This is a genomic window from Rathayibacter sp. VKM Ac-2762, from assembly GCF_009866585.1.
Lineage (GTDB): Bacteria > Actinomycetota > Actinomycetes > Actinomycetales > Microbacteriaceae > Rathayibacter.
Genome location: NZ_CP047419.1, coordinates 2,258,010 through 2,372,171, shown reverse-complemented (window position 1 = coordinate 2,372,171; position 114,162 = coordinate 2,258,010). Strand labels below are relative to the sequence as shown.

Here is a 114,162-nt window from a genome sequence, read left to right as displayed (position 1 = left end):
CCCTGCATCTTCACACGGGTGCTGCGCGGCAGGCAGGTCGGCTCGCTGAGGTAGAGCGGGGCGCCCTGCTTCGCGGCGACCGGGCCCACGGCCAGCGCGTCGGCGAAGCCGGTGGCGGTGGCGAGATAGACGGTGTCGCCCAGCTCGGACGGCGGGAAGACGTCGTTGAGGCGTCGGCTGGTGTCGTGGCGGTCCGTCCCGGCGATGCGCGACACGGTGCCGGCGATCTTCGCGGCGCGCAGGTCTGCCTCGACGGCGGTCGAGATCGACGGCGCACCGCCGAGCAGCTGCACGGAGGAGGGGTCGAGTCCGGCGAGGGTGTCGCGGGTCGGCTGGTCGAGGCGCGAGCGGGCGCCGTCGACGAGGAGGACGGGCTCGGCGCGGCGGCCGGCGATCGGCGCGACCGAGAGGGCGTCCGGGAAGTTGGTGCCGGTCGCGACGAAGACGTTCTCGTAGCTGCCGTCCGGGAAGGCGTCCTCGACGATCCGGCGCGAGGTGTCGTAGCGGTCGACGCCCTCGATGCGCTCGGTCGGGATCCCGAGGGCCTTCACCTGCTGGAGCACCGACTCGCTCACGGAGAGGGCGCTGCCGACCACGACGATCCGCTGCGGGGCGAGGCGGCGCAGCTCGGCCGCCACCACGGCGGGCAGGACGCTCGGGTCGGTGAGCAGGAGGGCGCCGCCCTGCTTCGCGGCGGCGGGGCCGGCGCTCAGCGCGTCCGGCCAGTTCGCTCCGCTGGCGAGGTAGACGACGGGGGCGCCGTCGGCGAATCCGGAGGCGGTCACTGCGACGGCGGTCGCGTACCGGTCGGTCCCGGCGAGGCGGGCGACGTCGGAGGAGTAGGCGGACGGGAAGAAGTCGATGCCGCTGCGGCCGCCCGGCGGCACGGAGACGACCGCGCGCTCGTCGAGGCGGGCCAGGCGGGAGAAGTACTGGTCGTCGTAGGCGGGGTACCCCGGCTCCACGAGGCGCAGGAGGTAGTCGCCGGCGGGCAGGGCGAGGTCGCTCGTGTCCCACGCGCGGGCGGCGCCGAGGGCTCCGGTGACGGGGACGGTGTCGAGGAGCGAGTACGTCCCTCCGTCGACCCACCAGGCCTGCACGTCGAAGGAGGGGGAGGAGACGCCCGGGACCGCGTCGGCGGTGACCGATCCGGACAGCTCGGCGCTGCGCAGGAGGGAGATGGCGACGGACTCGTCGGTCCCCCGGGTCGTCCTCGCGGCCTCGGCGACCGGGGTGTCGCCGAACCAGGTCGGGTACCAGTCGTCGCTGCCGATCAGGTTCGCGCGGACGGTGAGGGGCTCGCCGCCGGGAACGGGGAGGGAGAAGTCGGCGCCCGTGTCGGCCTCGGCGACCACGTCCCCCTCGGCGTTCTGGACCTGGATGTAGAAGGACGGGTTCGCGGGGGCGGGGTGCTCCTCGTCGGCGTCGCGGAGCGCGATGGTGCCGGAGAGGACGACCTCGGCGGACGCCTCCTGCGCGGCGCTCGCGCTCGGGAGATCGGGGGCGGCGACGGCCGGACCGGCAGCGAGGCCGGCCAGCAGGAGAGCGGAGACGCCGATCGCGGCGAGGGAGCGTGCGGGCACGGCGGGCCTTTCGGCAGGATCCGCGGGAGGCCGCGGCGGACACGGTGTCTGAATGCTAGCCGTCGCTCGCCTCCGGGCGAGGGCGGGTGTCGGCGGGATGGGCCCCCGTCCGGGGGGCGATGGTGGTGGATTCCCGGGGCCGCCGGAGGAGTCCGCGCGAGCAGGCTCCCCCGGCGACCCGGGTCGGATCCCCTACTTGACGACCGCTGCGGTGGCGGCGGAGGTGCGCGTCGCCGTCGTGTAGTCGGCCTTCTTGCCGGTGACGGTCACCGTGATCTTCTTCCCCACCGTGGCGCTGGTCGGCTTGTAGGTGGCGGAGGTCGCCCCGGAGATCGCGGTGCCGTTCGCCTTCCACTGGTAGGTGAGGGCCACCGGCGAGGGTCCCCACGTGCCCGGCTTGGCGGTCAGGGTGGAGCCGACCTTCGCGGTGCCGGTGATCGCCGGGGTCGCGGCGGAGAGGGTTCCCGCCACCACGGCGCTAGTCTTCGCGGAGGTCTTCGTCACGGCGGTGAATCCGGACTTCGACCCCGTGACCGTCACGGTGATCGTCTTCCCGAGAGTGGCGCCGGTCGGCGTGTACGTCGCGGACGTCGCCCCGCTCAGAGCGGTGCCGTTCGCCTTCCACTGGTAGGCGAGGGCGACGGGGGAGGGGCCCCAGGTGCCGGGCTTCGCGGTGAGGGTCGAGCCGACCTTCGCGGTGCCGCTGATGGTCGGCGTCGCGGCGGTGATCGCGCCGCCGGTCACGGCAGCGGTCCCGGAGGAGACCCGCGTGGTCGAGACGTAGCCCGACTTCGAGCCCGTGACGGCGACGGTGATCACCCTGCCCGCGTCGGCCGCGACCGGGCGGTACGTGGTGCCGGTCGCCCCGCTGATCGCGGTGCCGTTCGCGCGCCACTGGTAGGCGAGGGCGACAGGGGAGGGCCCCCAGGTGCCGGCGCTCGCCGTGAGCGTCGAGCCGACCGCGGCGGTGCCGGTGATCGTCGGGGTGGCGGCGGTGAGAGCGGTGCCGCCGATGACGACGCTTCTCGTCACGCCGTCGCTCTCTCCGGCGGAGTTCAGAGCGCTCACCCGCAGCGTGTAGGCGGAACCGACGGTCAGATTGGAGAACGTCTGCGAGAGCTTCGACGCCGACACCACAGTGGTCCAGGGGCCGGATCCACTGTTGTCGATGCCGTCGCGGGACACGCGATACCCGGTGATCGAGGTCCCGCCGGTGTCGGTCGGAATCTTCCAGTTCAGGGTCGCGCTGCGGGTGGAGCTGTCGGGGATCGCCACGACGGAGCTCGGCTCGGAAGGTGCGCGGTGCGGCTCGACGACGATCGTGGTCGTCGCGGACTCGCCCTGACCGATCTTGTTGAAAGCGGTGACCGAGAAGGTGTACTCGGTATTCGCCTTCAGATTCGTGAAGGTCTGGCTGTAGGGCTGAGCGGAATCGCTCCGCACGGTGCTCACAATGGTCGACCAGGGTCCGCTGCCGCTCGCGTCAGTGCCGGACCGGCCGACGCGATAGCCGAGAATCGGCGAGTTGCCGTCCCCGACGGGCGGCTGCCACGTCACGACGACCCGCCGATCGGAACCTGCAATCGCTCGCAGTTCTGTGACCGGCATCGGGGTGGAAGTGCTCCACGATGCGGTTGCGCATGCTGGTTCGCCGGAGGAGTACTCCGGCGTCTCGTCGCCCATGTATGCGAAAGTCTCCGCAACGATGCAGAAGTTGTACTTCTGCCCCGGCTTCATCTGAGTGGTGGCCTCCATCGTTTGCGAGTCGACGAGGTCCCCGTCGTAGTCCGGATAGCCCTCAGCGGAGGAGTACCAGTGATAGCGATCGAAAGAGCAGAGCATCCCGTCCTTCGTCGGCGGAGCCCATCGCCACGTGACGGTTCCGGTGCCCGACACTTCTCCTGTGACCTGAGCCGAAGCCGGCGCAGTCCACCAATGGTCGAGTGCCGTGGTCGCGGTCGTGCTCTGGGTGCTGGAAGGCACGAGCAGGACTCCATCGGAGCCTCCCTCGAAAGGAACGCTGAAATCGGTGACGCTCGCCACTTCGATGTAGTAAGGGTCCTGGTCGGAGCGGAGATCCACCGTGATCGACGTGGCCCCTGAAGCGGAGTAGAGCCGGACGGAATCGTTCCATCCGCCGCCGTCCCACCAGTCGCCCTTCTTCATGTAGATGTGCACGCGATAGCCGGCGACTTTCTGCGCCGGGGCCGTCCACGAGATCGTGACGGCGTCCGTGCAGCTGTTGTCGGAAGCGACGACGTTCGTCGGCGCAGCCGGCGAGCCCGCGGCCTGGGCCGGGGTCGCGACGAAGAGGGAGAGGAGCAGGGCGAGGAAAAGGGAGACGCTGAGGGTCTTCGTTCGCATGGAGGAGGGCATCCGGATTCGTCGGAGCGAGAAGGCCGACGACTGTCGGGCCGGAGGGATCGTCCCATGCCGCTTATCGCTGCCCTAAGTCCCCCATTCAGGGCAGAATTCGGCGGATTCCACAGATGTCATCAGCGCGATGACAAGAGAGAGGGATAAGGCCTTCTCGCCGAGAGGCGCAACGTCGTCCCTCCGAAAGCCGCCTCAAGGCGAGAGTCGCGGCGGCATCACAGTGCCCCGCGGAAGGGCCGCGGTGGTTTCCCGCGCCGCACCCACCGTTCACGCGCGTTCCGTGCGCCTCACGGCGAGAACCGCACGATCGGCGCGTGCAAGACTGGGCGCGAGCGTGCTCCATCCCGCTGCGTCATGCGCGGGGCACGGAGCCACTGGACCCGGTCCGCTCATCCGCATCCTTTCGCAGGAGGACTCGAATGACCGATACCGCCGTGCTCGCCGAGGCACCCGCCCGAACCCCCGTCGCGAAGACGATCCTGATGTGCCGTCCCGAGCACTTCACCGTCGTCTACCGCATCAATCCGTGGATGGACCCGCAGGTCCCCACCGACACCTCCCTCGCCGTCCGGCAGTGGCAGACCCTCTACGACACCTACGCCGATCTGGGCTTCACCATCGAGCTGATCGAGCCCGAGGCCGGACTGCCGGACATGGTCTACGCGGCCAACGGCGGTTTCGTGATCGACGGCATCGCCTACGGTGCCTCCTTCACCTACCCCGAACGCCAGCCCGAGGGCCCGGCGTACATGGACTGGTTCCGCTCGGCCGGCTTCGACGTCCGCGTCCCCGAGGAGATCAACGAGGGCGAGGGCGACTTCCTCCTCGTCGGCGAGCGGATCCTCGCCGGCACGGGCTTCCGCTCCGCCTCCGACTCGCACGCCGAGGTCGCCCGCGTCTTCGGCCGCGAGGTCGTCACGCTCGAGCTCGTGAACCCGTCGTTCTACCACCTCGACACCGCGATCGCCGTGCTCGACGACACGAACATCGCCTACCTTCCGAGCGCGTTCAGCGAGGAGGGCAACCGCACCCTCCGCGAGCTCTACCCCGACGCGATCCTCGTCTCGGAGGAGGACGCGTCCGTGCTCGGGCTCAACTCCTTCTCCGACGGCCTCAACGTCGTCATCGCGTCCCGCGCGACGGGCTTCGAGCGCCAGCTGCGCGAGCGCGGCTACAACCCGATCGGCGTCGACCTGTCGGAGCTGCTGCTCGGCGGCGGCGGCGTGAAGTGCTGCACGCTCGAGCTGCGCCGCTGACCCACTCCCCGTGGTCGGCGACGCGCAGCGCCGACCCACCCTCCACTGTCCACGATCCGTCCCACTCGACGCCGAGCGCGACGACTCCTGGACAGTCGATCGTCCCCTCAGGAGGAACGACATGAACATCACCGACACCGACACCGCCCGCTCCGCCGCCCTCATCGCCGCGGAGGAGGAGCACGCCGCCCACAACTACCACCCGCTGCCCGTCGTCGCGGCCACCGGCGAGGGCGCCTGGATCACCGACGTCGAGGGCGTCCGCTACCTCGACTGCCTCGCCGCCTACTCCGCCGTGAACTTCGGCCACTCGCACCCGGTGCTTCTGGAGGCGGCCCGCGAGCAGCTCGGCCGCGTCACCCTGACCAGCCGCGCGTTCCACAACGACCGCCTCGGCCCGTTCGTCACGGCGCTCGCCGCGCTCGCCGGCAAGGACATGGTCCTGCCGATGAACACGGGCGCGGAGGCGGTCGAGTCGGGCATCAAGGTCGCCCGCGCCTGGGGCTACCGGGTCAAGGGCGTCGCTCCGGGCCGGGCGAACATCGTCGTCGCGGCGGGCAACTTCCACGGTCGCACGACCACGATCATCTCGTTCAGCGACGACGCGGAGGCGCGCGACGGCTTCGCTCCGTTCACGCCCGGATTCCGCACGGTCCCGTTCGGCGACGCGGAAGCCCTCGAGGCCGCGATCGACGACGACACCGTGGCGGTGCTGATCGAGCCGATCCAGGGCGAGGCGGGCATCGTCGTGCCGCCGGCCGACTACCTCCCGGCCGTCCGCGAGATCACCGCGCGCCGCAACGTCCTCTTCATCGCCGACGAGATCCAGTCCGGCCTCGGCCGCACCGGCGCCACCTTCGCCTGCGACCTGGTCGGAGTCGTCCCCGACGTCTACCTGCTCGGCAAGGCGCTCGGCGGCGGCATCGTCCCCGTCTCGGCCGTGGTCGCGGACGCCGATGTGCTCGGCGTTCTGCAGCCGGGCCAGCACGGCTCCACCTTCGGCGGCAACCCGCTCGCCGCGGCCGTCGGCCTCGCGGTCGTCGAGATGCTCGCGACCGGCGAGTACCAGGCCCTCGCCCGCGAGCGCGGCGCCCAGCTGCACGCCCGCCTCGAGGCGCTGATCGGCCGCGGAGTGGTCGCCGTCCGCGGCGCCGGACTCTGGGCCGGCATCGACATCGACCCGGGGCTCGCCTCGGGCCGCGCCGTCTGCGAGGCCCTGATGGCCCGCGGAGTGCTGGCCAAGGACACGCACGGCTCGACGATCCGCCTGGCGCCGCCGCTCGTGGTCACCGCTGCCGAGATCGACTTCACCGTCGACGAGCTGGAGGCCGTGCTCGAGTCGCTGCGCTGAGGCGCACCGTCCTCTCCCCGCCAGATGCCGCTCCGGTAAGCGACACGCCGTGTCGGCCGCACCGGAGCGGCGTCTCGCGGGGAGGGGTCAGCGAGCGGCGCCCGCCGTCGCCGACTCGGGCAGGCTGCTCATGGGGAGCGTGTACTCGCCCTTCAGCGCCGAGATCCAGACGGTGGTCGGGGCGACGGCGGCGAAGTTCGAGTTGAGCAGCGCCATCAGCGTGGTGTGCAGGGAGTGCGCGTCGATGGAGCCGGCGTCGTTCGCGATCGCGATCGCGCCCGTCGCGTCCGAGAGGACCTCGGCGCGGAGCCCGTGCGTCTCGGCCTCGGCGGCCGAGGCGAGGATGCAGTTGTTGGTCATGTAGCCGACGAGGGTGATCGTGTCGACGTCGTGCTCGCGGAGCCAGTCGAGCAGGTCGGTCCCCGCGAAGACCGTGCCGAACTGCTTCGTGACGTTCTTCCACGAGTCCGAGCGGCGCTTCTCGATCTCCGGGTGCAGCGCGAAGGACGGACCCGACGGGTCGAAGATCGGCGCTCCCTCGCCCGCGCTGTGCTGGACGACGGCGATCGGGAGGCTCGCCGCGGCGGCGGAGTCGAGGGCGGCGGCGATCCTCGGCAGCGACTGCGCGTGCGGCGGGTACTGGATCTCGAGCGGACCGCTGAAGTACTCCTGCTGCACGTCGACGAGGATCAGTGCGCGGCGCGGTGTGGTCATGAGGGGCTCCCATCGGTGGCGGACGTCCCCGATCCTCCCGCTCGGGGCTGGGAGCGGCGGTCAGCCACGCGGCCCGCGACCCGGTCGTGGGCGCAGGCCCACACCTCCTCGTGCTCGAGCGGAGTGAGGACGCCGGCGTCGAGCATCCGGTCGGCCCGCCGCAGCACGGCCGCGATCGCCGCCTGCTCGGCGACGGCGGGGGAGTCGACGTCCGCGATCACGAGCCGGCGGGCGCAGGCCCGGCGGAGGCGGCGGGTCGAGCGGGCCGAGAGGAGCAGGAGCGACGCGGTCGGCAGGGCGAGCGCGGCCAGCAGGAGGAGCGGCAGCCGGTCGAGCGCGAGCGTCCCGACGGCGCCGGCGGCCGTCACGGCCACGACCAGCTGCGGACCGGCCGCGTGCAGGCGGAGGCGCCTCCGCTCCTCGGCGGAGGTGCCGGGCGCGAGGACGACGAGCTCGCTCCGGACGACGCCGTACCGGCTCGCACCGACGGTGTGGCGGCCCCAGCGGGGGCCGGCGTCGAGGAGGCGGAGGAGCAGGTGCACGAGCGCCATCGTCGGCCTGCGACGGCGGGTGCGAGGGGATCCTGACGGAACGCGGACGCGCACCGGGCCGATCCGCACGGTCCGCTCGCGCGACGCTCACGATGCCCTCACGACGCGGGATCGCGCGTCGACGTCCCTCCCCAGCCGATTACCCGTGAGGAAAGCGTGAGGATCCGCTCATTCCGGGCGGGCGCGCTCCTCACGGCGAGTAGAAACATCCAGTGACCTCTTCCGTCGTCCGTGGCGACCCCGACGCCCTCGAACCCTCCCCTCTCTCCTCCGCGCGCGCGGGCGGGGTGAAGGCGTGGCTCCTCGAGGGCCTCCGCGACGACTCCGGAGCCCACCCCGGCCCCCACGCGGCCACCGGCAAGACGCACTCCTGGTGGCGCGTCATGTGCCTCACCGGCGTCGACTACTTCTCCACCCTCGGCTACCAGCCGGCGATCGCGGCGCTCGCCGCTGGCCTGGTCTCGCCGCTCGCGACGATCGTCCTGGTGGTGCTGACCCTCCTCGGCGCGCTCCCCGTCTACCGCCGCGTGGCCCGCGAGAGCTTCCGCGGCGAGGGGTCGATCGCGATGCTCGAGCGCCTGCTGCCCTGGTGGGGCGGCAAGCTCTTCGTGCTGGTGCTGCTGGGGTTCGCGGCCACCGACTTCATGATCACGATCACCCTCTCGGCGGCCGACGCGACGGCGCACGCGGTCGAGAACCCGTTCGCCCCCGCCTGGTTCCACGGGGCGGAGGTGCCGCTCACGCTGGGGCTGATCGCCCTGCTGGGGATCGTGTTCCTGCGCGGGTTCCGCGAGGCCATCTCGATCGCGGTCGTGCTCGTGGCCGTGTTCCTCCTGCTCAACGCGATCGTGATCGCCGTGGCGATCGGGCACGTGGCCGAGAACCCCGTCGTCATCGGCGACTGGTGGTCGGCGCTCACGACCCAGCACGGGAATCCACTGGTCATGGTCGGCATCGCGCTCATCGTGTTCCCCAAGCTCGCGCTCGGGCTCTCCGGCTTCGAGACCGGGGTCGCTGTCATGCCGCAGATCCGCGGCGACGCGGGCGACACCGAGGACGCCCCCGTCGGCCGCATCCGCGGGGCGAAGCGGCTGCTCATCACCGCCGCCGTCACGATGTCGGCGTTCCTCATCACCTCGAGCTTCGTCACCACGCTGCTCATCCCGCAGGCGCAGTTCCAGCCGGGCGGCGAGGCCAACGGCCGCGCGCTGGCCTACCTCGCGCACGAGTACCTCGGCGAGGGCTTCGGCACGGTCTACGACGTCGCGACGATCTGCATCCTCTGGTTCGCGGGCGCCTCCGCGCTGGCCGGCCTGCTCAACATCGTCCCGCGCTACCTGCCCCGCTACGGAATGGCGCCGCAGTGGGCCGGCGCCGTCCGTCCGCTCGTGCTGGTCTTCACCGTCGTCGCCTTCGTCATCACGATCCTCTTCCGCGCCGACGTCGACGCGCAGGGCGGGGCCTACGCGACCGGCGTGCTGGTGCTGATCACCTCCGCGTCCGTCGCCGTGTTCCTCTCGGCGAAGCGCAGGAAGCAGCGCAAGCGCGCCGTGGGCTTCGCGGTCATCGCGCTGGTCTTCGTCTACACGACGGTCGTGAACGTGGTCGAGAGGCCCGACGGCGTGAGGATCGCGGCGGTCTTCATCGTCGGCATCCTCGCGGTCTCGCTCGTCTCGCGGGTGCACCGCTCGTTCCAGCTGCGCGCCACCTCCGTGGTGTTCGACGCCGCCGCGATCGACTTCCTCACCACGGACGCCGACGACTACGGCGTGATCCGCATCCTCGCGAACGAGCCCGACGACGGCTCCGAGGCGGAGTACCGGGACAAGCTGGCGGAGGAGCAGCGCGACAGCAACCTGCCGATGCGCGGCCCGGTGCTCTTCCTCGAGGTGCACACCACCGACTCCTCCGACTTCGAGGAGGACCTGGTCGTGCAGGGCCGCGTCTGCCACGGCTTCCGCGTGCTCACGGTGACCAGCGGCAACATCCCGAACACGATCGCCACGGTGCTGCTCGAGATCCGCGACCTCACCGGCGTGATCCCGGACGTCTACTTCGAGTGGACCGAGGGCGGCCCCATCTCGAACATGTTCCGCTTCCTCATCACCGGCACCGGCGAGGTCGCCCCCGTCACCCGCGAGGTCCTCCGCCGCGCGGAGTCCCGCCGCGACCGCCGGCCGGGCGTGCACGTGGGCTGACGCCTGCTGCGCGGCGGGGGCGTGGCGGCGCCGAGGTGCCGCTGCTGCTGCAGGACGCCGCCGAGACGCCGCTCCTGCTGCGGGGTTGCGCCGAGACGCCGCTCCATCGGCGACACACCGCGGCAGGAGCGGTGCGTCGGCGGAGGAGGCGGTGTTCCGGCGCGCGGCGGCCCCGTAGCGTGGGCGCGGGCGCCCGTCGGGGCGCCGACACCGACGAACGGACGACGATGACCCTCGAGGACCAGCGCGCGCACATCCTGACCGGCGCCGTGTACGACGACATGACCCCCGAGCTCGTCGCCGCGCGTGAGCGGGCGGTCCTCGCCTCGAACGCGTACAACGCGAGCTTCGGGCGCCCACCGGTCGAGCGGGAGGGTCTGCTCCGCGAGCTCGTCGCCTCGGTGGGCGCGGACACGCACCTCGAGCCGACGTTCCGGTGCGAGTTCGGGTTCAACATCACGATCGGCGACCGCTTCTACGCGAACTTCGACTGCATCCTGCTCGACGGCGCCCCCATCACGATCGGCGACGACGTGCTGTTCGGCCCGCGCGTCTCGATCTACACGTCGAACCACGCCCTCGACCCGGCGGAGCGCGCCGTCGGCGCCTGCACTGCGAAGCCGGTCGTCGTCGGCGACGGCGTCTGGATCGGCGGCGGCGTCACGATCAACCAGGGCGTCACCATCGGCGACGGGGCCGTGATCGGCTCGGGCAGCGTCGTCACCCGCGACGTCCCTCCGCTCACCATCGCGGCCGGCGTCCCCGCCCGCGTCCTCCGCTCGATCACCCCCGACGACCGGACCGGCTACCGCCCGGCTCACTGACGCGGACTCCGAGTCGCCGGCCCACTGACATCGGCTCCGAGACGCCGCGGGACGGCTCCCGGCCTCGCGGCGATCCGCCCTCAGGACTTCACGGTCGACAGGGGCTCGGTGATGCTCTCGAGGCTGCGGCGCTCGGCGTCGACGCCGAAGATCAGGGCGATCACGCCGCCGAGGATCATCACGGCGGCGCCGACGAAGTAGCCGATCGTCAGCGGTCCTCGGTCGCTGCCGTCGCCGATCAGGGCGCCGTAGAGGGCGGGGGCGACCGCTCCGGCGATCTGGCCGAGGGTGAAGAAGTACGAGATCGCCTGGCTGCGCAGCTCGAGCGGGAAGATCTCACTCACGGTGAGGTAGGCGCTCGAGGCTCCCGCGGAGGCGAAGAAGAACGACACGCACCAGAGGATCGTCTGCGTCGTCGCGGTCAGGACGTCCATGCTGAAGAGGACCGCCGAGACGGCCAGGACCGCTCCCGAGACGCCGTAGGTGAGGAAGATCATCTTCCGCCGGCCCCACACGTCGAACAGGTGGCCGAGCACCAGCGGCCCGACGAGGTTGCCGATCGCGAACGGGAAGAAGAAGTACGAGATCGCGCTCTGCTCGACTCCGTAGAAGTTCTCGAGCACCAGCGCGTAGGTGAAGAAGATCGCGTTGTAGAGGAACGACTGGGTGATCATCATCGTCGCGCCCACCAGCGTCCGCTTCGGGTACTGCCGCAGCAGCACCCGGGCGATGGTGCGGAACGGGATGCTCTCCGTCGCCTTCACGGTGATCGCCTTCGCGTCGTCGACAGGCTCGAGCACGCCGCCCTCCGCCTTCACTCGGCGCTCGATCTCGTCGACGGTGCGCTCCGCCTCCTCCTCGCGGCCGTGCGTCATCAGCCAGCGGGGGCTCTCGGGGATGTGGCGGCGGAGGTAGATGATCGCCAGTCCGAGGATCGGGCCGAGGAAGAAGCCGAGGCGCCAGCCGACGTTCTCGGCGAAGAGCGCGTCGTTCAGGAAGAACAGGTTGGCCGCGGAGCCGAGAGCCGCGCCGCCCCAGTAGGTGCCGTTGATCGCGATGTCGACGCGGCCGCGGTACTTGGAGGGGATGAGCTCGTCGATCGCGGAGTTGATCGCCGCGTACTCGCCGCCGATCCCCATGCCCGCGAAGAAGCGGAACACGGCGAGGAAGACGTAGTTCGGCGCGAGACCCGCCAGGCCGCTGGCGACCAGGTAGATGACGAGCGTCAGGATGAACAGCTTGCGCCGCCCGAGCTTGTCGCTCAGTCGCCCGAAGATCAGGGCGCCCGCGATCTGCCCGCACAGGTAGATCGTGCCGAGCAGGCCGACCTCGAAGGCCGAGAGCCCGAACTCCTTCGCGAAGCCGGCGGAGGCGACGATCTGGATCTCGAGTCCGTCCAGCACCCACGAGAAGCCGAGGCCGACGACGATCGACCAGTGGAAGCGGGTCCAGGGGAGCCTGTCGATGCGGGCGGGCACGAGGCTCCGGACCGGGCCGCGCGGACTGGTGGATGTCGACATGGCGAGCGCCTTCCTGTCGCCCCGGCGTCGTTGCGGAGGAACGCTGTCCCGAGCGCGGCGAGACGACACTAGACCCGCGGGCGGCTCCATATCGCCGGGCTATTCACCCCTTGTCACGGACCGCCGAGCGGGTGTATCCCGGGCATCGGTGCCCACCCGGAGGCGGAGCGAGGCGCGGTGGACGCGAGCCCGGATCCGTCCCGCGGGGCCTGACACCGCCCGCCTCCTCGGCCTAGCGTGGAGGCATGATCGACGCGACGCCCGCGGGCACCCCCACCTACGTCCTCAGCGAGGGGCCCGTCTGGGATCCGGACACCGCCCGCCTCACCTGGGTCGACATCGAGGCCGGCGCGGTCCTGTCCGCCCCCGTCACCGCGGAGGGGATCGGAGCGATCTCGCGCACCGACGTCGGCGAGCAGGTCGGCGCCGCGCTGCCCCTGGGCGACGGGCGGACGCTCGTCGCGCTGACCCGACGGCTCGCGATCCTGGAGGTCGACGGCTCCCTCACGCGCGGCTCCGAGCTGCTGCCGGAGGGGCACCGCTTCAACGACGGCACGATCGACCCGCAGGGGCGCCTCCTGGTCGGCTCGCTGACCCTCGGCGAGTCGGCGGGCGACGACGTCCTGCTGCGCATCGAGCACGACGGATCCGTCACCGTGCTCGACGACGACCTGCGGCTCTCGAACGGACTCGGCTTCTCGCCGGACGGCTCTGTGCTGTACTCGGCCGACACCGAGTCGGGCGTGATCCACCGCCGCTCCTACGCGGACGCCGAGCACGGCCCGCGCGAGCCGTTCGTCGAGCTCGAGGAGGGCGTGTTCGCCGACGGACTGACCGTGGACGCCGACGGCCGCGTGTGGGTCGCGGTCTGGGGCGGGAGCGGCGTCCGCGTGTTCGAGGCCGACGGCAGCCCGGTCGAGGGCGAGGGCATCAGGATCGACGCCCCGCACTCCTCCAGCATCGCCTTCGCGGGCGAGGACCTGGACATCGCGGTCGTCACCTCCGCCTCGCGCGACCTCTCGGCGGACGAGCGGGCGCGTCATCCGCACGCCGGCGGACTGTGGATCGCGCAGCCCGGAGCCCGCGGCCGCGCCGCCACGCGCTGGGTGGAGGGGCCGCTGCCCTAGGCGCGGCCGGTCGCCCGTCAGACGGCGGGCGCCGTCGGCGGGCTCGGCTCCGACGCGGGCTGCGGCACGAGGGTCAGCCGCGAGATGCGGTAGCGGTCCGTCTCGGCCACGCGGAGCAGGTGGTCGCCGACGAGCACGGAGTCGCCCACGACGGCCACACGGCCGATCCGGTCGAGGACGAACCCGCCGACCGTCTCGTACGGGCCCTCGGGCAGCTCGATGCCCAGCTGCTCCGCCAGGTCCTCGAGGATCATCCCGCCGTCGACGTCGTGCAGCTGCTCGGCCGCCTTCGCGTCGACCGCCTGGCGGGCGCCGTCGTACTCGTCGTAGATCTCGCCGACGAGCTCCTCGAGCAGGTCCTCCAGCGTGATGATGCCGTCGGTTCCCCCGTACTCGTCGATGACGACGGCGATCTGGTGGCCGTCCTGGCGCATGGTGCGCAGGGCCGCGAGCACCTTCGTCGTGCCGGGGACCGCGAGGATCGGGCGGGTGATGTCGGCGACGCTGCTCGCGGTGCCGGCGCGACCCGCCTCCGGGAACGCGGACATCAGGTCGCGCACGTGGACGAAACCGAGCACGTCGTCGAAGTCGTCGCCGACCACCGGGTAGCGCGAGTGCGGCTGGTCGAGGACCGCCGCGTAGCCCTCGGCCACGCTGAGCGCGCCGCGGAGGAAGTCGACGTCCGGCCGCGGGCGCATCACCTCGGCGACGCGGCGGTCGTCCGCGCGGAAGATGTCGGTGAGCAGCCGGCGGCTGTCCTCGTGGATCTCGGTGTTGCTGGAGATCATGTCGCGCACCTCGTCGGCCGAGACGCTCTCGCCCTTCTCGCGCGGGTCGGCGCCGAGGAGGCGGACGACGGCGTCGGTCGAGACGGACAGCAGCCAGATCACGGGGCGCATCAGGCGCGCGAGGGCGTTGAGCGGGGGTGCGAGGGCCTTGGTGAACGCGACGGACTTCTGCATCGCCAGGCGCTTGGGGACCAGCTCGCCCAGCACCAGGGAGAGGTACGCGATGACGAGGGTCATCAGGATCAGGGCGACGGTGGAGGCGGCGGAGGCCGAGAGGCCGAGCGACTGCAGCGGCGGCACGAGGTCGGGCGCGATGGTCGAGGCGCCGTACGCCGACGAGAAGAAGCCGGCGAGCGTGACGCCGATCTGGACCGCGGAGAGGAACGTGTTGGGGTTGCGGACGAGCTCGGCGATGCGCCGGCCGCGCTCGCTGCCGGCCTCGATCGCGCGGACCTGGCTCTCGCGGAGGCTGACGATGGCCATCTCGGTGCCCGCGAAGACGCCTCCGAGGAGGACGAACAGCACGACGAGGCCGATGTTGAGGAGGGTGTCGAGATCCACGCCGACCAGAGTAGGGATGCCGGCCGTGAGAACGCCTCGTGGACTCTCAGGGAGTGGGTCGGGCGGGGCGACGCCCCGCCCGCCCGCTCAGGACGCGTCGGCCGGGCGCACGCCGATCGTGAGGATGAGGTTCGCGTAGATGCGGCGGTCGCCCGAGGCGATGGTGAGCGCGACGTCGGGGGTGCGCGCTTCGGCGTAGAAGGCGTGCCGCTCGAGCGAGGTGAAGGGGACGCCGTCGAGGGATCGGCGGAAGGCGTCCTGCGCGGGGACGTCGATCCCGGGCGCGGGGGTCATGACCGTCGCCTCCTCGACGACGATCGCCGAGAGCAGGGCGTCGAGGATCTCGTCGACGGTCAGCATGTCGGGCCGGAGGTTCAGGTGCACCAGGGCGGAGTTCGGTCCGAGCGTGGTGCCGACGGGGTAGTTGCCGTCGGCGATGAGGACGCGGGAGCCGTGGCCGGCGCGGGCGAGCGCGTGCAGGATCTCGGGGTGGAGGAGGGTCGTGGTCAGCAAGAGGAGCTCCTAGAGGTCGTGGAGGTGGGCGACGGACGAGCCGGCGAGCAGGCGGCCGGGGAGCCTCCGCTCCTGGGGACCGGGCTGCTCCGCCCCGGAGTCGAGGCGGAGGCGGACGAGGGCGGCGGCCTCGGCGGCGATCGCCTCCGTCGGCTGGGCGATCGTGGTCAGGTGCGGGCGGACCACGCGGGCCAGCTCGACGTTGTCGAAGCCGACGACGGAGAGGTCCGTCGGCACGCGCAGTCCGGAGTCGCCGAGGGCGATCAGGGCGCCGACCGTCAGCTCGCGGTTGCTCGCGAACAGGGCGGTCGGCCGGGGGCTCAGGGCGAGGATCCGCTCGACGGCGGCGATCCCGCTCTCGACCGTCAGCGGGCCGCGCACCACGGCGTCGGCGGCGGGGTGGACGCCGCGCTCGGCCAGGGCGGCGAGGAAGCCGGCGGTCCGCTCCCGGGTGGAGGACACTCCGTCCTCCCCGCCGAGCACCGCGATAGAGCGGTGGCCGTGGTCGAGGAGGTGCCGGGCGGTGGAGGCGCCGGCGCCCGCGTTGTCGAGCGCGACGCGATCGGTGACCAGTGCGTCGTCGATCCAGTCGACGGCCACCACGGGGGTGCCCTGCTCGGAGGCGCGGCGCAGCGCGTCGACGTCGCCCGCGGACGGCACCGCCACGATCCCGTCGACCATCTTCTCGAGCAGCAGGTCGACCGCGGCTCCCGGCTCGGGGCGGCTCACACCGACCAGCACGCCGATGCCCTCTCCGCGCAGGGCCCGCTCGAGGCCCGCGATGATCGAGAGGTGGAACTCGTTGTCGAGGGTGGGCAGCAGCACTCCGACCGTGCGGGAGCGCCGCGAGCGCAGGCCTCGAGCGAAGCCGTTGACCCGGAAGCCGACCTCGGCGGCCGCCGCCTCGATCGCCGCCCGGTTCTCGGGGCGCACGGGGAGCCCGTTGTAGTGCTTCGAGATGGTCGAGAGCGAGAGGCCGGTCAGCCGCTGCAGGTCCTTGTAGGTGGCCACGTCACAGGGTGGCGCGGGGCGAGCCGTAGCCGCTCCAGCCCGGGATCGTGCCGTCGGCGTCCCACAGGTCGAGCCAGCCGGTGCTGCCGGGCCAGAGGAAGACCTGGCCCTTGATCAGCCGGTTGTTGCGCTCGGCGCCGCGCAGCGCCTCCTGCTCCTCGGCCGTGAGCACCAGGGAGGCGGCGGCCAGGTTCGCCTCGATCTGCTCCGGCTTCACCGCGAACGGGATCGGGATCTGGCCGCGGTTCACCGCCCAGGCGAGGCACACGACGGCCGGATGCACGCCCCGCTCGTCGGCGATCGCCCGCACCGCGGGGTGCTCGATGTCGACGATGTCGCCCTCCACCCGGTCGCGCTCCGGCCGCGACGGCGAGCCCAGCGGCGAGTAGCCGATCGGCTGGATGCGGTGGTCGAGGCAGAAGCGGAACAGCTCCGGCTGCTGGAAGCAGGGGTGCAGCTCCATCTCGTTCAGCTGCGGGGCGATGCGGACGTCGGCGAGGATCCGCTCGAGCTTGGGGATCGTGACGTTGGAGGTGCCGAGGTGCCGGACGAGGCCCCGGTCGACCAGGCTCTCGAGCGCGCGCCAGGTCTCGAGGAACGCCTCGTGGACGTACGGGCGGGCGTGCGGATCGCGCGCGTCGGTCTCGGCGTGCGGCGGGTGGTGGTTGGGGAAGGGCCAGTGCACGAAGACGGCGTCGAGCACGTCGAGGCCGAGATCGGCGAGCGAGCGCTCGACGGAGGCGACGGCCGCCGCGGGCTCGTGCGCGTCGTTCCAGATCTTCGACATGACGAAGAGCTCGTCGCGGTCGACTCCGGAGTCGGCGATCGCCCGGCCGACGCGCGGCTCGTTGCCGTAGACGGTGGCGCAGTCGAGGAGGCGGAAGCCGGCGCGGAGGGAGTGCTCGACCGCGAGGCCGACGGTCTCGGCGTCGTAGCGGTCGGAGCCGAACGTGCCGGCGCCGATCGCGGGGATGCGGCTGCCGCTCGCGAGGACGCGGTGGCTCGGCGGAGTGGGGGCCATGCGGATCCTCCTGGTGCGGCGGCGGGGGCGAAACGTTGCGCTCCACGGTAGGCGGCGGAGGGCGGCGACGTCAACGATGCCCTGGACGGGGGTGCGTAACGTTTCGTGCGGTGGGTGCTTTCGTCCTCCGTTCCTGCCCCGCCTCCCTCGAGAGTCCAGTAGTCGTCGCACTCGAGCGCGACTGCGACGACTCCTGGACTGTCGAGAAGAGCCCCGCCCCTCCGCTCATACCAGCCGGCGCGACTCCTCCGTGACCACGCGGAACCAGCGCGCGCCGTAGCCGTCGAGGGGCACCGACACGGCGCCGTCCTCGTCTAGCGGGAGCGACTCGCCGCCGAGGGAGTCGACCAGCCGCGCCCCGGCGGGGGTGTCGGGGAGCGTCAGGTGCGCCGTGCGCGGGTTCGACGCCAGATTGTGCACCGCGACGGTCGTGCCGGTCGACGCGGACATCCGGTGCGCGAGCACGCTCGGCTCGTCGCAGGGGAGGTGCGTGTACTCGCCCCAGCCGATCTCCGGCGACCGCCGGTACAGCCAGGCGAGGCCCTTCACGTGGGCCAGGAGGGAGTCCGGATCCTGGAGCTGCGCGGCCGCGTTCACGTGCTCGGGTCCGAAGCCGCCGCCGGGAGGGGCGGCGATCAGGTCGGCGGCGTCGGCACGCGAGAACCCGCCGTTGGCGGCGCTGCTCCACTGCATCGGGGTCCGCACGGCGCTGCGGCCCGGGATGTCGGCGTTCTCGCCCATCCCGATCTCCTCGCCGTAGTAGAGCACCGGGGTCCCGGGCAGCGAGAAGACCAGGCTGTGGACCAGGCGGACGCGGCGCGGGTCGCCGTCGACCATCGGCGGGAGGCGGCGGACGATGCCGCGCCCGTGGATCCGCTGCGACTGCTCCGGAGCGAACGCCGCGAAGACCTCGTCGCGCTCGTCGTCGCTCAGCTGGTCGAGGGTGAGCTCGTCGTGGTTGCGCGCGAAGTTCGCCCACTGGCTGCCGACGGAGATCTCGGGGCGGCTCGCGAGCGCCTCGACGAGCGGCGCCGCCTCCTCCCGGGCCAGCGCGAGGTAGAGGCGCTGGTTGCCGATGAAGTCGAACTGCATCGACAGCTCGTCCGCGTCCTCGCCGCCGAAGAAGCCGAGCTGCTCCTCGCGGGTCACGTTGACCTCGCCCAGCAGCATCGCCTCGCCGGAGCGCCGCGAGACGAAGCGGCGCAGCAGGCGCAGCCACTCGTGCTCGTCGCGTTCGCCGGGCTCGATCAGGTAGGGCACCGCGTCGACCCGGAAGCCGTCGACGCCCAGCTGCAGCCAGAACCCGATGAGCTTCGCGATCTCGTCGCGCACGGCCGGGTTCTCGGTGTTGAGGTCGGGCTGGTGCCGGTAGAAGTGGTGCAGGTAGTACTGGCCCGCCTCCTCGTCGCGGAACCAGACGCCGTCCTCCGCGTCCGGGAACACGTTCGCGGGCTGATCGGCGGGCGGCTCGTCGCGCCAGACGTAGTAGTCGCGGTACGGGCTGTCGGGGGAGGAGCGGGCGGCCTGGAACCAGGGGTGCTGGTCCGAGGTGTGGTTGACGACGAGGTCGACGATCACGCGCATCCCGCGGTCGTGGGCGGTCCGGATCACCTCGACGACGTCGCCGTGGTGCCCGAAGCGCTCGTCCACTCCGTAGAAGTCGCTGATGTCGTAGCCGTTGTCGCGGCCGGGTGACCGGTAGAACGGCGCGAGCCAGAGGCAGCTGACGCCGAGCTCGGCCAGGTAGTCGATCCGGTGGACGAGGCCCTCGAGGTCGCCGACGCCGTCGTCGTCCCAGTCCATGAACGTCTTCACGTCGAGGTTGTAGAAGACGGCGGTGCGCCACCACAGGTCGCTCGTGTCGGTGACCCTCATGCGCGGGGCTCCGGGCGGGAGGAGGCGGAGGGTGCGGGGGAGAGGGGCGCGGGCGCGGGCGTCCGGGTGGCGGCGGTGGGGGTGGCGGCGTGCTTGTGCTCGTGATGCGTCACGGAGGGGCTCCAGGGGTCGGGGGAGGCGGCGGGGGCCGTCCTCGGAGGCTAGGCGGGGCGGGGTGCGGCGTCCGCCCGTTGACTTCCCAGGTGCGCGGCCGTGCTCGCGGGTCCGGGGGCGCTCGCCGACTCGAGGTCCGTTCTCCTCCGGCTCCCGCTCCGTTCTCCTCCGGCTCCCGCGACTGTCCAGGAGTTGTCGCACTCGAGCTCGAGTGCGACGACTTCTGCGCACTCGGCGACGACCGCTGGGACAGGCCCGGCGGCTCGCGACCACGCGGAAGCGGCCGTACTGGAGCGCGAGTACGGCGACTTCGGAGCAGTGGCGACCGGCTCGAGTGCGCGGGTCCGCGAGTGCTCAGGAGTTGTCGCAGTCGACGCCGAGTGCGACGACTTCTGGACAGTGGGGGGAGGGGCTCCGGGTGAGGGCTCGCGAGTGCTCAGGAGTTGTCGCAGTCGACGCCGAGTGCGACGACTTCTGGACAGTGGGGGGAGGGGCTCCGGGGTGAGGGCTTGCGAGTGCTCAGGAGTTGTCGCAGTCGAGGCCGAGTGCGACAAGTTCTGGACAGTGGGGGAGGCTCCGGGTGAGGGCTTGCGAGTGCTCAAGAGTTGTCGCAGTCGACGCCGAGTGCGACGACTTCTGGACAGTGGGCGGCGTCCGAGCAGCGTCAGGGGCCCGGCAGCACCCGTCAGGGACCGCGGCGGCACGCATCGGGGGCCCCGCGGCGCGCGTCGCGCCCGGCGCCCGCGACCTAGGGTGAGGGAATGCACCCGCTCGACGCCAAGGACCCGCTCGCGCACTGCCCCGAGCTGTTCGTCCGCACCCCCGAGGTCCGCTCCTACCTCGACGGCAACTCGCTCGGCCGGCCGCTGCGCGCGAGCGTCGCCCGGCTCGCGCGGTTCGCGGAGGAGGAGTGGGGCGGCCGCCTCATCCGCGGCTGGGAGGAGGGCTGGCTCGACATGCCGCTCGAGGTCGGCGACGCCCTCGGCTCCGCGGTGCTGGGAGCCGCGGCCGGGCAGACGGTCGTCGCCGACTCCACGACCGTCCTGCTCTACAAGCTCGCCCGCGCGGCGATCGCCCGCCAGGCGGAGCAGGGGCGCGACGAGATCGTCGTGGACACCGACAACTTCCCCACCGACCGGTACGTGCTGGAGGGCATCGCGGCCGAGACCGGCAGCACGCTCCGCTGGATCGACTCCGACCCCGGGAGCGGCGTCGGCCCCGACGACCTCGCCCCGGTGCTCGGCGAGGGGACGGCGCTGGTGCTGCTCAGCCACGTCGCGTACCGCTCGGGGTTCCTCGCCGACGCCGCGGCGATCACCGCCCAGGCGCACGAGGCCGGCGCGCTCGTGCTCTGGGACGCCTCCCACTCCGTCGGCTCGGTGCCGCTCGAGCTCGACGAGTGGGGCGCGGACCTCGCGGTCGGCTGCTCCTACAAGTACCTCAACGGAGGCCCGGGGGCGCCCGCGTGGGCGTACGTCGCGTCGCGGCACCAGGGCTCGCTCGCGCAGCCGGTGCAGGGCTGGATGGGCGTCGCCGACATGTTCGAGATGGGACCCGGCTACCGTCCGGCCGAGGGGATGCGGCGCTTCCTCAGCGGCACCCCGCCGATCACGGGGATGCTCGCGATGCAGGACATGATCGCGCTGATCGCCTCGGTCGGCATGCCCGCGGTGCGCGCGAAATCGGAGGCGATGACGGCGTACGCGCTGGAGCTGGCCGACGCGTGGCTGGTGCCGCGCGGGGTGCGGGTGGCGACTCCGCTCGACCCCGCCCGGCGCGGCTCGCACGTGACGATCGCGCACGAGTCGTTCGCCGGCCTCGTCCCGCGGCTGCAGGCGGACGGGATCGTGCCGGACTTCCGCCGACCCGACGGCATCCGGATCGGCCTCTCGCCCCTGTCGACCACCTTCGCCGAGCTGGAGCTGGGCATGGCGGCCGTCCGGGACGCGCTGGACTGAGCGGGCCGGGGCTCGGCGGGGCGGCTGTTCCCGGCCCCGCCCCCTGCCCTCACCGCGCGTCGCGCGTCCGGCGGGTGCTCTCCTTCTGCAGGGCCTCGACGAGCTCGGCCTTCGTCATGCGCGAGCGGCCGGAGACGTCCAGGCGCTTGGCGAGGTCCATCAGGTGCGCCTTCGTGGCGTTCGCGTCCACTCCGCCCGCCGTCTCGCCCCCGGGGGAGCGGCCGTGGCCCTCGGCGCGGGAGTCGGAGGGGCCGCTCTCGGCCTTGCGCTCCCAGTGGTCGCCGACCTTCTCGTACTCGTGCTTCAGCGCGGCGAAGGCCGTGCGGTGGGCGCGCTCGCCGTCGCCGTAGCTGTCGACGGCCGAGTCGTGCGCGGCCGACCAGAGCTTCTGCGCGTGCTCGTCGGAGCGCTCGATGGTGGACGGGATCTGTTCCTCGCGGGGCATGGCGGCCTCCCTCTCGTCCTCCGACGCTACGTCGGGTCGGAGGCGCCGGTCACCCCGTTGACGAGCGCTCGGCGGGCGCCTCCGTCCCCGGAGCGCACTCGGGAGGCCGCTGCCGGTGTTCTCACCGAGCCGACGCCGATGATGGGGCGATGTTCATCCCGACCAGAGCCGCCGGTCTCGAGGCGCTCGACGACTTCGTCGCCCGCGCGGGCTCCGCCTACGCCCGCGACCGCAACCACGACCTCGGACCGTCCCGGGACAACGTCTCCGGACTCTCGCCCTACCTCCGCCACCGCCTCGTCACCGAGCGGGAGGTCGTCGCCGCGGTCCTCGCGCGGCATCGCCTGACCGCCGCGGAGAAGTTCGTGCAGGAGGTGTTCTGGCGCACCTACTGGAAGGGCTGGCTCGAGCAGAACCCGGATGTCTGGCGCCGCTACCGCCGCGAGGTGGCGGACTCCTCCGCGGGCGATCCTCCGCCCGGCTACCTCGACGCGATCGGCGGACGCAGCGGCATCGACGCGATGGACGCGTGGGTGAGCGAGCTCGTCGAGACCGGGTACCTCCACAACCACACCCGCATGTGGTTCGCGAGCATCTGGATCTTCACCCTCGGACTGCCCTGGCAGCTCGGCGCCGACTTCTTCTACCGGCACCTGCTCGACGGCGACGCCGCGTCCAACACCCTGTCGTGGCGATGGGTCGCCGGCCTGCAGACTCCCGGCAAGACCTACCTCGCCTCCGCGTCCAACATCGCCCGCTACACGGAGGGGCGCTTCTCGCCGAGCGGCCTCGCCACCACAGCCCCCGCGCTGACGGAGGAGCCCTTCCCGCCGCGGGCACCGCTCGAGCAGGACGACGTCGTGGGGACCGTCGGCGCCCGCCCCGGCCTCCTGCTGCACGAGGAGGACCTCGAGGCGGAGAGCCTGCTCGCCGAGCAGCCGGGTCTGGCCGAGCGCCTCGTCGCGTGCGCCGTCGCCGGGGACGCGGGCGGGCGCTCGCCGTCCGGAGTCTCCGACGCGGTCGCCGCCTTCACCGCCGCGGCGCTCGCCGACGCCGCCGAGCGCACCTCCGACTCCAGCGGTCGGCCGGCGCGGGTGCTGGCGGACGCGCGTGCCGCGACGGTCGTCGACTGGGCGGTCTCCGAGCGGATCGACACGGTGGTCGTTCCGTACGCGCCGGTCGGGCCCGTCGGGGAGCGGGTGGAGACGCTCCGCTCGGCTCTCGCCGACGAGGGGGTCGCGCTCGTCACCGTGCGCCGCCGCTGGGACGGCGCGGCGTGGCCGTCGGCGTCGCGGGGATTCTTCCCGTTCCGGAAGCGGATCCCGGCGCTGGTGCGCGACCTCGTCGAGCCCGCCGACGCGGCCCGCCTGTTCTGAGTGGCGTCCTGTGAGCCGCGTCCTGTGAGCCGCGTCCTGTAGGCCGCGTCCCGCATCCCGCGAGCCGCGAGCCGCGAGCCGCGAGCCGTGTCCTGTGAGCCCCGTCCCGCGACCCACGTCCTGTGAGCCCCGTCCCGCGGAACCTGCCTGGTCCCGCGGGGCGGGTGCCGCTCAGCCGAGCAGGCGGTCGCGGAGGAAGTCGCTCGCGAAGCGGCCCGAGGGGTCCCACTCGGAGCGGAGGGTGCGCCACTCCTCGAGGTGCGGGTAGAGCGGCGCGATCTCGTCGGCTCCGGCGAGGAAGTGCTTGCCCCAGTGCGGCCGGGCCCCGAGCGGCAGCAGCGCGCCCTCGACGGCGGGGAGCACGGCGTCGACGCCGGCGCGGTCCTTCTTGAAGGTGAAGTGCACGCCGACGCTGTCGCGGCCTCCGGCGGGGGAGAGCCACTGGTCGTCGCCCGCCATGGTCCGCAGCTCCGTGATGAGCAGGACGTCGTCGATCCGCTCGCCGATCGCGCGCAGCGCCACGATCGCCTCGCGGACGTTCGCGCGCGGCACCATGTACTCGCTCTGGATCTCGTCGCCCGCGCTCGGCTCGCGGTCGAGGCGGAAGTGCGGCAGGCGCTCGGACCACGGTCCGACGGAGCCGCCGAACGGATTCAGGTTGGAGTCGACACCCTCCGAGACGGCGAAGAGGCTCGCGGAGGCGGCGACCGCGCCCAGGTGCGTCGCGTCGACGTCGGCGACGGATCCCGCCGCCACCTTGGTCTTCAGCCACAGCTGCTCCACCGTCGGCGAGGACCAGTGGGTCATGAGGCTGACGCTGTAGGCGGAGGAGGTGATCGCGTCGAAGTCGTCGAGCACGCGCTCCCAGGGCAGGTCGACGAACGCGTCCTGGCGGACGTCGAAGGTCGGCTGGATGTCGAGGGTCACGCGGGTGACGATGCCGAAGGCGCCGAGGCCGACGACGACGCCCTCGAAGCCCGGCTCCCCGCGGCGGATCGTGCGCAGCGAGCCGTCGGCGGTGACGAGCTCGAGCGCCGAGACGGCGGAGGAGAGGTTCGCGTTGCGGTCGCCCGAGCCGTGGGTGCCGGTCGCGATGGCGCCGGCGACCGAGATGTGCGGGAGCGAGCCCATGTTGTGCAGGGCGTAGCCGTTGCTGTGCAGGTGTGCGGCGACGACGCCGTAGCGGGTGGCGCCGCCGACGGTGACGGTGCTCGCCTCGGCGTCGATCACGGGGTCGGAGGCCAGGCGGCCCAGGTGCAGCAGTGCGCCGGGGGTGTCGGGCAGGGAGTTGAAGGAGTGGCGGCTGCCGAGGGCGCGGACGCGCTCGTTCTCGCGGACGAGGCGCTGCACCTCCTCGACGGACTCCGGCTCGATGATGGCGGCGGCGCGGTACTCGTAGGTGCCCGCCCAGTTGCTCCGTGAGGTCATGGGTCCATTCTGCCGGGTGCGCGGGGGATTTGTTGTTGGTTGCAACGAATGGCCTGGTAACGCACGGGACGCGGCAGGACGGAACGGCGTGGATTTTGTTCGGGGCGCGCTCCGGGCCCCTGCCGGGGAGGGCGGCGATGACCGCGCGCAGACGATCCCGCTCCGATCTGTTCCGGATGTGCGTGAGCCTCCTGGTCACGATCGTGGTGGTGCTGCTCGTCCTGGCGACGGGGACACCCGCTCCGGGCGACGGGGCCGTCGATACGACGGCGACCCTCGTTCCGGTGTACCTGCTCGGCCGGCCGCTCTCCACCGCCCTCTCCGTGGGCTGGAGCGCCGCCTCGTACTCGCGCCTCGACGAGCAGGCGCTGCGGAGCACCGCCGAGGAGGAGGCGCGCGGCGAGCGGCGCCTCCTCTCGCGGATGCTGGGGGCGACCGGGGCGACCGGCACGACGCTACCGGCGGCGGTGCCGGCGGCGGTGCCGGCGATCGTGGTCACGGTGGCGATCGCGCAGAGGACGGAGTCCCGCAGCGAGCCCCTCTCCATCGCCGCCGCCGCCCTGCTCACCGTCGCGAGCTCGTGGGTGCTGATGGTCTTCTCGTTCGCGCAGGCCTGCCTGCGCCTCGAGTCGCGGTCGCCCCGGCGGTCGCAGGTGCGCTTCGCCTTCGAGGAGGCGCCGCACTTCAGTGACGACGCGACCCTCGCGCTCCTGCTGTCCACGATGGCGGCCACGGTCTCGGCCGAGATCCGCTCGAGAGAGGGCCGGCGCCTGGTGCGCGCGAACGTCGTCATCGCGTCCGCCTTCGACTCGGTCATCATCGCGATGACGGTGTCGCTGCTGTTCGGCGGACTCACGGCCTGAGACGGCGGGAGCGGAGCGTCCGGCGGAGCCGGGGGCGGCGGGGTCGGGGCGGGTTCGAGGGGCCGGGTTCGAGCGGGCCGGGTTCGAGCGGGGCGGGGGCGGCCGGGTTGGGGCGGGTTCGGGCGGGCCGGGGGCGGCGGGGTCGGGGCGGGTTCGAACGGGGCGGGTTCGAGCGGCCCGGGTTCGAGCGGGACGGGGGCGGCCGGGTCGGGGCGGGTTCGAGCGGCCCCGGTTCGAGCGGACGGGTTCGAGCGGGGCGGGGGCGGCCGGGTCGGGGCGGGTTCGAACGGGGCGGGTTCGAGCGGGCCGGGTTCGAGCGGGGCAGGGGCGGCCGGGTCCGGGGCGGCTCGGGCGGGCCGGGTTCGAGCGGGGCGGGTTTGAGCGGGCGGGGGTGGCCGAGTCGGGGCGGGTTCGAGCGGGCCGGGTTCGAGCGGAGCCGGGGCCGGTCGGGTCGGGGCGGGTTCGAGCGGGGCGGGTTCGAGCGGACGGGTTCGAGCGGGGCGGGCGGCGCGGGCTGGTGGCTCGGCTCAGGAATCGCGCGGACAGCGGTGTGTGAGCCCGCGCTCGCCGGCGGTCCGTCCCTCCACAGGCGGGGTACCGGCTCCGTTGTCCCGATCCTGGTCATGGGCCCCGGCCCGATGTCGGTGGTCGCTGATTCAATACAGGTATGACAAATTCGGGTGACGCGGTGCAGGCGGTCGAGGCGGTGCAGGCGGGCGAGACGGCGCGGACGCTCGACGCGGTGCGCGCGCTCGCCGGTCTCGCGACGGGGCTCGCCCGCTCCTCGGCACCGGTGCTGCTCGCGGGGGCGGTCGCCCTGTACACGGCGTACCGGGCGGCGCTGCTCGTCCCGGAGTCGTTCGCGCGGGGGAGTCGTCTCTCCCGGAGCGAGGCGGGAGACCTCGTGGAGCGCTCGATCCGAGCCGAGTTCGCGACTGCGCTCGGGATGTCGGAGCGCGCGGCGTCTCGGCGTCTCGAGCACGCTCGGCTCCTCATCGAGGACCTCCCAGAGACCCGCACCCTCCTGGCCGAGGCCCGGATCCTCTGGGAGGCCGGCGAGGTCGTCTGCGCCGCCGCCGCGACCCTCCCCGCTCCGTCGCGCGCGCCCTTCGACGAGCGGGCGGCCGCCGCGGCGCTCACGCAGACGCCCACCCAGCTCCGCCGGACCGTGGCGCGGTTGCGCGACGAGCTGCACGAGCAGCCGTTCACCGAACGCCACGCCCGCGCCCGCGAGGACCGCAGCGTGTGGCTCGGCGCCGAGGCCGACGGCATGGCCACGCTCTGTGCCCTGCTGCCGGCCCCGGTCGCGGTCGGCGCCTACAACCGTCTCGACCGGATCGCCCGCTCGCTCCGCGACGGGGCGGACGCGGCGGGGATCGGGTTCGGTGCAGGTGCAGGTGCAGGTGCAGGTGCAGGTGCAGGTGCAGGTGCAGGTGCAGGTGCAGGTGCAGGTGCAGGTGCAGGTGCAGGTGCGAGTGCGAGTGCGAGTGCGAGTGGGAGTGCGAGTGCGAGTGCGAGTGCGACTGCGACTGCACAGAGCGGTGCTGGTGCCCGTGGCGATGCTCCGGTGGCAGTCGGCGCGCGGACGGACGCTGGTGCTGGTGCTGGTGCTGGTGCTGGTGCTGGTGCTGGTGCTGGTGCTGGTGCTGGTGCCGGTGCCGGGCTCGGCGCGGAGACGGGTGGCGGCGCCGGTGGAGACGCTGACATCTCCCTCGGCGACGGCCGGACGCTCGCGCAGCTGCGGGCCGACGCCCTCGTCGATCTGCTCATCGACGGCGACATCTCCGCAGACGGATCCTCGGGAGAAGGAGCGAGCGCCGTCCGTGCCTCGGGCTCCGGAATCCACGCCTCGGTCTCCGGAGTCCGCGCCGGCGTGCGCCTCACCCTGGCCGCCAGCACCGCCGTCGGCCTCGACGACGCGCCGGCCGAACTCGACGGCTACGGTCTCGTCCCCGCCGACGTCGCCCGGGAGCTCGTCCGCACGGCGGCCACCTTCACGCGGGTGCTGACCGATCCGGACACGGGAGTGGTGACGTCGGTCGGCAGGACCCTCCGCGTCCCGCCCCCTCGGATGCGCCTCCAGCTGCAGCTGCGCGACCGGACCTGCCGGTTCCCCGGCTGCACCCGCTCGTCCTCGACGGCCGAGGCCGATCACACCCTCGAATGGCGGAACGGAGGCGAGACCGCCCTCGGCAACCTGGCCTCGCTCTGCGTCGCGCACCACCACGTCCGCCACGGCGACCGCTGGACCTACGCCCTCCATCCGGACGGCACCGTCGTCTGGACGACCCCCACCGGCCGTCGGATCACCGACCGACCACGGGCGCTGCCCGGGGCTCCGCTGCCGCCCACGCGACGACCGACGCCGCAGTCGGCGCAAGAACCGGAGCCGGAGCCGCAGCCGGAGCAGCAGCCGCACCCGCTGTCACCACGATCCTCGTCATCGCAGCTGAGGTCATCGCGACCGTCGTCACCTCGACCGTCGCCATCGCTGCTGTCGCCGACGCGGCCGCGGTTCGTGGACGCGTCTCCGCCGTTCTGATCCGCAGCCCGACCTGCCGGGCGATCCGACACTCCGTCGGCCGCGAGGCGGTGCATCGCCGTGCCTGGACACGCCCAGGCGCCCTCGCGCTCTCGCACCTCCGGCGCCGCGAGGTCCGTCGGCACGTTGGCGCTTCGTCGAGCCCCGAGCCCCGAGCCCCGAGCCCCGAGCTCCGAGCTCCGAGCCCCATGTCCCGGAGCTCCGAGCCTCGAGCCCCGTGTCCCGTGGTGCTTCGGCGCTTCGGGGCGTCGGCCACCGCGTCCCGGTCCGCCCGCGTCCCGGTTCGCCCGCGTCCCGGTCCGCCCGCGTCCCGGTTCGCCCGCGTCCCGGTTCGCCCGCGTCCCGGTCCGCCCCTGTCCCCGGTCCGCCCCCGTCCCGCTCCGCCCCGTCCCGGTCCGCCCCTCCGTCCCGGTCCGCTCCGTCCCGGTCCGCTCCCGTCCCGCTCCGGCTGGCGGACGCCCCCGCCGCGCAGGAGAGCCGTCGAACTCGAGAGATCACGACCGGACGACCTCCACGTGGTTCACGTTCTCCGCCGCCCGCCGCCCGCCGCCCGCCGCCCGCCGCCCGCCGCGTCCGTCGGCACTCTCCTGCCCCGTCCTCTCCGGCCCTGCTCTGTCCTCTCCTTCCACGTCCTCTCCTGCCCCGTCCGGTCAGGAGCCTCCCGCCGCGGCGACCGCTCCACTCCGCCCGTGCCGCCACCCGTGCCTCCGCCCGTGCCGCCGCCCGACCTCACCGGATGCCGCTGCGCGCGAACCCCTGCACGAAGTAGCGCTGGAAGCACAGGAACAGCAGCACCATCGGCAGCACCGACACCAGCGCCAGCGCCATGCTCGCGCTGTAGTCCGGCGTCGACTGGCCCTTGAGGTAGAGCAGGCCGATCGGCAGCGTGAACAGCTCGTTGTCCTTCAGGGCGATCAGCGGCCAGGCGAAGTCGTTCCAGCTGCCGAGCAGAGTCAGCAGGATCAGGACGGCGATCAGCGGCTTCGAGAGCGGCAGCACGATCTGCAGGAACACCCGCAGGTGGCCGGCGCCGTCGATCCGCGCCGCCTCGATCAGCTCCTCCGGGATGGAGAGGAAGAACTGCCGGGCGAGGAAGATCCCGAAGGCCGCCGCTGCTCCGGGCAGGATCACCGACCAGTAGGTGCCGTAGATCTGCAGTCCGGTCACGAGCTTGAACTGCGCGACCATGATCGCCTGCACCGGGATCATCATCGTGGCCAGTGCGAGCAGGAACAGCAGGTTCCGCCCCGGGAAGCGCAGCCGCGCGAAGCCCCAGCCGGCCAGCAGGTTCACCACGACGGTGAACACCGTGACGAACACCCCGATCACGACCGAGTTGACGAACCACTCGCCCACGGGGAAGCGCGCGAACACCGTCGCGAAGTTCTCGAACGAGATCTCGCTCGGCCAGAAGCGGGGCGGGCCGGGCGCGAACACCTCGCCGCGCGGCGAGAAGGCGATGACGAGCATCCAGTACAGCGGGAAGAACACGACCGCCGAGGCGACGATCGCGACGACGAGGCGGACGACGAGTCCGGAGCGGGAGCCGTCGCGGCGGGAGGGACGCCGGCGCGGGGTCTCGCGGGCGGTGGCCGCGGCGACCGCGGCGGGCGTGGTGACGGTGGAGGACGACATGAGGGCTCCTAGTCGACGAGATCGCGCGTGCGGCTCGTGCGCCACTGCAGATAGGTGAAGGCGAGGGAGACCAGCAGGATGACGACGCCGAGCGCGGCGCCGTAGCCCTGCTCGCGGACCTGGAAGCCGTTGCGGTACGCGTAGGTGCCGAGCACCGAGGTGGAGAAGCCGGGGCCGCCGCCCGTCATCACGAAGACGATGTCGAAGACCTGGAACGAGGCGATCACGTTCATGATCAGCAGGAAGAAGGTGGACGGGCCGACCAGCGGCACCGTCAGTGCTCGGAACTGCTGCCAGCGCGTCGCTCCGTCGATCCGTGCGGCCTCGTAGAGCTCGGGCGAGACGCTCTGCAGGCCCGCCAGGTAGATCACCATGTTGAAGCCGATCCGCAGCCACACCGCGGTCAGCATCACCGAGATCATCGCCGCGGAGCCGTCCGACTGCCAGGCGACCGGCGAGGCGCCCAGCGAGCTCAGCACCTTGTTCACGATGCCCGAGGACTCGCTGAAGATCGTGACCGCGATCATCCCGGAGGCGACGCCCGAGATCACCAGGGGCAGCACGATCACCGTGCGGAAGATCCCGCGCGCGGGCAGTACGGAGTTGAGCAGCACGGCCAGGCCGAGGCCGCCGGCGAGCTCGAGCGGCACGGTGACCGCGGTGAAGAGGAGCGTGTTGCCCAGGCTCTGCCAGAACACCGGGTCGGCGCCCATCCGCAGGTAGTTCGCGAAGCCGACCCACTCGGGCGTGCCGAAGCCGCGCGACTCCTGGAACGAGAGCTGGATCGCCCAGAGGATCGGCACGAACAGGAACAGCGCCATCAGGAGCAGGTTCGGGCCGACGAAGCCGAAGCCGGCGAGGGCCTCGCGCCTGCGGGCCGACCGCGGCCGGGCGGAGGAGCCCGCCCGGCCGCGGAGGGTGGTGGCGGTCATCAGCTGGTCGCCTGCTGGATGGCCGCATCGAGGCCGGAGAGGGTCTCCTCGGTGCTGCGTCCGCCGACGAACGCCTCCTCGAGCTGGTCCTGCATCGCGACCGAGATCTTCGCGAGGAACGGCGAAGTGAGCTGCTGCACGTCCCGCGGGGTGATCGTCGCGGCCTGCTCGACGAACACGGGCATCACGTCCGGGCGCACCGCGAAGTCGATCGACGCGGGGTCGATGTCGGACCGGGTGGGCAGCTCGTTCGTCGCCGCGCAGAACTCGGCCATGGTGTCGGCCTGCGTCATGAACGAGAGGAACTCGGTCGCGAGCTCCGGGTTGTCGGTGTCGGCCGTGGCGACGAGGGCGTTGCCGCCGAGGTCGGTCGCGCCGCGCTCGTCGACGGGCATCGGCGTGGCGGTCCACTCGAAGTCGGCGAGGTCGTCGATGTCCGGCACGAGGAAGGACCCGGCGAACGCCATCGCCGCGGTCTGCTCCGTGAAGAAGGAGTCGGCGTAGGTGGCGGACTTCACCGAGCTGGTCGGCGGGACCCAGTCGTTGTCGAAGAAGCTCTTCGTGAAGTCCAGCGCCTTCGCGCCGGCGGCGGAGTCGATCGCCGGAGTGGTGCCGTCCTCCTCCAGGAGCGTGCCGTCGGCCTCGAACAGCCAGCTCAGCCAGCGGGGCGTGCCGCCGAGCTGCCAGTTGTAGACGAACGGGTACTGCTCGGCGGGCAGGCTCGCGCGCAGCTTCGCGGAGGCGTCGGCGAACTCCTCCCAGGTCCACGCCTCGTCGGCGGTGGTCGGCACGTCGGTGATGCCGGCCCACGCGAGCAGCTGCGTGTTCACCAGCAGCGCCGACACGTCGGTCTGGTGCGGGACGCCGTAGGGCTTCCCTTCGAAGGAGACGGCCTCCTGGAACGCGGGCGTGAAGGAGTCGAAGTCGTCGATCCGGTCGGTCAGGTCGAGCAGCTGCTCCTGGCTGGAGTAGACGCCGAGGTTGCCGTAGTCGACGCGGAACACGTCGGGGGCCTCGCCCGACGACAGCTGCGCGTCGATGTTGCTGAACATCTGGTCGTAGGGGACGACGTTGAGCTCGACGCTCGCCCCCTCGTACTCGGCCTCGAAGTCGGTGATCAGCGACTCGAAGGCCGCCTGCTCGGACTCGCTGGCCCAGGTGGTGAAGGTGATCGAGTCGGCGTCGGCCGAACCGCCGCCTCCTCCGCCGAAGCCGCTGCAGCCGGTGAGGGCGGCGGTCGACGCCAGGACGGCGGCGAGAGGGATGAATCGTCTGCGCATGGGTGGTCTCCTGCTGTGAAGGGTCGGACGGGGGCGGGGTCGGAGGGCCGCGTCAGGCGGGGCGGCGGAGGGCGGTCTCGACGAGCGAGACGAGGCCGTGCGAGCCGAGCTGGCCGGCGAGCAGGTCGAGCGGAGTGGGGACGGGCAGCGCCGAGTCGGCGCGGCCGAGGCGGGAGGCGGGCACGGGAGCGGCCTCGCGCTCCTCCGGCTCCGGGTCTGCGAGGGCCAGCGCGACAGTGGCGGCCACGTCCTCGACCGCGCGGACGCAGCCGAAGCGGACGATCCGCTCGTCGTCGATCAGGGCCTCGCCGTAGCCCGCGCGGAACGCCGAGCGCTGCACGTCGCTGATCGGCCGCGAGTAGATGACGCCCAGCTCGATCAGGAGCAGGTCGGCCTCCCGCGGGGCGACGGTGGCCTCGTCGAAGTCGATCAGCCAGGGGCGGCCGCTCTCGTCGATGACGACGTTGCCGGGATGCGGGTCGCCGTGGAGGGGCACGCGGGAGGTGGGCGTGCGGGCGCGCTTCAGCCGTCGCTCAGCGCCGGCGAGGGCGTCGAGGCGGGAGCGGTTACCGCGCCAGAGCGCGGTGAGGAGGGGGCGGGACTCCGGCTGCGCGTCGATCCTCTCGTCGGTCTCGGCGAGGAGGTCGGCGAGCGGACGGCGGACACGGCGGATGCCCCGCCGCACGGGAGGCGCGAGGGTCGGCGGCTCGGCGTCGTGCACGGAGCGCAGGACCGCGCCGAACCCCTCCCAGTCGAGGGCGTCCTCGCCGGAGTCGACCGCGTCCTCGCCGAGGATCCACGGCGCGACCGAGACCCGCAGCCCGCGGTCCTCCGCCCAGGGGCGCCCGTCGGAGGCGCGGTGCGGCGCCGCGACGCCCGGCACCCCCGACTCTCCCAGCGACGCCGAGAGCGCGAGTCCGAAGCGCCCGTCGCGGGCCGACGCCTTGACGCTCCACAGCGCCCCGGAGCCGTCGGCCGCGCACCAGACGCGCGCTCCGTGGTCGAGTCCGCCGACGACGGGCTCCAGGTCGACGAGGCCGACGCCGAACTCGCGGCGCACCAGAGCGCGCGCCCAGGCGCCCGCCTCCTCGATCGTGTCCATCCCGCTCATGCTGACGTGCGGGCGCCCCGCGAGCAGGTGCTTGCGCGATCGGTGATCGTAGGCATGGGTGCGGGCTGAGCCGCGTCTCAGGCTCGGGCGGGGAAGAGGGCGAGCCGCTGCTCCGTCCCCTGCTGCCGGACCGTGAGCACGGGAGCCGCGAGCGCGTGACCGTGGTGGTAGCCCGTCACCGACTCGGGGGCGTCCCCGGCGGTGAGGGGCAGGAACGCGATCGGCGAGAGGTCCGCGTCGGCGCGGAACAGCGAGAGCGCCCTCGCGGTGACGACGGCCAGCAGCACGGGGTCCGGCTTCGCCGCGCGCAGCGCCGGGAGGTCGACCGCGGCTCCGGCGACCGCGAGCGTCCGCAGCGAGGCCAGCGTCTCCGGAGTGTTCAGCACCGCGGTGACGCCGCCGTCCGGATGCTCGGCCCGCAGCCTCTCGAGGCTCGGCCGGGACCACCGCTCCTCGACGCGCCGCCGGAGCCCGAAGCCGAGCCCCGCGACGATCACCGCCGCCACCGCGAGCACCACGCCCCACCCTCCGTAGAGCTGGTAGGCCCGAGCGCCCGACCACGCCGCCGCCACGACCACCGTCGCCCCGAAGAACGCCTCGCTCCCGAGCGACCGCAGCCGGGTCGACTGCACCTCCTGCGTCACGGGCGCTCCTCCGGGTCGGGCGGACCTCCGGGCGGGATCACGTCAGCGCATGATCGCACCGGCGCCTGCGGGTCGGGCGGGGATCCGTCGCGCGGAAGGCCGGCTCAGCGCCCGCGCCGCGCCCGCGGATCGGTGAGGAGCCGGACCGGGGGGAGGTCGGCCAGGTCGGGGGACACGAAGCCCAGCACGTCGGAGTGGTGGTCGGCGGAGGCCCGGCGGAGGAAGGACCAGCACTTGAGTGAGGACGGGCGCCGGTCGAGGGGGAGGGGAGCGGCCTCCACGATGATCACGGTGGCGGAGCGGTGCAGGATCCGCACGGGCACGCGGCTCTCGCGGCCGTCGACGGTCCAGCTGGAGACGCCGCGGATGCGGCCGTCCTCGCGGTCGACCCCGACGGTGAGGACGCTCCGGAAGTCGTCGGACGCGGCGCCCATGCCGATCTGGAAGTCCCCGTCGGCGCCGTCGAGCACGAAGGCGACGTCGAGTCCGCGGCGGTGGCGGACGGTGAAGGTGGCGAGCAGGGGACCGCTCCCGAACCTCGGGGCCTCGTCGCGGGCCTGCCGGACACGCTGCTCCGCGTCGTCCTTGTCCATGGAGCCACTCCTGCCGTCCCGGCGGAGCGGGGCCCGCGCGCCCGTCGAGCCTAAGGGGAGCGGGAGGGCCTGCGGGTCAGCGGGCGCGCGGCAGCGTCACGCGGAACCGCGCTCCCACCGGTCCCGCCTGCGCCACCAGGTCGCCGCCGAGGGCCCGGGCAAGCCCGCGCGCGATCGGCAGGCCGAGGCCCGAGCCGCCGTCGGCGCGGTTGCGGGCGTCGTCGAGGCGGACGAGGCGGTCGAAGACGCGCTCGCGGTCGGCCTCGGCGATGCCGGGGCCGTCGTCGTCGACGGTGATCGTGACGGAGTCGGCGGCCGCCCCGACGGCGACGTCGATCCGCGAGCGGGCGAAGCGGGCGCCGTTCTCGAGGAGGTTGCCGAGCACCTGGGCCAGCCGGTCGGCGTCGGCGCTGACCAGGAGCGGCTCGGCGGGCCGGTGCAGCTCGATCGCGAGGCCCGGGCGGCGCAGCTCCTGGCGCTCGATCGCGGCCTCGGCGACGCCCGCGGGGTCCAGCGGACGCGACTCCAGAGCCAGGCCCTCGTCCAGACGCGCCATCAGCAGCATGTCCTGGATGAGGCGGCCCGCGCGCAGCGACTCCCGCACGACGTGCACCGAGAGGCGCTCGCGCTCCTGCTCGCCGCCGTCGGCGCGGACGAGGGCGTCGGCGGCGGCCTGGATGCCGGCGACCGGCGTCCGCAGCTCGTGCGCGGCGTCCGAGACGAACGCGCGCATCCGCTGCTCCGCCGCGAGGGCCGTCGCCTCGGCGGCGAGGGCGCTGCGCTCGGCCTGCTCGAGGTCGTCGAGCATCTCGTCGAACGCGGTCGCGGTGCGGCCGAGCTCGGTCCGCGGACGGGAGGGGCGCAGCCGCCGCCCGCGGTCGCCGTGCGCGATGTCGCGGGCCACGTCGGTCATCCGCTCCAGGGGCCGGAGGGTCGCGCGGACCACGACGATCAGCGCGAGCGCGGCCAGCAGGAGGAACACGGCCGACGCGCCGAGCAGGATCCCGTTCAGCTGCGCGAGGGTGCTGCCGACCGATCCGGCCTCGCTGGTGAGCTCGAGGCGGGTGCCGTCGCTGAGGGTCGACTCGAGGGTGATCAGCTCATCGTCGGCGGCGACGCTGCTCGAGACGACGGTGACGGCGGCGGAGGCGGCTCGGGGCGGGACGGCTCCGGAGGAGGAGCTCGTGCCGGGCGGCGACGGCGGCTCTCCGAGCTGATCGGCGGCTCCCGGGCCCAGTCGCAGCTGCTCCGGGCTCGGCCCGGCCACGACGTCCTCGCCCTCGGGGCTCGTGATCCGCACCGAGACGCCCTGCGCCGAGAGGCGGGAGGCGAGGGCGTCGTCGGCGATCGTGCCGACCAGCGCGGCGGCGGCGGAGGCGCGGTCCTGCAGCCGCTCCTCGATCTGGTCGCGGAGGCGCTCGCCGAGCACCGCCTGCACCGTCGCCGAGAGGGCCAGGAGCAGCACGGCCAGCAGAGCGAGCACGGCCAGGACGGTGCGGAGGCGGAGCGAGCCCGTCCGCAGCGCGCCCGGCTGGGCGCGGCTCACGCCTCCACCCGGTAGCCGAGGCCGCGGACGGTGTGCACGAGCCGGTCGCCGTGCGCCTCCATCTTCTTGCGGAGGGAGCTGAGGTGCACCTCGACGAGGTTCGGGTCGACGTGGTCGTAGCCCCAGACCTGCGTGAGGATCTGGGTCTTGGTGAGGGTGCGGCCGCGGTTACCGGCGAGGAAGGCGAGGAGGCGGAACTCGGTCGCGGTGAGGTCGAGGGCGACGCCGCCGCGGCGGGCGCGGCCCGACTCCGGGTCGACGACGAGGTCGCCGATCTCGACGACGGACGGGATGCGGCCGCGGCGCCGCAGCACGGCGGTCACGCGCTTGACGAGCTCGGCGAGCACGAACGGCTTCACCACGTAGTCGTCGACGCCCTCGTCGAAGCCGCGGAGGCGGTCGTCGACGGCGTCGCGGGCGGTGAGCATGATCACGGCCGCGTCGCTGCTGCGGCGGATCCGCTCGGCGAGCACGATGCCGCTCGGGCCGGGGAGCATCCAGTCGAGGATCACCAGGTCCGGAGCGAAGGTGCTCAGCTCGCGGGCGAGGTCCTCGCCGGAGACGAGACCACGGACCGTGAAGCGCTCGCTGCGCAGCGCGGTCTCGACGGAGGAGCGGATGGCGTCGTCGTCCTCGATGAGGAGCACACGGGCGGAGGAGGGCATGTGCTCGAACCTAGGGGCCGCGGATCGGGGCGCACCCGGCGTCTGCTGTGGAGGGTCTGTTCTTAAGTCCGGCTTCAGATTCGCCTTCGAATCTGAGATGGAACCGGCCGCAACCGATCCCGAACGGGGTCGGCACCGGGCCGGAACGAGGAGACACCCATGACCGAGTCGACCACCCCCGCCGAGAAGGGCTCGAGCTTCGGGCCGCGCCGTCCGAAGAAGCGCGCCCTGACCATCGGCATCGCTGTCGGCGCCCTCGGACTCGTCGCGCTCGGCTCGACCGCCGCGTTCGCCGCGACGCCGTCGAGCACGCCGACCTCCAGCGCCACCCCGCTGCACTCCACCTCGACCGACGCGCCGTCCACCGGTACGCCCGCCGAGGGCACCGCTCCCACCCCGCCCGGCCCCGGCCGGTGCGGCCCCGCCGGCCCCGGCCCTGCCGCGCTGCCGACCCGCCTACCGACAGCTCCGCGCCGACGCCCCGAGCGACGGCTCGGCGCCGACGCCCCGACGGATGCGCCGACCCCGCCGGCCGACGCGCCGACGCCGCCGGCGACGGCTCGATGCCCACGCCTCCCGCGGACGCTCCGACCCCGCCCGCCGCCCCGACCGACGGCTCGGCGCCGACCCCTCCGACCGACGCGCCGACGCCCCCGGCCGACGGCTCGATGCCCACGCCCCCGGCCGACGGCTCGATGCCCACGCCTCCGGCCGCCGCTGACGGCACGGCACCGACCCCGCCGGCTCCGGGCGAGTGCGGCCCCGCCGGACACCCCGCCCCGCCGGCCCCCGCTGACGGCTCCGGCCCTGCCGCGCCCGTCGCCCCGCAGGCGCCCTCCGAGAGCACCTCTCCCGACACCGAGGACGCCCCCACCGGGAGCTGACACCGGAAGCTGACACCCGACCACTCGCCCCACCCGCCCCGCTCGCGGCGGGGACGCCGACGGCCCGGAGGACACTGTCCCCCGGGCCGTCGGCGTCCGTCAGCGCGCGTCGCGGCGGCGGCGCGTGACTCCGAGCGCGAGCGCTCCACCGGCGAGCAGGGCGAGAGCCGCCGCGGCGGTCCAGCCCGTCTCGACGCCGGTGCTCGCGAGTCCCGAGCCGGTCCGCGGAGGAACGGCGCCGGCCGGAGCAGGAGCCGGCGTGCGGGTCGGCTCGGCCGAGGGGTGCGCGGTCGGCGCCGTGGTCGGCTCAGTCGTCGGCGCGACCGTGGGCTGCGCGGTCGGCGCCGTTGTCGGCTCGACAGTCGGCCCCGGCGTCGGCACCGTCCCAGCCCCGAACACGGACTTCGCGGAGCCGAGCGATGCGAGCACAGTCTCGCCGTTCGCGTCGTCCACGCCGTCGTTGTCGGTCACCGCGAACACCTCGCCGGAGCCGGTGATCCCGAGGCCCTCGAGCTTCTCCTGGGTCCAGCCGTTCCCGGCCTGCAGCGCGGGCAGCACGTCGACCGCGAGGGTCTTCTCGAGCATCGGCAGCGTCTCGCCGACCGCCGCGCCGGCCTCCATCGGCAGCGGCACCGTGTACACGGCCTTCAGCGCGGCGTCCGGCCCGTTGAGCTTGTCGCGCTCGATCACCGCGAGCGTGCCCGCGGGGGTCAGCGTGATCTCCGAGAGCCCGTTCCAGTCACCGTCCGCCCCGGACACGGCCTCCAGCGGGTAGCCGAAGAAGCTCCAGCTGTCGGCGGCGACGTCGTAGCGCCCGATCCGGACCACTCCGTCGGCGTCGATCGAGGCCTCGCGCTGCAGCGCCGTCCAGACGATCTCACCGGCGGCACTGTCCTCGACGGTCACTCCCTCGAAGCCCTGCTTGCCCAGCGCGGAGGCGAGCTCCGCGGGCAGGGCGATCCGCTCGGTCACCGCGGCGTCCGCGTCGAGTCGCAGGAGTGCGTTGCCGTCGCCTGTCCCGCCCTCCGTCACGGCCCAGAAGCCGCCGTCGACGCGGGCGGCGATCCCCTCCAGATCCAGAGCGGCGGGCTCGCCGCCCTCCGTCACCGTGAGGGTCGTGTCGAGCAGCGCCGGCGAGACGGAGGTGTCGATCGAGTGGAGGGTGCTCGGCGCGTAGGCGCTGTCGCTCACCGCGTACAGGCGGTCGGGCGCCGCCGGGTCGGTCGAGAGGCCCGAGAGCGCACCCCAGGGCAGCGGCGATCCGTCGACGTCGGCCGACAGCACGGTCGGGAACGCGGGGGCGGAGGCGCCGAGCGCGTAGAGCTGCACGCTCGCGCGGACGGCGGCCTCGGCGTCGTCGGTCTCGCTCGAGACGACCAGCAGGTCGCGCTCGGGCAGGGCGAGCAGCCCCTCCGGGCCGGGCGTCGACGGCAGCGCCTGCACGAAGCGCGGCGCGGTCGGCTCCGACACGTCGTAGACGGCCACGAAGTTCGCCCGCTCGGCGCCGACGAACACGTAGGGGACGCCGTCGAAGGTGGCCGAGAGCAGGCCCTCGGGCTCGGAGCCCTTCGCGTCGGAGCGCTTGTCCGGGTAGAGCCCGAGGCGCACCGCGAGGTGGTCGAACGAGTTCCCGGCGTCCCACTGCACGGCCCCGGTCGCGGCGTCGAGGATCGACCAGCCGCGCGTGCCGCCCTTCCAGTCGCCCTCGTTCGCGATCGCGACGTGGTCGTCGCCGACCCAGCCGATCGCGTCGGGCTCGCGCGGGACGTCGGTGATCGAGCCGGTCAGCGAGATCGAGTCGTCGTCGAGCGTGTCGATGCCGCTGACGGAGGCGGTGCCCGCGGTGTACGAGGCGGTGACGGAGCGGGTGGCCAGGTCGACGATCGCGACGGCGTTGTTCTCCTGCAGCGTCACGGCGACGGCCGTGTCGGCCGGGTTGATCGAGACGTACTCGGGCTCCGGGTCCGACGGGGTGTCGAGGCCGGCGAGACCGGTGAGGTCGACGTGCTCCGGCACCCAGGCGGAGGGGTCGCCCGCGAGGTCCATCACCACGAGCTCCCCGGCGGGCGCCTGCGGGAGGTCGCCCTCCTCGCCGCCCTCGGGGGCGAGGTCCTCGTCGCGCTGGTTCTCGATCGCGATGACCGCGGTCGAGCCGTCGGTGGTGACGTCGATGGAGTCGGGCTGGCCGCCGAGCTCGATGCTCGCGACGGGCGCGAGGTCGTCGGCGTGCAGCACGCTGACGTGGCCGGAGGGGTTCGCGAAGTCGCCGTCGCTCGTGTCGACCACCGCGAGCACGTACTCGCCGGTCGCGTAGACCGACGTCGGCTCGCCGCCCACGCCGACGCCGCCGCGCGGCTCGGGGGCGTCGGGGTCCGAGATGTCGAGGACATTGATGCGCTGCCCGGCGGAGTCCGTCGAGTAGACCAGGCGGCCGTCGGGCGACGCGCTCGAGATCTCGGCGACGGCGGAGTCGGCGGACGGGTCGGCCGCGTTGAGGTAGGCCGGCACCGTGGCGATGCGGGTGAAGAAGGAGTCGCCCGCGGCGGAGGCGGGCAGGGCCGCGGCTCCGAGGGTGCAGCCGGCGAGGGTGACGGTGAGGGCGAGGGCGGCGGTGCGGGTGCGGGTGCGGGTGTGACGAGAGGACACGGGTCTCCTGAGCGGCTTCGAAGGAACCCGCCCACGCTGGCCGCCCCCGGTGAACGCCCCGCCGCCCGCAGGTGTCCGCCCGGCGAACGCGCGGTGGCGGAGCCGCGACCGGCGGGGGTCTCGAGACGCCGGCACGGACGCCTCGAGATCCGCCAGGCGGCGTGGTCAGCGCGCGAGGCCCTCCGCGGCCGAGCCCCAGGAGCCGAGGGCCGCGCGGACGCGCTCGTCGCGCGCGAGCGTCAGCGCCTCCGCGTACCCCTCCTCCAGCACGTCGTCGAGCCGCACCCGCGCACCCGTCTCGGAGGAGCGGACCGCCGCCTCCACCATCGCGAGGCTCCGCACGTTCGAGTGCACCTCGCCCGAGGGCACCGCCCCCGAGCCCAGCACCCGCACGAACTCCGCGAGCGAGCCCGCGATCTCCTCGGGCACGAGCTCGAGCGTGGCGGTCCGCACCGCCTCCGACTCGCGCGACTGCCACTCCGGAGCGCCGTCGCCGTCCCAGTGCGCGGTGCCGCCGGCCCCGTTCACGCGCCAGTCGCCGTTCCACGAGGTCTCGAGGCCGTCGGCGCACCAGCTGCCGGTGTAGCTGAAGCGCACTCCGCCGGCGAACTCGAACACGGCGCTCGCCGCGGCTCCGTCGGCGTACCAGCTCCAGCCCGGGTTGTACTCCTCGCAGTAGACCGCGACCGGGTCGCTGTCGAGCAGGTACCGCGCCGCGTCGAAGGCGTGGATCGCCATGTCGACCAGGAGCACGTGGTCCATCTCGTCGCGGAAGCCGCCGAAGCGGGGCGCCTTCGCGAAGTGCACGGAGGCGGTGCCCAGCTGCCCGAGCCCGGCGATCTGCTCGCGGAAGGCGGTGATCGCCGCGTAGTAGCGGCGCGACTGGCTGGTCATCAGGAGCCGGCCCGAGGCCTCTGCCGTCGCCGCGAGCACCAGCGCCTCGGCGATGGTCGGCGCGATCGGCTTCTCGGAGAGCACGGGCAGCCCGGCGAACAGCGCCTCCGAGCTGACGGGCAGGTGCGCCCGCGGCACGGTCACGTTGACCACGGCGTCGGCGCCGGAGCGCGCGGCGACCTCGGCGACGGAGGTGCCGACCGCGACCGGGCCGACCCCCTCCTCCTCCGCGGCAGCCGTGGCGAGGTCGACGTCGAGGTCGACGAGGCCGACGAGCTCGGCGTCCGGGGAGTCGCGGATGGTGCGGATCCAGGCGCGGCCCATCGCGCCGGCGCCGACCTGGACGAGGCGGACCGTCATCGGACGAGCGCTCCCTCGTAGTCCTGGCCGTTGTGGAAGTCCTCGGTCTCGTAGCGCTGCAGCACCGGGAGGCGGCGCTCGGGGCGCGAGGAGCGCACCCACTCGACGCCGTTCGCGATCACGCGGCGCACCTCGGCCTGGTGGTAGACGGGGTAGTCCTGGTCGCCGGGGGAGAAGAAGAAGATGCGCCCGTGGCCGCGCTTCCAGGTCATGCCGGAGCGGAAGACCTCGCCGCCCGTGAAGGTCGAGAGGAACACGAGCTCGTCGGGCGCCGGCACGTCGAAGAACTCGCCGTACATCTCCTGCTGCGGGATCAGGAAGGGGTGCGGGATCCCCTGGGCGATGGGGTGCGTGGGGTCGACGGTCCAGACCAGCTCGCGGTCCTGCTCCGAGCGCCAGCGCAGCGTGCAGGTGGTGCCCATGAGCTTGCCGAAGATCTTCGACCAGTGGCCGGAGTGCAGGACGACGAGGCCCATGCCCGAGAGGACGTGGCGCTGGACGCGCTCGACGATCTCGTCGGAGACGTCGCCGTGGGCCATGTGGCCCCACCAGACGAGCACGTCGGTGGCGTCGAGGACGTCCTCGGTGAGGCCGTGCTCGGGCTCGTCGAGCGTGGTGGTGGAGACGGTGGCGCGCTCGCCGAGGTTCTCGCGGATGCCGTCGGCGATCGTGCTGTGCATGCCGTCGGGGTAGATCGCGCGGACCTTCTCCTCGATCTGCTCATGGCGGTTCTCGCCCCAGACGAGGACGCGGACGGGGGAGGAGGGTGTGGTCACGGTGTTCCTTCTTCGACGGTGGAGACGGTGCGGCAGTGGGCGGCCCGACACGGGGTTAACCGCTTTACCGGCCGCGTCTCCTAGGATGCGGGAGACGTCCGCCCCGCGTCAACCACGGCCGGGCGGCGCGAGCGGAGGAGGCGCGGTGGCCACGATGAGGGACGTCGCGCGCCTCGCGGAGGTCTCGATCGCGACGGTCTCGTTCGTGGTCAACGACACCAAGCCCGTCTCGCCCGAGACCCGCGAGCGGGTGCGGGCGGCGATGCACGAGCTCGGCTTCCGGCCGCACGCCCTGGCCCGCGCCCTCGCGCGGCGCCGCTCGGGGATCGTCGCGGTCGTCTATCCGCTCGTGTCGAGCCGGCCGCTCAACACCGCCACCTCGTTCCTGCTCGGAGCCGCCGAGGCCGCGGCGGAGCAGGACCACTCGATCGTTCTGTGGCCGACGGTCGGCGGCTCCGACCGCCTCGCCGACCTGCGCGCCGACGGCCTGATCGACGGCGTCGTGCTGATGCAGGTCACCAGCGAGGACGAGCGCGTGCCGGTCCTGCGGGACTCCGGCACGCCCTTCGCCCTCATCGGGCGCACCCGCGACCCGTCCGCCCTCGACTGGGTCGACATCGACTTCGAGGGGATGGTCGAGGAGGCGCTCGGCCGGCTCGCCGGCCTGGGGCACGCGCGGGTGGCGCTCGTGCTCGGCCCGGACCGCGACGCCGCGGCCGACTTCGGCCCCTACGCACGCACCCAGGAGGCGTTCGCGCTCGCCTGCGCGGCCCGCGGCGTCGAGGGCGTGCTGCTGCGCTGCGAGGAGTCGCCCGCCGGTGGCCGCACCCTCGCCCGCTCGTTCGACCCCGCCTCCGCGACCGCCGTGGTGATCGTCAACGGGGGCGCCGCCGTCGGGTTCGCGCACGAGGTGCGGCACCGCGGGCTGCGCGTGCCCGAGGACCTCTCGATCGTCCTGCTCGCCTCCGACCCCGACGTCGCCGACCTGGCCGACCCGGCACTCGACCTGCTCGTCGCGCCCGGCCGCGAGCTCGGCCGCCGCGGAGTGGAGGCGCTGCTCGCCCGCCTCGCCGACCCGGCGGCGCCGCTCCTCCAGGAGCGCATCGGCGGCCCGTGGCGCCCCGGCGGCTCGGTCGCCCCTCCGCGCTGACGGCCGGCGCCCCGGGAAGCCCCGGGAGCGCGCGCTACGGCACGATCGAGTCGATGTAGCCGCCGTCGACGCGCACGGCGGCGCCCGTGGTGGCCGAGGCGAGCGGGGAGGCGAGGTACGCCACCATGTGGGCGATCTCCTCCGGCTCGATGAGGCGCTTCAGCAGCGACTGCGGCCGGTGCAGGCGCATGAACTCGCGCTGCGCCTCCTCCCACGGGAACTCGCGGTCGACCAGCTCGTAGACGAAGTCCTCGACGCCGCCCGTGTGGGTCGGCCCGGCGAGCACGCTGTTCACCGTCACCCCGGTGCCGGCGGCGGCCTTGGCGAAGCCGCGCGAGACGCCCAGCAGCGCGGTCTTCGACACTCCGTAGTGGATCATCTCGGCGGGCGTGACGACGGCGGAGTCGCTGCCGATGTAGAGGACGCGGCCCCACTCGCGCTCCATCATCCCGGGGAGGTAGGCGCGGGTCAGGCGCACGCCGGTGAGCACGTTGACCTCGAAGTAGCGGCGCCACTCGTCGTCGTCGATGGAGAGCGCATCGGCGGAGCCGAAGATCCCGAGGTTGTTGACGAGCACGTCCACGTCGGCGGCCGCGCGCAGGAGGGAGGCCGTGCCCTTCTCCGTCGACACATCGGCCGCGACTCCGCGCACCCGCGCCTCCGGCACCGCCGCGCCGACGGCCTCGATCGCCCGGCGGATCGACCGCTCGGAGCGGGCGTTCACGATCACCTCGGCGCCCGCCTCCGCGAGCGTCGTCGCGATGGCCAGCCCGATGCCCTGCCCCGACCCCGTGACGAGGGCCGTGCGCCCGGTGAGATCCAACCCGATCATGCTGCTCCGCTCCGCGCCGCCGCCCGCCGGCCGCGCTCGGGGTCGAGCATGCCACCGAGCCCTGACATCCGGCCCACTCCCGGCTGAGGACGCCCGCGGGTCGCCGCGGCGTCGCTCGGAACGGCGGAGACCGTTGCCAACCGGACACTCGTGCGTTACGGTCTAACCAATCGGCAATACGTATTACCCGCGGGTAGTAGGCCGATGACCCAGACTGTCGACGAGGACGAGGCGGACGCGTGACCCCGATGCAAGCAGATGTCGCCGTGATCGGCGGCGGCCTCGGAGGAGTGGCGGCGGCGATCGCCCTCGCCCGCAACGGCCTCTCGGTCGTGCTGACCGAGCAGTACTCGTGGCTGGGCGGCCAGCTCACCTCGCAGGGCGTCCCGCCGGACGAGCACACCTGGGTCGAGCAGTTCGGCGTCACCGCCGACTACCGGCGCCTCCGGGACGGCATCCGCGGCTACTACCGCCGCAACTACCCCCTCACCGCCGAGGCGATGCGCGACGACCGCCTGAACCCCGGCCGCGGACTCGTGAGCCGGCTCTGCGCCGAGCCCCGCGTCGCCGTCGCCGTGCTCGACGAGATGCTCGCCCCCTACCGCTCGAGCGGAGCGATCCGCGTCGTCACCGGCGTCGTCCCCTTCGCCGTCGACGGCGGCCCGGGCCGGATCGAGCGCGTCCTGCTGCGCGACGCGGTCTCGGGCGAGGAGCTCGCCGTCTCCGGACGGTACGTGGTCGACGCGACCGAGACGGGGGAGCTGCTCCCCCTCGCGGAGGTCGACTACGTCACGGGGTCCGAGTCGCGCGACGAGCACGGCGAGCCCAGCGCTCCCGCCGTCGCCGACCCGATGAACGTGCAGGCCGTCACCTGGTGCTTCGGCTTCGACAGCGCGGACGGCGACCACACCATCGAGCGCCCGGCCGACTACGACTACTGGCACGAGTACGAGGTGCCCTTCTGGGGCGGGAAGCTCCTCTCCTTCACCGCGCCGAACCCGCGGACGCTGCGCCCCGAGACCCGCACGATGCACGTGAACGCCGTGGGCGACACCCGCACCGCGGACCAGCGCGCGCAGGGCGGGGACACCGACCTCTGGATGTTCCGCCGGATCCTCGCGACCGAGACCCTCCGACCGGGCGCGCTCGACAGCGACATCGTGCTCGCGAACTGGCCGATGCTCGACTACCTCGACAGCTCGATCCTCGACGTGCCGGAGCCGGAGAAGCACCTCGCCGGCGCCCGCGCGCTCTCGCTGTCGTACTTCTACTGGCTCCAGACCGAGGCGCCCCGGCCCGACGGCGGCCGCGGCTGGCCCGGGCTCCGGCTCCGCGGCGACGTGATGGGCACCGCCGACGGCCTCGCGCAGGCCCCCTACATCCGCGAGTCCCGCCGGATCCGCGCGCTCACCACCGTGCGCGAGCAGGACGTCTCCGTCGCCGCCCGCGGGACGGGGAGCCCCGCGCGCTTCGACGACTCCGTCGGCGTGGGCATGTACCGGATCGACCTGCACCCGACCACCGGAGGCGACAACTACCTCGACGTGGAGTGCTCGCCGTTCGAGATCCCGCTCGGCGCCCTCGTGCCGCGCACCCCGACGAACCTGCTGCCCGGGGGCAAGAACATCGGGACGACGCACATCACCAACGGCGCGTACCGCCTCCACCCCGTGGAGTGGAACATCGGCGAGGCCGTCGGCGAGCTGGCGGCCCTCGCCCTCGCCGAGGACCTGTCGCCCCACGAGATCGCCGCCGACCCCGCCCTCGTCGCCCGCCTGCAGGCGAGGCTCGAGTCGCGCGGCGTAGAGACCCACTGGCCCGACGTCGTCGGGTACTGACCGGGAACACCGAGAAGACCATTGGAGAAAGAGAGACGATGAGACCAGCGAAGAAGCTGATGGCCTCGCTCGCCGCAGTCGGAGTGATCGCCGCCCTCTCGGGCTGCGGCGCCGCCGGCGGCGGGGACGACTCAGCACCCGTCGCTCTGAGGATGTCCGTCTGGACCTCCGACGAGAAGCAGCTCGCCCTGTTCGACTCGATGGCCGACGAGTACATCGCCGACCACCCCGAGATCGAGTCCGTGACCTTCGAGTCCCTCCCGTTCGCGGACTACAACTCGACCCTGACCACGCAGGCCGCGGGCGGCAACGCCCCCGACCTCGCCTGGGTGGGCGACATCGCGAAGGACCTGATCGACGCCGGAGCGCTCGCTCCGCTGACCGAGACCTTCGAGGGGACCGAGGGCTACGAGTACGACGACATCCTGCCCAGCGTGGCGCAGTCGTTCAGCCAGGACGGCGAGCTCTACGCGTACCCGTTCTCCAACTCGCCGTTCGCGCTGTACGTGAACCAGGACCTCATCGCGCAGGCCGGGCAGACCGTCGACCCCGCGACGCTCAGCTGGGAGGACGTCGACCGCATCGGCGCGGCCGTCAACGAGTCGACCGGCAAGGCCGGCTACATCATCCGCGACTTCGACTTCTCGGGCTGGCTGAGCCTCGCGAACCTCTGGGCGGGCTGGGGAGCCCAGCCGTGGAGCGACGACGGGACCCAGTGCACGATGGACTCGCCCGAGATGGTGGAGGCGTTCCAGTTCTTCCACGACTCGGTCTACGTCAGCGGCGCGACCCCCGGACCCGGCGTGACGGCGGACTTCTTCGCCGGCGACGCCGCGTTCACGACCGCGCAGGTCTCGCGCGCGAGCCTGCTCGACGGCTCGTTCCCGTTCGAGATCTACCCGCTGCCCGTCGGCCCGGCCGGCGAGTACGGCAACATCGGCCAGGCCGGCATGGCCGCGCTCGCAGGCGGCGACCACGTGGAGGAGGCGACCGGCTTCCTCTCGTTCATGACCAACCCGGAGAACTCCGCCAAGCTCGCGCAGTTCTTCCCGCCGCCCCGCGAGTCGCTGCTGTCCGGTGAGGAGCTGGCGAAGGTCAACACGCGCCTCAGCGCCGAGCAGCTCGACCGCGTCGTGGTCGACGAGCTCGCCGACGTGTCCGCCACCCCTCCGGTGACGAGCCCCGCCGAGATCACCTCGGTCGGCAAGACGGCGCTGGACCGCATGTGGTCGGCCGACGCCGACGTCGCCGAGGTGCTCGGAGGCGTCTGCGACGCCATCGCGCCCGTCCTCCAGGGGAAGTGATCCCGTGACCGCGACCTCGACGGACAGCCGCCGATCCGCTCCCGCCGGCGCCTACTGGAACCTCCGGCGCCGCGACGCGCTCGCCGGCTGGCTCTTCATCGCGCCCCAGCTGCTCGGTGTGATCGTGTTCGTGCTGCTGCCCGTCGGGCTCGCGGTCTGGTTCAGCCTCAACGAGTGGAACGTCTTCACCGGCTCCATGACCTTCGTGGGCGGCGAGAACTACGAGCGGGCGATCAACGACCCGAGCATCGGCGCGGTGCTCGGCACGACCGCGGTCTTCTCCGGGGGAGTGGTCGTCCTGAACCTCGCCCTCGGGCTGGGCCTGGCCGTGCTGCTCAACCGGAGGATCCCGGGCGGCGCCCTGTTCCGCACGCTCTTCTTCTCGCCCGTCGTCATCTCGGTGGTCGCCTGGACCCTCGTCTGGGGCTTCCTCCTCCAGGACAACGGCGCGATCAACGGCCTGCTCTCGCTGGTCGGCCTCGACGGGCCGAACTGGCTCCAGGAGGGACCCACCGCGATGGCGAGCGTCATCGTCACGCAGGTCATCCGCAGCGTCGGCGTCAACATGGTGCTCTTCCTCGCCGCACTGCAGGGAGTGCCGGGCGACCTCTACGAGGCGGCCCGCCTGGACGGCGCGAGCCCCCGCGCGATCTTCTTCCGGATCACGCTCCCGCTCATCTCGCCCACCCTGCTCCTCACCGCCATCCTCACGATCGTCGGCTCGCTGCAGGCGTTCGCGCAGGTCGCCGTCCTGACCGAGGGCGGGCCGGAGCTGTCGACGACAGTGCTCGTCTACTACGTGTTCCAACAGGCCTTCGAGTTCAGCGACATCGGCTACGGCGCGACGCTCTCGCTGATGCTGCTCCTCTTCGTCCTGATCCTCACGGTCGTGCAGTGGCAGCTGCGCAAGAAATGGGTCTTCTATGAGAACTGACGCCGTCGTCGAGCAGGGGACCCCGCTCACGCCACGCCTCGAAGCCGTCCCGGAGCCGCCCGTCAAGCGCCGCCGCGGCCGCAGCCCGCTCATGACCGCCCTGCTCGTCGTGACGCTGATCCTGCTCGTGCTGCCGTTCGCGGTGCCGACGTTCTGGATGATCGCCTCGTCGTTCAAGCCGGTGAACGAGATCTTCTCGAACCCGCCGACCCTGCTGCCGGACTCGCCGAGCCTGGCGGGATACGCCGAGGCGTTCCGGTTCCAGCCGTTCGCGCTCCAGTACTGGAACAGCCTCTACATCGCGGTCACGGTCACCGTGGTCACGCTGCTGGTGTCGAGCCTGGCCGGCTACGCCTTCGCCCGGATCCCGTTCCCAGGCCGCAACGCGGTGTTCCTCGTCATCCTGACCGGCCTGCTGGTGCCGACGGAGGTGACGATCATCCCGCTGTTCCAGATCTTCCGGCAGCTCGGCTTCATCGACACCCACGTGCCGCTGCTGCTGGTGCCGATGGTCGGAGCGCCGGCGGTGCTGGGCACGTTCATCATGCGGCAGTACTTCATCGCGATGCCCGGCGAGCTCGAGGAGGCCGCGCGCCTGGACGGCCTCGGCCGCTTCGGGATCTGGCGGCGCATCTTCCTGCCGCTGTCCAAGCCCGCACTGTCGGCCGTCGCGATCCTGACCTTCCTCGGGTCCTGGAACATGTACCTCGAGCCGACGGTCTACCTGACCTCACCCGAGCTCTTCACCCTGCCCCAGGCGCTCACCCGCTTCACCGACGCCTACGGCGGGGAGATGTGGGACGTGCAGCTCGCCGCGGCGACGATGACGGTCGTGCCCGTGCTGGCCGTGTTCCTCCTCGCTCAGCGGCAGTTCGTGGAAGGGCTCGCGCACTCCGGTCTGAAAGGCTGACCCGGTGTTCACGGATCGCCCCCTCGCCGCCCTCCGCGAGTTCCGTGCGGAGGTCGCGGAGCCCGACGACTTCGACGCCTTCTGGCGGGCCACCCTCGCGCTCGGGCGGGAGGGCGGCCCCGGCGTCAGCGCCGCGCCGGTCGACGCGGGCCTCCCGCTGGTGCGGGTGCGGGACGTGCGGTTCCCCGGCTTCGCGGGCGAGCCGATCGCCGCCTGGCTGGTGACCCCCGCGGTCGACCCGGGCGCCCCGCTCCCCGTGGTGATCGAGTACCCCGGGTACGGCAGCGGACGGGGCCGTCCGATCGAGCACCTCTGGATCGCCGCCGCCGGGTACGCGCACCTGGTCGTCGACGCGCGAGGCCAGGGAGCCGGCCGCCTCGCCCGCTCCGGAGCCACCCCCGACCCCCACGGCAGCGGACCCGCGTACCCCGGGGTCACGACCCGCGGCATCGAGTCGCCCGAGACGTACTACTACCGGCGCCTGATCGCGGACGCGGCGCTCGCCGTCGACGCGGTGGAGGCGCTCCCCGGGCTGGACCCGGACCGCGTGTCGGTCTTCGGCGGCAGCCAGGGCGGAGCGCTCGCGACCGCCGCGGCGGCGCTGCGCCCCCGGGTGCGCGCCGCGATCGCCCTCGTGCCCTTCCTCTCCGACGTCCTGCGCGCGACGACCGTCACCAACGAGGCGCCCTACGTGGAGGTCGCCCGCTACCTGGCGACCCGCCCCGAGGACCTCGACGCCGTCGAGCGGACCCTCTCCTACGTCGACGGCGTCCACTTCTCGCGGCGCCTGCGCTGCCGGGTGCACCGCTCGGTCGGCCTGATGGACCCGATCTGCCCGCCCTCGACGGTCTTCGCCTCCCACAACGTCTCCGGCGGCGAGACGTCGATCGACGTGTGGCCGTACAGCGGGCACGAGGGCGGCGGGGTCGGCGACCGCGAGCGGGCGCTGGAGGTGCTGCGAGAGGTCCTCGGGTGACCGCGCGGGCGTGACGCCGCGTCTCAGGACGCCGGCGCCTCCTCCATCCCGAGCCGCATCGCCAGGTCCATGGCGCGCAGGCGGGCCGGCGAGACGTCGTAGGGCAGGCTCCGGATGATCTCGCCAGCGCTCCGGGCGCGGGAGCCCTGCGCGGGATCGGGGGCCGGCGCGGGGTCCTCGGGCGGGTGCGCCTCGTCCCACGCGTCGAAGATCGCCTCGTCCTCCTCGAGCTGACCGGACTCCTCGACGACGCGCATCAGCCGGGCCTCGAAGGCGTGCCGCTCCCGCGCCACCTGCTCCACCCGGGGGTCGTCCTCGGCGACCGTGTCGTCGAGGGCCTCCTCGGCGGCGTCGACGCGGTCGGCCTCCGCCCGCAGCGCCGGATCGGCGGCGAGGACGACGAAGCGGCCGGCCTGGGACACGGCGCCCAGCGGGCCGAACATCCGCTCGGTGACCAGCAGGGTGTCGAGGTCGGCCTGGCGCAGCGAGCCCTCGGGTGCGCCCTCGAGGCGGCGCGAGACGATGTCGTCGAGCAGCCCCAGCCGGCCGCCGAGGGTCCGCATGCGCCGGACCGAGGCCCGCTTCCGCTGCAGCTCCTCCTCCTGCGCGGCGAGCGCGTCGTCCAGCCGCGCGAGGACACCCGCGACCTCGTCCTCGCGGTCGGCGCTGTCCTCGGCGCCGGCCGGGGCTGCGACGGCGAAGGCGTCCCGGACGTCCTCGAGTGCGACCCCGGCGTCGGCCAGGCGGCGGATCCAGAGCAGCCGGATGATGTCGTCGTAGCCGTAGCGCCGACGGCCGTCTCCGCCCCGCTCGCGCTCGGGGAGCAGGCCGAGCCGGTGGTAGTGGCGGATCGCCCGCGGAGTGACGCCGACGAACGCGGCGGCGTCGCCGATCTGCACCTGGCGGGGCGGGGCGGGGAACGACTGCATGGGGGACCTTTCCGATCGGGACGGTGTGCATCGAGCAGACCACATGACGCAGGGGCAGGAGCAAGCCGGCCGGCACGGGTCCGAGACCCGGACCGGCGATCCGGGGGAGTCACAGCGGGGCGTCCTGTCCGGTCAGGACTGATGACTGGACAGGAAGAAGGTCATCCCGTGAAGCACATCCTCATCGTCGGCGGCGGATACGCCGGTTTCTACACGGCCTGGAAGCTGGAGAAGAAGCTGCGCCGTGGCGTGGCGCAGGTCACCATCGTCGATCCGCGCCCCTACATGACGTACCAGCCGTTCCTGCCGGAGGTGGCGGCGGGATCGGTCGAGCCGCGCCACGTCGCCGTCTCCCTGCGCAGCCACCTCCGCCGCACGCGGGTGGTGGCCGGGTCGGTCACCGGGATCGAGCACGCGCAGCGGCGCGTCACCGTCCTGCCGGAAGCGGGCGAGCCGTTCGTCCTCGGCTACGACGTCATCGTCGTCACGGCCGGCGCCGTCACTCGGACGTTCCCCGTCCCCGGGCTCTCGACCGAGGCCATCGGCATGAAGAACGTCGAGGAGGCGGTGGCCATCCGGGACCGCCTTCTGACGGCGTTCGATCGCGCATCGATGCTGCCCCGGGGGCCGGAGCGCGCGCGCCTGCTCACCGTCACTTTCGTCGGGGGCGGATTCTCCGGCGTCGAGGGCTTCGGCGAGACGCTCGCCCTCGCCACGGCACTGCTGAAGTCGTACCCCGAGCTGTCGGAGTCCGACCTGTCCTTCCACCTCGTCGAGGCGATGGGACGGATCCTCCCGGAGGTCACCGACGAGCCGGGCGCCTGGGTCGTGCGGCACCTCGAACGGCGCGGGGGCCGCGTGCACCTGAACACGCAGATGCTCTCCGCCGAGGGCGGTCACGTGGTGCTGTCCTCGGGGGAGGAGTTCGACTCGGACCTGATCGTCTGGACCGCGGGCAACGCGTCGAATCCGGTGGTCGCGAAGCACACGGACCTGCCGGTCGACGGGCGCGGATTCATCCGGGTCCGGGCGGACCTCCGAGTGGAGGACCAGGGGCGCATCGTCCCTGATGCGTGGGCCGCCGGCGACGACGCGTACGTGCCCGACCTCGCCTCCGAGGTCCCCGGCAGCCGGACCGTGCCCAACGCGCAGCACGCGGTCCGGCAGGGGAAGCGGATGGCCGCGAACCTCGTGGCCGTGCTCCGAGGCGAGGAGCCCCGCGACTACGTGCACCACAGCCTGGGCGTCGTCGCGACCCTGGGCCTCGGGAAGGGCGTCTTCCAGTACAGAGGCCTGGTGATCACGGGCGTCGTCGCCTGGATGATGCACCGCGGCTACCACGCCCTCGCGGTTCCCACCTGGGAGCGGACGATCCGCGTCCTCCTGGTCTGGGCGGGCGCTGCTCTGACCGGCCGGGACATCGTCTCCCTCGCCTCGACCACTCAGCCGCGGCACGCCTTCGTGACCGGCGGTGAGCCGGATGCCCGTTGAGCGCCGCCCCGGCCGCGGGGTGAGGAGCGGCGTCGGGCGTCTGCGGCGGAGCCCGGCGGGCCGTCTCCTCGACGGTGCGCTCGTCACGGCGCGGCGCCGACGCGTCCCGCTGCACTGGACGAGCGTCTGGGGAGTCGTCACCGCCGCCTCCGCAAGCGTCTTCATCGCGTCGGGCGTCTTCCTGATGGTCGTGTTCGTGCCGTCCAGCGACCCGACCGTGTACGACGGCGCGTATGCACCGATGCGGGGTCGGGAGATGTCCGAGGCGTACGCGTCCACGCTGCGCATCGTCTTCGACATCCCCGGCGGGCTCCTCGTGCGGCAGGCGCACCACTGGTCGATGCAGCTGCTTCCCGCGTCGATCGTCCTGCAGCTGCTCACGACCTTCTTCACGGGCGGCTTCCGCCGGCCCCGGCGGACCGGATGGGTGCTCCTGCTCCTCCTCTTCGTGGTCGCCCTGGTCGGCGGCTGGAGCGGATACGGCCTGCCCGACGACATGCTCTCCGGCACCGGTCTGCAGATCGTGCAGGGCATTACCCTCGCCCTCCCCGTGATCGGCGCGTGGGCCAGCGGCCTCCTGTTCGGGGGCGCCTTCCCGGGCGTGATCATCGAGCACCTCGCCGTCATCCACTTCCTCGTCGTCCCGCCGCTGCTGATCCTCCTGCTGGCACTCCGCGCCGCGCTCGCGTGGCGGCGGCAGCCGGCGCAGTTCCCCGCTCCGGGACGCACGGAGGAGAACGTCGTCGGTGTGCCGCTCCTCCCGACCGCGGTGCTCCGGCTCGGCGGCCTGTTCCTCCTGGTGACCGGCGTCCTCCTGCTCGTCTCGGCGACGGTGACGGTGAGCCCGGTGTGGCTCTACGGCCCCTCCGATCCGGGGAACGCGTCCGCCGGATCCCAGCCGGACTGGTACACGGGGTTCCTCGACGGAGCACTGCGCCTGGTGCCGTCGGGATGGGAGTTCGTCTGGCTCGGCCGCACCTGGACCCTGTACGTCCTCGTGCCTCTCGCCGTGGTCGGCCTCTTCCTGGTCGCGGTGCTCGCCTACCCCTTCCTCGAGGAGTGGACGAGCGGAGACCACCGCGAGCACCACCTGCTCCAGCGCCCTCGGGACACTCCGACACGCACCGGCATCGGCGCCGCAGGGACGACCTTCTCCGCCGTGCTCTGGGGCGCCGGAAGCGCTGACGTCATGGCGCACCGGTTCCAGCTGGCGTTCGAGCAGATCATCCTGCTCGAGCAGGCGGCCCTTCTCATCGGACCCGCCGCCGCCTTCGCCCTGACCCGCTCGGTCTGCTCCGCTCTGCAGCGTTCGGACAGAGACCTGCTGCTCCACGGCCGCGAGACCGGCCGGATCGTCCGGCTCCCCGGCGGAGAGTTCATCGACGTCCACGAGCCCGCGAGCGCGGATGAGCGGTGGCGCATCCTCGCCGCCGAGCAGCACGACGACCGCCTCGCCCCCGAGCACTACTCTTCCTGAGCCGCCGGTCGGCCCTCCGTCCTGCATTCCGAGGACCGGTGTCACAGATCGGCACGTCATCCGGTCACAGTGGTGAGGGATCCCGCTCTCGACCGGGGAAGGAGCGCAATCGGTGGACGATCAGTCGGATGTGGACAGGGTGGTGGCGTCCTTCATGGGTGCGCGGCCGAGAATGTTCGGGATCGCCTACCGCATGCTGGGCAGCGTCTCCCAGGCCGAGGACGTCCTGCAGGAGGTGTGGATCCGATGGCAGGGGACCGACACCGACGCGATCCGGGAGCCCGTCGCCTTCCTGACCACGGCGACCACGCGCATCGCCATCAACGTGCTGCAGTCGGCCCGGCATCGCCGGGAGACCTACATCGGCCCCTGGCTCCCCGAGCCGGTGGACACCTCCAGCGACCCCGCTCTCGGAGCGGAACGGGGGGAGGCGCTCGAGATGGCGGTGCTCCTGCTGCTCGAGAAGCTCACCCCCACCGAGCGCGCCGCCTACGTCCTCCGCGAGGCGTTCGACTACCCCTACGACCGCATCGCCGACATCGTCCGCATCTCCCCGGCCGGCGCGCGTCAGCTGGTGAGCCGAGCGCGGAAGCATCTGGGAGAGGAGCGCAGCAGGTCCGTCCCGGATCAGCAGCGACGGCGGCTGCTCGACGCCTTCGTCTCGGCCGCCCGCCGCGGAGACATGGACGCGCTCGAGCAGCTGTTCGACGAGGACATCGTCAGCGTCTCCGACGGCGGCGGCGTCGTCAGGGCGTCGCGCATCCCCGTCGCCGGCCGAGGACGGGTCGCCGCGTTCGTCCGCGCGTTCGCGCCCCGGTTCTGGACGGACGTCGCCGTCCATCCGGTGGACGTCAACGGAGAGAGCGCCGTCGCGCTCACCAGGGCGGGGGAGGGTCGTCCGTTCGCCGTCGTCACCATCGTCACCTCCGACACCGGGATCTCCCGCCTGCTGTGGCTCATGAACCCCCACAAGCTGACGGGGATGCCGGACCAGGTGGCGGGGTGACCGGCGCCGGTGCACTCCGGCGCCTCGCCCTGGGCCTGCGAACGGGGGCGGAGAGCACGATCCGCTCCTCGCTGGCGTCCACCGTCGCACTGACCGTCGACTCCGGAACCCGCGCCCCGTGGCCTCAGCACCTGGTCACGGGAAGGCGGCCCGTCGCGGTGGTCCTCACGCGGCTCACGGGACACGGCTCCACCGTCGAGCCGTCGCGCGTCAACAACGGGCCCGGCGTGGTGCTGCGGCACGACGGCCGCGTCGTGGCCGTCGTCGTCGCCCGCACGGCGCGGTGCCGCATCGCCGAGCTGTGGGTCGTCACGAATCCCGACAAGCTCTCCGGCTGGAAGCCGACGCGGAGCGCGTGAGCGTCGACTCGTCACAGATCCCCGTCATGGCCGGTCACTCCTGTCGAACGGCCGCAGCCTCCCGGCTCCCAGGCCACCTCTCGGAAGGAACACCATGAGAATCGTCATCGTCGGAGGATCCGGACTCATCGGCAGGAGACTGGTCGAGCTGCTGCGCGGAGCAGGGCACGACGTCCTCGCCGCGTCCCCCTCGACCGGCGTCGACACGGTGACGGGTGCCGGTGTCCGCGAGGCCTTCGCCGGCGCGGACGTCGTCGTGGACATCCCCAATTCGCCGTCCTTCGCCGACGGGCCGGTCATGGAGTTCTTCCGGACCTCGACCCTCACCATCGCCGAGGAGGCCGAGCGCGCCGGCATCGGACACCACGTGGTGCTCTCCATCGTCGGCGCCGACCGCATGCCCGACATCGGCTACATGCGCGCCAAGGTCGCTCAGGAGGACATCGTCAAGGAGAGCGGCACCCCGTACACGATCGTCCGCGCCACCCAGTTCTTCGAGTTCATCGCCGGAATCGCGGAGGGGACCGCGGACGACACCGTCGTCCGCCTGTCCCCGGTGCTCATGCAGCCGATCGCAGCATCGGACGTCTCGGAGGTCCTCGCGGAGGTCGCGACCAGGGCGCCCGCCGACGCGACCTGGGAGCTGGCCGGACCCGAGGCCCTCCCGATCGTCGAGCTCGGCCGCCGCGTGCTCGCGAAGGCCGGCGACACCCGCGAGATCGTGGAGGACCCGGCGGTCGGCTACTACGGCGGGAACGTCGACGACCGGTCCCTGACGCCGGGCCACGACCCCGCCCTCGCTCACCGGCTGGCAGAGACGACCCTCGAGGAGTGGCTGGTGCGATGACCCGGGAACGGCAGTGCTGATGCGGACGGGAACGGCCGCGCGTCCGCGGAGCGGGGGATGGAGCGCGACCCGGGTGGGCCTCGCACTCATCGGTCTCGGAGCGGGGATCGGGCGGTCCACCGACCGCAGAGCGGTCTCGGCGCTGCGTGCCGCGATCGACGACGGCGACCCGAGCGGGATCGGCCGCCTGCTGAGCCCCTCGGTCAGCGTCGTCGTCGATCCCGGCCGGCCCGACCGGCAGGGTGCTCGCGTCGTGAGCGGTGTCGTCGACGCCGTCCGGGTGCTGCTCCACGGCACGACGCCGACGGCCGGCCGAGTGCTCACGCTGCGCGACGTGAACGGCCGACCCGGACTGGTCCTCCTGCGCGGGGACGATGCGGAGGCGGTCATCGGCGTCGACGTCGAGGACGGAGCGGTCTCGGTCCTCTGGGTGCGTCTCCACCCCGACTATCGGCGCCACGGCAACACCACGTAGCCGGTCGCGGAGGGGCTGCCTTCCGCGACCGGCCTCGTCCCCTCGCGCTCAGCGCGCCAGGCGCACCGTCGCGATCTCGAACGGGCGCAGCTCGAGCCGCACGTCGGCCGACTCCGCCTCGACGGAGCTCTCGATGCGGACCTGCTCGGTCTGGCGCTCCATCAGGTCGGTGCGGGTGGCCGCCCGGACGGCGAAGGCGGCGCGGAGGGTCGCTGCGGCGCGGCGGCCGAGCGACTCGTAGAGCCGCACGATCACGTCGCCGCTCCCGTCGTCCGCCGCCTTCACGGCCTCGACGATCACCGAGGGGTCGTCGACCGACACCAGGGGAGCGACGGGCGCGGCGCCGGTGAGCCTGCGTACCGGGGTGTTCAGCGCGTAGCCGGCCTCGACGGCGTCGGGCAGATCGGCGCCGACCACGAGCGAGACGGCGAGGCGGTGGCGGCCCTGGTCGGCGTCCGGGTCGGGGAACAGCGGCGCGCGCAGGAGCGAGAGCCGGACCGTGGTCGTCGGGGTGCCGGCCGCGGCGCGGTCGCGGGTGATGTCGTGCCCGTAGGTGGAGTCGTTGACGACCGCGACGCCGAAGCCCGGCTCGCCGACGTGCACCCAGCGGTGCGCGACGGTCTCGAAGCGGGCGGCGTCCCACGTCGTGTTCACGTGGGTCGGGCGGTGCACGTGGCCGAACTGGATCTCGGACGTCGCCCGGTCCGAGAGCAGGTCGAGCGGGAAGGCGAGCTTGAGCAGCTTGCGGCGCTCGTGCCAGTCGATGTCGAGGTCGAGGTCGACGGCCGCCCGGCCGATCTGCAGCGAGACGGTCTGCGCGACCGTGGAGCCGCCGAACGAGCGGGTGATCACGACCGCCGGGACCTCGCGGCCGAGCGGGTCGCTCACGGTGCCGGCGCGGACCGAGTCGACGCCGACGAGGTCCTCCACCGTGCGGCGGTAGTTGTCGTCGAGGTCCCAGGCGTCCCACTTGTTCGGGGTGTCGCGGTGGAGCTGGAGGAGGCCCGCGGCGGCGCCGGCGGGCACGACCTCCCGGCCGCTCGCGAGGTCCACGACCGACTCGAGGAGCCCGGAGGCGCCGATCCGCACCCGGACGAGCCCGTTGTCGAGGACGTGGGCGTCGCCGTCGGAGCGGAGCGTCGGGGCCGAGTGCTCCGCGGCGGGGTCGGCCGCGGCCGCGCCGAGCGCCGGCACGCCCCCGACGGCGAAGGGGGAGGAGTTCACCAGCAGCTCCGCGGAGCCCTCGCCGGCGAGGGCCCGGACGGTCTCGGCGATCATCTCCTCGATCCGCTGCGCGATGCGGGCGTAGTTCTCCTCCGCCTCGCGGTGCACCCAGGCGATGGAGGTGCCGGGCAGGATGTCGTGGAACTGCTGCAGGAGGACCGTCCGCCACATCTCGCGCAGCTCGTCGGCCGGGTACGGGACCCCGGCGCGGACGAGGGCCGTGGTCGCCCACAGCTCGATCTCGCGGAGCAGGTGCTCGCTGCGGCGGTTGCCCTGCTTGGTGCGCGCCTGCGACGTGTAGGTGCCGCGGTGGAACTCGAGGTAGAGCTCGCCCGACCAGGTGGGCGCGTCCGGGTACTCGGCCTGCGCCTCCTCGAAGAAGCGGCGGGGCGTGGACAGCTCGACGGTCGGCGAGCCCTCGAGGCTGCGCGTGCGGCGGGCGGCCGCGATCATCTCGCGGTTGGGGCCTCCTCCGCCGTCGCCGTAGCCGAAGGGCACGAGCGACATGGTGCCGCTGCCCTTCTCGGCGTACTGGCGCTCGGCGCGGGCGAGGTCCTCGCCGGAGAGGTCGGAGTTGTAGAGGTCGACGGGCGGGAAGTGCGTGAACACGCGGGTGCCGTCGATGCCCTCCCACCAGAAGGTGTGGTGGGGCATCGTGTTGGTCTCGTTCCACGAGATCTTCTGCGTGAGGAACCAGCGCCCGCCCGCTCCTGCGATGATCTGCGGCAGCGCGGCGGAGTAGCCGAAGGAGTCCGGGAGCCAGACCTCCTCGGTGTCGATCCCGAACTCGTCGAGGAAGAAGCGCTTGCCCTCGAGCAGCTGGCGCACGAGCGCCTCGCCGCCGGGCATGTTCGTGTCCGACTCGACCCACATCCCGCCGACCGGCACGAAGCGGCCCGCGAGCACGTGGCCGCGGACGCGCTCGAACAGCTCCGGGTGGTCGCGCTTCAGCCACGCGTACTGCTGCGCGGAGGAGGCGGCGAAGACGAAGCCCTCCTCGCGCTCGATCAGGTCGCAGACGTTGGAGAAGGTGCGGGCCACCTTGCGGGCGGTCTCGCGGGCGGGCCAGAGCCAGGCGGAGTCGATGTGGGCGTGGCCGACGGCGTGAAGGTGGTGCGCGCTGGCCGAGGCGGGGCGCTCGAGGACGGTCCGCAGCGCCTCCCGGCCGGCGGCGGCGGTGCCGGACACGTCGTCCGGATCGAGGACGTCGACGGCGCGGTCGAGGGCGCGCACGATCTCGGCGCGGCGCTGGGAGGACTCGGGCAGCTGCCCGATCAGCCCGACGAGCACGGCCATGTCCTGCTCCAGCTCCCAGACCTCCCGGTCGAGCAGTCCGAGCTCGAGACGGCGGAGGCGGTAGAGCGGGTCGGACGGCAGGGCGCCGTCGGCGGGGCGGCCGCCGAGCGCCGTGGGGGTGAAGGACCAGTCGCCGGTGATGTTCGGGTTGGCGGCGGCCTCGATGTAGAGCTCGACCGTGCGGTCGCCCGCCTCGCGGCCGGGCAGCCGGTCGAGCGGGACCGACTGGTTGAACGGCTCGACGGCCTTCACGACCGTGCCGGTCGCGGTGAAGACGAGCCCCTCCGCCTCGAAGCCGGACTGGGCGCCGGTGTAGCCGAGGTCGACGACGAGCTCGGGCTCGCAGCCGTCGACGCCGACCCAGGAGGCGGGGATCTCGCCGCGCACGTGGAACCACACGGTGCCCCAGGGGGCGCCCCACGGCTCCCCGATGCGGGCGGGCGCGTAGGACGCGGCCCGCGCCTGGTCGAAGGGGACCGGCTCGCCCGGAGCGGTCCACGACTCGATCCCGAGCGGCTCGACCGCCCGGTGGATCGCCGGCCGGAGGCTCTCGGCGCGGAAGCGGGCGATGCGGGCTTCGATGCGGGTGCTGTCGTCATGCATGCGTTCTGGTGCTCGTTCCGTGTGCGGTGGGGGAGGGCGGCGGCGCGGAGGGCGCCGCCGCCCGGGGTCAGGAGGCGATGACGACGCGGTGCCCGTCGGGGAAGACGGCCACCTTCCGCCAGGTGTCGCCGGAGCGCTCCCAGCCCTCGTTGACCTGCCCGGCCGGAGGGGTCGGGATGGTCTCGGGGGCGCGGGCGACCGTGGTGTAGCCGGCCGCGCGCTCCACCCGGCCGCGGCCGAGCTCGAACGAGGTCAGGCGTCCGTCGTCGACGATCAGCGAGCCCTCGTCCACTCCCGCGGCGCCGCGCTCGATGAACGGGTTCACGAGGCGCGTCTGGGAGGAGTCGCTGCCCAGCACGATCGCCTTCTGCTGCGGGAAGCGGCCGAGGCTGAGCCCGTAGAAGCCGCCGAGGACGGTGAGGTTGCGCACCTCGAAGTCCGCTCCGCCGTTCGTCAGGCCGACGCCGAGGCAGTTCGCGCCCGAGGTCGGGAAGAAGTTCGGGTTCACGATCATGTGGCTCGTGCCGGCCTCGATCAGCACCTCCCAGCCGTCGCGGGAGCCCTCCGAGCGGAAGTTGATCAGGGTCAGGCCGGAGTTGACCGAGCGCCGGTTCTCGTTGCGGATCGACCGGAGGCCGACCGTGCCGCCGATGGCCTGGCAGTCGAGCAGCGTCATGTTCGTCGGCGCGAGGAGGAAGCCGCCGAGGCCGGGGCTGATCGCCTCGACGTTGGTCATCGAGCCGCCGATGGAGGCCTTGCCCGAGTCCTCCACGCCCCAGCCGGCGGGGGCGACGATCTTGATCTTGTTCCAGGAGTTGGCGTACGAGTACTCGTCGTCGACGCCCGAGACGAAGGTGGCGCGCTCGCGGAAGATGCCCGACTTGCCGGTCTTCTGGATCCACAGGTTGCGGAACTCGCAGTTGACCAGCGAGCGCAGCGACATCCCGTGGCCGCCGGAGGGCGTGCCCGTCATCTCGAAGTCGGCGAGGACGACGCCGGTGGCCTTGTTGTTGTTGGCGGGGCCGGCCGCGTCGCCGGTCTGGCCGGAGACGGTGAAGATGTCGCGGGTCGAGCCCTCGATCTGGACGATCCTCGTCTGGCGCATGCCGGCGCCGACGATCTTCGGCCCGGCGTAGCCGTAGGGCGGCCCGTTCTCGGGCTGCACCGGGTAGCCGCGGTAGTCGACCGCGAGGCCCGTCACCCGGATCTCGCCGGCGGGCAGCGACACCTCGCCGCCCGGAGCGGTCATCGCCTTGTCGATGGCCGCCTGCACCGCGCGGGTGTTGTCGGCGCCGGCGCGGTCGTCCCAGCGGAACTCCTTGTCGAGCGGCGAGATCGGCCCCTCGGTGACGCTCAGGCGCTTCTTCTGCCCGGGAGCGTCGGCCGGGGGCGCGGCGGCGGCCGGAGTGGCGGCGCCGACGGCCCCTGCCGCACCGGCGAGGGCGGCGGCGCCTCCGGCGAGGAAGAGGCGGCGCGAGTTGTCGGGCCTGCGCTGCGGATCGTGCTCGGGCTGCTGATCGGGCTTGTGCTGCCGATCGGGCCTCGGGGAGGCCGTGGTCTGGTTGTCTGGGTCTGCGGGATTCATCATCGTCGACGTTCCGCCCTCTCTCGCCCCGGATGGGCGTACGGCGATCCTTCGTCATCGGTAGCCTGAGGTCAAGACGTAATACCTATTACCAGGATGAAGCGGGGGTGTCCGGGTGCCGCGGATCACGCAGAAGGACATCGCGCGTCTCGCGGGAGTCAGCCAGACGACGGTGTCGTTCGTGCTCAACGACAAGGGCGAGCAGCTCGCCCGGGTCCCGGAGGCGACGCGGGCGCGGATCCTCAAGGCGATCCAGGAGACGGGGTACGTCGCCGACCCCATCGCGCGCCGCCTCAAGCAGGTCGGCACCGGCATGATCGGCGTCTACACCTACGAGAGCCTGTTCCCGCTCGACCGCGAGGACTTCTTCCACCCGTTCCTCGCCGGCATCGAGGAGGAGGCGCAGAACCGCGACATCGACCTCCTCCTGCTGACCAGCGGTCGCGTCGGCGGCCGTCGCGGCGGCCTCAGCGGCGGCACCACCCGGCTGCGCCTGGCCGACTCCTGCATCCTCCTCGGGCAGCACATGCCCCGTGAGGAGCTCGAGTTCCTCAACGCGAGCGGCTTCTCCTTCGTCAGCGTCGGCCGCCGCGACGACGCCGGCGGGCCCGTGCCCTACGTGGCCGCCGACTACGCGTCGATCGTCCGCGAGCTGATCTCCTGCGCGCGCGCCCTCGGCCACACCCGCTTCGCCTACGCCGGCCACGGCGAGGGTGTCGAGTCGTACACCGACCGCATGGCCGGCGCGCGGGCCGAGCTCGGCGACGGCTTCCTCCACCTCGTGCCGGGGCCGGAGGCGTCGCCGCGGGAGTGGATCCGCCGGATCGCCGCCGAGGGCGTCACGGTCGTCCTCGCCGAGCAGGAGGAGCAGTTCGTCCTCCTGCAGGAGGCCGCCGAGGCCGAGGGGGTGGCGGTGCCGGGCGACCTGTCGCTGGTGTCGCTCTCCGGATCGGCCGACCGCACCGGCTGGCAGGCCGGCTTCGAGCTGCCCCGGCGCGACATGGGGCGCCGCGCCGTGCAGATCCTCATCGAGGGCGACCCCGCGCGACGGGAGCAGCAGCTCCTCCGCTGCACGCTCGTCGACGGCGCCTCCCTGGCCGCGGCCCCGGCCTGACCGGCCGGCCCTGACCGCTCGGCCCTGAACGGCCGGGCTCAGCCCGAGTGGTGGCGCCCGATGGGCAGCACCAGCGGCGTCCGCGAGACCGGGTCCTCGATCACGCGCGACTCCATCCCGAACACCGCGCGCACCGTCTCCGGCGTCACCACCTCGGCGGGCGTGCCCGAGGCGTACAGGGCGCCGTCGCGCACGGCGACGAGGTGGTCGGCGTAGCGGGCGGCGAGGTTGAGGTCGTGCAGCACGATCACGATGGTCGTCCCGCGCGAGCGGTTGAGGTCGGTGAGCAGGTCGAGCACCTCGACCTGGTGCGACACGTCGAGGTAGGTCGTCGGCTCGTCCAGGAGGAGCACGTCGGTCCGCTGGGCGAGGGCCATCGCGATCCACACCCGCTGGCGCTGCCCGCCCGAGAGCTCGTCCACGGGGCGGTCGGCGAGCTCGAGCGTGCCGGTGTCGCGCAGCGCCTCCTCGACGATCGCGTCGTCGTCCGATCCGGAGCCGCGGCCGAAGAGGCCCCGGTGCGGGTAGCGGCCCCGGGCGACCAGGTCCGAGACGGCGATCCCCTCCGGGGCGATCGGGGTCTGCGGCAGCAGCCCCACCTGCTGCGCGACCTGGCGCGTCGGGAGCCGGTGGATCGCGCGCCCGTCGAGCAGGACGCTCCCCGAGCGCGGGGTGATCAGCCGCGCCATCGCGCGCAGGAGCGTCGACTTGCCGCAGGCGTTCGCGCCGACGATCACCGTGATCCGGCCGGGCGGCACGGCGAGCGAGAGCCCGTCGACCACCACGCGCTCGTCGTAGGCGAGGGTGACCGCGTCGGCGGCGAGGGTGGGCGGGGCGTCGGTCACAGGGAGCCTCCGGAGCGGTTGCGGCGGGCGAGGAGCCAGAGCAGGAAGGGCGCGCCGAGGGCGCCGGTGACGACGCCGACCGGGAAGCGCGCGCCCGAGAACAGCGCGCCGACGACGTACTGGGCGAGCAGGTCGGCGGCGAGCACCACGACCGCGCCGACCAGGGCGGAGGGGATCAGCAGCGTGCGCGCGCTCGGCAGGATCCGCCGCGCGATCGGCCCCGAGACGAAGGCGACGAACGCGATCGGGCCGGTGGCGGCGGTCGCGACGGCCACGAGGCCGACTCCGACCGCGAGCAGTGCCAGCCGGCTGCGCCGCACGTCGAGTCCGAGCGCGGTCGCCGACTCGTCGCCGAGCTGCAGCACGCCGAGCCGGCCCGAGAGCAGCAGCGCCAGCGGCACCAACACGAGCATCGTCAGCGCGAGCGGCGGGACGGAGGGCCAGGCGGCCGAGTTGAGGCTGCCGGTCAGCCAGCGCAGCGACTCCTGGACGTCCTCGAAGTCGGCGCGGGTCTGCACGTAGGCGATCACGCTCTGGAACATCGCCGCGACGCCGATGCCGATGAGGATCAGCCGCGCCCCGATCACTCCGCCGCCCTCGGCCAGCCCGGCGATGATCAGGGCCGTCGCGAGCCCGGCCGCGACCGCGATCACCGAGACCGCGCCGCCCGAGAGCCCGAAGAACGCGATCGCGACGACGGCCGCCGCGCTCGCCCCCGACGTGATGCCGATGATGTCGGGGCTGGCGAGGGCGTTGCGCAGCATCGTCTGGAAGATCACGCCGCCCATCCCGAAGCCCACGCCCACCAGGACGGCCGTGATGGTGCGCGGCAGCCGCAGCGTGCCCACGGTGAAGGAGGCGCCCGGCACGGTCTCGCCGAGGATCACGCGGACGACCTCCGGCACCGAGTAGACCGTGCTGCCGACCGTGAGCGAGACGACGACGAGCGCCAGCACGAGCACCGCGAGGACCGCGCAGCCGATGACCGTGCGCCGACGGCGCAGCGTGCGGCCGGCCGCGATGCCGACCGCGGCGGGCGCCTCCGCGGTCCTCACAGCGCCCGCACCTTCGAGCGGCGCACGATCGCGATGAGCACCGGGGCGCCGATCAGCGCGGTCACGATGCCCACCTCGACGTCGCTCGGCCGGGCGATCACGCGGCCGACCACGTCGGCGACGAGCAGCAGCAGGGCGCCGAGCAGAGCGGAGGAGGGCAGCAGCCAGGCGTGCGCGGGGCCGGTGACGCGGCGGGCGAGGTGCGGGACGACCAGGCCGATGAATCCGATCGGCCCGGCGATCGCGGTCGCGGCGCCGCAGAGCAGCACGGCCGCGAGCCCCGCGACCAGGCGGATGCGCCCCACGCGCCGGCCGAGGCCGGTCGCCAGGTCGTCGCCGAGCGCCAGGGCGTCGAGCCCCCGCGCGCTGGACAGAGCCAGCACCGCGCCGACCGCGAGGAACGGGAGGACCTGCAGGATGCTCGCGGTCTCGGCGCCGCCGACTCCGCCGACCTGCCAGAAGCGGAAGCGGTTCAGCGTGGTCTCCTGCGTGAGCAGGACCGCGCTGATGAGGGAGGTGAGCGCGGCGGCGGTCGCGGCTCCGGCGAGGGCGAGCTTCAGCGGAGTGGCGCCCTCGCGGCCGAGCGACGCGACCGCGTAGACGAACGCCCCGGCGGCGGCGGCTCCGAGGAACGCGAGCCAGATGAACTGCGGCAGGCTCGTCGCGCCGACCCCGGCGATCCCGAGCACGACCGCGAGCGAGGCGCCGGAGTTGAGGCCGAGGATGCCCGGATCGGCGAGCGGGTTGCGGGTCAGGCCCTGCATCACGGCTCCGGCGAGCCCGAGCGCGGCGCCGACCAGGATCGCGAGGACCGTCCGCGGCACCCGCCCCTGCACCGCTGCGTCGACGATGGACGCCGGATCGGGCGAGGTCAGCGCCGGCCAGACCTCGCCGAGCGGGATCTCGCGGGAGCCGTACACGAGCGAGAGGACCGACGCGACGGCCAGCGCGACGAGGGCGACCGCCAGCGCGGTCGCCCTCGTCTTCCGGGTGGGTGCGGTGCGGGTCACGACACCTTGTCGGCGGCCGCGGCGAGGCCGGCGGTGTACTCGTCGAGCACCCACGGGATGCTGAGCAGGTTCGGCGACGAGGTGGCCATGGCGGCGGAGGAGCCGTCCTCCAGCACGTAGACGGAGCCGCGCTCGACGGCCGGGATCTTGGAGAGCAGCGGGTCGGCCTGCAGTGCGGCGAGGGTCGTGTCGTCGCCGTAGACGACGAGCACGTCGGCGTCGAGCTGGTCGGCGTTCTCGGAGCTGATCGTGCCGCTGAACGCCTCCGAGTCGCCGGAGAGCTCGGCGACGCTCGGGGCGACGTCGAGTCCGAGGTCCTCGACGAACTTCACGCGCGCGTCGTTCGGCGTGTAGTAGGTGAAGGTGCTCGCGTCGGTCGGGTCGTACCAGCCGTACATGAACGTGGTGCCCGCGAGCTGCGGGTAGGACGCGGTGGTCTGCGTGATGTCGCTCTCGATCTCGCCGACCTTCGCGACGGCCTCGTCCTCGAGGCCCAGCGCGGCGCCGTCGAGCTTCGCGGAGTCCTGCCAGGTCGTGCCCCAGGGCAGGCCCGGGTAGGCGACGGTGGGGGCGATCTGGCTGAGGGTGTCGTAGTCCTGCCGGGTGATGCCGGAGTAGGCCGAGAGGATCACGGTCGGGCTGAGGTCCGAGATCGCCTCGAAGGGCACGCCGTCGGTCTCGTCGAACAGGGTCGGGGTCTCGGCGCCGGAGGCGTCGAGCGCCTCCTTCGTCCACACCAGCAGGCCGTCGCCGTCCTCGTCGCCGTAGGAGGCGCGGGTGAAGCCGACCGGGGTCACGCCCAGCGCGAGCGCCACGTCCTGGTTGGTCCAGCTCGTCGCGACGACGCGGTCGGCCGACTCGACGGTGGTGCTGCCGAAGGCGTGGTCGACGGTGACGGGGAAGCCCTCGCCGCTCTCGGCGGCGCTGCTCTCGGACGTGCCCTCGGAGCCGGCGTCGGCTCCTCCCGAGCAGGCGGTGAGCAGCAGCGCGGCGAGGCCGAGCGAGGCGACGGCGGTCAGGCGGAGGGGGGTGCGAGTGGCGGGCACGGCGATCCTTCGAAGGGGGTGGTGGGGGTTGCGAAGGTTAACCTAACCTAACCGCCTGGACGGGGCCAGTGGCCGGTGGGATCAGCGGCGGTGGGATGCGACCAGGCGGCGCAGGTGCTCGCGGGGAGCGTCGACGATCCGGACGGGGTCGTCGAGCACGAGCGTCGTGCGCTCGGATCCGTACTCGGGCCAGCCGGCGTCGCCCGTCGCCGCGAAGGCGGCCCAGCGCGACGAGACCTCGTCGCTGAGGCGCTGCGGGGCGGGCCCGATCGTGCCACGGGCGTCGTCGAGGCTGCGGAAGAGGAAGGGCAGCTCGAGGGAGTGGGTCGCGCCGCGGGAGTCGTCGGCGCGCCAGGCGAACAGGGCGGCGCGCGTCGATCCGGTCGCTGCGGCCCGGGCGTCGAGCAGCCGCAGACTCGGCTGCCGGTAGATCTCGTCGGCGAGGCACGCCTCCAGGGCCTCGGCGTCCGAGGGGGTGCGGCCCAGGTCGGCCGCCAGAGCCTCTCGATAGGCCCCCGCGTCCCCTCCCGGAAGCAGGTCGGCGACGTGCCGGTCGAGCTGTGCGCGCAGCTCGACGGAGTCGGGAGCCCGGAGGTCGACGGAGCCCGAGCCCTCGTTGACGTTCGTCGTCACGACGAGATCCACTCCGCTCGAGGCTCCCGCCGCGACGGCGGACACCGGGTCGCGGGTCAGCAGGCGGCCGTCGAGGCCCGCCCGGAACACGGCGACGGTGTTCGGACCCGCGGCCGAGCGGCGGGCGAGCAGGCGGTCCTGCGCCTCGATCAGGCGAGGCCAGGGCAGGTCGAGGAGCCGCTCCGGCGGCGCGCCGAGCAGGTCGAGCAGCTCCGCCGTCGCCTCCTCGCCGTACTCGCGCGACCCGACGCGCTCGGGGTTCGCGCTCTGCAGCACCGCTCGCGCGAAGAGGCCCTCGGCGCGGGGCGCTGCGAGCAGCATCGCGGCCGACGTCGCGCCGGCGGACTGGCCGGCCAGCGTGATCCGACCGGGGTCTCCTCCGAACGCCGCGATCTCGTCGCGGACCCACTCGAGCGCGGCGACGGTGTCGTGCAGGCCCGCGTTCGCGGAGTCGCGGTACTCGTGGCCGAGGAGGTGGTCCACGGTGAGGAATCCGAGCGCGCCGAGCCGGTGGCCGAGCGCCACGACGACGGTGCCGGTCCGGGCGGCGAGCCGTGCTCCGTCGCAGAAGGGCTCGGAGGGGGAGCCGGCGACGTGCAGCCCCCCGTGGATCCAGACGATCACCGGGCAGGCCTCGGCTGCCTCCGGCGTCCAGACGTTCACGGTCAGGCAGCCGGTCTCGCTTCCACCCGACGTCTGCGGAGCCCGCGGTCCGGGCTCCAGCGCCTCGCGCCGTCCGCTCCAGGCCTCGAGCGGCGGAGCCGGGAGGAAGCGCCGGGGGTCGCCCGCGTAGGGCACCCCGAGGAACGCGTGCGCCGCTCCGTCCGGCGTCTCGACGGTCCGCCCGAGCAGCCGGCCGGCGGAGACGACGGCCTCAGCCATCGCGCCCTCCGGGCTGCAGGAGCACCGGCCCGTGCCCGGGCGAGAGGGTGCTCTGCAGCACGAGGGAGGACGCTCCGACGGCGGCCGCGTCGCGCGGGTTGCTCGAGAGCTCGACCTCGATCGGGTGGGCCCGGCGGGCGAAGCGGCGCTCGTCGAGGCGGGCGCGGATCGCGCGGGTGTGGATCGATCCGGCGATGGCGACTCCGGGGCCGGTGAGGACCAGCTCGTCGAGGTCGAACAGGTTGGCCAGGATCAGAGCGCCGTCGGCCAGGTGCCCGGCCGCGCGCTCGATCAGGGCGAGGGCCGCCGGATGGCCGTTGATCGCCGCCAGGCTGAGCACGTCGAAGTCGCGGGCGTGCTCCTCGGCGCGGAAGGCGAGGTCGAGGTCGGCGAACGCGGCGCGGTCGGAGCGCGCTTCCTCCACGACCACCGTCGGCGAGGCGTACCGCTCGAGGCAGCCGACGTTGCCGCAGAAGCACTCGCGCCCGCCCGGCACGATCGTGACGTGGCCGATCTCGACCGCGTTCGAGCTCGCCCCGCGCAGCAGTGCGCCGTCGAGGACGACGCCGGCCCCGATGCCGGTGCCGACGTAGATGCTCCCGAAGGTGCGGTGCCGCGAGACGCCGCGGCTCCAGAACTCGCCGATCGCGGCGGCGGCGGCGTCGTTGTCGAGCAGGATCGGCGCGCCCAGACCGGCGCCGAGCTCCTGGCGGAGCGGGTGGTCGCGCCAGTGGTGCAGCGTCGGCGGGCCGAGGACGCGGCCCGCGGCCTGGTCGATCGGGCCGGGAGCGACGACCGCCACGCCCGCGATCGAGCCGCGGTCGATCCCGGTCCCGCGGATGAAGTCGTCGTAGGCCCGGACCAGGCGCGCGGTGACCTCCTCCGGGGAGGCGAGCGCGGCGCCGTCGATCTGCTGGCGTGCGATCACGCCTCCGCCCGTGTCGGTCGCGACCAGGGTGATCGACTCGAAGCCGAGCTGCAGGCCGATGGCGATCCTCGCCCGCGCGTTGATCTCGAGCAGCTGCCGCGGCTTGCCCCCGGTCGAGGTCGAGCCGGTCTGGCGGACGATGCCGTCGGTGAGGAGCTTGCGCACGATCATCGAGATGGCGGGCTGGGTGAGGCCGGTCGCGGCGGTCAGCTCGACGCGGCTGATCGGCCCGGAGGAGCGGATCAGGTCCACGACGAGGGCGCGGCTCCCGGGGGCCGCGGGTGTCGATTCGCGCCGTGCCATGCCGTCACCTCCCGTTCCGCTCGTCAGCGTACGGGACGGCTCCGGCGCCGATCGGCCCCCTACTCTGGACGGGCGACGAAGGGCGGTGGCGATGACGCGGACGAGACCGATCGGCCTGGCACTGGTGCGGGCGACCGAGATCATGGGCGCGGAGCCGTACTTCCACGAGTTCATCGCCGGTGTCGAGCGGGCGGTCCGCCCCTCGGGCTACTCGGTGCTCCTCAACGTCCTGCCCGACGCCGACGCCGAGCTCGCGACCTATCGGCGGTGGAGCGAGGACGGCGAGGTGAGCGGCGTGATCCTGGTCGACCTCGAGGACGGGGATCCGCGGCCGGAGTTCGTGCGCGGCCTCGGCCTCCCCGCCGTCGTGATCGGCCCGCCGAGCGCCGCCGTCGGCTTCCGCGCGGTGTGGACGGACGACGACAACGCGATGCGCGCGGCCGTCGACTTCCTCGCAGGTCAGGGCCACTCCCGGCTCGGCCGCGTCGCCGGACCCGCGGAGCTGCTGCACACGCGCATCCGCGAGGAGACGTTCGCGCAGGAGTGCGCGCGGCACGGAGTGTCCGGACCGACGGCCGGGGGCGACTACTCGCGGGCCTCCGGGGCCCGTGCTCTGGCGGCCCTGCTCGACGGCGACGAGCGGCCGACGGCGGTCGTCTTCGACAGCGACCTGATGGCGCTCGGCGGACTCGACGAGGCCCGCGATCGCGGTCTCGCCGTCCCGGGCGAGCTCTCGCTCCTCGCCTGGGACGACTCCGCGCAGTGCCAGCTCAGCGAGCCCCCGCTCTCGGCGGTCTCGCACGACGTGCAGGTCATCGGGATGCTCGCCGGCCGGGAGCTCCTGGCCGGCATCGCGGGTGGCGAGAGCCGTGCGATCAGCAGCCCCGCCGTCGTGATCGTCCCGCGCGGATCCACGGGCGCGCCGGCGGCCTGAGCATCCCCGACCGCCGGTCGACGGCCGTCGCCACGCCCCGCGTGCTCGCACTGCCGTCTCCATTCGTTACATAAATTATTTACTTTTGATATTGACCTCGACGGGGAGGACAGGGGAGTCTGTCCGAGGACCGGCCGACGAGGGCGGGGCGACGAGCCCCGATCCCGAGAGCGGAACGACGCGAGCCGGTCCTCCACCCCGGTCGAAGGAGCCCTGGAACACACATGACCCGTGCCGCAGCACCGCCCGCCCCGAGGCGCTCCCGCCTCCGCTCGGCCCTCGCCAGCGGAGCGATCGCCGCCGTCGTCGCCTCGACCCTCGTCGCGACCGCGTCCTCCGCCCAGGCCGCGCCGGCCGACTGGACCAGCGCCAACACCGCGTTCGTCCAGCGCGACGGCAGCGCCCTCACCCTCGACGGCGAGCGCTTCCGTGCCAGCGGGACGAACATCTACTGGCTCGGCCTCGACGAGAACGTCGGCGGGATCGACTACCCGACCTACTTCCGCATCAAGGACGCCCTCGACACGGCGGCCGGGCTCGGTGTCACCGTCGTGCGCTCGCACATGATGACGTCGACCAGCCAGGACGACGCCGACCCGCTCGCGCTGATGCCGCGGCTCGGCGAGTACAACGAGGAGGCGTTCCGCACCATCGACTTCGCGGTCGCCTACGCGGGCACTCTCGGCATCCGCTTGGTGCTGCCGCTCACCGACCAGTGGGAGTACTACCACGGCGGTCACCGCGACTTCACGACTCCGCTCGGCCTCGAGTCGGACGACTTCTACACCGATCCGGCCACGATCGCGGCATACCAGGACTACGTCGACCACGTGCTCGACCACACGAACACGATCACCGGGACGCGCTTCGTCGACGACCCGACGATCATGGCGTGGGAGCTGGGCAACGAGCTCGAGGGCATGACCCGCGAGTGGATCGACGCCCAGGTCGCGCACCTGAAGGAGAAGGCCCCGGAGCAGCTCGTCGCCGCCGGCCGCCGCTTCGACATCGATCCCGACACCCTCGCGTCGCCGGACCTCGACATCGTCGACGTCCACTACTACCCGCCGACCGCCGAGCGGGTCTCGGCCGACGCGCGGACCGTCGCGGACGCGGGCAAGGTCTACATCGCGGGGGAGTACGCCTCGACGGCCGCCTCCGCCACGCTGCTCGACGCGGCCGCGGCCGACCGGAACGTCTCGGGCATGTTCTTCTGGTCGCTGTTCGGGAACAACGACCGCGGGGGCTTCGTCCCGCACGACGACGGCTTCACCCTCCACTACCCGGGCGATTCGGCGCGGGAGCGGGAGAGCGTGGACGCGGTCGAGCGCTACAGCGCGGCCGTCGGCAGCACGCCCGGCCGGCACGAGCTCGGCGCCCCGCTCGTCACGGCCCTCGACCAGGTGTACGGCATCACCACCGTCTCGTGGCGCGGGACCGCGGGAGCGCAGGGCTATCTCGTGCAGCGCTCGGTCGACGGCGGTGCCTGGAGCGACGTGACCGACGGCGCCGTCTCCGCCTCCGCCTCCCCGGTCACCGACTACGACTCGCCCGACGGAGCGCGCTACCGCGTGGTCGCGGTCGGCGAGGGCGATCGCCCCGGCCCCGCCTCCGACCCCGTGGCCGCGCCCGAGGCCGGCACGGTGCTCGTCGATCCGCTGCAGACCTGGACCCTCAGCTCGGCACACGAGAACGCGCGGCTCGAGCCGACGCCGGCCGGCGGAGTCGTCGCCGCGACGGGCGCTGCGAGCATCACCTGGCAGCGCGACGGCGTGACCGCCGCCGAGTTCCTCCTCTCGGACCTCTCGGCCGCGACCGTCTCGACGAGCACCGACGGGACGACCTGGACTCCGGCCGCGACCACGGTCGACGGCGGCGCCCTCCGAGCGGACGGCCTCGACGGCGACGCCGTCCGCCTCTCCTGGAGCGGCAGCGCCACCCTCGAGCGCGCCACCGTCACGAGCGCGGCGGAGGCGGTGGCCCTCGCCGACCCGCTCGACGACTTCTCGAAGGTGTCGGCCCGCACGGGCAGCCTCGCGATCGACTCCGGCTCGCCCGCGCAGTTCGGCGGAGACGTCTCCCGCGTGAAGCGCGAGAGCACCGATCCGGCGAGCCTCACCTGGAGCTTCGACGACATCAGCGGCGCCGACGTGACGGCCTGGTACTGGCCCGACCAGCCGGTCGCCCCGCTCACCGTGGAGGGCTCGGCCGACGGTGCGACGTGGGCGCCGATCGCGGTCGACACCCGCGGCGGCACCGGGAACTGGAAGCAGTACACGCTGTCGGTGCGCGGCCTCTCCGGCGTGAACCAGCTGCGCGTCTCGTGGCCGCAGGGCCCGGGCGAGGCGTGGACGCCGCAGATCGGCTCCGTGAACCTCTTCTCGCCGAACGCCGCTCCGCTCGGCGCCCCGGCCGCCCCCGCGCTCGACGCGCCGGCCGCCGGCGCCGACGGGATCACCGCGACCCCCGCGTTCTCGTGGGAGCCCGCCGCCGACGCCGCGTTCTACCGCTTCACCCTCTCGGCATCGGAGGACCTCTCCGACCCGATCGTGGAGACGACCGGGCTCACCGCGACCACCGTCCGCCCGGACGTCGACCTCGCCCCCGAGACGCGCTACTCCTGGCGGGTGACCGCCGTGAACGGCGTCGGCTCCGCCGTGTCCGAGGTCCGCTCGTTCGAGACCTCGGCCGTGCCGACGGAGCCCGTCGTGGTCGACGACTTCGAGGGCTACGCCGACGACGCGGCGGTCCGCGAGGCCTACGTCCGGAACAGCGGGGGCGGCACCATCGCGCCGACGCTGGTGCCCTCCGGCGCCGGCAGCGCCGCGCGCTTCGACTACGACACGGGCACGGCCGGCTACGCGGGCGTCGTGAAGACGTTCGATGCTCCGCAGAACTGGTGGGGCTACTCCGGGCTGACCCTCGACGTGGACGCCGCGGCCCCGTTCTCGGTGCAGTTCGTCGCGAACGGCGCCTACTGGGAGGCCTCCGTCACCCCGGCGACGGAGGGGCCGACCGTCGTCCCCTTCTCAGCCTTCGCTCCGCCGTCGTGGGCCCCGGAGGCCGATCTCGACCTGACCTCGGTGACCCAGTACGCCCTCTACGTGAACGGATCGGGGACCGGAGTCCTCACCGTCGACGACGTGGCGACGGTGGTCGCCGCCGGGCCCGCCCCGACGCCGACGCCGACCACCCCGACGCCCACGCCGACCACCCCGCCGACGCCGACGCCGACGCCGACCGCGCCGCCGACGGCCGGACCCTCGCCCCACCCCCACGTGCCGTCGTGGCTGGAGTCGCTGGTGCGCCAGTACCTCCCGACGATCCGGCACTGGTGGCAGGCCCGTCACTGACCTCCGTCCCGCACCCACTGCACTCACCGTCGCACCGCGACGCCCTACCGAGGAGAACACCCGTGCAACGACCCACCAGAAACCGCAGGACCACGCTGACCGGCATCGTCGCCGTCGCCGTCACGTCCTCCCTCGCGCTCGCCGGCTGCTCCGGCGGATCGGCGGGGAACGACTCCGGCGAGCCGGCCGGCGAGATCACTGTGCTGACCAACCGCACCGACCTGGTCGACACGACCTTCGCCGACTACGCGACGACGTTCGAGGGGAAGTACCCCGGGACGACCGTGAAGTTCGAGGCCCTGACCGACTACGAGGGCGACACCAAGATCCGCCTGAACTCGAAGGACTACGGCGACGTGCTGCTCATCCCGAGCTCCAACGTCACCAAGGACGACTACTCCGACTACTTCGAGCCGCTGGGCTCGACGGAGGAGCTGTCGAAGACCTACCGCTTCACCAACGAGGGCTCGTTCGACGGCACCGCCTACGGCGTCTCGACCTTCGGCTCGGCCATGGGCTACGTGTTCAACCGCGACGTCTGGACCGCGGCGGGCATCACCGATCCGCCCGCCACGGAGGAGGAGTACCTCGCCGACCTCGAGAAGATCAAGGCCGACGGCGTCGTCCCCTATTACACGAACTACAAGGACGGCTGGCCCCTCGCGACGATCGAGGGCAACCTCGGCACGGTGCAGGGGGCGGACGTCCGCACCGAGATGATCGCGGACGACGCGCCCTGGACCGAGGGCAACGACCAGTACAACATCGACGGCCTGCTCTACGACACGGTCGCGCAGGGCCTCAGCGAGGCGGACCCGACCACCACGAACTGGGAGGAGTCGAAGGACCTCCTCGCGAGCGGGGAGATCGGCTCGATGGTGCTCGGCTCCTGGGCCGTCTCGCAGATGCAGGACGCGGCCGAGAAGGCCGGGAAGTCCCGCGACGTCATCGGCTTCTGGCCGATGCCGTGGGCGCAGGACGGGACCTTCACCTCGGTGACCGCCTCGGACAAGTTCCTCGCGATCAACAAGAACTCGGACAACAAGGCCACCGCCCGCGCGTGGATCGACTGGTTCACGAACGAGTCCGGCTACGCCGAGAGCCAGGGCGCGATCAGCCCCGTGATCAGCGACCCCGCTCCCGACACCCTCGCGGACTTCGACGCGCTCGGCGTGCAGTACCTCGAGCTCGCCCCGGACCCGGTCGGCAAGGAGGCGGTCATCAACGACATCGCCAACGAGGCCGAGATCGACCTGTTCGGCAACGCCTACCGCCAGGAGCTGATCGACGCCGCGCGCGGTGCGGGCGCCGGCGACAAGGAGTCGCTGTTCGCCGACCTCAACTCGCGCTGGGCCGCGGCCCGCGCCGACGTCGCCGAGTAGTCCCCGCGGGCGGCCGCCTCCCGCGGCCGCCCGCCCCCTCCCTCCGGAGCTCCACGGCTCCTGCACCCCCGAACGACGGAAGGATCGACCATGGCGATCACCGACGCTCCGCCCATCGAGGTCGGAGCGAGCAAGCGGATCCGGCCCCGCCGCCGGCAGCGCCTCACCGGCAGGCGCATCACCCCCTGGCTCTTCCTGGCGGTCCCGCTGGCGTTCCTGGTCGTGCTGACGTACATCCCGGTCGCGAACATGTTCTGGTACAGCGTCACCGACTGGGACGGCCTGGACCCCGACAAGACCTTCGTCGGCCTCGAGAACTACGTCGAGATCTTCACCCGGCCCGAGATCTTCCGCGTCTTCTTCGTCAGCCTGTTCTACCTCGCCGGCGCGATCGCGCAGCTCGGCCTCGCCCTCTTCTTCGCGACGCTGCTGAGCTTCCGCACCCGGTTCCGCAACTTCTTCAAGGGCGTCATCTTCTTCCCCTACCTGATCAACGGCGTCGCCATCGGGCTGATGTTCCTCTACTTCTTCCGTCCGGACGGCACGCTCGACGCGGTGCTCGGCGTCTTCGGCGTGCAGGACACCCCGCAGTGGCTCGGCGACCCCTCCGTCGTCAACGTGTCCCTCGCGGCCACCTCGGTCTGGCGCTACATGGGGCTGAATTTCGTGCTGTTCCTCGGTGCGATCCAGTCGGTCCCGGAGGAGCAGTACGAGGCGGCGGATCTCGACGGCGCGAGCGCGTTCGACAAGTTCCGCTACATCATCGTGCCGAGCATCCGGCGCATCCTCGGGCTGTCCTTCATCCTCGCGATCGCCGGGGCGCTCTCGGCCTTCGAGATGCCCTACATCATGACCGGCGGCGCGAACGGGTCCGAGACCTTCGTGATCCAGACCGTCGACACCGCCTTCCGCTACTCCAAGGTCGGCCTCGCGTCGGCGATGGCCGTGGTGCTGCTGGCGATCGTGCTGATCATCACGGCCGTGCAGCGGCGCGTGTTCCCCGACGAGAAGGCGAGCCAGGAATGACCAGCACCCAGCAGCGCCCCCCGGCGGTCACCGGTCTCCCGGTGACGCGGCAGGCGGCCGTGAAGGAGCGGCGCACCCGCCGGTCGGCGGGATCCGTCCTCGGCTCGATCGGGAAGTACGGCTCGCTGATCGTGGCCTGCCTCTTCGCTCTCGTGCCGATCGTCACGATCGTGATGCTCGCGTTCAAGACCTCGGCGGAGTACCGGGGCACCGGACCGCTCACGCCGCCCTCGAACTGGTTCAACCTCGAGAACTTCGCCATCGCCTTCACGCAGGGCGGGATGGTCACCGGGTTCCTCAACACCGGGATCATCCTCGTCGTCTCGATCGTGGGCACCGTGCTGATCGGCACGATGGCTGCCTACGCGATCGACCGGTTCCGCTTCCGCGGGCGGAGCGTGGTGACCGGGCTCTTCCTGCTCGCGACGCTGGTCCCGTCCGTCACCACGCAGGTGGCGACGTTCCAGGTGATCAACGCCCTCGACCTCTTCAACACCCGATGGTCGGCGATCCTGCTGTTCACGGGCACCGACATCGTCGCGATCTACATCTTCCTGCAGTTCATGCAGTCGATCCCGGTCTCGCTGGACGAGGCCGCGATGCTCGACGGAGCGAGCCGCTTCACCGTGTACTGGCGGATCGTGCTCCCGCTGCTGAAGCCCGCGATCGCGACCGTGGTGATCATCAAGGGGATCGCGGTCTACAACGAGTTCTACATCCCCTTCCTCTACATGCCCTCCCGCGACCTCGGCGTGATCTCGACCTCCCTCTTCCGCTTCATGGGCCCGTTCGGGGCCCAGTGGGAGGTCATCGCGGCGGGCACGATCCTGGTGATCGTGCCGACGTTGATCGCGTTCCTCTTCCTCCAGCGCTTCATCTACAACGGACTGACATCAGGAGCTACGAAGTGACCCACACCCTCGACACCACTCCTCGCACCGCGGCGGCCACCAGCCGTCCGCTGCACGACGGCTGGAGTGTCCGCGCGACCCGCGGGCCGATCCCCGCCGAGCTGGTCTCGGCCGTCGTCCCCGCGGTGGTCCCCGGCCTCGTCCACACCGATCTGCTCGCGGCCGGGCTGATCCCCGACCCGTATCTCGACCAGAACGAGAAGAAGGTCACCTGGATCGGCGAGACGGACTGGGAGTACTCCTCCTCGTTCGACTGGGCCCCCGACGGCCGCGACGTGCACGAGCTCGTCTTCGAGGGCCTGGACACGGTGGCCGTCGTCACGCTGAACGGGCGCGAGATCGCCCGCACCCGCAACCAGCACCGCACCTACCGGATCCGCGTCGACGAGGCTCTGCAGGAGGGGGCGAACGAGCTGGTCGTCGCCTTCGCCTCGCCCGTCGCCGAGGCCGACCGAGCGAGCCTCGAGATCGGCTACCGGCCGCACACCTACTCCCACCCCTTCAACGCCCTGCGGAAGGCCGCCTGCAACTTCGGCTGGGACTGGGGGCTGGACGCCGCCTCCGCCGGCATCTGGAAGCCGGTGACCCTCCATGCCTGGAGCGGTGCGCGCCTCGCCTCGGTGCGCCCCGTGGTCACGGTCGACGGGACGACCGGCCGCGTCGAGCTGCACGTGGGGCTCGACCGGGCCTCGGACGCCGAGGTGGAGGTGCGCGCCTCCGTCGCCGGCGCGGAGGCCGTGGCGAGCGTCCCCGGTGGCGAGCGCACCGCGGTCCTCCACCTCGAGGCGGCCGAGGTGGCCCTGTGGTGGCCGCGGGGCTTCGGCGGGCAGCCGCTCCACGACCTCGAGGTCGCGCTCCTGCAGGGCGGAGCCGTCATCGACGAGCGCTCCCAGCGGATCGGCTTCCGGACCCTGGAGGTGCAGCTCGACCGCGACGACGAGGGCACCTCGTTCCGCTTCGTCGTCAACGGCGAGCCCGTCTGGATCCGCGGAGCCAACTGGATCCCGGACGACGCCTTCATCACCCGGGTCGACCGCGAGCGCCTCGCCCGCAGGATGGACCAGGCCGAGTCCGCGAACCTCAACCTCCTCCGCATCTGGGGCGGCGGCTACTTCGAGTCCGACGACTTCTACGACCTCTGCGACGAGCGCGGCATCCTCGTCTGGCAGGACTTCCTCTTCGCCTGCGCGGCCTACGCGGAGGAGGAGCCGCTCCGCAGCGAGGTCGAGGCGGAGGTCCGCGACAACGTCACGCGGATCATGCCCCACCCGAGCCTCGCGCTCTGGAACGGCAACAACGAGAACATCTGGGGCTTCGAGGAGTGGGGCTGGGAGAAGCGCCTCCAGGGCCGCACCTGGGGCCTGGGCTACTACCTCGATCTGCTCCCGCGCCTGGTCGCCGAGCTCGACCCGGCGCGCTCGTACACGCCCGGGAGCCCCTGGTCGGGCGACCCGCAGATCTTCGCGAACGACCTCGACCACGGCTCCGTGCACCTCTGGGAGCTGTGGAACCGCGTCGACTACCCCGCCTACCGGGACGCCCACGCGCGATTCGTCGCCGAGTTCGGCTGGCAGGGGCCGGCGTCGTGGTCGACCATCCAGCGCTCGATCTCGGACTCGCCGCTGACTCCCGAGTCGCCCGGGATGATCCACCACCAGAAGGCGACCGACGGCAACGACAAGCTGACCGACGGTCTCGTCGCTCACCTCCCGCTGCCCGACGACACGGAGGACTGGCACTGGGCGATGTCGCTCAACCAGGCGCTCGCGGTGACGCTCGCGATCGAGCACCAGCGCTCCGAGAGCCCGCGCTGCATGGGCTCGATCGTCTGGCAGCTCAACGACTGCTGGCCGGTCACCTCGTGGGCCGCGGTGGACGGCGACGGCACCGCCAAGCCGCTCCTCTACGCGCTCAAGCACGTCTTCGAGGACCGTCTGCTCACCGTGCAGCCGCGCGGGGAGGGGCTCGCCGTGGTCGCCGTGGGCGACTCCCCCGAGGAGTGGGCCGGCGAGTGCGTCGTGCGCCGCCTGGCGTTCGACGGGACGGTGCTGGCGGAGGAGCGGCAGGAGCTCGCGGTCGGGGCGCGCTCGGTGCGCACCCTGCCGATCGGGTCCGGCGTGGCGACGCCCGAGGACGCCGCCGCCGAGCTGCTCGTCGTCGACTTCGCCGGGACGCGCGCGTTCTGGTTCTTCGCCGAGTACCGCGACTCCGCCCTGGAGGCCGCGCGCCTGCGCACGAGCGCCGCCCTCGTCGAGGGCGGAGTGCAGGTGACCGTCACCGCCGAGAACCTCGTGCGCGACGTCACCCTCCTGGTCGACAAGGTGGACCCGTCCGCCGTCGTCGACGACCAGCTGGTCACGCTGCTGCCGGGCGAGAGCGTCGTCTTCACGGTGCGCGGCTCCGGTCTCGACACCGAGGCGCTGGTGTCGCCGAGCGTGCTGCGCACGGCCAACCAGCTCGTCGCCGACTGGGCCTGATCCGCGGTGAGCACGCAGCCCGCTCTGGCCGTCGACGTCGGCGGCACGAAGATCGAGACCGCCCTCGTCGACGCCGGGGGCGGGCTCGTGCCCGGCACGCGGCACCGGCGCGCGACCGGCCCCGCCCTGACTCCTGAGGAGTTCGAGCGGGCGCTCGCGGAGTGCGTCGCCGCCTCGACGGCCGGGGCGGACGTCGTCGGCGTCGGCGCCGGATCCGCGGGGCCGATCGACCTCGACGGCGGCCGGATCCGACCGAAGAACCTCCCGCTGCTCCACGGCGTCCCGCTCCGGGAGGCGCTCGAGCGGCTCGTGCCCGGTCGGCCGGTCGAGCTGCGCCTCGACGGGACCTGCATCGCCCTCGCCGAGCACTGGTACGGGGCCAACCGGGGCGCCGTCTCCTCGGTGAGCCTCGTCGTGTCGACCGGGATCGGCGGCGGGATCGTCCTCGACGGCCGGGTGCTGGCGGGCCGCTCCGGCAACGCCGGCCACCTGGGCCAGGTGCACGTCGCCGACGCCGACCCCGAGGAGGGGAGCGACGGGACGCTCGAGAGCATCGCCTCCGGACCGAGCACCGTCGCCTGGGCCCGGCGCCGGGGCTTCGCCGGGAGCACCGGGGAGGAGCTCGGGCGCGCGGCCGCGGACGGCGACGCCGTGGCCCTGTCCGCGGTCCGCCGCTCCGCCGAGGCCGTCGGCACGGCGATCGCGGGCGCGGCGACCCTGCTCGACGTGCACGACTTCGCCGTCGGCGGCGGTTTCGCGGGCGTGACCCGCGACTACCTCCACCTCGTGCAGGCGAGCGCCCGGGAGCACGCTGTCCTGGACTACGCCCGCGGTCTCGACGTCCGCCCGTCCGGGCTCGGCGGGGAGGGGCCTCTGATCGGCGCGGCCGCCCTGATCCTCCGATCGACGGCGGCGGCGCGCGAGCCCGCCCTCGTGCCGTGAGCGGCATCTCCTCCGAGCATCCGCTCCGCTCGGCCCTGCGCCCGTCGCGGCACCGGGTCGTCGGGGCGGCGCTCGCCTACGTCGTCAAGGACAGCCCGCTGTGGATCCTGCCGCTCGTCACCGCCGCCGTGGTCGACGCCCTCGTCGACGGCCGGTCGCCATCGGCGCTCGTCGTGCCGGCCGCGGCCGCCGCGGCGACGATCCTCGCGAACATCGGGGCGAACGCGGTCTACGTGCGGCTCTCCTCGTCCGCCGTCCGCGCGCTGGGCCTGCGGCTGCGGGAGGCGCTCGCCGAGCGGCTGCAGAGCCTCTCGCTCGACTACCACTCGCGAGGCAGCGCCTCCATCGCCCAGACGAAGGTGGTGCGCGACGTCGAGAACCTCGAGCTGATGCTGCAGCAGGCCTTCGGGCCGGTGCTGACAGCGCTGGTGGTGCTCGTCGGAGCCGGAGTGGCGACGGGCACGAGGGTGCCGCAGTTCCTGCTGGTGTTCGCGCTGACCGTCCCGCTCGCGGCCGCACTCGTGCTCTGGCTCCGTCGGCGGACAGCGGCCGGCAACGAGGCGTTCCGGCGCCACGTCGAGACGATGTCCGGCACCGTCGGCGAGATGTCCGCGCTCCTCGAGGTCACCCGCGCCCACGGCCTCGAGAAGGTCTCGGTCCAGCGGGTGGTGGAGGCCGCCCGCCGCGTCGAGCGGGCGGGCGTCGCCCTCGACCGCCTGAACGGGCGCTTCGGGGCGCTGTCGTGGAGCAGCTACCAGCTCATCACGCTCGGCTCGCTCTTCGGCGCAGCCGTCATCGCGATGACGGGCGTCCTGCCGGTGACGGTCGGCGAGGTCGTGCTGCTGAGCTCCTACTTCGCGCTGCTCACCGGGACGATCACGGCGGCGTTCCAGACTGCTCCGCTGGTCACCCGCGGCCTCGAGTCGCGCCGCTCGATCGCCGAGGTCCTGGCGGACCCCGACGTGGAGCACAACGAGGGCGAGCCGGTCATCGACGCCCTCGCCGGAGGAGTCGAGCTCGACCGGGTGAGCGTCGACTACGGGGACCGGCGCGTGCTGCACGACGTGTCGCTCCGGATCGCCCCGGGGGAGACCGTGGCCTTCGTCGGCCCCTCCGGCTCGGGGAAGTCGACGCTGACCCGGGTGGTCCTCGGATTCGTCCGCCCCTCGCAGGGCCGCGTGCTGCTCGACGGCCGTGACATCGCCGCCCTCGACATGCGCACGGCCCGCCGCTTCGTCTCGGTCGTGCCGCAGGAGTCGGTGCTCTTCCGCGGCAGCATCCGCGACAACGTGCTCTACGGGACAGCGGACGCCGACGACCACCGGCTCGAGGCGGCGCTGCGGGCGGCGAACGCGGAGTTCGTCCTCGAGCTGCCCGACGGCTGGGACACGATCGTGGGGGAGCGGGGCGCCCTGCTGTCGGGAGGCCAGCGCCAGCGCCTCGCGATCGCGCGGGCCCTGATCCGCGACCCCCGTCTGCTCGTGCTCGACGAGGCGACCGCCGCACTCGATCCGCGCACCGAGCGCGAGGTCCGGCTCGCCCTCGACCGGTTGCGCGAGGGGCGCACGACGCTGATCGTCGCCCACCGCCTGAGCACCGTCCGCACGGCCGACCGGATCGTGGTGCTCAGCGAGGGGCGCGTCGTGGAGCAGGGGACGCACGATGAGCTGCTCGCGACGGGCGGCGCGTACGCCGCGCTGCACGCGACGGCCTGAGCGGGCCGCGGCCGCATCGATCCGTCGTCCGCGGCCCGTGCCCGCCGCGTGGACGGGCCGCTGCTGACGGATCGATCGCGGGTGCGGCCCAGCCGGAGCATCGTTAGCGTGGAGGTCCGCGCCGATCGCCGGCGACGAGGGGAGCCCCATGGATCAGACCGTCGAGATCGACGCCCGGGCGGAGGCCCTGCGCGCCGACCCCGAGAGCTTCGCCGCGATGGACGCGCTCTGGCGCAGCGTCTACGCCCTGCCGATGTGGTGCTTCATCGCGCGGGGGCCGGACGACGCGCCCACCCCCTTCGTCGGCGGCCTGGAGTCGGGGCCGATGGTCTTCGCCTTCACCACGGGGGAGCGCGCCCGCGCCGGGGCGCTGCACGCCGGCCTCTCCGACGAGGATGCGTCACGCGTGCTGAAGGTGCCGATGCCGGCCGCGCTCGAGTGGATCGCGGCGATGGGGTCCTCCGGAGTCGCGGGAGTGGTCTTCGACCTGCCCCGCTTCGGGTACTTCGCGCCCCTCCAGAACCTGCTGCCGATGCGCGACTTCATGGCGGCGAACCCGCCGGCCTGAGCCCCGCCCCGTCGAGACCAGCGGATTCGCCGATACCAGCTGATCCGCCGGTTGTCGCCGCCCCGAACTGGTCACTGGACGACACCCGAGGATGGTGGGCCGGAGGCGCGCCCGTCCTCCGAGGACGAGGCCGGGAGACGCCGATGGGGAAGCTGCACTACGACGGATCGGTCGAGATCGACGTCGAGGACCGGGTGCTCGCCCACCTGCAGATCGTCCTCACCGCGAAGCTGCGCCGGGGGGAGTCGTGCCTGCTCACCTGGCGCGACGAGAACGGGATGAGCGACGGCCGCAGCGCGATCTGGCTGCACCCCTCGCACACGCTCCGCTACACCTACGCCGGCGGCCGCATGCCCCGCATCAACCCCGCCTGGATCTCGGCGCTCACCGATCTCGCGAACTCCGCCGGCGGCCTCCGCTTCGTCCCCGAGCCGCCGGAGCCCGTGCGTCCCCCCGGTGGGAGCGCTCGCCGGTGACCGGCGGCCGGCCCCGTTCCCGGCCTCGGGCTCAGCAGCCGGAGTCGGCGGCGTCCGCGTCGAGCGCCGCCGCGGTGCCGAGCGCGATCAGCGACTGATCCGTCGCGACCGCGACCCTCGGGAAGCCGAGCGCTCGCAGCAGCCCGGCGCGCTCGCGGTCGCCCGCGTAGGCCCCGGCGCCCTTGCCCGCGCGCCGGGCCGCCGCGGCGATCCTCGGCAGCGGGTCGTCCGGTCCGTCCGCGGCGAGCAGGTCGGACAGGTCCCGTCCGAGGCCGATCGCGAGGTCGAACGGGCCGACGAAGACTCCGCTCACGCCCGGCACCGCGAGGATCCGATCGACGGCGTCGAGGCCGGCCTGCGTCTCGATCATGACCCAGAGCGCGGTGCGCGCCTCGGCGGCCGACGGGGGAGCGGCGCCCCAGAGATCGGACATCGGCCCCCAGCTGCGGCGGCCGAGCGGCGGGTAGTGCGCGGCGCGGACGGCCGCGAGCGCCTCCTCGACCGTCTCGATCATCGGGACGACCACGACGTCTGCTCCGGCGTCGAGCGCCCTGCCGATCAGCGCGTCGGAGAGCCCGGCGACCCGGACGCCGACGGGCGGCCTCCCGCTCACGGCGCCGAGCGCGCGAAGGGAGGCGAGGACCGCGGCGTCGTCGAACGCGCCGTGCTGCGCGTCCAGGCACAGCCACGCGGGCCCGCCGCGAGCGATCTGCGCGACCGTCAGCGGCTCCCCGAGCCGGCACCACACCCCGTCGGCACGTCCGTCTCCGAGAACCCGTTCCGCATCCACGGGTCCGATCCTCGCGCACGGAGCGCCGCCTAGGCGAGGACCGCCAGCACCGTCGACAGGATCCCGAGGACGACGCCCGCCCCGAGCAGGATCAGGCCGGTCAGGCGCAGCGCCCGCACCGCGTCGCTCCACCGGTGCAGGCGGATGCGGTGCGGATCCTCCTCGCGGTAGTGCACCTCCCGCTGGTCCGACCGCGTCGGCGTCAGCGGGTCCCCGGCGGACAGCGGACGCGATCGCACCTCGCCGGCCCGGGTCACCCAGTGCAGCGCGAGGGGCGGACCCTCCTCGAGGTAGGCGGTCGTCGTCAGCCAGCGTCCGTCGATCAGCGCCGCGACGAACGCGGCGAGCAGGAACAGCACGCCGAGGGGGAGGGTGACAAGCGAGAGGGCCTCGGAGATCGTCTCCAGCATGCAGCGTCCCTCCGACCGGATCCGGTGCTGAGCGTACCGAGTCGGCGGCCGGCGCGTCCGCAGTGGGACGCGCCCCGCCGCCGAGCCCGCGGGCCTCAGCCCCAGGCGACCTCGAGGTCGACGACGAACGTCACTCCGAAGCGGTCGCGCAGCATCCCGTAGAGGGGCGACCAGGCCGCCGGGGCCAGGGGCACGACGACCGCCGCCCCCTCCGAGAGGCCGTCCCAGAGGCGGTGCAGCTCGTCGGCGTCGGAGCCGCGCAGCGACACGTACACCGGGATCGTGCCCGGGTCGTAAGCCGTGTGCGCGGGGACGTCGTACGCCATGACGCGGAAGCCGGCCTCGGAGACGACCTGGCCCCACATCAGCTGGTCGGCCTCGTCGGGCGCGGTGACAGCGTTCGCGTCCGCGTAGGACATCGCGTCGACCCGGCCTCCCGTGACCGAGGCGTAGAACTCCAGTGCCTCGCGGGCCTGTCCGCGGAAGTTGAGGTGGGTCGTCGTGGTGATGCTCATGGTGCGCTCCTCGCAGTCGTGCCGGGTCGATCACCCGGTGCCCCGACGCTCCCAGGAGAAGAGGACGGTGACGGTCCTCTTCTCGGAATACCCTCGGGACGTGCCCACGACGACCGAGCGGCTCCTCCTGCTCCTCTCCCTCCTGCAGACCCGCCGCGACTGGCCGGGCGGAGTGCTCGCCGAGCGCCTGGGGATCGCGCCGCGCACGGTGCGTCGCGACGTCGACCGACTCCGCACGATGGGCTACCGGATCGACGCGGCGAAGGGCCCCGACGGCGGGTACCGGCTCGAGGCCGGCGCCGAGCTCCCGCCGCTGCTCTTCGACGACGAGCAGGTGCTCGCCCTCACCGCCGCCCTGCGCGCGCCGATCGCGGGGCTCGAGGAGGCGTCGGCCCGTGCGCTGGCGACGGTGCGGCAGGTCCTGCCCGCCCGGCTCCGGCCCCGAGCTGATGCGCTGCGCTTCACGGTCGCGGCGGCGCCGGCCCCCGCAGTCCCTCCGGAGCGGCTGGTCGCGGTCGCGGCGGCCGTCCGGGCCTCGGAGGTGCTCCGCTTCGCGTACGCGGAGGCGGTGCGCCGCGTCGAGCCCCACCACCTGGTCGCGCGTCAGGGCCGCTGGTACCTCATCGGCTTCGACCTCGACCGCGACGACTGGCGGGTGTTCCGCGTCGACCGGCTCGAGCCGCGCTCGCCCCGCGGTGCCCGCTTCCGCCGCCGGGCGCTGCCGGTCCGGAGTCCCGCCGAGTTCCTGGAGGCGCGGTTCCGCGGCGGAGCGCCCGGGGAGGGGTGGCCGTGCCGCGGCTCGGTGGTGCTGGAGGCGCCCGCCGCCGAGGTCCTGCCCTACGCGGGCGACGGGGAGATGGAGGACCTCGGCGACGCGGGCTGCCGACTCGCCCTCGGCGCCTGGTCGTGGGAAGCGCTCGCCGCGTCGTTCGGCCGGTTCGACGCTCCGATGGCCGGGGCCGAGCCGCCCGAGCTGGCCGCCGCGTTCCGCGTGCTCGCGGAGCGGTACGCCGCGGCAGGAGCCTGACCGGACCGCGGCGGCCGTCCGGCGCCGCTACTTCACCGAGTACCGGGCGCTCCCCGTGCTGCCGTCCGCCGTCGTGACCGTCAGCGTCCAGCAGGTGCCCCGCTTCGCGGGCACCGTCCACGCCTTCACGTAGCGGTTCGTCGCGGTGTCGTAGCGGAGGCGTCCGGTCAGGGTGGTCGTCGGCGCTCCGGTGAGGACGGCGCCGGCGGTGCAGGAGGTCTGCCTCTGCGTGACGCCGCGCACGTCGGCGAGGGCGGAGTGGCGGAACGTGCCCGCGGACGACGTGGACGTCACCTGGAACGTCATGCCGGTCGCGGCTCCGGCGGCCACGCTCTTCACCGAGGTGCTGAGCCCGCCGATCGTCCACGGGGTCACGGTGTAGGACGCGGTGAGGGTCGAGACGTTGCCCGCCCGGTCGGTCGCGGTCGCCCGGTACACGTGCGGACCGACGGAGCGGCCGCCGCCCGTGATCACGCAGTCGCCGGTGAGTCCCGAGAGCGCGTCGTCCCCGAGGCAGCGCGCCTCCGGGAGCACGGTGCCGAAGGGGTAGGACCCCTCGGGCCTCGACGTGAACGAGAGCTGCGGCTTCGTGGTGTCGATGGCGATGCCGCTGCGGGTCGTCGTGGCGCGGTTGCCCGCGTTGTCGACGGCGGTGCCGGTGACGCTCTGGCCGGGGCCCTCGCGCAGGATCCGCGCGGGGGTGCAGCTGCGGATCCCGGAGCCGCTGCCGTCGGCGCAGGAGAAGCCGACGGAGACGGGGGAGCGGAACCAGCCCGCGGCGTTCGGAGCCGTCGGCGCGGTCGTCGCGGCGATGGTGGGGACGCCGGTGTCGACGATCCGGTAGGTCGCGGCGGCGGTCGTGGTCAGTCCTCCGGGGTCGGTCCAGGTGCAGGTCGCCGTGCGGGTGCCGAGGCCGTTCACGAGCGTGCCGGTGACGACGGCCTCCTCGCTGAACGTTCCGCTCTCCGCATCCGTGATCGCGCAGGCGGCCCTCGGCTCCGAGCCCTTCTCGTAGGAGGCGCCGTCGGTGGCGTAGGCGACCGTCACGACGGGCGGGGTGTTCGCGGGGACCACGGTGACCGTGTGCGGCACGCCGGCCGTGGTGCCGTACGCGTTCCGCGCGCTCACCGTGAAGGTGGAGTCGCCTGCGGTGGTCGGCCTGCCCGAGACGACGCCCTCCGGCGAGAGGGCCACCCCCGCGGGAAGGGCGCCGGACGAGACCTCGAAGGTCGCGGCCGGGCCGGACGCCGTGAAGGTCGCGGAGTAGCGGGTCCCGGTCTTGACGAGCGTCTCGGCGGTGTCGGCGGTGAGGGTCGGCAGCGGGCCGACCGCGAAGGCGTGGTTGAAGCCGACCGCGATGCCGGTGGCGCCGGTGATCCCGGCCGGGACGTCCAGCTCCGTGTCGCCGTCGGGGTGCAGGGAGACGACGGTGCCGTCGGACGTCAGCAGGACGCTGAAGCCGATGCCGGCGGCGATCGCGGTGATGCCGCCGAGATCGGCGGGGACCCGCGGCAAGCCGGAGTCGGCGGGGTCGCCCCAGGTGACGACGGTGCCGTCCCGCTTCAGGGCGAGGCTGTGGGAGTAGCTGACCGAGACGGCGACGACGTCGCGGAGGCCTGCCGGGGCGGTGTACGCGCCCCTGTCGTCGCCGCCCCACGCCACGACCGTCCCGTCGGCGCGCAGCGCGAGGCTGTTCCAGCCGCCCGCGGCGATCGCGACCACTCCGGAGAGACCCGCCGGCACGTCGGTCGCTCCGAACTGATCGGAGCCCCAGGCCGCCACGGTCCCGTCGCCCCGCAGAGCGAGGGTGTGGTAGCTGCCCGCGGCGACGGCGGTCACGCCGCCGAGTCCGGCCGGGACGTCGGTCTGGCCCTGACGGTCGTCGCCCCACGCGACGACCGTCCCCTCCATCGTGAGGGCGATGCTGTGGAGGTACCCGGTCGAGATCGCGGTCACCTCGCGGAGCCCGGCCGGCACGTCCCGCTCGCCCTCCAGATCCGCTCCCCAGGCCTCGACGGTGCCGTCGGTGTGGAGCGCGAGGGTGTGGCTGTAGCTGCTCGCGACGTCCGTGAGGTCGGACATGCCCGTCGGCACGTCCCACTCCCCGTTGAGGTAGCGCCCCCAGGCGGCGACGCCGTTGGCGAGGTGGTCGTTCCCGACCGGCACCGGGTCCGGCTCGGCGGAGGCGAGGGGAGCCGCGGTGCCGGCGAGCAGGGCGACGGTCGCGGTCAGAGCGAGCAGAGTGCGGCGCAGACCCGCGGCGGTGCGGGCGGGGCGCGGAGAAGCGGGGTCGGTCACGGGCTCACGCTAGGGGCCGGCTCTCCTCCGCGGCGGGGGCGGGGGCGCCCTGTAGCGGACATGTCCTCTAGAGGGCGGAGCGCCGCTCCTCCAGGGCGGAGCCCGCGCCCTCCAGGGCGGAGCCTGGCCCCTCGGGGCCCGCGGCGGAAGGGCTTGCCCGGATCCGCGGCGGGCGATTGGCTGGAGGGCAGGAGAGAGAGGTGTCACCATGACGCAGACCTTCCCCGCCTGGTTGCGGGATCAGCAGAAGAGGGACGACGAGGTCGGCCGCTTCGCGCAGGCCTTCGGCGGTCGCGACGACCTGCCCGAGCACGGCGGCCGCGCGATCTACGACGGCTACTTCGCCAGCGAGCCCGAGTCGGCGCAGGCCGATCTGGACCGCGCCTGGATGGAGTTCGAGGCGCACCCCGAGCCGTCCGCCACGTCCGACGAGCCGGAGGGACTCCGATGAGCGACCAGACCCCGAGCCCCGTCGAGGACCCGGACGACCAATCCGACAAGCCGTCGCAGGCCGAGGGCGAGGACGAGCGCGACACCCCGCACGAGGTCCTGCCCGCCGAGGGCAAGCCCTCGAAGGCCGAGGGCTGAGCCGACGCACTGAGCCGACGCACTCCCCGGAGGGGCGCATCCTGCAGAGGGTGCGCCCCTCCGTCGCGTCAGCGCACGGTGACCGCCAGCAGCTCGTGCGCCGCGGCGCTGTCCGGATAGCGGGAGAGCACGCGCTCCAGATCGCGCCGAGCCGGAGCCGTGCGCCCGTCCGAGAGGAGCGTGCTCGCGCGCTCGAGCAGCGCCTCCGCCCGCAGCTCCACGGGCCGCGCACTGGTGACGGTCGGGCGCACCACGCGGTCGAACGCCTCGAGGGCGCCCTCGATCAGGCCGAGCTCGCGGAGAGCGACGCCGCGGCGGATGAGCACCGCGGCGGAGGCGGCGTCCACGTTCTCGACGGGCGCCGAGAACTCGGCCACGTCGCTCCAGCGGCGGCGGGCGGAGTAGAGGGAGGCGAGCGTCGACGCCGCGAGGGTCGACGGCTCCAGGGTCTCGACCGCCACGACCGCCGCGGCCGGATCCGTGGGTGCCGCCAGCTCGGCGTAGAGCAGGCGCAGCGCCGGGGCGTCGAGCGGCACCTCCACGTCGAGGCCGCCGCTCAGCGGCAGGCGGACGGTCAGCGCGATCCCGTAGCGGCGGAGGAAGAAGTCGGCCGACGGGTCGTAGCGGATGCGCACCAGCCAGCCGGTGAGCCGCAGAGCGCGATCGTCGTCCGCGGAGTGCAGGGCGTCGCGGACGAGCTCGACGACGGCCGCGAGGCGCGAGCCCTCGGGGGAGCCGGTGGTCGCCTCGTGCAGGTCCTCCGCCGGCGCCCCGGCGCGCACGAGCCGGAGCAGGGGCGCCTCCCACGCCGGAGCGAGGGCGGAGGGGCGCACGAGACCCGGCCCGCCGGGCATGCTGAGCCAACCGGACAGCCGGGAGCGGTGGTCCTCGGGGGAGAGCGGGTCGCCGGCCGCCCGGAGCCGGGGGCGCGCGAGGGCACGGAGCTCACCGCTCCGCCGGAAGCCGACTGCCACGGCCGATCCCCCTCCGCGTGCGACGGCGGCTGAGGACCGTCGATCCGCCGAGTCTACGGCGTCGCCCCCCGCCGTCACCCCCGAACGGGGAGCGACGCGCTGGCGGCGATCCCCCGCCTCCCGTCGTCGCCCCCCGGCGCTGTCAGGCGCCGATCGAGCCCGCCGTGCGCAGCGGCATCACGTCGGGCTTCTCGGCGGTGCTCGCGATCGTCACGACCGCCTTCTCCTCGTTCGAGCGGAGCACGGCGTCCATGATCTCGAGCACGTGCAGGGCCACGCGGCCGGAGGCGCGGTGCGGGCGGTCCTCCGCGATCGCCTCCGCGAGGTCGGCCAGTCCCACTCCGCGACCGGTGTCGATCACGCCGGCGGAGTCGGGGACGACCCGCCAGTCCTCGTCGCGGACGGCGACCTCGACCGGGTCCGAGAACATGTTCGGATCCGGGACCGAGATGGTGCCCTCGGTGCCGTAGACCTCGAACTTCGGGGCCCGGCTGCGCCAGACCTCGAAGCTCACGGTGACGGTGGTGGCGACTCCGCTCGCGTGCTCGAGCAGCGCGGTGATGTGCGTGTCGATCGTCACCTCGATCGGCGTGCCCGCCTTCGGCCCGGTCTCGATCGTGCGCGGGCGGTCGGAGCGGGTGGCCAGGCCCGTGACGCGGACGACCGGCCCGAAGAAGAGCACGAGCGCCGTCAGGTAGTACGGGCCCATGTCCAGCAGCGGGCCGCCGCCGGGCTGGTAGTAGAACTCGGGCGCCGGGTGCCAGCGCTCGTGGCCGGGAGCGGCCCAGTGCACCTGCGCGGCGATCGGGGTGCCGATCGCGCCGGAGTCGAGGGTGAGGCGCGCGGTCTGCACGCCGGTCCCGAGCACCGTGTCCGGGGCGCTCGCGAAGCGCAGGCCCAGCTCGTCCGCGAGGTCGAGCATCGGCGCGGCCTCGGCCGGGTTCAGCCCGAGCGGCTTCTCGGCGAAGACGTGCTTGCCCGCCTTCAGGGCGCGGGTGCCGATCTCGACGTGCGCCGCCGGGATCGTGAGGTTCAGCACCGCGTCGATCTCCGGGTCGTCGATCAGCGCGTCGACGGTGAGGGCGCGGACGCCCTGCTCGTCGGCGACCTGCTGCGCCCGCTCCTGGTTCAGGTCGGCGACCGCGACGAGGCGGAGGCCGGGGAAGGTCGGGAGGTTCGCGAGGTACTGCTCGCTGATCTTCCCGACGCCGATGATGCCGACTCTCAGCGGGACGCCCACAGCATTCCCCTCTCGATGATCGTGCGGACGTTGTCGTCCTGGAGGATCTCGACGCGGTGGCCCGGCGTCGAGACGAAGATGCGGCCCTCGCCCCAGAGGCGGGTCCAGATCGCGGGGGAGGTGATGGGGCGCTTCCACGGGTCCCACGGGCGGACGGCCTGCGTGGTCGTGGCGAGCACGTCGTTGTAGTCGTCGTGCAGCACCCAGTACTGCTCCGTGACCAGCTCGAAGTCGGTGATGCCCTGCGTGATCGGGTGGTCGGCGGCGAGGGCCGTCATCTCGATCGTGTGCGGCATGTAGTTGTCCGACTGCTCGCCGGTGCGCTCGTCCGGGTGCTTGCCGGGGTGCGAGGCGAACTGGCCGCCGATCAGCTGCAGGTAGTCGGAGTTGTCGCGGTAGGAGTCGGCGATCCCGCCGTGCCAGCCGGCGAGGCCCGTGCCGCGCTCGACCGCAGCGCGGAGGCCCAGGAACTCCTCCCACTGGATGGAGGTCATCGTGTTCGACTGCACGATCAGGTCGACCGTCCGCATGTAGGCCTCGTCGGCGTACACGGCGGTCGACTCCTCGACGCGCACGTCGTAGCCGTTGTCGCGGAGGAACGGCAGGAACAGCTCGGTCGCCTCGACCGGTTGGTGGCCGTCCCAGCCCCCTCGGACGACGAGGGCCGTCTTGCCGGGAGTGGTCGGGGAGTGGTCGGTCATCGTCGTCCTCACGTGCGGGCGGATCGCTCCGCGGTTCGTCATCGAACAGGACTTGCGCAACTTCTGTGCGGGAGCCCCGGCGTCCGACCATCATGCACCGCGGTTCCCGGCGGGAGCAAGCCGTCCGCGCGCCGGTCCAGTTGCGAAAGTCGGTATCCGCTACGGTGAGCACATGCCCGACCACGACGACGTCTCCGGAGCGACCACCCGCCCGACCATGGCGCTCATCGCCGAGCGCGCCGGGACGAGCGTCCCCACCGTCTCGAAGGTGCTCAACGGCGGCACCGACGTCTCGGAGGCGACCCGTCTGCGCGTGATGGAGGCGGCGCACGCGCTCGGCTACCGCCGCCGTCCGCGCCTGCGCCCGCCGGTCGAGGATCCGCACTCCGCCCAGATCGTCGACGTCGTCGTCGGCCACATCGGCGGCACCTGGATCGGCCCGGTCCTCGAGGGCATCGAGGCCGAGGCCTCCGCCGCCGGGGTCGACCTGGTGCTCACCCGCGCCCGCGACGACGGCGCCTGGATCAGCCGCCTCCTCCGCCGCCCCTCGCTCGGCGCCATCGTGGTGCTGGTCAACGTCTCGGCCGCGCAGCTGCACCTGCTGACCACCGCCGAGCTGCCCGTCGTCGTCGTCGACCCCAGCACGCGGCCGCCGGCCGATGTCGCGAGCGTCGGCGCGACCAACTGGGACGGGGGCCGCATGGCCGCCGAGCACCTCCTCGACGCCGGCCACACCCGCTTCGGCGTCCTCGGCGGCACCCGCACCCAGCTCTACAGCAGCGCCCGGATCGACGGCTTCACCACCGCGCTCCGCGCCGCCGGAGTCGAGGATCCGCGCGTCGCCTACTGCGACTGGGACCGCGAGCTGGCCCGCGAGGCCGCCGGGCTGATGCTCGCCGAGCCGGACGCGCCGACCGCCTTCTTCGCCTGCTCCGACGTGATGGCGCTCGGCGTCTACGAGGCCGCCGACGACGCCGGCCTCCGCATCCCCCGCGACCTCAGCGTCATCGGCTTCGACGACGTCGAGGAGTCGGCCTGGGCGACCCCGCCGATGACCACGATCCAGCAGCCCATCGGCGAGATGGGCGCCATCGCCTTCCGGATGCTGCACCAGGCGCACCGGTCGGCGACCCCGCTCGCCTCGGGCGCCTCGGCCACCCGCATGGAGCTGGAGACGCGCCTGATCCGCCGCGCCTCCGTCGCACCCGTGCGCGTCTAGCGCCGCCCGCTCGCCCTCCCACCCCCGCCCCCTCGGGATCGAGGCGTCAGGAACGGTCCTCATCCGCCCGCCGTGACGACCGTTCGTGACGCATCGACCCCGGCGGGCGCCGCGGTCCCGCGGCCCCCGCCCTCAGTGCCCCGCGCCTAGGTTCCCGGCGAGGCGGCCGTGCATCCGGGTGGAGGCGTCGTTCATGCCCGCGATCACGGCGCGGGTGCCGTGGCGCTCGTACTTGGTCGTGACGGCGTCCAGCGCGGCGACGGTCGAGGTGTCCCAGATGTGGGAGCCGGAGAGGTCGATCACGACGTGCGCGGGGTCCTCCGCGTACGAGAACTGCGTGGTGAGGTCGTTGCTGGAGGCGAAGAACAGCTCGCCGGTGACCGTGTAGTGGGCCGTCGATCCGTCGGCCGAGAGGGTGCGCTCGACGGTGGCGAAGTGGGCGACCCGGCGGGCGAAGACGACCATGGCGGCGAGGACGCCGACGACGACTCCGATCGCCAGGTTGTGGGTGAGGACGACCACGACGACCGTGGCGATCATGACGACCGTCTCGCCCACGGGCATCCGCTTCAGGGTCGACGGGCGGATGCTGTGCCAGTCGAAGGTCGCCACCGACACCATCACCATCACCGCGACCAGCGCGGCCATCGGGATGATCGCGACGAGGTCGCCGAGCGCGACGACGAGGATCAGGAGGAACACGCCGGCGAGGAAGGTCGAGATGCGGGTGCGGGCGCCGGACGCCTTCACGTTGATCATCGTCTGGCCGATCATCGCGCAGCCGCCCATGCCGCCGAACAGGCCGGAGAGCACGTTCGCGGCGCCCTGCCCGAGCGACTCGCGGGTCTTGCGGGAGGGGGTGTCGGTGATGTCGTCGACGAGCTTCGCGGTCATCAGCGACTCGAGGAGTCCGACGAGCGCCATCGCGACGGCGTACGGCGCGATGGTCGTGAAGGTCTCCCAGGTCAGCGGCACGTCCGGGACGAACAGCTCGGGGAGGCTGCGGGGCAGCTCGCCCTGATCGCCCACGGTGGGGACGGCGACGGCCGTGACGACGACCGCCGCGGTGATGAGGACGATGGCGACGAGAGGCGCCGGAACGGCCTTCGTCAGGCGCGGCATCACGACCATGATCACGATGCCGACGGCGACCAGCGGGTAGACCAGCCAGGGCACGCCGATCAGGTTGGGGATCTGCGCCGAGAAGATCAGGATCGCCAGCGCGTTCACGAATCCGACCATCACGCTGCGGGGGATGAAGCGCATGAGCTTCGCCACTCCGAGCAGCCCGAGCACGATCTGGAACACGCCCGCGAGGATCACCGTCGCGATGAAGTAGTCCATCCCGTAGTCGCGGGCGACGGGGGCGATCACGAGGGCGACGGCGCCGGTGGCGGCGGTGATCATCGCGGGGCGTCCGCCGAGGAACGCGATCGACACGGCCATCACGAACGACGAGAAGAGGCCGACCCGCGGATCCACGCCCGCGATGATCGAGAACGAGATCGCCTCGGGGATGAGCGCGAGCGCGACCACGAGGCCGGCGAGGACCTCGCGGGTCAGGATGCGGGGGGTGCGCAGCGCCGTCATCACGGTGGGCTCGGCGTGCGGGCGGGCAGGGGTCTTCGAGGCGAGGGCCATCGCGGCGGCTCCAGGGAGTGGGAGGGGTGCTCGACGAGGAGCGCGGAGGGCTGCGGCATCGGGTCGGCGGAAGCGGGCGGGGATGCCAAGCTTGCAGAGGCGTGTCAGCAGCACGTGCAACCCTACCCTCACGTAAGGGTAGATCTGAAGGGGTGAGCAGGATCGGCACCATGCACATCGGCGAGCTCGCCGAGCGGACCGGCCTCTCGCTCCGGACCCTGCGCCACTACGACGAGATCGGCCTCGTGAAGGCGTCCGGCCGCACCGAGGGCGGCTTCCGCCTCTACACGTCCACCGACTACGACCGCCTGATCCTCATCCGCCGCATGAAGCCGCTCGGCTTCTCGCTGGAGGAGATGGCCGCGCTGCTCCGCGTGATCGACACCCTCGAGGCCGAGGGCGACGACGCGCCTGCCGAGGTCCGCGCGCAGCTCGACGCCTTCGTCGCGCAGGCTCGCGAGCGCCGCGAGGCGCTGAGCGCCCAGCTCGCGATGGCCGACGAGTTCGTCGAGCTGCTCACCAGCCGCTGAGCCCGGTCGCCCGGCCGCCTGCGCGATCGATGCGTCGCGAACGGCTCCCACGCGGCTCCGATGACGACCGTTCGCGACGCATCGGATCCCGGGAGCGCGGGAGAGCCGCTCAGGTCGCGCTCGCGTCGGGCAGCTGCTCCGGGCAGTCGCCGCCCGGCTCGGTGGCGAGCTCGAAGTGCCAGATCTCGTTCGCGTAGATCTGGCAGAGCCCGTAGTCGGTGCCGTGCTGCGCGAGCCAGCTGTCCGCGTCCGTGTAGCCGATGTCGACCGCGCCGCCGGTGAGGTGGGCGGAGGAGGTGACGGATGCGACGCGGCGGCCCGCCTCCTCCGCGCCGTACTCGCGGACGGCGTCGTCGACCAGCGCCTGCTGGTAGCGCTCGCTGCGCCAGCCGCTGGTCACCACGAAGGGCACGTCGTCGGCGGCCGCGTCCGTGGCGGCGGCCTGGACGGCCGCGCGCAGGGCGGGGTCGAGGCGGGCGATCGCCGGGAGGTCGTCGGCGAAGGGCGAGACCGACTCGCCCTCCTCGATGTAGCCGTCCTCGTCGCCGAGGGGGTCGGAGAAGAGCTCGGCCGCCGCGGGCGCGCTGCCGCGCCGCTCGCTCAGGAGGGCCCACGACGCCGCTCCGAGGAGGGCGGCGAGCAGGACGACGGCCAGGGAGGCGGCGATCACGGCGGAGCCGGCGCGGCGAGGGCGGTGAGGGGAGACGAAGGTGGAGCGCATGCAGCGAGCACACCAGGGGAGGGGTGACGGGAGCGTCAGGGCCGAGCAGACGCCGACCATACGCCGGGAGGGGGGAACCGCACCGTCACCGTGAGCCCGCCCTCGTCGCGGGCGTCGAGGCGCAGCTCGCCGTCGTGCACCTGGACGATCCGGGCGGCGAGCGCGAGCCCGAGCCCGGCGCCGCGCGGGGCCGCCCCGCCCGCGGTGCGTCCGGCGCCGCGCACGAAGGGCTCGGTCATCGTGGCGAGCAGCGCGTCGGGCACCACCGGTCCGGTGTTGACGACCGCGACCTCGACCGCTCCGTCGGGTGCGGTCCGCGTCGCGACGACCACCCGGCCGCCCTCCGGCACGTTGTGGCGGACGCCGTTCAGCACGAGGTTGCCGAGCAGCTGCCGCACCAGCACCGGATGCCCGTCGAACGAGCCCTCGCCCAGCTCGTCGACCACGACGATCCCGGAGGCCTCGGCCAGCGGGCGCAGCTCGTCGACGACGTCGGAGGCGGTCTCGGCGATGTCGACGGGCTCCCGGAGGAGCGGCTCGGACGAGTCGAGGGCCGCCAGGGCGAGCAGCGCCTCCACGATCTCGGTGCCCCGCCGGTTCGTCTCGTCGAGGCGCCGGAGCGTCTCGCCCGGGTCGCCGCTCCCGGGGTCGGCGAGGGCCGCGTCGAGGATGCTGCGCGCGATCGCCTGCGGGGTCCGCAGCTCGTGCGAGGCGTTCGCCGCGAACCTCCGCTGCTCCGCGAAGGAGCGCTCCAGCCGCTCGAGCATCGAGTCGAAGGCGTCGGCGAGCAGGCCGAACTCGTCGGGTCGGCCCCCGAGCCCGACCCGCCGGTCGAGCGAGCCGGCGGCCACCTCCCGGGCGACCGCGCTGATCCTCGCCAGCGGGCGCAGGATCCGCCCGGCGAGGAACCAGCCGCCGATCAGCCCCACCACCGCCAGGGCGAGGAGCACCTGCCACACCCGCGGGAGGAGTGCCTCGATCAGGTCCGTGCGGCTCGGCACGAAGGGGCCACCCGCGTCGATCTGCTCATCGGGCACGAAGCGGAGGACGTAGAACAGCAGGGCGATGAGCGCTCCGCCCGCGACGAGGAGGAACCCCGCGTAGCTGAGGGTGAGGCGGAGGCGGACGCTCACGGTGCCGGGGCGCCGGGGTCGACCATCCCGTAGCCGACGCCCGGCTCGGTGCGGACGACCCAGGGGTCGCCGAGCCGCTTGCGCAGCGAGGAGATCGTGATGCGGACGGCGTTGGTGAACGGATCGGCGTTCGCGTCCCAGGCCCGCTCGAGCAGCGTCTCGGCGCTCACGATCCCGCCGCGCGCGGCCATCAGGACCTCGAGCACGGCGAACTCCTTGCGCGTCAGCGCCACGTAGCGGTCGCCGCGGTAGACCTCGCGGCGGAACGGATCGAGCCGGAGCCCGGCGAACTCCAGCACCGGGGGCGCGCCCTCGGCCGGCCGGCGCGCGACGGCCCGCAGGCGCATCACCACCTCGCGGAGGGCGAAGGGCTTGGTGATGTAGTCGTCCGCCCCGAGCTCGAAGCCGCGCACCTTCTCGTCGAGCCGGTCCGCCGCGGTCACCATCAGCACCCGCACCGGCAGCGCGTCCGCGACGATCCGCCGCAGCACCTCGTCGCCGGGGATGCCGGGCAGGTCGCGGTCGAGCAGCACGGCGTCGTAGTCGGTGACCGCCAGCTGCTCGAGGGCCGTCTCGCCGTCGGGGGCGATGTCGGCGGCGATCGCCTCGAGGCGCAGCCCGTCGCGCACCGCCTCGGCGAGATAGGGCTCGTCCTCGACGATCAGCACGCGCATGCCGTCATGCTACGGACCGGGGCGTATGGCGGGCGTCTGGTCTCCCGGGGCTCGGACGGCGGCTCTCAGCCGCGCGGGCCGCGGGCCAGCAGGGCGTGCAGCAGCGGCAGTGCCGACGCGATCATCAGCACCGTGCCGAAGCCGCTGTCGTCCGGGCGCACGACGGCGCCCGCGATCAGCAGGCCCGCGAACAGCACGGCCGAGATCACGCGGCGGACGGTGCCCTCGAGCCGGTTCAGCCGGCGCTCGATGGTGGGGACGGTGACCGCGAGCTCGCCGTCGTCGAGGGTCGTGACGAGCTCGTCGAGCCGGCGCGGCAGGCGCCAGATCAGGCCGAGCGTGTCGACGGCCTGCTTGCCGACGTCCTGCACGACGGAGCCGCGCTCCTCGCGGATCAGCTGCTGCGCGTAGGGCTCGACCGAGTCCCACAGGTTGAAGGCCGGGTCGAGCGCGCTGCAGACGCCCGAGGTCAGCGACATCGCGCGGATGACGAGCAGGAAGTTCTCGGGGAGCTGGAACGGCAGCGCGCGCACGACGTCCCCGAACTGCACGGCGAAGTCGCGGAACTCGCGCGGATCCACCTCCCGCAGCTCGGCGAAGCCCATGCCGCCGAAGCGGGCGAAGAGCTGCGTCAGCGCCCGCTCCAGCTCACGGGAGTCGGCCGAGGGGAGGAGGACGCCGACCGCGCGGGCCGCGTCGACGAGACCCTTGCCGTCGCGGGAGGCGGCGGCGATCAGCATCCGGCGCAGGCCCGCACGGGTGCTCGGCGGCACCTCGCCCATCATCCCGAAGTCGATGAAGGTGAGGCGCCAGGGCAGCTCGCCCCCGGGGGTCGGCGTGACGAAGACGTTGCCGGGGTGCGGATCCGCGTGGAAGTAGCCGTTGGTGAAGAGCTGGTCGAACATCACGGCCGCGAAGACCGGAGCGACCTCCCGCGGATCGATCCCGGCGGCCAGCAGCGCGGCGTGGTCCGTGATCTTGATCGCGGTGACGTCCTCGAGCGTGAGGACCTTGCGGGTCGAGCGCTCCCAGACCACGTCCGGGACGGCCACCCGGGCGTCGCCCGCGAAGTCGGCGGCGAAGCGGACGGAGTTGGCCGCCTCCTGCAGGTAGTCGATCTCCTCGAGGCTGGTGACCGCGAACTCCTCGACGAGCGCCGGGGCGTCGACGCGGTCCGAGACCAGGCGCACGTGGCTGAGCCAGCCGCCGACGCGGCGCAGAGCCGCGAGGTCGACCTCGACGATCTGGTCGATCCCCGGCCGCTGCACCTTCATGATGGCGGCGGAGTAGCCGGTGTCCTCGGCGTCGACGGGGGAGAGCCGGGCGCGGTGAGCCTGCCCGAGAGAGGCGGCGGCGACGGGCGACTCGTCCACTCCGGCGTAGGCGCGCTCGAGCGGCAGCCCGAGCTCGGACTCGGCCAGCGCCCGGATCCGCGGGAACGGGACGGGCGGGACCTCGTCCTGCAGCCCCTCCAGCTCGCGGGTGATCTCGGGCGGCAGCACGTCCAGGCGCGACGACATGAACTGGCCGACCTTGATCATCAGGCCGCCGAGGTCGACCGCGAGCACGTGGAAGCTGCGGGCGAAGCGGCGCATCCGGCCGGGCCGGGTGCGGAGCGCGACGCGCGTGAGCCCCACCCGCGGCAGGAGCAGGTCGAAGAACCAGGTGACCGCGAGATGCCACGCGGCGAAGCGGAGGATCCGGCGGTAGCGCCGCCGGTCCTCCCGCTCTCGGTGGCCCGGGGCGGCAGGACCCGGGCTGACCGAGGCCACCCGGGTCAGTCCTGCGCGAGGATCGCGTACAGGCGGCGGCGCACGTCCTCGAGTTCGGCGACGGCCTTGCGGATCTGCTCGGGGGTGCCCGAGCGTCCGACCTGGGCCGCGGCCTGGGCGAGCTCGAGGCCCGCCTTGGGCAGGGCGCCGAAGTCGACGTGGTCGGAGTCGTTCCACGGGGTCGAGGTGCCGTGCTCGGCGACCGTCGCGCGGCCGGCGTCGGTCAGCGTGTAGGTCTTGCGGCCGTTCTGCTCGTCGGCCGTGATGAGGCCCTCGTCCGCGAGGAGCTGGAGGGTCGGGTAGACGGAGCCGGGGCTCGGCTTCCAGTCGCCTCCGCTGCGCTCCTCGATCTCGCGGATGATCTGGTAGCCGTGCATGGGCTGCTCGGCGAGGAGCGCGAGCACCGCGGTGCGCACGTCCCCGCGGCCGACCCGGGAGCCGACGCGCTTCTCCATGCGGGAGCGGGCCTGCTCCATCGCGCGCCAGATGCTCTCGATGGGCGTGCCGGTGCCGAACGCGCCGGTCGATGACGATCCGTTCATGATGACCTCCTGTTTCTCCGAACGATACTCAGCGATATGGGTGGCGACTGTGAACGACTGCCGCGTCGGCTCAGAGCTTCGCGAGCTTCGCCCGGGCGACGAGGAACAGCCCGTACATGACCAGTCCCGCGCTGACGAGAGTCAGGGCGATCGTGCCGTACGGAGGGACGTCGAGGAAGCGGATGGCCCCGTCGAGCCCGGTCGCCTGGCGGGCGTCGCCGGTCAGCGCCGCGACCACGAAGATCCCGCCGGCCAGGCCCAGAGCGAGCCCCTTCGTGATGTAACCGGTCGCGCCGAGGATCAGCACGGCCGTCCCCGTCGGGCCCTCGGGGATGCGGACGAGCTTGCGGAAGCCGCGCCGGATCCCGATCGCGACGAAGCCGATCCCGCTGCCCAGCACGATCCCGCCGACGATCACGAGGATCACGACGCCGACCGTGCTCGTCAGCAGCTCGGTGTTGATGCGGCGGATCGTGGCCGAGGAGCTCGTCGAACCGCCGAGGGCGAAGACGAGCGTGGTGCCCGCGAGGGTGAGCGAGGCGAAGCCCTTGCCGGATTCGACGATCCGGCGGCCCAGGCGGGCGGGGAGGCCCGGCGCGGAGGAGCGCCCGCCGAGGGAGAGCTGCCAGAGGCCGAGCGCGACCAGCCCGACCAGCGCGGCCCAGGCCACCACGAGCCCGACGGGGGAGTCGGCCATGCGCCCGATCGCTCCGGACGCGTCCGCCTCCCGCGAGGTCTCGTCGCTGACCGCGACGCGCAGGGCGAGGCCGCCGATCAGGAGGTGGATCAGTCCGTTGACGGCGAAGCCCGTGCGGGCGAGGCGCCGGAAGCGCCGGGTCCGGACTCCGGCGCGCGGCGACGGCACGCTCGCAGTGGACATCGCGCAACCCTCTCATCCCCGGCGGCCCCGGCGCCTCCTGACCCGCCGACGCGCGCGTGGCAACCCTCTCCCCGGCCGGGTGCCCGAGTCGTGGGATGGAGGTGCGGCGCGGTTCGCACCGCAGCAGGACGAGAGAAGGAACCCCATGCGTGCACGCCGACGTCGCGCGGGCGGTCGCCGAGGGCCGAGGCGGGGCGGACCTCCCGGACCGGTCCCGGGCAGGGGAGGGCGGCGACGATGACCGGAGCGACGCTCCTCGTCCGCCGCCCGTCGAGCCCGGCCTCGCGGGTGCTGGTGCTCCACGCGACGGCGGTCGAGCTGGAGCTGCTGGTGGCCGCGCTGCTCGGACTCGCCGAGGCGACGCCGTGCCTCGACGTGCGGGTGGCGGCGAGGTCGCGGGCGGCGCTCCTGCTGGCGACCGTCGATCCGGAGGCGGTGCTGCCGCTGGCCGAGGCGCGGCGGGTCCGCGTCGGGCTCCGCCGCGAGCGCGAGGAGCTGGAGCGCGGCGGGGTCGGGTGCCGGCACGTCGTCGAGGCGCGGGCCGGCCGTCGGTAGCTCCGGAGCGGGTCCGATCGGCCGCCGGCCTCGCGACGAAGTCCTGACGGAGGTCGTCCACCGCCGATGTGCGCCGCGCCGTCCCGCCCCCGTCAGCAGCAGCCGCAGGCCTCGGAGTCCTCGCTCGTCAGCGCGGAGATCGGCGTCGTGCAGGACTCGCCGCGCCAGGCCTCCAGGCCCTCGCGGACGGCGACCGCGGCGATCACGAGGCCGGCGACGGGGTCGGCCCACGTCCATCCGAGCGTGCTGTTCAGCAGCAGGCCCACCAGGACGGCGGCGGAGAGGTACGAGCAGAGGAGCGTCTGCTTCGAGTCGGCGACGGCCGAGACCGAGCCGAGCTCGCGGCCGGTCCGGCGCTCGAGCAGGGAGAACGCGGGCATCACCAGCAGGCTGACGGCGGCCAGCACGATGCCGACGGGCGAGTGCTGGGCCTCCGAGAATCCGAGCAGCGCCCAGATCGAGTCGACGGCGACGAACGCGGCCAGGCCGAGGAACGAGACGGCGATCACCCGCAGGGCGGTGCGCTCGCGCGCCTCCGGATCGCGGCCCGAGAACTGCCAGGCGACGGCCGCGGCGGAGAGCACCTCCACCACGGAGTCGAGGCCGAAGGCGACGAGCGCGGTGGACGACGCGACCGTCCCGGCGGCGAGGGCCACGATCGCCTCCACTACGTTGTAGCCGATCGTCGCGCCGACGATCCAGCGGATGCGCCTCTGCAGCACGCGGCGGCGGGCGGGGAGGAGCGGAGCGCGCAGGGCGCTCATGCGCAGCGGCAGTCGTCGCCGGAGCAGCAGTCCGGATCGACGACCAGGGCCAGGCGGAGCAGGTGGTCGAGCGCCCCGGCGATCCGGGTCTCGGCCAGCCGGTACCAGGTGTACCGGCCGTCCTTCACGGCCTCGACCAGCCCGCATCCGCGGAGGCACGCGAGCTGATTCGACATCACCTGCCGCGAGACCCCGAGCGCGTCCGCGAGGTCGGAGGGGACGGCCGGAGCCTCGCGCAGCGCGAGCAGGATCCGGGACCGCGTCTCGTCGGCCAGGGCGGATCCGAGGCGCGCGAGAGCAGCGGAGTGGGTGAGGGTCGCGGTGGCGGGCACGGGAGCGACGGTACACGCGATGCTGTATCGAGCGCGAGGGCGGTGGTCTCTCCTCGAACGTGCGAGCTCCCCTCCTGCTCCCCCCGTCGGGTGGGCGGACGGGCCGCACTGCCGCGGATCCCCGGGGCCGGCCTCCACGGCGCGCCCCGTGCGGCCCGCGCGCCGTGCCAGGATCCCCTTGATCACGGCGCCCGTCCGCCGCTCCGCCGCTCGGTCTCCTGGAAGGGCCACGGACCCGCCTTGCTCGATGCCACGACCCTCCGCGTCGCCTTCGGGGTCACCGCCCTCACCCTCTTCCTGCTGTTCGCGCTGGTCACCTACCGGTCGACGCGCTCGTCCTTCAGCTTCTGGTGGTGCACGGCGCTCGCGCTGTTCATGGGCGGCTCGCTCGCCTACCTCCGCGACGGCACGGCCGACCAGGTGTGGGCGAATCCGCTCGGCAACGGGCTCATCGTGGCCGGCGCCGCCGCGGTCTGGGCGGCGAGCCGCTCCCTCCGCGGCCGGCCGACGCCGTGGTGGCTGGTGGTCGCTCCGACCGTGGTGGTGACGGGCGTGTCCAGCCTCGACTCGCCCGCCGTCAACGACTGGTCGGGAGGGCCGCTCTACCTCGCCTCGATGGCGCTCCTCATCGGCCTGTCGACCCGCGAGATCGCGCTGCTCGGCGCCGGGCGCTCGCGCACGCGCTGGCCGCTGCTGCTGAGCTCCGGCGCCCTCTCCCTCTACTACGCGCTCCGGTTCGCCGTGTTCCTGGCCGCGGGGCTGCGCAGCGAGCTGTTCGCGACCTGGTTCGGGACCCCGACCACCACGCTGATCACGCTGGTGCTGCTGGTCGTGGTGTCGTTCAGCATGGCGTCGCTCAGCGGCGAGCAGGTCGCGCAGATGCTCACCGCCGGCGCCGCCCGCTCGCGGCAGGAGCTCGCCGACGGCGAGAGGGTGCAGCGGCGGCTCGAGCCCCGCTCGGTCCCGGACCTCCCGGGCTACGACGTCGCCGGCGCCTGCGTGCCCAGCGGGACGGTGAGCGGCGACTTCTTCGACTGGCGCTGCACGCCCGACGGGCTCGCCGTCACCGTCGCCGACGTGATGGGCAAGGGGGTCGGCGCCGCGATGATCGCCGCCACGGTCCGCGCCGCCCTGCGCGTCACTCCTCCCGCCCTCGGCCCCGCGGCGACGATGGCGCTCATCGACCGGGTCGTCGAGCCGGATCTGTCGGCGAACGACGCGTTCGTCACGCTCCTCCACCTGCGGCTCAGCGCCTCGACCGGCGACATCGCGCTCGTCGACGCCGGGCACGGACTCGGGATCGTCTGCCGCGCCGACGGCTCGCGCGAGCGCATCCCCTCCGCCCACCTGCCGCTCGGCCTCCTCGGCACGCAGGAGTGGGAGCCGACCGGCCTCCGGCTCCACCCCGGCGACCTGCTGCTGATCTGCAGCGACGGCGTGCTGGACCTCTTCGACGGCTCCCTCGCCGCCCTCGACAGGGTGGCCGACGCGGCCGTCGCCGCCCCTGCGACCGCCGCCGCCGCGGTCGCCGGTGTCACCCGCCTGGCGGCCGAGGGGCTGCTGGCGGACGACGTGACCGTGGTCGCGATCCGGCGGACCTCGGGGAGCTGACCCGGCCTCAGCCCCGCCCCGCCTGCAGCCGGAGCCCGGCCAGCAGCAGGTCGAGGCCGGAGCGGAACACGTCGAGGTCGTCGTGCGTCGCCATGACGTCGGCCGCGTGGTGGCCGAAGGGGAACTCCTCCGGATCGAGGGCGCGCCAGCGGTCGGCCAGGTGCTCGAGGAACTCGCCCCTCTCCATCCCGCTCTCGAGGAACTCGCGGGGCGGCGGCTGCGCCAGGTCGGCCGCGACTCCGACGACGTAGCTGACGATGGACGACACGGCGTGGAACCGCTGCCGGGGCGTCAGGTCGAGAGCCATGAGCTGCTGCCCGAGGCGCTCGTACATCGCCATCGAGTTGGGCTGCACCCCGGTCGTGCGGAGCATGTAGAGGCCGAACCAGGGTCGGCGGACGCACTCGTCGAAGAGGGCCAGTGCGACGGCGCGGACGTTGTCGATCGGGTCCGGCCCGTGGATGAGCGGCTCGCTGTCGGCGAGGACCCGACCCATGACCTCGTCGGTCGCCCGCTCCAGCAGCTCGTCGCGGCTGCCGACGTACCAGTAGATGCTCGCCACACCGCCGCCGAGTCGGGCCGCGAGCGCGCGGAACGTGAGGGCCGACTCCCCGGACTCGTCGAGGATCGCGATCGCCTCGGCCAGCACGGTGTCGAGCGAGTGCGACGCTCGGCGGCGGCCCCGGGCGGGGGAGGGCGCGGCAGCGGTCTCCGTCGGGCGATCTGCAGGCATGGCTTGCATCTTACCGAACGGCGTTCCATACTATCGAACGCCGTACGAGAGTCGAACGGCGTTCGATAGGAAGGCGCCTCGATGTCCGCTCCGACGACCACCTCCGCCGAGTCCCGCGCTCACACCTCCCTCCGCTCCGCGGCACTCCCGCTCGCCGCTCTCTGCCTCGCGTTCTTCGTCGAGATGGTCGACAACACGCTGCTCTCGATCGCCCTCCCGACGATCGGACGCTCACTCGACGGGTCGACCGCCGGACTGCAGTGGGTGACCGGTGCCTACTCCCTGACCTTCGGCGGGCTGCTGCTGACAGCCGGGTCCGCCGCCGACCGGTTCGGCCGCCGCCGCGTGCTCCTCACCGGCCTCGCCGCGTTCGGGCTGATCAGCCTCGCCGTCGTCCTCGTCACCGACATCGGCCAGCTGATCGCCCTCCGCGCGGCGCTCGGCTGCGCCGCGGCCGCCATGGCGCCCGTCACGATGTCGCTGGTGTTCCGGCTCTTCGACGACGAGAGGCTCCGCATGCGGTCGATCACGATCGTGATGATCGTCGGGATGTCCGGCATGGTCCTCGGCCCCCTCCTCGGCGGCTCGATCCTCAGCACCGTCAGCTGGCAGTGGCTGCTCGTCGTCAACGCCCCGATCGCGCTGCTGGTCTGGATCGGCGTGCGCCTCGGAGTCCCCGCGGACCAGCGCGCCGACCTCACCTCCGAGCGGCTCGACCTGCCGGGGACCGCCCTCACCGTCGCCGCGGTGGGGCTCGGCTGCTACACGCTCACCAGCGGAGTCGAGAACGGCTGGCTGTCGCTCCTCACGATCGCCTGCGCCGCGGGGACCGTCGCGGCCGTCGCGGGATTCGTCGTCCGCGAGCGCCGCGCCGTCTCGCCTATGATCGACCTCGCGATCTTCCGCGCCGGCCCCGCGCGGGGAGCGGCGCTCACGCAGCTCGGCGCCTCGGTCGCCTTCGCGAGCGTCCTGTTCGGCCTGATCCTGCACTTCCAGTACGCCTACGGCTGGAGCCCGGTGCGCGCCGGCCTCGCGAACCTGCCCGTCATCGTCACGATGCTCGCCGCCACTCCGATCACCGAGCGCCTCGCCTCGAAGCTGGGGCACCGCGCGGCCTGCCTGATCGGCACCGGGCTCCTGGTCGGCGCGCTGCTCGGGATGTCCTGGGCGGTGGACCGGGGCTACCTCGCGATCGCCGTGATGATGGTCGTGATGACGGTGGGCCTGCGGACGATCATGACCATCTGCGCCGTCGCCCTCGTCGAGGCGATGCCCGCGAACCGCACGTCGATCGGTGCGGCGCTCAACGACACGGCCCAGGAGATCGGCACCAGCATCGGCACGGCCGTCGTCGGCACGCTGATCGCCGCACTGGTGGCGACCACCCTCCCGGCGGGCGCGTGGAGCGCAGACCTCGTCCGGAGCTTCTTCGCGGGTGAGCGGGTCGCCTTCCTGGTCGTGGCGGTCCTCGTCGGCGTGATCGCGACGATCGGCTCGCTGTCCCTCAGCGACTCCCGCTCCACCGAGGAGCCGGCGGCGGCCTAGTCCGTCGGGTCGCGCCGGGCGTCCTCGAGGTCGGCGATGTCGGTGTACTCGAGGAAGTCCAGCGGCGGGATGTCCGTCATCTCCTCGCTCCACGAGGGACGGGCCGGCTGCATGCGGCGCGTCTCGAGCTCGATGTGGGCGATGACCTCCGCGTCGTCCGGCTCCTCCACCTCGCTGCTGTCGATCGGCAGCGACCAGAGCTGGCTCGCCGGCCCGATCAGCAGGTGGGCGTAGGCGCGGCCGCCGCCCTCGGTCAGGACAGGCACCGAGACGACGTCCGACTTGTTGACGTCCGCGAGGGCCCGGGCGTACCGGAGGACCGCCTTGCAGGTCAGGTCGCCGACGAGGAGGTGGCCGCTGGAGTAGTGCAGTTTCCGCATGCGTCCAGCCTCCGCGCGCCGCCCGCGGGCCCTCAAGAGGGTTGCCGGGGGGAGGCGGCTCCTCTAATGGGCCGGGAGGTCCCGCCCGATCGGGGTCATCGCTCCGGGTGTCCGGCGCTCTCGCGGAGCTCGCGGCCGTCGGCGACGTCCTCGGCGTGCTTCTCCGCCTTCTTCTCGCTCTGCCGGGTGTCGCGGGGCGGGAGCTGGATGTGCTCCTCGGCTTCGATGCCGGCCTGCAGCTGGCGGCCGCGCTCGAGCTCGGCGTCGAACTCGGCCCCGAAGAGCAGGGCGAGGTTCGTGATCCAGAGCCAGAGGAGGAAGACGATCACGCCGCCGAGCGCGCCGTAGGTCTTGTTGTAGTTGCTGAAGTTGGCGACGTAGAACGCGAAGCCGGCCGAGGCCAGCGCCCAGACGACGAGGGCGAGGATCGAGCCCATGCTGGTCCAGCGGAACTTCGGCTGCCGGACGTTGGGGGACCAGTGGTAGAGGACCGCGACGATGACGACCATGATCGCGATCAGCACCGGCCACTTGGCGATGCTCCACACCGTCAGGGCGACCTCGCCGAGGCCGACGGCGTCGCCGATGGTCTGCGCGACGGGTCCGCTGAGCACGAGGATCAGCCCGGCGATCACGAGCAGGAGGACCGTCACGAGGGTGACGGCGAGCATCGTGGGGCGCAGCTTCCAGATCGGGCGGCCCTCGTCGATCTCGTAGACGCGGTTCATGCCGCGCCCGAACGCGCCGACGTAGCCGGAGGCGGACCAGAGGGCGCCGAGGACACCGGTGACGAACGCCAGACCGGCGGCGGGGCTGGAAGTGAGCTCCTGCAGGGGGCCGCGGACCGTGTCGAGGACGTCGGCCGAGACGAACCCGCCGGCGATCTCGAGCACGGTGTCGGTCGTGGTCTCGGCCTGGCCGAAGAGGCCGAGGATGGAGACGATCGCGAGCAGCCCGGGGAACAGCGCGAGGACGGCGTAGTAGGTGAGTCCGGCCGCGATGTCCGTGCACTGGTCGGCGCCGAACTCGCGGAGCGTCTTCTTGAGGACGTAGCCCCACGAGCGCTTGGTGACCTCGGTCGGTCCGTCGGGCTTGCGGGAGTCGTCGGGGTCGGGCGCGGTGCGGTCGCGCTCGGTGCTGGTCTGGGCCACGGTCGTCCTCCATCTCGAGCGTCTGCGGATCGTCGGGGACGGAAGGACCGCCTGTGATCGCTCCGAGCCCCGACGACGCCGTGCTCGCCACCGACCGTAGGAGCGCCGGACGCTCAGGGCAGGACGGTTGACAGCCGCCCGTCGAGTCCGGTGGGGGAGGTGCCCGCGGTGGAGCCCGCGCTCAGAGCTGCGCGAGCAGCCTCTCGCACGCCTGCTCGCAGCGGCGGCAGGCCTCGGCGCAGATCCGGCAGTGCTCGTGCATCCCGGCGTGCTGCTCGCAGTCGTCGGCGCAGGCGCGGCAGGCCAGGAGGCAGGCCTCGACGAGGGCGCGGACGGCCGCGGATCCGACGACGCCGCGGCGGGAGAGCACGGCGCCGGTCGCGGCGCACACGTCGGCGCAGGCGAGGTCGGAGCGGATGCAGTGGACCAGCTCGTTGACCGACTCCTCGCCGAGGCACGCGTCGGCGCAGGCGGTGCAGGTGAGTGCGCAGGCGCCGCACGCGTCGATGCACTCGGCCAGGACCTCCGGATCGACGCCGCGCAGCTCCTCGGGGTGGCTCCGGATCATGTCGCTCGTGCTGCTCATGGCGCGTCCTCTCGCCGTGACCCCGGCGGGTCGATCGGTCCGGGCGACGCTACGGGCCCGCCCGCCACCGGGCGAGGGCCTGGCCAGGCACCGCGGCCGGTGATAGCCGGGCGGTCAGCCCCTCACGACGAAGGCGTCGTGGATCAGGTTGCCCCCGGTCGCCGCCGCATTCCGCGTGCTGCCGCGGGTGATCGTGACGGTGTGGGTGCCGGCGGGAAGGATGCCGCTGGTCCAGACGGTCTGGGCGGAGCGGGTGGTGGCGCTGTAGCGGTCGACCGAGGCCACGAGGACGCCGTCGAGGCGGACCTCGTCGATCCCGGACGTGCTGGACCGGCGGCTCACCCACGAGACTCCGGTGCCGGTGAAGCGGAGGGTCGCCGAGGCGCCCCCCGTCGACGAGAAGGAGACGCCGCCGCCGCTGTCCGCGGAGGAGGAGGTCGTGGACCAGGTGCCCGTGTCGGCGACGGCCGGCGAGCCGTTCTGGTGGGTGCCGGCCCCGACGGCGGCGAGCGGAGTCGCGGTGGCGGTCGGCGTGGAGGTCGAGGTCGGCGCGGCGGTCGCGGTCGGCGTGGGCGTGGCCGTCGATACCGGGGTGGCGGCGCTCTTCGCGAGCACGATGGACGCCGTCGCTCCCTTCAGCCCGCTCGGCCGGAACGTGATCGTCGTCGCGGTGCTCGTCCTGCTCGTCACGCTCAAGGCGGCGCTCGAGGACACCGTGCCCGCGGTCGGCCGCGCGAGCGTCACGGTGAGCGCGCTCGTCGAGACCTGCGTCGGGTCGACGGTCGAGACGGTCACCGTGTCCGCGTCCTCCCGGATCGAGACCAGTCCGGCGCCGGTGATGCTCGCGACCCGGGTGCCTCCGACGAGCACGGGGCTCGTGGTCCCGGCCTTCCACGACACGGCGCTCACGGTGCCGGTCGAGCGGTCGCGGGCGGCGCTCAGCTGGGGGGTGTTGCTGAGCACGGTCACGTCCGGGTCCACCGCGTACGCGGCGGTCGCCGCCTCGGAGGCGCCGGGGAGGACCGTGTACGCGTACGAGGCGCCGGTCGGGTTCGTGCCGTGGCTCGTCGTGAGGGAGTAGTAGTGGCCGGTCACCGGCGCCGTCGGACCGGCGGCGCTCACGGCGCTCCAGGCTCCGGTGCGGGTCCGCCCCTGCGCGGTCAGGGCGATCGGCGTCGGGAAGACGTAGCCCACCGACTCCGCGGAGCCGGTGATCGAGGCCCAGCGGGCGGTGCTCGTGGCGGTCGCCTCCGCACCGCGGAGGACGCCGTCCACGCGGAGCCTCGCATCGGGAGCGAGGTCGCGGCGGTCGTCGATCACCGTCTCCGCGCGCCGGCGCGCCCCGTCCCAGCCGGTCCCGGACATGTCGGTCGCCGTGATCCCGGAGCCGAGCGCGAGGATCTCGTCGTCGAAGGTGAACCAGGCCTTCTTCGCGACCAGGCTCACCGACGCCGCGTCGAAGTCGAGCGCCGCGATCCCCGTCCGCCGCGACGGGCTCTCGAGGCTCCCGGTGAAGGTCGTCGTCGGGCGGGACGACGCGCCCTCGCCCGCGCTCCGGACGATCGTGTCCTCGGTGGTGCCGGGCATCCGGTACGGGTTCGCCGTGGTCCAGTAGCCGTCGTCGTACTGGCGCCCGCTGCCCAGGTGGAGCGACGTCGCTCCGTCGCCGGTGTACCAGCCGCTGCGGTTCTCGCCGTTGAGCGACTCGTAGCGGGCGATCCGCGTGCTCGACAGGCCGACGGCGAAGCCCGAGGTCGCCGTGGTCCGCGTGAAGCGGTCCATGCCGGCGAAGGCCCGGACGCCCGAGCCGATCGGGGTCGCGGTCAGGCCCGTGTCGGCGAGGACGAGCCGCGCGCGCACGACGTCGCTGACGGATCCGGCCGTCTCGATGCTCACGGGGCTGCCGGCGTTGCAGGCCAGCCAGCTCTTCGCCAGCGCGTTCGTCCGGGTCCGGGCCGCGGGCGGGGCGCTGTCGGCGAGGCGCAGCACCGCCGCCTGCAGCTGGACGCCGACGTCGCCGTCCTCCGACTCCGCCCGCGCGGTCTCGCGGCCGCGGACCGTCGACATCACGGCGCCGCACCAGGTGACGGGGGCGAAGGAGGAGGCGAGCCGGTCGTACACGCCGAGCGCCTCCGGGCTCGTGATCTCCCAGCGGGAGCCGTCGAGTAGCGCGTACAGGTCGTCGAGGGTGTCGAGCATCGAGAGCCCGTACCCGCCGCTGTAGGCGAAGACGCTGTGCTGCACGAAGGAGCCGTCGGCGTGGAAGCCGTCGCCGGACGCCACCGTCCGCAGCGCCGGGTCGATGCCGGCGGCCGCCTCCGCGATCTTCGTCGGCTGCTTCAGCAGCACCGCCCGCCCGGCGATGACCGCCGCCGTCCAGACGCGGTTGGCGCCGGTCCGGGTGACGGTGTCGGCGAAGCGCGTCGAGGCCGACAGGTAGGCCTGCACCTGCGCCGCCGAGAGGTCGGGGTAGAGGAGGGCGGTGATGCTGTTCAGCTCGAGCGGGATGCCGATCTGCTGCTCCCACCAGCGGGAGGTGCCGGTGGTCGAGCGGTTGTAGCGGTTCGCCGAGAGCCAGTCGGCGGTCGTGACGACGTCGCGGAGGAGCGCCGGGTCGCCGGTGAGGGCGGTCCCGGGGGTCTTCAGCGCGGTCGCGAGGACGGTGACCCGCTTGTAGGCGGCCCACACCTCCACCGCCGAGGTGCCCGTGACCAGGTCGGGCCAGGGCTCGCCGCCGCCGGTCTCGAGCGTCGACCAGTAGCCCTCGGCCTCAGCGACGAGGCGGCCCTTCGCCGCGGCGAGGCCGCCGACGCTCAGGCTGCCGGGGATCGTGCCCGTCAGATCGGCGACGAGGCCGAGGCGCATCGCGTCGTACTCGTCGCCCGCCGAGTCGACGGCGGACGCGGTCGGCGCGGCGGCGAGCGGGAGGATCAGGGCGGTCACCAGCAGGAGCGCCGCAGCGAGCGGGCTCCCGCGCCGGGGCGCGTCGGATCGAGAGGGTCGGTTCGTCTCCGCGCGCGTTCGGCGGAGGGGACGCGGCTGGGTGGGCACGGGCGCTCCTGAGGCGACGCCCACGAGCCTGCGGGCTTCGGGTGCTCGCGGGTCGCCGGGGGAGCGTCGGGTGAAGAGTAGGGGTCCGCTCCGTCCGGCGGCAAGAGACGGAGGCGAGGACGGCCGGGATCGGCCACCGCCGACGCTCCCGACCGCGCGATCTGCGACAGCCGTACCCCGTGAGGGGTACAGAGGCGCCGAAGGTCCCCCACCCGTCAGGCGGGGCGATACGGTCGGAGGTGCGTGTGCGCTCCGGGGAGTCCCGGCGCGGCGCGCAGGGGGAAGGGGGCACGGATGATCGAGGCCGAGCAGGATCCGCGGCTGGTGGCGCTCGAGGCGCTCGAGATGATGGGGTCGGCTCCGGAGGAGCGCTTCGACCGGATCACGCGGATGGCCGAGGAGCTGTTCCGCGTGCCCGTGGCCGAGATCCACTTCCTCGACGACACCACGCTGTTCACGAAGTCCCCACAGCGTCCGGACGCCGTGCTCGCCTACCCGCGCGCCGGCACCTTCTGCGACGCGACGCTCGAGAAGCGCACCACCTTCGTCGTGCCGGACCTCGGTGCCGACGAGGCGTGGGTCGGGCACGAGCACGTCGCGGGGTACCCGCACGTCCGCTTCTACGCCGGGCGGCCGCTGTCGGTCGAGGGCGACCTGCAGCTGGGCACCCTCTGCCTCATCGACTTCGTGCCCCGGAGCCTCACCCCGGACGAGCGGCAGCTGCTCGAGGAGTTCGGCGAGTGGGTCGAGCGCGAGCTGCGCGACACGGCGGAGCGCGACCGCGCCGCCGACATGCAGACGCAGATGGCTCCCTCCTCCCTCCACCACCCCGCCGGCTACGAGCTCTCGGGGCTCTCGCTGCCGCGGTGGACGATCACCGGCGACTTCTACAGCTGGCGCGGCGACGACGAGACGGTCGACCTGACCCTCGTGGACGTGATGGGCAAGGGGACGGCAGCGGCGATCGTGGCCGCCTCGATCCGCTCCGCGTTCCGGGCGCGCCTGGGCGGCGACCCCGACGCGGTCGTCAGCGCGGTGAGCGCCCAGCTGCACGACGACTTCACGGCCACCGAGACCTTCGCGACCCTCTTCCACGGGCGCCTCGACACCGCGTCCGGCCGGATCGACTTCGTCGACGCGGGCCACGGGCTCACCGTCCTCCTCCGCGCCGACGGCTCATTCCAGCGGCTCGCGGCACTGGGCCTCCCGCTGGGCATCGCGGAGGACGGCGGCTGGATCACCCAGACCGTGGAGCTCGCGGTCGGCGACTCGCTCCTGGCCTTCACCGACGGCGTCCTCGACCTCTACGACGGGACGCTGCAGTCCCTGGCGCGCGCGGTCGATCTCGCCCGCGACTCCGCCGACACCGCCGCGTTCCTGCAGGCGCTGAGGGCGCTCGCCGCCTCCGGCTCCGCGTCCGACGACATCACCGCCCTCGTGCTGACCCGCACGGGCGCCGACCGCTCCGCCGAGAAGGACCCCGCATGACGTTCACGACCGAGACGATCGCCCCCGACATCGCCGTGCTGCGGGGGGAGGGGCGGCTCAACGCGGCCTCGGCTCCGGAGCTGCGCTCGGCCGTCCGCCGGGCGATCGACGAGGGCAGCCCCCGCATCGTCGTCGAGCTCAGCGCGGTGACGTTCATGGACTCCTCCGGCCTCGGCGCCCTGGTCGGCGCTCTCAAGACCGCGCGGCAGGCGGGCGGCGACCTGCGGATCGCGGCGCCCAGCGAGCAGGTCGTGATGGTGCTGCAGCTGTCCAACCTCGACCGGGTGCTCACCCTCTTCGACACGGCCGGCGACGCGTACCGTGACTGAGCGCAGCGTCGGGTTCCGCACGCCCCCGGACGACACCGAGGTCGTCCACGAGATGCTCGCCGAGCTCTGGGGCGAGCGCCCGGACCTGCCGACCCGCGACCGCATGGCCGTCGAGACGGCGCTGGTCGAGCTGGTCGACAACGTCATCCAGCACGCGACGTCGACGACGACGATCGTCTGCCGCCTCGTCGTGCGCGTCGAGGGAGACGCGATCCACGCGGAGCTGGTCGACACGGCCGATCCTCCGGACATCGGCACGGGGCCGCGGGAGATGCCGGACGTCTTCGCCGAGTCGGGCCGCGGGCTCGCCCTCATCCAGGCGCTGACGACCACGTTCGAGCACGAGCGCTCCGAGGGGCGCAACGTCTGGACCCTGACCCGGGCGCTGGACTCCTAGCGACTGGCGCGGATCAGCGGATCGTGTGCGCGGTGATGACCGCGGCGGCACGCGCCAGGTCGTCCGCCATGCCGTTCAGCCCGGGGGAGGCCTTCAGCACCTCCGCGCTGACCTCGTCGTAGCGCTCGTCCACCTGCGCGAGCAGCTGCTTCCCGGAGGCGGTGAGGCGCAGGAGGACGCTGCGGCGGTCCTGCGGGTTGGCGAGCCGGTCGACGTGGCCGGCGGTCGCCAGCCGGTCGAGGAGCGCGGTCACGGCGCCCGTCGAGAGGGAGAGCTCGAGACCCAGCCACTTCGGCGTGAGGTCGGGCGACTCGCCGAGGATCTCGAGCGCGGTGAGCTCCGAGATGCCCACGCCCACGCCGGCGGCGATGCTCGCGCGGAGGTGCCGCTGCGCGTTCTCGAGCAGGCGGAGCGACTGCCGCAGCTGCACGGCGGGCGCGTCCTGGTCGACGTCGCGCGGGGTCGGTCTCTCGGTGGTCATTCGTCCTTCTCGGGGTAGGGCTGGGGTCATCGTACGGGTCGCCCTCGGGGGTCCCGGCCTGTCACCCGGACAGGGGGTGAAAAAACGATTGCAATGTATCTTGGCCATCAAGTAACTTAGCGGTCAATCGAGTTCGGCGGACCACCAGCCGGACCCTCCCCCTTCAGCATCAGCCCGCCCCACCCGATCAGGAGTCCTGCCATGTCGACCCACACCGCCAAGTCCAAGCGCGTCCGCTTCGCTCCCCTCGCCATCGCGACGAGCATCGCCGCCGCCGCTCTCCTCTCCGTCTCGATGTCCGGCACCC

The 114,162-nt window shown here is 73.2% G+C and carries 99 protein-coding genes (2 of these 99 running past the window's edge); 44 read left to right on the top strand and 55 right to left on the bottom strand.

Annotation, left to right across the window (positions count from 1 at the left end):
* Together GTU71_RS11145 and GTU71_RS11140 are read right to left on the bottom strand one after the other, a co-directional pair.
* Window positions 1-1,583 carry the 5' portion of a cell wall-binding repeat-containing protein gene (locus GTU71_RS11145; protein ID WP_159940108.1) on the bottom strand. The gene continues 79 nt to the left of window position 1, outside the view, so only the first 1,583 of its 1,662 coding nucleotides appear in the window; it begins with the start codon at window positions 1,581-1,583; the stop codon falls past the left edge of the window.
* Window positions 1,584-1,775: 192 nt separating this feature from the next.
* Window positions 1,776-3,947 carry a fibronectin type III domain-containing protein gene (locus GTU71_RS11140; RefSeq protein WP_159940105.1) on the bottom strand — a complete coding sequence of 724 codons (2,172 nt, stop codon included), beginning with the start codon at window positions 3,945-3,947 and terminating at the stop codon, window positions 1,776-1,778.
* 431 nt (window positions 3,948-4,378) lie between these two features.
* Here GTU71_RS11140 and ddaH point away from each other — a divergent pair, with 431 nt between their 5' ends.
* Entirely contained in the window at window positions 4,379-5,215 is an 837-nt protein-coding gene (ddaH, locus tag GTU71_RS11135; RefSeq protein WP_159940103.1) for a dimethylargininase, read from the top strand.
* Window positions 5,216-5,336: 121 nt separating this feature from the next.
* Window positions 5,337-6,566 carry an ornithine--oxo-acid transaminase gene (gene rocD / locus GTU71_RS11130; RefSeq protein WP_167305253.1) on the top strand — a complete coding sequence of 410 codons (1,230 nt, stop codon included), beginning with the start codon at window positions 5,337-5,339 and terminating at the stop codon, window positions 6,564-6,566.
* 87 nt (window positions 6,567-6,653) lie between these two features.
* Here the strand turns inward: rocD and GTU71_RS11125 are convergent, their stop codons facing one another.
* Window positions 6,654-7,280: an isochorismatase family protein gene (locus GTU71_RS11125; protein ID WP_159940101.1), complete on the bottom strand. Its 627-nt coding sequence runs from the start codon at window positions 7,278-7,280 to the stop codon at window positions 6,654-6,656.
* A complete protein-coding gene (locus GTU71_RS11120; RefSeq protein ID WP_159940099.1) occupies window positions 7,277-7,831 on the bottom strand; it encodes a DUF6611 family protein in 555 nt (184 codons plus the stop codon). The genes GTU71_RS11125 and GTU71_RS11120 overlap by 4 nt, the downstream gene beginning before the upstream one ends.
* A gap of 287 nt (window positions 7,832-8,118) precedes the next feature.
* Here GTU71_RS11120 and GTU71_RS11115 point away from each other — a divergent pair, with 287 nt between their 5' ends.
* Together GTU71_RS11115 and GTU71_RS11110 are read left to right on the top strand one after the other, a co-directional pair.
* Entirely contained in the window at window positions 8,119-10,029 is a 1,911-nt protein-coding gene (locus tag GTU71_RS11115) for an amino acid permease (protein WP_159941215.1), read from the top strand.
* Window positions 10,030-10,256: 227 nt separating this feature from the next.
* Window positions 10,257-10,853, top strand: coding sequence for a sugar O-acetyltransferase (locus tag GTU71_RS11110; protein WP_159940097.1), 597 nt, complete (start codon window positions 10,257-10,259; stop codon window positions 10,851-10,853).
* Window positions 10,854-10,933: 80 nt separating this feature from the next.
* Here the strand turns inward: GTU71_RS11110 and GTU71_RS11105 are convergent, their stop codons facing one another.
* Complete coding sequence (locus tag GTU71_RS11105) at window positions 10,934-12,373, bottom strand: MFS transporter (protein ID WP_104227324.1); 1,440 nt, start codon at window positions 12,371-12,373, stop codon at window positions 10,934-10,936.
* 245 nt (window positions 12,374-12,618) lie between these two features.
* On the opposite strand from GTU71_RS11105, the gene GTU71_RS11100 reads away from it, so the two are divergent.
* Complete coding sequence (locus GTU71_RS11100; protein WP_104239634.1) at window positions 12,619-13,500, top strand: SMP-30/gluconolactonase/LRE family protein; 882 nt, start codon at window positions 12,619-12,621, stop codon at window positions 13,498-13,500.
* A 17-nt stretch (window positions 13,501-13,517) separates the two neighbouring features.
* Here GTU71_RS11100 and GTU71_RS11095 read toward each other — a convergent pair whose 3' ends face one another.
* The 5 genes from GTU71_RS11095 to GTU71_RS11075 all read right to left on the bottom strand — a co-directional run bounded on the left by GTU71_RS11095 (window position 13,518) and on the right by GTU71_RS11075 (window position 19,269).
* Window positions 13,518-14,849 (bottom strand): hemolysin family protein, encoded by a 1,332-nt coding sequence (locus GTU71_RS11095; RefSeq protein ID WP_104233863.1) that lies wholly within the window; start codon window positions 14,847-14,849, stop codon window positions 13,518-13,520.
* A gap of 87 nt (window positions 14,850-14,936) precedes the next feature.
* Window positions 14,937-15,362, bottom strand: a complete 426-nt coding sequence (locus GTU71_RS11090; protein ID WP_104225080.1) for an RbsD/FucU family protein — start codon at window positions 15,360-15,362, stop codon at window positions 14,937-14,939.
* 9 nt (window positions 15,363-15,371) lie between these two features.
* Window positions 15,372-16,373 carry a LacI family DNA-binding transcriptional regulator gene (locus tag GTU71_RS11085; protein WP_159940095.1) on the bottom strand — a complete coding sequence of 334 codons (1,002 nt, stop codon included), beginning with the start codon at window positions 16,371-16,373 and terminating at the stop codon, window positions 15,372-15,374.
* 1 nt (window position 16,374) lies between these two features.
* The gene (locus GTU71_RS11080) at window positions 16,375-17,394 is read right to left on the bottom strand and encodes an aldo/keto reductase (RefSeq protein WP_104227328.1); all 1,020 of its coding nucleotides are present in this window, start codon (window positions 17,392-17,394) and stop codon (window positions 16,375-16,377) included.
* A 225-nt stretch (window positions 17,395-17,619) separates the two neighbouring features.
* On the bottom strand, window positions 17,620-19,269 hold the full coding sequence (locus GTU71_RS11075) for an alpha-amylase family protein (RefSeq protein ID WP_159940093.1): 1,650 nt from the start codon (window positions 19,267-19,269) through the stop codon (window positions 17,620-17,622).
* 875 nt (window positions 19,270-20,144) lie between these two features.
* On the opposite strand from GTU71_RS11075, the gene GTU71_RS11070 reads away from it, so the two are divergent.
* Window positions 20,145-21,341 carry an aminotransferase class V-fold PLP-dependent enzyme gene (locus tag GTU71_RS11070; RefSeq protein WP_159940091.1) on the top strand — a complete coding sequence of 399 codons (1,197 nt, stop codon included), beginning with the start codon at window positions 20,145-20,147 and terminating at the stop codon, window positions 21,339-21,341.
* A 49-nt stretch (window positions 21,342-21,390) separates the two neighbouring features.
* On the opposite strand, the gene GTU71_RS11065 is transcribed toward GTU71_RS11070, so the two are convergent.
* Entirely contained in the window at window positions 21,391-21,786 is a 396-nt protein-coding gene (locus tag GTU71_RS11065) for a ChaB family protein (RefSeq protein WP_104225169.1), read from the bottom strand.
* A 149-nt stretch (window positions 21,787-21,935) separates the two neighbouring features.
* On the opposite strand from GTU71_RS11065, the gene GTU71_RS11060 reads away from it, so the two are divergent.
* Window positions 21,936-23,162, top strand: coding sequence for an FAD-binding domain-containing protein (locus GTU71_RS11060; RefSeq protein WP_104295836.1), 1,227 nt, complete (start codon window positions 21,936-21,938; stop codon window positions 23,160-23,162).
* Between the two features lie 171 nt (window positions 23,163-23,333).
* Here GTU71_RS11060 and GTU71_RS11055 read toward each other — a convergent pair whose 3' ends face one another.
* On the bottom strand, window positions 23,334-24,590 hold the full coding sequence (locus GTU71_RS11055; protein ID WP_104234610.1) for a D-arabinono-1,4-lactone oxidase: 1,257 nt from the start codon (window positions 24,588-24,590) through the stop codon (window positions 23,334-23,336).
* A 182-nt stretch (window positions 24,591-24,772) separates the two neighbouring features.
* Between GTU71_RS11055 and GTU71_RS11050 the strand changes: the two genes are divergently transcribed.
* Together GTU71_RS11050 and GTU71_RS11045 are read left to right on the top strand one after the other, a co-directional pair.
* Window positions 24,773-25,453, top strand: a complete 681-nt coding sequence (locus GTU71_RS11050) for a DUF1345 domain-containing protein (protein ID WP_159940089.1) — start codon at window positions 24,773-24,775, stop codon at window positions 25,451-25,453.
* Between the two features lie 667 nt (window positions 25,454-26,120).
* Window positions 26,121-27,995, top strand: coding sequence for an HNH endonuclease signature motif containing protein (locus GTU71_RS11045; protein ID WP_159940087.1), 1,875 nt, complete (start codon window positions 26,121-26,123; stop codon window positions 27,993-27,995).
* A 729-nt stretch (window positions 27,996-28,724) separates the two neighbouring features.
* Here GTU71_RS11045 and GTU71_RS11040 read toward each other — a convergent pair.
* The 11 genes from GTU71_RS11040 to GTU71_RS10990 form a co-directional block, all read right to left on the bottom strand.
* Complete coding sequence (locus tag GTU71_RS11040) at window positions 28,725-29,630, bottom strand: carbohydrate ABC transporter permease (RefSeq protein ID WP_104234603.1); 906 nt, start codon at window positions 29,628-29,630, stop codon at window positions 28,725-28,727.
* Window positions 29,631-29,638: 8 nt separating this feature from the next.
* Window positions 29,639-30,562: a sugar ABC transporter permease gene (locus GTU71_RS11035; RefSeq protein ID WP_104239656.1), complete on the bottom strand. Its 924-nt coding sequence runs from the start codon at window positions 30,560-30,562 to the stop codon at window positions 29,639-29,641.
* Entirely contained in the window at window positions 30,562-31,842 is a 1,281-nt protein-coding gene (locus tag GTU71_RS11030) for a sugar ABC transporter substrate-binding protein (RefSeq protein WP_244230532.1), read from the bottom strand. The genes GTU71_RS11035 and GTU71_RS11030 overlap by 1 nt, the downstream gene beginning before the upstream one ends.
* Window positions 31,843-31,894: 52 nt before the next feature.
* Window positions 31,895-32,944, bottom strand: a complete 1,050-nt coding sequence (locus tag GTU71_RS11025) for an aminoglycoside phosphotransferase family protein (RefSeq protein ID WP_159940085.1) — start codon at window positions 32,942-32,944, stop codon at window positions 31,895-31,897.
* A gap of 86 nt (window positions 32,945-33,030) precedes the next feature.
* Window positions 33,031-33,597 (bottom strand): hypothetical protein, encoded by a 567-nt coding sequence (locus tag GTU71_RS11020; protein ID WP_104256642.1) that lies wholly within the window; start codon window positions 33,595-33,597, stop codon window positions 33,031-33,033.
* 104 nt (window positions 33,598-33,701) lie between these two features.
* The gene (locus GTU71_RS11015; RefSeq protein ID WP_104349676.1) at window positions 33,702-34,190 is read right to left on the bottom strand and encodes a hypothetical protein; all 489 of its coding nucleotides are present in this window, start codon (window positions 34,188-34,190) and stop codon (window positions 33,702-33,704) included.
* 76 nt (window positions 34,191-34,266) lie between these two features.
* On the bottom strand, window positions 34,267-35,736 hold the full coding sequence (locus tag GTU71_RS11010) for a HAMP domain-containing sensor histidine kinase (protein WP_159940083.1): 1,470 nt from the start codon (window positions 35,734-35,736) through the stop codon (window positions 34,267-34,269).
* Window positions 35,733-36,401 carry a response regulator transcription factor gene (locus GTU71_RS11005; RefSeq protein ID WP_104225192.1) on the bottom strand — a complete coding sequence of 223 codons (669 nt, stop codon included), beginning with the start codon at window positions 36,399-36,401 and terminating at the stop codon, window positions 35,733-35,735. Before GTU71_RS11005 ends, GTU71_RS11010 begins: the two co-directional genes overlap by 4 nt.
* A 983-nt stretch (window positions 36,402-37,384) precedes the next feature.
* Window positions 37,385-39,931: an esterase-like activity of phytase family protein gene (locus GTU71_RS11000; protein ID WP_159940081.1), complete on the bottom strand. Its 2,547-nt coding sequence runs from the start codon at window positions 39,929-39,931 to the stop codon at window positions 37,385-37,387.
* Window positions 39,932-40,096: 165 nt separating this feature from the next.
* A complete protein-coding gene (locus GTU71_RS10995) occupies window positions 40,097-41,185 on the bottom strand; it encodes a Gfo/Idh/MocA family oxidoreductase (protein ID WP_159940079.1) in 1,089 nt (362 codons plus the stop codon).
* Window positions 41,182-41,961, bottom strand: a complete 780-nt coding sequence (locus GTU71_RS10990) for a ThuA domain-containing protein (RefSeq protein WP_104224317.1) — start codon at window positions 41,959-41,961, stop codon at window positions 41,182-41,184. The genes GTU71_RS10995 and GTU71_RS10990 overlap by 4 nt, the downstream gene beginning before the upstream one ends.
* 154 nt (window positions 41,962-42,115) lie before the next feature.
* Between GTU71_RS10990 and GTU71_RS10985 the strand changes: the two genes are divergently transcribed.
* Window positions 42,116-43,111: a LacI family DNA-binding transcriptional regulator gene (locus GTU71_RS10985; RefSeq protein WP_244230691.1), complete on the top strand. Its 996-nt coding sequence runs from the start codon at window positions 42,116-42,118 to the stop codon at window positions 43,109-43,111.
* 34 nt (window positions 43,112-43,145) lie between these two features.
* Here the strand turns inward: GTU71_RS10985 and GTU71_RS10980 are convergent, their stop codons facing one another.
* Window positions 43,146-43,940 carry an SDR family oxidoreductase gene (locus GTU71_RS10980; protein ID WP_159941212.1) on the bottom strand — a complete coding sequence of 265 codons (795 nt, stop codon included), beginning with the start codon at window positions 43,938-43,940 and terminating at the stop codon, window positions 43,146-43,148.
* 251 nt (window positions 43,941-44,191) lie between these two features.
* Here GTU71_RS10980 and GTU71_RS10975 point away from each other — a divergent pair, with 251 nt between their 5' ends.
* The 5 genes from GTU71_RS10975 to GTU71_RS10955 are packed head-to-tail and all read left to right on the top strand — an operon-like array spanning window position 44,192 to window position 49,905.
* On the top strand, window positions 44,192-45,781 hold the full coding sequence (locus GTU71_RS10975) for an FAD-dependent oxidoreductase (protein ID WP_159941210.1): 1,590 nt from the start codon (window positions 44,192-44,194) through the stop codon (window positions 45,779-45,781).
* Window positions 45,782-45,819: 38 nt separating this feature from the next.
* Window positions 45,820-47,085, top strand: coding sequence for a sugar ABC transporter substrate-binding protein (locus GTU71_RS10970; protein ID WP_104224315.1), 1,266 nt, complete (start codon window positions 45,820-45,822; stop codon window positions 47,083-47,085).
* A gap of 4 nt (window positions 47,086-47,089) precedes the next feature.
* Entirely contained in the window at window positions 47,090-48,019 is a 930-nt protein-coding gene (locus GTU71_RS10965) for a sugar ABC transporter permease (protein ID WP_104238790.1), read from the top strand.
* The gene (locus GTU71_RS10960) at window positions 48,009-48,929 is read left to right on the top strand and encodes a carbohydrate ABC transporter permease (RefSeq protein ID WP_244230531.1); all 921 of its coding nucleotides are present in this window, start codon (window positions 48,009-48,011) and stop codon (window positions 48,927-48,929) included. Before GTU71_RS10965 ends, GTU71_RS10960 begins: the two co-directional genes overlap by 11 nt.
* A gap of 4 nt (window positions 48,930-48,933) precedes the next feature.
* A complete protein-coding gene (locus tag GTU71_RS10955; protein WP_104335908.1) occupies window positions 48,934-49,905 on the top strand; it encodes an acetylxylan esterase in 972 nt (323 codons plus the stop codon).
* 23 nt (window positions 49,906-49,928) lie between these two features.
* Here GTU71_RS10955 and GTU71_RS10950 read toward each other — a convergent pair whose 3' ends face one another.
* Window positions 49,929-50,834, bottom strand: a complete 906-nt coding sequence (locus tag GTU71_RS10950) for a MerR family transcriptional regulator (protein WP_208543582.1) — start codon at window positions 50,832-50,834, stop codon at window positions 49,929-49,931.
* 168 nt (window positions 50,835-51,002) lie between these two features.
* Here GTU71_RS10950 and GTU71_RS10945 point away from each other — a divergent pair, with 168 nt between their 5' ends.
* The 6 genes from GTU71_RS10945 (at window position 51,003) to GTU71_RS10920 (ending at window position 56,489) form a co-directional block, all read left to right on the top strand.
* On the top strand, window positions 51,003-52,325 hold the full coding sequence (locus GTU71_RS10945) for an FAD-dependent oxidoreductase (RefSeq protein ID WP_159940073.1): 1,323 nt from the start codon (window positions 51,003-51,005) through the stop codon (window positions 52,323-52,325).
* Window positions 52,315-53,802, top strand: coding sequence for a cytochrome b N-terminal domain-containing protein (locus GTU71_RS10940; RefSeq protein WP_159940071.1), 1,488 nt, complete (start codon window positions 52,315-52,317; stop codon window positions 53,800-53,802). The genes GTU71_RS10945 and GTU71_RS10940 overlap by 11 nt, the downstream gene beginning before the upstream one ends.
* A 112-nt stretch (window positions 53,803-53,914) precedes the next feature.
* Window positions 53,915-54,808, top strand: a complete 894-nt coding sequence (locus tag GTU71_RS10935) for an RNA polymerase sigma-70 factor (protein WP_244230530.1) — start codon at window positions 53,915-53,917, stop codon at window positions 54,806-54,808.
* Window positions 54,805-55,167 carry a hypothetical protein gene (locus tag GTU71_RS10930; protein ID WP_159940069.1) on the top strand — a complete coding sequence of 121 codons (363 nt, stop codon included), beginning with the start codon at window positions 54,805-54,807 and terminating at the stop codon, window positions 55,165-55,167. Before GTU71_RS10935 ends, GTU71_RS10930 begins: the two co-directional genes overlap by 4 nt.
* 94 nt (window positions 55,168-55,261) lie before the next feature.
* Entirely contained in the window at window positions 55,262-56,014 is a 753-nt protein-coding gene (locus tag GTU71_RS10925) for an SDR family oxidoreductase (protein ID WP_159940067.1), read from the top strand.
* A gap of 73 nt (window positions 56,015-56,087) precedes the next feature.
* Window positions 56,088-56,489, top strand: a complete 402-nt coding sequence (locus GTU71_RS10920) for a hypothetical protein (protein WP_159940065.1) — start codon at window positions 56,088-56,090, stop codon at window positions 56,487-56,489.
* A 48-nt stretch (window positions 56,490-56,537) separates the two neighbouring features.
* On the opposite strand, the gene GTU71_RS10915 is transcribed toward GTU71_RS10920, so the two are convergent.
* Complete coding sequence (locus GTU71_RS10915) at window positions 56,538-59,612, bottom strand: glycoside hydrolase family 38 C-terminal domain-containing protein (protein ID WP_159940063.1); 3,075 nt, start codon at window positions 59,610-59,612, stop codon at window positions 56,538-56,540.
* A gap of 67 nt (window positions 59,613-59,679) precedes the next feature.
* Window positions 59,680-61,200, bottom strand: a complete 1,521-nt coding sequence (locus GTU71_RS10910; protein ID WP_104234018.1) for a hypothetical protein — start codon at window positions 61,198-61,200, stop codon at window positions 59,680-59,682.
* 112 nt (window positions 61,201-61,312) lie between these two features.
* Here GTU71_RS10910 and GTU71_RS10905 point away from each other — a divergent pair, with 112 nt between their 5' ends.
* Window positions 61,313-62,311 carry a LacI family DNA-binding transcriptional regulator gene (locus GTU71_RS10905; protein WP_104255943.1) on the top strand — a complete coding sequence of 333 codons (999 nt, stop codon included), beginning with the start codon at window positions 61,313-61,315 and terminating at the stop codon, window positions 62,309-62,311.
* A 38-nt stretch (window positions 62,312-62,349) separates the two neighbouring features.
* Here the strand turns inward: GTU71_RS10905 and GTU71_RS10900 are convergent, their stop codons facing one another.
* The 6 genes from GTU71_RS10900 to GTU71_RS10875 form a co-directional block, all read right to left on the bottom strand.
* Window positions 62,350-63,156, bottom strand: a complete 807-nt coding sequence (locus tag GTU71_RS10900; RefSeq protein WP_104224308.1) for an ABC transporter ATP-binding protein — start codon at window positions 63,154-63,156, stop codon at window positions 62,350-62,352.
* The gene (locus tag GTU71_RS10895) at window positions 63,153-64,211 is read right to left on the bottom strand and encodes an iron chelate uptake ABC transporter family permease subunit (RefSeq protein ID WP_104261585.1); all 1,059 of its coding nucleotides are present in this window, start codon (window positions 64,209-64,211) and stop codon (window positions 63,153-63,155) included. The genes GTU71_RS10900 and GTU71_RS10895 overlap by 4 nt, the downstream gene beginning before the upstream one ends.
* Window positions 64,208-65,221 (bottom strand): iron ABC transporter permease, encoded by a 1,014-nt coding sequence (locus GTU71_RS10890; protein WP_159940061.1) that lies wholly within the window; start codon window positions 65,219-65,221, stop codon window positions 64,208-64,210. The genes GTU71_RS10895 and GTU71_RS10890 overlap by 4 nt, the downstream gene beginning before the upstream one ends.
* The gene (locus tag GTU71_RS10885) at window positions 65,218-66,267 is read right to left on the bottom strand and encodes an iron-siderophore ABC transporter substrate-binding protein (RefSeq protein WP_104329680.1); all 1,050 of its coding nucleotides are present in this window, start codon (window positions 66,265-66,267) and stop codon (window positions 65,218-65,220) included. Before GTU71_RS10885 ends, GTU71_RS10890 begins: the two co-directional genes overlap by 4 nt.
* An 81-nt stretch (window positions 66,268-66,348) precedes the next feature.
* Window positions 66,349-67,782: a carboxylesterase family protein gene (locus GTU71_RS10880; RefSeq protein WP_104247754.1), complete on the bottom strand. Its 1,434-nt coding sequence runs from the start codon at window positions 67,780-67,782 to the stop codon at window positions 66,349-66,351.
* Entirely contained in the window at window positions 67,775-69,013 is a 1,239-nt protein-coding gene (locus tag GTU71_RS10875) for an ROK family transcriptional regulator (RefSeq protein WP_104234022.1), read from the bottom strand. Before GTU71_RS10875 ends, GTU71_RS10880 begins: the two co-directional genes overlap by 8 nt.
* Window positions 69,014-69,104: 91 nt before the next feature.
* On the opposite strand from GTU71_RS10875, the gene GTU71_RS10870 reads away from it, so the two are divergent.
* The 10 genes from GTU71_RS10870 to GTU71_RS10825 all read left to right on the top strand — a co-directional run bounded on the left by GTU71_RS10870 (window position 69,105) and on the right by GTU71_RS10825 (window position 82,797).
* Window positions 69,105-69,947: a substrate-binding domain-containing protein gene (locus tag GTU71_RS10870; protein ID WP_208543581.1), complete on the top strand. Its 843-nt coding sequence runs from the start codon at window positions 69,105-69,107 to the stop codon at window positions 69,945-69,947.
* A gap of 224 nt (window positions 69,948-70,171) precedes the next feature.
* A complete protein-coding gene (locus GTU71_RS10865) occupies window positions 70,172-73,300 on the top strand; it encodes a carbohydrate binding domain-containing protein (protein ID WP_159940059.1) in 3,129 nt (1,042 codons plus the stop codon).
* A 62-nt stretch (window positions 73,301-73,362) separates the two neighbouring features.
* Window positions 73,363-74,682, top strand: coding sequence for an ABC transporter substrate-binding protein (locus GTU71_RS10860; protein WP_244230529.1), 1,320 nt, complete (start codon window positions 73,363-73,365; stop codon window positions 74,680-74,682).
* A 90-nt stretch (window positions 74,683-74,772) separates the two neighbouring features.
* A complete protein-coding gene (locus GTU71_RS10855) occupies window positions 74,773-75,708 on the top strand; it encodes a sugar ABC transporter permease (RefSeq protein ID WP_104234025.1) in 936 nt (311 codons plus the stop codon).
* Window positions 75,705-76,619 (top strand): carbohydrate ABC transporter permease, encoded by a 915-nt coding sequence (locus GTU71_RS10850; RefSeq protein ID WP_159940057.1) that lies wholly within the window; start codon window positions 75,705-75,707, stop codon window positions 76,617-76,619. The genes GTU71_RS10855 and GTU71_RS10850 overlap by 4 nt, the downstream gene beginning before the upstream one ends.
* Window positions 76,616-79,096 (top strand): glycoside hydrolase family 2 protein, encoded by a 2,481-nt coding sequence (locus GTU71_RS10845; protein ID WP_208543580.1) that lies wholly within the window; start codon window positions 76,616-76,618, stop codon window positions 79,094-79,096. The genes GTU71_RS10850 and GTU71_RS10845 overlap by 4 nt, the downstream gene beginning before the upstream one ends.
* 6 nt (window positions 79,097-79,102) lie before the next feature.
* Window positions 79,103-80,038: an ROK family protein gene (locus tag GTU71_RS10840; protein ID WP_104238483.1), complete on the top strand. Its 936-nt coding sequence runs from the start codon at window positions 79,103-79,105 to the stop codon at window positions 80,036-80,038.
* Window positions 80,035-81,753 (top strand): ABC transporter ATP-binding protein, encoded by a 1,719-nt coding sequence (locus GTU71_RS10835; RefSeq protein WP_159940055.1) that lies wholly within the window; start codon window positions 80,035-80,037, stop codon window positions 81,751-81,753. Before GTU71_RS10840 ends, GTU71_RS10835 begins: the two co-directional genes overlap by 4 nt.
* 148 nt (window positions 81,754-81,901) lie before the next feature.
* Window positions 81,902-82,321, top strand: a complete 420-nt coding sequence (locus GTU71_RS10830) for a hypothetical protein (RefSeq protein WP_104224305.1) — start codon at window positions 81,902-81,904, stop codon at window positions 82,319-82,321.
* Window positions 82,322-82,464: 143 nt separating this feature from the next.
* Window positions 82,465-82,797, top strand: coding sequence for an ATP-dependent DNA ligase (locus GTU71_RS10825; protein WP_104258024.1), 333 nt, complete (start codon window positions 82,465-82,467; stop codon window positions 82,795-82,797).
* Between the two features lie 31 nt (window positions 82,798-82,828).
* Here GTU71_RS10825 and GTU71_RS10820 read toward each other — a convergent pair whose 3' ends face one another.
* From GTU71_RS10820 to GTU71_RS10810, 3 genes are all read right to left on the bottom strand, one after another.
* Window positions 82,829-83,587 carry an aldolase/citrate lyase family protein gene (locus tag GTU71_RS10820; RefSeq protein WP_159940053.1) on the bottom strand — a complete coding sequence of 253 codons (759 nt, stop codon included), beginning with the start codon at window positions 83,585-83,587 and terminating at the stop codon, window positions 82,829-82,831.
* A gap of 29 nt (window positions 83,588-83,616) precedes the next feature.
* Window positions 83,617-83,997, bottom strand: a complete 381-nt coding sequence (locus tag GTU71_RS10815; protein WP_159940051.1) for a hypothetical protein — start codon at window positions 83,995-83,997, stop codon at window positions 83,617-83,619.
* Between the two features lie 95 nt (window positions 83,998-84,092).
* On the bottom strand, window positions 84,093-84,512 hold the full coding sequence (locus GTU71_RS10810) for a VOC family protein (protein WP_159940049.1): 420 nt from the start codon (window positions 84,510-84,512) through the stop codon (window positions 84,093-84,095).
* Window positions 84,513-84,612: 100 nt separating this feature from the next.
* Between GTU71_RS10810 and GTU71_RS10805 the strand changes: the two genes are divergently transcribed.
* A complete protein-coding gene (locus GTU71_RS10805) occupies window positions 84,613-85,539 on the top strand; it encodes a WYL domain-containing protein (protein WP_244230528.1) in 927 nt (308 codons plus the stop codon).
* A gap of 27 nt (window positions 85,540-85,566) precedes the next feature.
* Here the strand turns inward: GTU71_RS10805 and GTU71_RS10800 are convergent, their stop codons facing one another.
* Window positions 85,567-87,837 (bottom strand): PxKF domain-containing protein, encoded by a 2,271-nt coding sequence (locus GTU71_RS10800; RefSeq protein ID WP_159940047.1) that lies wholly within the window; start codon window positions 87,835-87,837, stop codon window positions 85,567-85,569.
* Window positions 87,838-88,045: 208 nt separating this feature from the next.
* Between GTU71_RS10800 and GTU71_RS10795 the strand changes: the two genes are divergently transcribed.
* Window positions 88,046-88,288: a hypothetical protein gene (locus GTU71_RS10795; RefSeq protein WP_104227148.1), complete on the top strand. Its 243-nt coding sequence runs from the start codon at window positions 88,046-88,048 to the stop codon at window positions 88,286-88,288.
* Window positions 88,285-88,425: a hypothetical protein gene (locus GTU71_RS10790; RefSeq protein ID WP_159940045.1), complete on the top strand. Its 141-nt coding sequence runs from the start codon at window positions 88,285-88,287 to the stop codon at window positions 88,423-88,425. The genes GTU71_RS10795 and GTU71_RS10790 overlap by 4 nt, the downstream gene beginning before the upstream one ends.
* A 68-nt stretch (window positions 88,426-88,493) precedes the next feature.
* On the opposite strand, the gene GTU71_RS10785 is transcribed toward GTU71_RS10790, so the two are convergent.
* From GTU71_RS10785 to GTU71_RS10775, 3 genes are all read right to left on the bottom strand, one after another.
* Entirely contained in the window at window positions 88,494-89,399 is a 906-nt protein-coding gene (locus tag GTU71_RS10785; protein WP_159940043.1) for a tetratricopeptide repeat protein, read from the bottom strand.
* A 142-nt stretch (window positions 89,400-89,541) separates the two neighbouring features.
* Window positions 89,542-90,639 (bottom strand): Gfo/Idh/MocA family oxidoreductase, encoded by a 1,098-nt coding sequence (locus tag GTU71_RS10780; protein ID WP_159940041.1) that lies wholly within the window; start codon window positions 90,637-90,639, stop codon window positions 89,542-89,544.
* Window positions 90,624-91,340 (bottom strand): ThuA domain-containing protein, encoded by a 717-nt coding sequence (locus GTU71_RS10775; RefSeq protein ID WP_104227162.1) that lies wholly within the window; start codon window positions 91,338-91,340, stop codon window positions 90,624-90,626. Before GTU71_RS10775 ends, GTU71_RS10780 begins: the two co-directional genes overlap by 16 nt.
* Window positions 91,341-91,512: 172 nt before the next feature.
* On the opposite strand from GTU71_RS10775, the gene GTU71_RS10770 reads away from it, so the two are divergent.
* Window positions 91,513-92,559 carry a LacI family DNA-binding transcriptional regulator gene (locus tag GTU71_RS10770; RefSeq protein ID WP_104224297.1) on the top strand — a complete coding sequence of 349 codons (1,047 nt, stop codon included), beginning with the start codon at window positions 91,513-91,515 and terminating at the stop codon, window positions 92,557-92,559.
* Between the two features lie 132 nt (window positions 92,560-92,691).
* Here GTU71_RS10770 and GTU71_RS10765 read toward each other — a convergent pair whose 3' ends face one another.
* On the bottom strand, window positions 92,692-94,200 hold the full coding sequence (locus GTU71_RS10765; protein WP_159940039.1) for a SulP family inorganic anion transporter: 1,509 nt from the start codon (window positions 94,198-94,200) through the stop codon (window positions 92,692-92,694).
* A gap of 170 nt (window positions 94,201-94,370) precedes the next feature.
* Here GTU71_RS10765 and GTU71_RS10760 point away from each other — a divergent pair, with 170 nt between their 5' ends.
* Window positions 94,371-94,730 carry a MerR family transcriptional regulator gene (locus GTU71_RS10760; protein ID WP_104227142.1) on the top strand — a complete coding sequence of 120 codons (360 nt, stop codon included), beginning with the start codon at window positions 94,371-94,373 and terminating at the stop codon, window positions 94,728-94,730.
* A 109-nt stretch (window positions 94,731-94,839) separates the two neighbouring features.
* Here GTU71_RS10760 and GTU71_RS10755 read toward each other — a convergent pair whose 3' ends face one another.
* From GTU71_RS10755 to GTU71_RS10730, 6 genes are all read right to left on the bottom strand, one after another.
* A complete protein-coding gene (locus GTU71_RS10755; protein WP_104282597.1) occupies window positions 94,840-95,451 on the bottom strand; it encodes a D-alanyl-D-alanine carboxypeptidase family protein in 612 nt (203 codons plus the stop codon).
* Window positions 95,452-95,486: 35 nt separating this feature from the next.
* On the bottom strand, window positions 95,487-96,584 hold the full coding sequence (locus GTU71_RS10750) for a HAMP domain-containing sensor histidine kinase (RefSeq protein ID WP_159940037.1): 1,098 nt from the start codon (window positions 96,582-96,584) through the stop codon (window positions 95,487-95,489).
* On the bottom strand, window positions 96,581-97,258 hold the full coding sequence (locus GTU71_RS10745) for a response regulator transcription factor (protein WP_104282595.1): 678 nt from the start codon (window positions 97,256-97,258) through the stop codon (window positions 96,581-96,583). The genes GTU71_RS10750 and GTU71_RS10745 overlap by 4 nt, the downstream gene beginning before the upstream one ends.
* A gap of 65 nt (window positions 97,259-97,323) precedes the next feature.
* Window positions 97,324-99,030, bottom strand: coding sequence for an AarF/UbiB family protein (locus GTU71_RS10740; RefSeq protein WP_104267906.1), 1,707 nt, complete (start codon window positions 99,028-99,030; stop codon window positions 97,324-97,326).
* Window positions 99,031-99,035: 5 nt separating this feature from the next.
* Complete coding sequence (locus tag GTU71_RS10735) at window positions 99,036-99,572, bottom strand: PadR family transcriptional regulator (RefSeq protein WP_104224292.1); 537 nt, start codon at window positions 99,570-99,572, stop codon at window positions 99,036-99,038.
* Between the two features lie 70 nt (window positions 99,573-99,642).
* On the bottom strand, window positions 99,643-100,452 hold the full coding sequence (locus tag GTU71_RS10730) for a DUF1206 domain-containing protein (RefSeq protein WP_159940035.1): 810 nt from the start codon (window positions 100,450-100,452) through the stop codon (window positions 99,643-99,645).
* A gap of 237 nt (window positions 100,453-100,689) precedes the next feature.
* Between GTU71_RS10730 and GTU71_RS10725 the strand changes: the two genes are divergently transcribed.
* Window positions 100,690-101,007, top strand: coding sequence for a hypothetical protein (locus tag GTU71_RS10725; protein ID WP_104329268.1), 318 nt, complete (start codon window positions 100,690-100,692; stop codon window positions 101,005-101,007).
* A 92-nt stretch (window positions 101,008-101,099) separates the two neighbouring features.
* Here GTU71_RS10725 and GTU71_RS10720 read toward each other — a convergent pair whose 3' ends face one another.
* Both GTU71_RS10720 and GTU71_RS10715 read right to left on the bottom strand, forming a co-directional pair.
* Window positions 101,100-101,771: a cation transporter gene (locus GTU71_RS10720; RefSeq protein WP_159940033.1), complete on the bottom strand. Its 672-nt coding sequence runs from the start codon at window positions 101,769-101,771 to the stop codon at window positions 101,100-101,102.
* Window positions 101,768-102,103 carry a metalloregulator ArsR/SmtB family transcription factor gene (locus GTU71_RS10715; RefSeq protein WP_104234042.1) on the bottom strand — a complete coding sequence of 112 codons (336 nt, stop codon included), beginning with the start codon at window positions 102,101-102,103 and terminating at the stop codon, window positions 101,768-101,770. The genes GTU71_RS10720 and GTU71_RS10715 overlap by 4 nt, the downstream gene beginning before the upstream one ends.
* Window positions 102,104-102,343: 240 nt before the next feature.
* Between GTU71_RS10715 and GTU71_RS10710 the strand changes: the two genes are divergently transcribed.
* A complete protein-coding gene (locus GTU71_RS10710; protein WP_104269622.1) occupies window positions 102,344-103,714 on the top strand; it encodes a PP2C family protein-serine/threonine phosphatase in 1,371 nt (456 codons plus the stop codon).
* 7 nt (window positions 103,715-103,721) lie between these two features.
* On the opposite strand, the gene GTU71_RS10705 is transcribed toward GTU71_RS10710, so the two are convergent.
* Window positions 103,722-104,447 (bottom strand): TetR/AcrR family transcriptional regulator, encoded by a 726-nt coding sequence (locus tag GTU71_RS10705; RefSeq protein ID WP_208543579.1) that lies wholly within the window; start codon window positions 104,445-104,447, stop codon window positions 103,722-103,724.
* A gap of 81 nt (window positions 104,448-104,528) precedes the next feature.
* Between GTU71_RS10705 and GTU71_RS10700 the strand changes: the two genes are divergently transcribed.
* Window positions 104,529-105,992: an MFS transporter gene (locus tag GTU71_RS10700; RefSeq protein ID WP_159940029.1), complete on the top strand. Its 1,464-nt coding sequence runs from the start codon at window positions 104,529-104,531 to the stop codon at window positions 105,990-105,992.
* Here the strand turns inward: GTU71_RS10700 and GTU71_RS10695 are convergent.
* The 4 genes from GTU71_RS10695 to GTU71_RS10680 all read right to left on the bottom strand — a co-directional run bounded on the left by GTU71_RS10695 (window position 105,989) and on the right by GTU71_RS10680 (window position 111,052).
* Window positions 105,989-106,372 carry a hypothetical protein gene (locus GTU71_RS10695; RefSeq protein WP_104261204.1) on the bottom strand — a complete coding sequence of 128 codons (384 nt, stop codon included), beginning with the start codon at window positions 106,370-106,372 and terminating at the stop codon, window positions 105,989-105,991. The two genes, GTU71_RS10700 and GTU71_RS10695, sit on opposite strands and share 4 nt — an antisense overlap.
* Before the next feature lie 95 nt (window positions 106,373-106,467).
* The gene (locus GTU71_RS10690; protein WP_159940027.1) at window positions 106,468-107,523 is read right to left on the bottom strand and encodes a YihY/virulence factor BrkB family protein; all 1,056 of its coding nucleotides are present in this window, start codon (window positions 107,521-107,523) and stop codon (window positions 106,468-106,470) included.
* A gap of 181 nt (window positions 107,524-107,704) precedes the next feature.
* The gene (locus tag GTU71_RS10685; protein WP_159940025.1) at window positions 107,705-108,109 is read right to left on the bottom strand and encodes a four-helix bundle copper-binding protein; all 405 of its coding nucleotides are present in this window, start codon (window positions 108,107-108,109) and stop codon (window positions 107,705-107,707) included.
* Window positions 108,110-108,223: 114 nt separating this feature from the next.
* On the bottom strand, window positions 108,224-111,052 hold the full coding sequence (locus GTU71_RS10680) for a polysaccharide lyase 8 family protein (protein ID WP_159940023.1): 2,829 nt from the start codon (window positions 111,050-111,052) through the stop codon (window positions 108,224-108,226).
* A gap of 402 nt (window positions 111,053-111,454) precedes the next feature.
* Between GTU71_RS10680 and GTU71_RS10675 the strand changes: the two genes are divergently transcribed.
* From GTU71_RS10675 to GTU71_RS10665, 3 genes are read left to right on the top strand one after another with little or no spacing between them, the layout of a single operon-like run.
* Window positions 111,455-112,648 carry a GAF domain-containing SpoIIE family protein phosphatase gene (locus GTU71_RS10675; protein ID WP_104282584.1) on the top strand — a complete coding sequence of 398 codons (1,194 nt, stop codon included), beginning with the start codon at window positions 111,455-111,457 and terminating at the stop codon, window positions 112,646-112,648.
* Window positions 112,645-112,977, top strand: coding sequence for an STAS domain-containing protein (locus GTU71_RS10670; protein ID WP_104224279.1), 333 nt, complete (start codon window positions 112,645-112,647; stop codon window positions 112,975-112,977). Before GTU71_RS10675 ends, GTU71_RS10670 begins: the two co-directional genes overlap by 4 nt.
* On the top strand, window positions 112,970-113,374 hold the full coding sequence (locus GTU71_RS10665; protein ID WP_104256700.1) for an ATP-binding protein: 405 nt from the start codon (window positions 112,970-112,972) through the stop codon (window positions 113,372-113,374). Before GTU71_RS10670 ends, GTU71_RS10665 begins: the two co-directional genes overlap by 8 nt.
* A gap of 13 nt (window positions 113,375-113,387) precedes the next feature.
* Here GTU71_RS10665 and GTU71_RS10660 read toward each other — a convergent pair whose 3' ends face one another.
* Complete coding sequence (locus GTU71_RS10660; protein WP_159940021.1) at window positions 113,388-113,855, bottom strand: MarR family transcriptional regulator; 468 nt, start codon at window positions 113,853-113,855, stop codon at window positions 113,388-113,390.
* A 201-nt stretch (window positions 113,856-114,056) separates the two neighbouring features.
* On the opposite strand from GTU71_RS10660, the gene GTU71_RS10655 reads away from it, so the two are divergent.
* Window positions 114,057-114,162: the 5' portion of a hypothetical protein gene (locus tag GTU71_RS10655; protein WP_104224276.1), read on the top strand. 548 nt of this gene lie beyond the right edge of the window; the window shows 106 of its 654 coding nt (coding positions 1-106); it begins with the start codon at window positions 114,057-114,059; the stop codon falls past the right edge of the window.

Coding starts and splice junctions, on each gene's coding strand:
- GTU71_RS11140 (WP_159940105.1), bottom strand. CDS start 3,947: ATGCGAACGAAGACCCTCAGCGTCTCCCTTTTCCTCGCCCTGCTCCTC.
- ddaH (WP_159940103.1), top strand. CDS start 4,379: ATGACCGATACCGCCGTGCTCGCCGAGGCACCCGCCCGAACCCCCGTC.
- rocD (WP_167305253.1), top strand. CDS start 5,337: ATGAACATCACCGACACCGACACCGCCCGCTCCGCCGCCCTCATCGCC.
- GTU71_RS11125 (WP_159940101.1), bottom strand. CDS start 7,280: ATGACCACACCGCGCCGCGCACTGATCCTCGTCGACGTGCAGCAGGAG.
- GTU71_RS11120 (WP_159940099.1), bottom strand. CDS start 7,831: ATGGCGCTCGTGCACCTGCTCCTCCGCCTCCTCGACGCCGGCCCCCGC.
- GTU71_RS11110 (WP_159940097.1), top strand. CDS start 10,257: ATGACCCTCGAGGACCAGCGCGCGCACATCCTGACCGGCGCCGTGTAC.
- GTU71_RS11105 (WP_104227324.1), bottom strand. CDS start 12,373: ATGTCGACATCCACCAGTCCGCGCGGCCCGGTCCGGAGCCTCGTGCCC.
- GTU71_RS11100 (WP_104239634.1), top strand. CDS start 12,619: ATGATCGACGCGACGCCCGCGGGCACCCCCACCTACGTCCTCAGCGAG.
- GTU71_RS11080 (WP_104227328.1), bottom strand. CDS start 17,394: ATGGCCCCCACTCCGCCGAGCCACCGCGTCCTCGCGAGCGGCAGCCGC.
- GTU71_RS11075 (WP_159940093.1), bottom strand. CDS start 19,269: ATGAGGGTCACCGACACGAGCGACCTGTGGTGGCGCACCGCCGTCTTC.
- GTU71_RS11070 (WP_159940091.1), top strand. CDS start 20,145: ATGCACCCGCTCGACGCCAAGGACCCGCTCGCGCACTGCCCCGAGCTG.
- GTU71_RS11065 (WP_104225169.1), bottom strand. CDS start 21,786: ATGCCCCGCGAGGAACAGATCCCGTCCACCATCGAGCGCTCCGACGAG.
- GTU71_RS11060 (WP_104295836.1), top strand. CDS start 21,936: ATGTTCATCCCGACCAGAGCCGCCGGTCTCGAGGCGCTCGACGACTTC.
- GTU71_RS11055 (WP_104234610.1), bottom strand. CDS start 24,590: ATGACCTCACGGAGCAACTGGGCGGGCACCTACGAGTACCGCGCCGCC.
- GTU71_RS11045 (WP_159940087.1), top strand. CDS start 26,121: ATGACAAATTCGGGTGACGCGGTGCAGGCGGTCGAGGCGGTGCAGGCG.
- GTU71_RS11040 (WP_104234603.1), bottom strand. CDS start 29,630: ATGTCGTCCTCCACCGTCACCACGCCCGCCGCGGTCGCCGCGGCCACC.
- GTU71_RS11035 (WP_104239656.1), bottom strand. CDS start 30,562: ATGACCGCCACCACCCTCCGCGGCCGGGCGGGCTCCTCCGCCCGGCCG.
- GTU71_RS11030 (WP_244230532.1), bottom strand. CDS start 31,842: ATGCGCAGACGATTCATCCCTCTCGCCGCCGTCCTGGCGTCGACCGCC.
- GTU71_RS11025 (WP_159940085.1), bottom strand. CDS start 32,944: ATGGACACGATCGAGGAGGCGGGCGCCTGGGCGCGCGCTCTGGTGCGC.
- GTU71_RS11015 (WP_104349676.1), bottom strand. CDS start 34,190: ATGGACAAGGACGACGCGGAGCAGCGTGTCCGGCAGGCCCGCGACGAG.
- GTU71_RS11005 (WP_104225192.1), bottom strand. CDS start 36,401: ATGCCCTCCTCCGCCCGTGTGCTCCTCATCGAGGACGACGACGCCATC.
- GTU71_RS10995 (WP_159940079.1), bottom strand. CDS start 41,185: ATGACGGTCCGCCTCGTCCAGGTCGGCGCCGGCGCGATGGGCCGCGCC.
- GTU71_RS10985 (WP_244230691.1), top strand. CDS start 42,116: ATGAGGGACGTCGCGCGCCTCGCGGAGGTCTCGATCGCGACGGTCTCG.
- GTU71_RS10975 (WP_159941210.1), top strand. CDS start 44,192: ATGCAAGCAGATGTCGCCGTGATCGGCGGCGGCCTCGGAGGAGTGGCG.
- GTU71_RS10970 (WP_104224315.1), top strand. CDS start 45,820: ATGAGACCAGCGAAGAAGCTGATGGCCTCGCTCGCCGCAGTCGGAGTG.
- GTU71_RS10960 (WP_244230531.1), top strand. CDS start 48,009: ATGAGAACTGACGCCGTCGTCGAGCAGGGGACCCCGCTCACGCCACGC.
- GTU71_RS10950 (WP_208543582.1), bottom strand. CDS start 50,834: ATGCAGTCGTTCCCCGCCCCGCCCCGCCAGGTGCAGATCGGCGACGCC.
- GTU71_RS10940 (WP_159940071.1), top strand. CDS start 52,315: ATGCCCGTTGAGCGCCGCCCCGGCCGCGGGGTGAGGAGCGGCGTCGGG.
- GTU71_RS10925 (WP_159940067.1), top strand. CDS start 55,262: ATGAGAATCGTCATCGTCGGAGGATCCGGACTCATCGGCAGGAGACTG.
- GTU71_RS10915 (WP_159940063.1), bottom strand. CDS start 59,612: ATGCATGACGACAGCACCCGCATCGAAGCCCGCATCGCCCGCTTCCGC.
- GTU71_RS10910 (WP_104234018.1), bottom strand. CDS start 61,200: ATGATGAATCCCGCAGACCCAGACAACCAGACCACGGCCTCCCCGAGG.
- GTU71_RS10880 (WP_104247754.1), bottom strand. CDS start 67,782: ATGGCTGAGGCCGTCGTCTCCGCCGGCCGGCTGCTCGGGCGGACCGTC.
- GTU71_RS10875 (WP_104234022.1), bottom strand. CDS start 69,013: ATGGCACGGCGCGAATCGACACCCGCGGCCCCCGGGAGCCGCGCCCTC.
- GTU71_RS10870 (WP_208543581.1), top strand. CDS start 69,105: ATGACGCGGACGAGACCGATCGGCCTGGCACTGGTGCGGGCGACCGAG.
- GTU71_RS10865 (WP_159940059.1), top strand. CDS start 70,172: ATGACCCGTGCCGCAGCACCGCCCGCCCCGAGGCGCTCCCGCCTCCGC.
- GTU71_RS10855 (WP_104234025.1), top strand. CDS start 74,773: ATGGCGATCACCGACGCTCCGCCCATCGAGGTCGGAGCGAGCAAGCGG.
- GTU71_RS10850 (WP_159940057.1), top strand. CDS start 75,705: ATGACCAGCACCCAGCAGCGCCCCCCGGCGGTCACCGGTCTCCCGGTG.
- GTU71_RS10830 (WP_104224305.1), top strand. CDS start 81,902: ATGGATCAGACCGTCGAGATCGACGCCCGGGCGGAGGCCCTGCGCGCC.
- GTU71_RS10825 (WP_104258024.1), top strand. CDS start 82,465: ATGGGGAAGCTGCACTACGACGGATCGGTCGAGATCGACGTCGAGGAC.
- GTU71_RS10815 (WP_159940051.1), bottom strand. CDS start 83,997: ATGCTGGAGACGATCTCCGAGGCCCTCTCGCTTGTCACCCTCCCCCTC.
- GTU71_RS10810 (WP_159940049.1), bottom strand. CDS start 84,512: ATGAGCATCACCACGACGACCCACCTCAACTTCCGCGGACAGGCCCGC.
- GTU71_RS10795 (WP_104227148.1), top strand. CDS start 88,046: ATGACGCAGACCTTCCCCGCCTGGTTGCGGGATCAGCAGAAGAGGGAC.
- GTU71_RS10790 (WP_159940045.1), top strand. CDS start 88,285: ATGAGCGACCAGACCCCGAGCCCCGTCGAGGACCCGGACGACCAATCC.
- GTU71_RS10775 (WP_104227162.1), bottom strand. CDS start 91,340: ATGACCGACCACTCCCCGACCACTCCCGGCAAGACGGCCCTCGTCGTC.
- GTU71_RS10770 (WP_104224297.1), top strand. CDS start 91,513: ATGCCCGACCACGACGACGTCTCCGGAGCGACCACCCGCCCGACCATG.
- GTU71_RS10765 (WP_159940039.1), bottom strand. CDS start 94,200: ATGGCCCTCGCCTCGAAGACCCCTGCCCGCCCGCACGCCGAGCCCACC.
- GTU71_RS10760 (WP_104227142.1), top strand. CDS start 94,371: ATGCACATCGGCGAGCTCGCCGAGCGGACCGGCCTCTCGCTCCGGACC.
- GTU71_RS10755 (WP_104282597.1), bottom strand. CDS start 95,451: ATGCGCTCCACCTTCGTCTCCCCTCACCGCCCTCGCCGCGCCGGCTCC.
- GTU71_RS10745 (WP_104282595.1), bottom strand. CDS start 97,258: ATGCGCGTGCTGATCGTCGAGGACGAGCCCTATCTCGCCGAGGCGGTG.
- GTU71_RS10735 (WP_104224292.1), bottom strand. CDS start 99,572: ATGAACGGATCGTCATCGACCGGCGCGTTCGGCACCGGCACGCCCATC.
- GTU71_RS10730 (WP_159940035.1), bottom strand. CDS start 100,452: ATGTCCACTGCGAGCGTGCCGTCGCCGCGCGCCGGAGTCCGGACCCGG.
- GTU71_RS10725 (WP_104329268.1), top strand. CDS start 100,690: ATGACCGGAGCGACGCTCCTCGTCCGCCGCCCGTCGAGCCCGGCCTCG.
- GTU71_RS10720 (WP_159940033.1), bottom strand. CDS start 101,771: ATGAGCGCCCTGCGCGCTCCGCTCCTCCCCGCCCGCCGCCGCGTGCTG.
- GTU71_RS10705 (WP_208543579.1), bottom strand. CDS start 104,447: ATGCCTGCAGATCGCCCGACGGAGACCGCTGCCGCGCCCTCCCCCGCC.
- GTU71_RS10700 (WP_159940029.1), top strand. CDS start 104,529: ATGTCCGCTCCGACGACCACCTCCGCCGAGTCCCGCGCTCACACCTCC.
- GTU71_RS10695 (WP_104261204.1), bottom strand. CDS start 106,372: ATGCGGAAACTGCACTACTCCAGCGGCCACCTCCTCGTCGGCGACCTG.
- GTU71_RS10685 (WP_159940025.1), bottom strand. CDS start 108,109: ATGAGCAGCACGAGCGACATGATCCGGAGCCACCCCGAGGAGCTGCGC.
- GTU71_RS10675 (WP_104282584.1), top strand. CDS start 111,455: ATGATCGAGGCCGAGCAGGATCCGCGGCTGGTGGCGCTCGAGGCGCTC.
- GTU71_RS10670 (WP_104224279.1), top strand. CDS start 112,645: ATGACGTTCACGACCGAGACGATCGCCCCCGACATCGCCGTGCTGCGG.
- GTU71_RS10660 (WP_159940021.1), bottom strand. CDS start 113,855: ATGACCACCGAGAGACCGACCCCGCGCGACGTCGACCAGGACGCGCCC.